The 113493-nt window shown below is 67.4% G+C and carries 103 protein-coding genes, 1 other RNA gene and 2 riboswitches (1 of these 106 running past the window's edge); of the genes, 41 read left to right on the top strand and 63 right to left on the bottom strand.

Annotated features, from left to right (window positions below; genetic code table 11):
• The 6 genes in view from lptD to C1931_RS03705 are tightly spaced (at most 15 nt apart) and all read left to right on the top strand, a layout consistent with a single transcriptional unit that may run on beyond the window.
• Positions 1 to 519, top strand: the 3' portion of a protein-coding gene (gene lptD / locus C1931_RS03730; protein ID WP_234412875.1) for an LPS-assembly protein LptD. It extends 1929 nt beyond the left edge of the window; 519 of the gene's 2448 nt are visible here — the last part of the coding sequence; its start codon lies beyond the left edge, outside the window; its stop codon occupies positions 517 to 519.
• Positions 516 to 1859, top strand: a complete 1344-nt coding sequence (locus tag C1931_RS03725) for a peptidylprolyl isomerase (RefSeq protein WP_108755459.1) — start codon at positions 516 to 518, stop codon at positions 1857 to 1859. The genes lptD and C1931_RS03725 overlap by 4 nt, the downstream gene beginning before the upstream one ends.
• A 3-nt stretch (positions 1860 to 1862) precedes the next feature.
• A complete protein-coding gene (gene pdxA, locus C1931_RS03720) occupies positions 1863 to 2843 on the top strand; it encodes a 4-hydroxythreonine-4-phosphate dehydrogenase PdxA (protein ID WP_108755458.1) in 981 nt (326 codons plus the stop codon).
• Complete coding sequence (gene rsmA, locus C1931_RS03715) at positions 2840 to 3643, top strand: 16S rRNA (adenine(1518)-N(6)/adenine(1519)-N(6))-dimethyltransferase RsmA (protein ID WP_108748589.1); 804 nt, start codon at positions 2840 to 2842, stop codon at positions 3641 to 3643. Before pdxA ends, rsmA begins: the two co-directional genes overlap by 4 nt.
• Positions 3644 to 3656: 13 nt before the next feature.
• Positions 3657 to 4040 (top strand): Co2+/Mg2+ efflux protein ApaG, encoded by a 384-nt coding sequence (gene apaG / locus C1931_RS03710; protein WP_108748588.1) that lies wholly within the window; start codon positions 3657 to 3659, stop codon positions 4038 to 4040.
• A 15-nt stretch (positions 4041 to 4055) separates the two neighbouring features.
• Complete coding sequence (locus C1931_RS03705) at positions 4056 to 5063, top strand: symmetrical bis(5'-nucleosyl)-tetraphosphatase (protein WP_108755457.1); 1008 nt, start codon at positions 4056 to 4058, stop codon at positions 5061 to 5063.
• A 148-nt stretch (positions 5064 to 5211) separates the two neighbouring features.
• On the opposite strand, the gene C1931_RS03700 is transcribed toward C1931_RS03705, so the two are convergent.
• The 10 genes from C1931_RS03700 to C1931_RS03655 form a co-directional block, all read right to left on the bottom strand.
• The gene (locus C1931_RS03700; protein WP_108755456.1) at positions 5212 to 5703 is read right to left on the bottom strand and encodes a dihydrofolate reductase; all 492 of its coding nucleotides are present in this window, start codon (positions 5701 to 5703) and stop codon (positions 5212 to 5214) included.
• 13 nt (positions 5704 to 5716) lie between these two features.
• Positions 5717 to 6283: a hypothetical protein gene (locus C1931_RS03695; protein ID WP_234412874.1), complete on the bottom strand. Its 567-nt coding sequence runs from the start codon at positions 6281 to 6283 to the stop codon at positions 5717 to 5719.
• Complete coding sequence (locus C1931_RS03690) at positions 6280 to 7074, bottom strand: thymidylate synthase (RefSeq protein WP_108755454.1); 795 nt, start codon at positions 7072 to 7074, stop codon at positions 6280 to 6282. Before C1931_RS03690 ends, C1931_RS03695 begins: the two co-directional genes overlap by 4 nt.
• Positions 7071 to 7958, bottom strand: a complete 888-nt coding sequence (gene lgt / locus C1931_RS03685; protein WP_108755453.1) for a prolipoprotein diacylglyceryl transferase — start codon at positions 7956 to 7958, stop codon at positions 7071 to 7073. Before lgt ends, C1931_RS03690 begins: the two co-directional genes overlap by 4 nt.
• 51 nt (positions 7959 to 8009) lie before the next feature.
• Complete coding sequence (locus C1931_RS03680) at positions 8010 to 8504, bottom strand: TPM domain-containing protein (RefSeq protein ID WP_108755452.1); 495 nt, start codon at positions 8502 to 8504, stop codon at positions 8010 to 8012.
• Positions 8504 to 9391 carry a TPM domain-containing protein gene (locus C1931_RS03675; protein ID WP_108755451.1) on the bottom strand — a complete coding sequence of 296 codons (888 nt, stop codon included), beginning with the start codon at positions 9389 to 9391 and terminating at the stop codon, positions 8504 to 8506. The genes C1931_RS03680 and C1931_RS03675 overlap by 1 nt, the downstream gene beginning before the upstream one ends.
• A 3-nt stretch (positions 9392 to 9394) precedes the next feature.
• The gene (locus C1931_RS03670) at positions 9395 to 10021 is read right to left on the bottom strand and encodes a LemA family protein (protein ID WP_108755450.1); all 627 of its coding nucleotides are present in this window, start codon (positions 10019 to 10021) and stop codon (positions 9395 to 9397) included.
• A gap of 557 nt (positions 10022 to 10578) precedes the next feature.
• A complete protein-coding gene (locus C1931_RS03665) occupies positions 10579 to 11739 on the bottom strand; it encodes an MFS transporter (RefSeq protein WP_108755449.1) in 1161 nt (386 codons plus the stop codon).
• A gap of 162 nt (positions 11740 to 11901) precedes the next feature.
• Positions 11902 to 12651, bottom strand: a complete 750-nt coding sequence (locus C1931_RS03660; protein ID WP_108755448.1) for a TerC family protein — start codon at positions 12649 to 12651, stop codon at positions 11902 to 11904.
• Positions 12652 to 12684: 33 nt separating this feature from the next.
• Entirely contained in the window at positions 12685 to 13080 is a 396-nt protein-coding gene (locus C1931_RS03655) for a diacylglycerol kinase (RefSeq protein ID WP_108757643.1), read from the bottom strand.
• Positions 13081 to 13293: 213 nt separating this feature from the next.
• Here C1931_RS03655 and C1931_RS03650 point away from each other — a divergent pair, with 213 nt between their 5' ends.
• Positions 13294 to 13995 carry an SGNH/GDSL hydrolase family protein gene (locus C1931_RS03650; RefSeq protein WP_108748577.1) on the top strand — a complete coding sequence of 234 codons (702 nt, stop codon included), beginning with the start codon at positions 13294 to 13296 and terminating at the stop codon, positions 13993 to 13995.
• 127 nt (positions 13996 to 14122) lie between these two features.
• On the opposite strand, the gene C1931_RS03645 is transcribed toward C1931_RS03650, so the two are convergent.
• From C1931_RS03645 to C1931_RS03635, 3 genes are all read right to left on the bottom strand, one after another.
• Positions 14123 to 15394, bottom strand: coding sequence for a HAMP domain-containing sensor histidine kinase (locus tag C1931_RS03645; protein ID WP_108755447.1), 1272 nt, complete (start codon positions 15392 to 15394; stop codon positions 14123 to 14125).
• Positions 15395 to 15544: 150 nt separating this feature from the next.
• Positions 15545 to 16258 carry a response regulator transcription factor gene (locus C1931_RS03640; protein WP_002811889.1) on the bottom strand — a complete coding sequence of 238 codons (714 nt, stop codon included), beginning with the start codon at positions 16256 to 16258 and terminating at the stop codon, positions 15545 to 15547.
• A gap of 87 nt (positions 16259 to 16345) precedes the next feature.
• Entirely contained in the window at positions 16346 to 16990 is a 645-nt protein-coding gene (locus C1931_RS03635; RefSeq protein WP_108755446.1) for an arylesterase, read from the bottom strand.
• A 75-nt stretch (positions 16991 to 17065) separates the two neighbouring features.
• Here C1931_RS03635 and C1931_RS03630 point away from each other — a divergent pair, with 75 nt between their 5' ends.
• From C1931_RS03630 to C1931_RS03620, 3 genes are all read left to right on the top strand, one after another.
• Positions 17066 to 17713: an ATP-binding cassette domain-containing protein gene (locus C1931_RS03630; protein WP_108755445.1), complete on the top strand. Its 648-nt coding sequence runs from the start codon at positions 17066 to 17068 to the stop codon at positions 17711 to 17713.
• Positions 17710 to 20220 (top strand): FtsX-like permease family protein, encoded by a 2511-nt coding sequence (locus tag C1931_RS03625; RefSeq protein ID WP_108755444.1) that lies wholly within the window; start codon positions 17710 to 17712, stop codon positions 20218 to 20220. The genes C1931_RS03630 and C1931_RS03625 overlap by 4 nt, the downstream gene beginning before the upstream one ends.
• A gap of 78 nt (positions 20221 to 20298) precedes the next feature.
• Positions 20299 to 20643, top strand: coding sequence for a DMT family protein (locus C1931_RS03620; RefSeq protein ID WP_108755443.1), 345 nt, complete (start codon positions 20299 to 20301; stop codon positions 20641 to 20643).
• 262 nt (positions 20644 to 20905) lie between these two features.
• On the opposite strand, the gene C1931_RS03615 is transcribed toward C1931_RS03620, so the two are convergent.
• The 5 genes from C1931_RS03615 to C1931_RS03595 all read right to left on the bottom strand — a co-directional run bounded on the left by C1931_RS03615 (position 20906) and on the right by C1931_RS03595 (position 26311).
• On the bottom strand, positions 20906 to 21835 hold the full coding sequence (locus tag C1931_RS03615; protein ID WP_108755442.1) for a DUF6607 family protein: 930 nt from the start codon (positions 21833 to 21835) through the stop codon (positions 20906 to 20908).
• Positions 21836 to 21919: 84 nt separating this feature from the next.
• Entirely contained in the window at positions 21920 to 22522 is a 603-nt protein-coding gene (locus C1931_RS03610) for a Hemin transport protein (RefSeq protein WP_108755441.1), read from the bottom strand.
• A gap of 5 nt (positions 22523 to 22527) precedes the next feature.
• Entirely contained in the window at positions 22528 to 24720 is a 2193-nt protein-coding gene (locus tag C1931_RS03605; RefSeq protein ID WP_325051585.1) for a TonB-dependent hemoglobin/transferrin/lactoferrin family receptor, read from the bottom strand.
• Between the two features lie 152 nt (positions 24721 to 24872).
• On the bottom strand, positions 24873 to 25067 hold the full coding sequence (locus C1931_RS03600) for a hemin uptake protein HemP (protein ID WP_108748566.1): 195 nt from the start codon (positions 25065 to 25067) through the stop codon (positions 24873 to 24875).
• A gap of 272 nt (positions 25068 to 25339) precedes the next feature.
• A complete protein-coding gene (locus C1931_RS03595) occupies positions 25340 to 26311 on the bottom strand; it encodes an aldo/keto reductase (protein WP_108752206.1) in 972 nt (323 codons plus the stop codon).
• Between the two features lie 193 nt (positions 26312 to 26504).
• Between C1931_RS03595 and C1931_RS03590 the strand changes: the two genes are divergently transcribed.
• The 4 genes from C1931_RS03590 (at position 26505) to C1931_RS03575 (ending at position 31083) form a co-directional block, all read left to right on the top strand.
• Positions 26505 to 27803 carry a nucleoside transporter C-terminal domain-containing protein gene (locus C1931_RS03590; RefSeq protein WP_108748564.1) on the top strand — a complete coding sequence of 433 codons (1299 nt, stop codon included), beginning with the start codon at positions 26505 to 26507 and terminating at the stop codon, positions 27801 to 27803.
• Positions 27804 to 27828: 25 nt separating this feature from the next.
• Positions 27829 to 28785 (top strand): ribokinase, encoded by a 957-nt coding sequence (locus C1931_RS03585; RefSeq protein WP_108752205.1) that lies wholly within the window; start codon positions 27829 to 27831, stop codon positions 28783 to 28785.
• Between the two features lie 282 nt (positions 28786 to 29067).
• Positions 29068 to 30063: a tRNA dihydrouridine synthase DusB gene (dusB, locus tag C1931_RS03580; protein ID WP_108757641.1), complete on the top strand. Its 996-nt coding sequence runs from the start codon at positions 29068 to 29070 to the stop codon at positions 30061 to 30063.
• A gap of 192 nt (positions 30064 to 30255) precedes the next feature.
• Entirely contained in the window at positions 30256 to 31083 is an 828-nt protein-coding gene (locus C1931_RS03575; protein ID WP_108755440.1) for a class I SAM-dependent methyltransferase, read from the top strand.
• Between the two features lie 25 nt (positions 31084 to 31108).
• Here C1931_RS03575 and C1931_RS03570 read toward each other — a convergent pair whose 3' ends face one another.
• The 3 genes from C1931_RS03570 to C1931_RS03560 form a co-directional block, all read right to left on the bottom strand.
• On the bottom strand, positions 31109 to 32137 hold the full coding sequence (locus C1931_RS03570) for a metal-dependent hydrolase (RefSeq protein WP_108755439.1): 1029 nt from the start codon (positions 32135 to 32137) through the stop codon (positions 31109 to 31111).
• 161 nt (positions 32138 to 32298) lie between these two features.
• On the bottom strand, positions 32299 to 33099 hold the full coding sequence (locus C1931_RS03565) for a UDP-2,3-diacylglucosamine diphosphatase (protein WP_108755438.1): 801 nt from the start codon (positions 33097 to 33099) through the stop codon (positions 32299 to 32301).
• Complete coding sequence (locus C1931_RS03560) at positions 33096 to 34793, bottom strand: GNAT family N-acyltransferase (protein ID WP_108755437.1); 1698 nt, start codon at positions 34791 to 34793, stop codon at positions 33096 to 33098. The genes C1931_RS03565 and C1931_RS03560 overlap by 4 nt, the downstream gene beginning before the upstream one ends.
• Before the next feature lie 313 nt (positions 34794 to 35106).
• On the opposite strand from C1931_RS03560, the gene metK reads away from it, so the two are divergent.
• On the top strand, positions 35107 to 36318 hold the full coding sequence (metK, locus tag C1931_RS03555) for a methionine adenosyltransferase (RefSeq protein ID WP_108748558.1): 1212 nt from the start codon (positions 35107 to 35109) through the stop codon (positions 36316 to 36318).
• Between the two features lie 174 nt (positions 36319 to 36492).
• Complete coding sequence (locus tag C1931_RS03550) at positions 36493 to 36999, top strand: acyl-CoA thioesterase (RefSeq protein ID WP_108755436.1); 507 nt, start codon at positions 36493 to 36495, stop codon at positions 36997 to 36999.
• Positions 37000 to 37069: 70 nt separating this feature from the next.
• Here the strand turns inward: C1931_RS03550 and ppc are convergent, their stop codons facing one another.
• On the bottom strand, positions 37070 to 39781 hold the full coding sequence (ppc, locus tag C1931_RS03545) for a phosphoenolpyruvate carboxylase (protein ID WP_108755435.1): 2712 nt from the start codon (positions 39779 to 39781) through the stop codon (positions 37070 to 37072).
• Between the two features lie 232 nt (positions 39782 to 40013).
• Complete coding sequence (locus C1931_RS03540; protein WP_108755434.1) at positions 40014 to 42524, bottom strand: prolyl oligopeptidase family serine peptidase; 2511 nt, start codon at positions 42522 to 42524, stop codon at positions 40014 to 40016.
• A gap of 101 nt (positions 42525 to 42625) precedes the next feature.
• Positions 42626 to 42709: riboswitch (S-adenosyl-L-homocysteine riboswitch) on the top strand.
• Positions 42710 to 42745: 36 nt separating this feature from the next.
• On the opposite strand from C1931_RS03540, the gene ahcY reads away from it, so the two are divergent.
• The 3 genes from ahcY (at position 42746) to C1931_RS03525 (ending at position 47340) form a co-directional block, all read left to right on the top strand.
• Positions 42746 to 44206 carry an adenosylhomocysteinase gene (gene ahcY / locus C1931_RS03535; RefSeq protein WP_108755433.1) on the top strand — a complete coding sequence of 487 codons (1461 nt, stop codon included), beginning with the start codon at positions 42746 to 42748 and terminating at the stop codon, positions 44204 to 44206.
• Positions 44207 to 45160: 954 nt separating this feature from the next.
• On the top strand, positions 45161 to 45928 hold the full coding sequence (locus tag C1931_RS03530; protein ID WP_234412873.1) for a lysozyme inhibitor LprI family protein: 768 nt from the start codon (positions 45161 to 45163) through the stop codon (positions 45926 to 45928).
• A 50-nt stretch (positions 45929 to 45978) separates the two neighbouring features.
• The gene (locus C1931_RS03525; RefSeq protein ID WP_234412733.1) at positions 45979 to 47340 is read left to right on the top strand and encodes a peptidoglycan-binding domain-containing protein; all 1362 of its coding nucleotides are present in this window, start codon (positions 45979 to 45981) and stop codon (positions 47338 to 47340) included.
• A gap of 61 nt (positions 47341 to 47401) precedes the next feature.
• On the opposite strand, the gene C1931_RS03520 is transcribed toward C1931_RS03525, so the two are convergent.
• On the bottom strand, positions 47402 to 48244 hold the full coding sequence (locus C1931_RS03520; protein ID WP_108755430.1) for a tetratricopeptide repeat protein: 843 nt from the start codon (positions 48242 to 48244) through the stop codon (positions 47402 to 47404).
• A gap of 96 nt (positions 48245 to 48340) precedes the next feature.
• Between C1931_RS03520 and ybaK the strand changes: the two genes are divergently transcribed.
• On the top strand, positions 48341 to 48814 hold the full coding sequence (gene ybaK / locus C1931_RS03515) for a Cys-tRNA(Pro) deacylase (protein WP_108755429.1): 474 nt from the start codon (positions 48341 to 48343) through the stop codon (positions 48812 to 48814).
• Complete coding sequence (locus tag C1931_RS03510) at positions 48814 to 49308, top strand: hypothetical protein (protein ID WP_108755428.1); 495 nt, start codon at positions 48814 to 48816, stop codon at positions 49306 to 49308. The genes ybaK and C1931_RS03510 overlap by 1 nt, the downstream gene beginning before the upstream one ends.
• A 5-nt stretch (positions 49309 to 49313) precedes the next feature.
• Here C1931_RS03510 and C1931_RS03505 read toward each other — a convergent pair whose 3' ends face one another.
• Entirely contained in the window at positions 49314 to 49988 is a 675-nt protein-coding gene (locus C1931_RS03505) for an energy transducer TonB (RefSeq protein ID WP_159095447.1), read from the bottom strand.
• A gap of 50 nt (positions 49989 to 50038) precedes the next feature.
• Positions 50039 to 50596, bottom strand: a complete 558-nt coding sequence (locus C1931_RS03500) for a DUF3228 family protein (RefSeq protein ID WP_108755426.1) — start codon at positions 50594 to 50596, stop codon at positions 50039 to 50041.
• Between the two features lie 135 nt (positions 50597 to 50731).
• Here C1931_RS03500 and C1931_RS03495 point away from each other — a divergent pair, with 135 nt between their 5' ends.
• Positions 50732 to 52255, top strand: a complete 1524-nt coding sequence (locus tag C1931_RS03495) for an amidohydrolase family protein (RefSeq protein ID WP_108755425.1) — start codon at positions 50732 to 50734, stop codon at positions 52253 to 52255.
• 20 nt (positions 52256 to 52275) lie between these two features.
• Here the strand turns inward: C1931_RS03495 and C1931_RS03490 are convergent, their stop codons facing one another.
• Genes C1931_RS03490 through C1931_RS03480 form a run of 3 tightly spaced genes read right to left on the bottom strand, consistent with a single transcriptional unit; the run spans position 52276 to position 54971 of the window.
• A complete protein-coding gene (locus C1931_RS03490) occupies positions 52276 to 53007 on the bottom strand; it encodes a LytTR family DNA-binding domain-containing protein (protein WP_108755424.1) in 732 nt (243 codons plus the stop codon).
• Positions 53004 to 54050: a histidine kinase gene (locus C1931_RS03485; protein WP_108755423.1), complete on the bottom strand. Its 1047-nt coding sequence runs from the start codon at positions 54048 to 54050 to the stop codon at positions 53004 to 53006. The genes C1931_RS03490 and C1931_RS03485 overlap by 4 nt, the downstream gene beginning before the upstream one ends.
• A 24-nt stretch (positions 54051 to 54074) precedes the next feature.
• Complete coding sequence (locus tag C1931_RS03480) at positions 54075 to 54971, bottom strand: alpha/beta hydrolase (protein ID WP_234412871.1); 897 nt, start codon at positions 54969 to 54971, stop codon at positions 54075 to 54077.
• A gap of 200 nt (positions 54972 to 55171) precedes the next feature.
• On the opposite strand from C1931_RS03480, the gene metF reads away from it, so the two are divergent.
• Positions 55172 to 55999, top strand: coding sequence for a methylenetetrahydrofolate reductase [NAD(P)H] (gene metF / locus C1931_RS03475; RefSeq protein WP_108748541.1), 828 nt, complete (start codon positions 55172 to 55174; stop codon positions 55997 to 55999).
• Positions 56000 to 56039: 40 nt separating this feature from the next.
• Positions 56040 to 56621 carry a DUF4124 domain-containing protein gene (locus tag C1931_RS03470; RefSeq protein WP_108755422.1) on the top strand — a complete coding sequence of 194 codons (582 nt, stop codon included), beginning with the start codon at positions 56040 to 56042 and terminating at the stop codon, positions 56619 to 56621.
• Positions 56622 to 56741: 120 nt separating this feature from the next.
• On the opposite strand, the gene C1931_RS03465 is transcribed toward C1931_RS03470, so the two are convergent.
• The 4 genes from C1931_RS03465 to C1931_RS03450 form a co-directional block, all read right to left on the bottom strand.
• Positions 56742 to 57698 carry a Nudix family hydrolase gene (locus C1931_RS03465; protein ID WP_108755421.1) on the bottom strand — a complete coding sequence of 319 codons (957 nt, stop codon included), beginning with the start codon at positions 57696 to 57698 and terminating at the stop codon, positions 56742 to 56744.
• Positions 57699 to 57791: 93 nt separating this feature from the next.
• Positions 57792 to 61445, bottom strand: coding sequence for an autotransporter domain-containing protein (locus C1931_RS03460; RefSeq protein ID WP_108755420.1), 3654 nt, complete (start codon positions 61443 to 61445; stop codon positions 57792 to 57794).
• Between the two features lie 288 nt (positions 61446 to 61733).
• Positions 61734 to 64466: a preprotein translocase subunit SecA gene (secA, locus tag C1931_RS03455; protein ID WP_108755419.1), complete on the bottom strand. Its 2733-nt coding sequence runs from the start codon at positions 64464 to 64466 to the stop codon at positions 61734 to 61736.
• A gap of 263 nt (positions 64467 to 64729) precedes the next feature.
• Positions 64730 to 65683 (bottom strand): M23 family metallopeptidase, encoded by a 954-nt coding sequence (locus C1931_RS03450; protein ID WP_108752183.1) that lies wholly within the window; start codon positions 65681 to 65683, stop codon positions 64730 to 64732.
• A 12-nt stretch (positions 65684 to 65695) separates the two neighbouring features.
• On the opposite strand from C1931_RS03450, the gene C1931_RS03445 reads away from it, so the two are divergent.
• A complete protein-coding gene (locus tag C1931_RS03445) occupies positions 65696 to 66145 on the top strand; it encodes a DUF721 domain-containing protein (protein ID WP_108748535.1) in 450 nt (149 codons plus the stop codon).
• A gap of 282 nt (positions 66146 to 66427) precedes the next feature.
• Here C1931_RS03445 and lpxC read toward each other — a convergent pair whose 3' ends face one another.
• The 15 genes from lpxC to mraZ form a co-directional block, all read right to left on the bottom strand.
• Entirely contained in the window at positions 66428 to 67339 is a 912-nt protein-coding gene (lpxC, locus tag C1931_RS03440; protein WP_108748534.1) for a UDP-3-O-acyl-N-acetylglucosamine deacetylase, read from the bottom strand.
• Between the two features lie 180 nt (positions 67340 to 67519).
• Positions 67520 to 68755: a cell division protein FtsZ gene (gene ftsZ / locus C1931_RS03435; protein ID WP_108748533.1), complete on the bottom strand. Its 1236-nt coding sequence runs from the start codon at positions 68753 to 68755 to the stop codon at positions 67520 to 67522.
• Between the two features lie 167 nt (positions 68756 to 68922).
• The gene (gene ftsA / locus C1931_RS03430) at positions 68923 to 70158 is read right to left on the bottom strand and encodes a cell division protein FtsA (RefSeq protein WP_079220634.1); all 1236 of its coding nucleotides are present in this window, start codon (positions 70156 to 70158) and stop codon (positions 68923 to 68925) included.
• Positions 70155 to 70901: a cell division protein FtsQ/DivIB gene (locus C1931_RS03425; protein WP_108748532.1), complete on the bottom strand. Its 747-nt coding sequence runs from the start codon at positions 70899 to 70901 to the stop codon at positions 70155 to 70157. Before C1931_RS03425 ends, ftsA begins: the two co-directional genes overlap by 4 nt.
• The gene (locus C1931_RS03420) at positions 70898 to 71860 is read right to left on the bottom strand and encodes a D-alanine--D-alanine ligase (protein ID WP_108755418.1); all 963 of its coding nucleotides are present in this window, start codon (positions 71858 to 71860) and stop codon (positions 70898 to 70900) included. Before C1931_RS03420 ends, C1931_RS03425 begins: the two co-directional genes overlap by 4 nt.
• Positions 71857 to 73293, bottom strand: coding sequence for a UDP-N-acetylmuramate--L-alanine ligase (gene murC / locus C1931_RS03415; protein WP_108752181.1), 1437 nt, complete (start codon positions 73291 to 73293; stop codon positions 71857 to 71859). The genes C1931_RS03420 and murC overlap by 4 nt, the downstream gene beginning before the upstream one ends.
• A 40-nt stretch (positions 73294 to 73333) precedes the next feature.
• On the bottom strand, positions 73334 to 74431 hold the full coding sequence (gene murG, locus C1931_RS03410; RefSeq protein ID WP_108755417.1) for an undecaprenyldiphospho-muramoylpentapeptide beta-N-acetylglucosaminyltransferase: 1098 nt from the start codon (positions 74429 to 74431) through the stop codon (positions 73334 to 73336).
• Positions 74428 to 75768, bottom strand: a complete 1341-nt coding sequence (ftsW, locus tag C1931_RS03405; RefSeq protein ID WP_108755416.1) for a putative lipid II flippase FtsW — start codon at positions 75766 to 75768, stop codon at positions 74428 to 74430. Before ftsW ends, murG begins: the two co-directional genes overlap by 4 nt.
• Before the next feature lie 2 nt (positions 75769 to 75770).
• Positions 75771 to 76856, bottom strand: a complete 1086-nt coding sequence (gene mraY, locus C1931_RS03400; protein ID WP_108752178.1) for a phospho-N-acetylmuramoyl-pentapeptide-transferase — start codon at positions 76854 to 76856, stop codon at positions 75771 to 75773.
• A complete protein-coding gene (gene murF, locus C1931_RS03395) occupies positions 76846 to 78240 on the bottom strand; it encodes a UDP-N-acetylmuramoyl-tripeptide--D-alanyl-D-alanine ligase (RefSeq protein ID WP_108755415.1) in 1395 nt (464 codons plus the stop codon). The genes mraY and murF overlap by 11 nt, the downstream gene beginning before the upstream one ends.
• Positions 78237 to 79736, bottom strand: coding sequence for a UDP-N-acetylmuramoyl-L-alanyl-D-glutamate--2,6-diaminopimelate ligase (locus C1931_RS03390; protein WP_108755414.1), 1500 nt, complete (start codon positions 79734 to 79736; stop codon positions 78237 to 78239). The genes murF and C1931_RS03390 overlap by 4 nt, the downstream gene beginning before the upstream one ends.
• Positions 79733 to 81580 carry a penicillin-binding protein 2 gene (locus C1931_RS03385; protein WP_108755413.1) on the bottom strand — a complete coding sequence of 616 codons (1848 nt, stop codon included), beginning with the start codon at positions 81578 to 81580 and terminating at the stop codon, positions 79733 to 79735. Before C1931_RS03385 ends, C1931_RS03390 begins: the two co-directional genes overlap by 4 nt.
• On the bottom strand, positions 81577 to 81840 hold the full coding sequence (ftsL, locus tag C1931_RS03380) for a cell division protein FtsL (RefSeq protein WP_108748523.1): 264 nt from the start codon (positions 81838 to 81840) through the stop codon (positions 81577 to 81579). The genes C1931_RS03385 and ftsL overlap by 4 nt, the downstream gene beginning before the upstream one ends.
• The gene (rsmH, locus tag C1931_RS03375; protein WP_108755412.1) at positions 81837 to 82805 is read right to left on the bottom strand and encodes a 16S rRNA (cytosine(1402)-N(4))-methyltransferase RsmH; all 969 of its coding nucleotides are present in this window, start codon (positions 82803 to 82805) and stop codon (positions 81837 to 81839) included. The genes ftsL and rsmH overlap by 4 nt, the downstream gene beginning before the upstream one ends.
• A gap of 14 nt (positions 82806 to 82819) precedes the next feature.
• Positions 82820 to 83266 carry a division/cell wall cluster transcriptional repressor MraZ gene (mraZ, locus tag C1931_RS03370; RefSeq protein ID WP_004143635.1) on the bottom strand — a complete coding sequence of 149 codons (447 nt, stop codon included), beginning with the start codon at positions 83264 to 83266 and terminating at the stop codon, positions 82820 to 82822.
• 323 nt (positions 83267 to 83589) lie between these two features.
• On the opposite strand from mraZ, the gene C1931_RS03365 reads away from it, so the two are divergent.
• The gene (locus tag C1931_RS03365; RefSeq protein ID WP_108755411.1) at positions 83590 to 84378 is read left to right on the top strand and encodes an NRDE family protein; all 789 of its coding nucleotides are present in this window, start codon (positions 83590 to 83592) and stop codon (positions 84376 to 84378) included.
• A 202-nt stretch (positions 84379 to 84580) separates the two neighbouring features.
• Here the strand turns inward: C1931_RS03365 and rnpB are convergent.
• Both rnpB and C1931_RS03355 read right to left on the bottom strand, forming a co-directional pair.
• An RNA gene (gene rnpB, locus C1931_RS03360) (RNase P RNA component class A) lies at positions 84581 to 84932 on the bottom strand.
• 84 nt (positions 84933 to 85016) lie between these two features.
• Positions 85017 to 85799: a PDZ domain-containing protein gene (locus tag C1931_RS03355; protein WP_159095446.1), complete on the bottom strand. Its 783-nt coding sequence runs from the start codon at positions 85797 to 85799 to the stop codon at positions 85017 to 85019.
• Between the two features lie 155 nt (positions 85800 to 85954).
• Between C1931_RS03355 and C1931_RS03350 the strand changes: the two genes are divergently transcribed.
• Together C1931_RS03350 and C1931_RS03345 are read left to right on the top strand one after the other, a co-directional pair.
• Positions 85955 to 86557 (top strand): type IV toxin-antitoxin system AbiEi family antitoxin domain-containing protein, encoded by a 603-nt coding sequence (locus tag C1931_RS03350; protein ID WP_108755409.1) that lies wholly within the window; start codon positions 85955 to 85957, stop codon positions 86555 to 86557.
• Positions 86554 to 87408 (top strand): nucleotidyl transferase AbiEii/AbiGii toxin family protein, encoded by an 855-nt coding sequence (locus tag C1931_RS03345; RefSeq protein WP_108755408.1) that lies wholly within the window; start codon positions 86554 to 86556, stop codon positions 87406 to 87408. Before C1931_RS03350 ends, C1931_RS03345 begins: the two co-directional genes overlap by 4 nt.
• Before the next feature lie 79 nt (positions 87409 to 87487).
• Here C1931_RS03345 and rsmI read toward each other — a convergent pair whose 3' ends face one another.
• The gene (rsmI, locus tag C1931_RS03340; RefSeq protein ID WP_108752172.1) at positions 87488 to 88306 is read right to left on the bottom strand and encodes a 16S rRNA (cytidine(1402)-2'-O)-methyltransferase; all 819 of its coding nucleotides are present in this window, start codon (positions 88304 to 88306) and stop codon (positions 87488 to 87490) included.
• Between the two features lie 81 nt (positions 88307 to 88387).
• Between rsmI and C1931_RS03335 the strand changes: the two genes are divergently transcribed.
• The 4 genes from C1931_RS03335 to C1931_RS03320 all read left to right on the top strand — a co-directional run bounded on the left by C1931_RS03335 (position 88388) and on the right by C1931_RS03320 (position 92564).
• Positions 88388 to 90109, top strand: coding sequence for a penicillin-binding protein activator (locus C1931_RS03335; RefSeq protein WP_108757639.1), 1722 nt, complete (start codon positions 88388 to 88390; stop codon positions 90107 to 90109).
• On the top strand, positions 90072 to 90467 hold the full coding sequence (locus C1931_RS03330; protein ID WP_108755407.1) for a YraN family protein: 396 nt from the start codon (positions 90072 to 90074) through the stop codon (positions 90465 to 90467). The genes C1931_RS03335 and C1931_RS03330 overlap by 38 nt, the downstream gene beginning before the upstream one ends.
• Positions 90468 to 90603: 136 nt before the next feature.
• Positions 90604 to 91182 carry a metal-dependent hydrolase gene (locus C1931_RS03325; RefSeq protein WP_108755406.1) on the top strand — a complete coding sequence of 193 codons (579 nt, stop codon included), beginning with the start codon at positions 90604 to 90606 and terminating at the stop codon, positions 91180 to 91182.
• Positions 91179 to 92564 (top strand): FAD-linked oxidase C-terminal domain-containing protein, encoded by a 1386-nt coding sequence (locus C1931_RS03320; protein WP_108755405.1) that lies wholly within the window; start codon positions 91179 to 91181, stop codon positions 92562 to 92564. Before C1931_RS03325 ends, C1931_RS03320 begins: the two co-directional genes overlap by 4 nt.
• A 99-nt stretch (positions 92565 to 92663) precedes the next feature.
• Here C1931_RS03320 and C1931_RS03315 read toward each other — a convergent pair whose 3' ends face one another.
• Positions 92664 to 94634, bottom strand: coding sequence for an acyltransferase family protein (locus tag C1931_RS03315; protein ID WP_234412870.1), 1971 nt, complete (start codon positions 94632 to 94634; stop codon positions 92664 to 92666).
• 86 nt (positions 94635 to 94720) lie between these two features.
• Positions 94721 to 95773 (bottom strand): fimbrial protein, encoded by a 1053-nt coding sequence (locus tag C1931_RS03310; RefSeq protein WP_108755404.1) that lies wholly within the window; start codon positions 95771 to 95773, stop codon positions 94721 to 94723.
• 412 nt (positions 95774 to 96185) lie between these two features.
• Between C1931_RS03310 and C1931_RS03305 the strand changes: the two genes are divergently transcribed.
• A complete protein-coding gene (locus C1931_RS03305) occupies positions 96186 to 96599 on the top strand; it encodes a hypothetical protein (protein WP_108755403.1) in 414 nt (137 codons plus the stop codon).
• A gap of 449 nt (positions 96600 to 97048) precedes the next feature.
• Entirely contained in the window at positions 97049 to 97462 is a 414-nt protein-coding gene (locus tag C1931_RS03300; protein WP_108755402.1) for a hypothetical protein, read from the top strand.
• A 75-nt stretch (positions 97463 to 97537) separates the two neighbouring features.
• Here the strand turns inward: C1931_RS03300 and C1931_RS03295 are convergent, their stop codons facing one another.
• The 3 genes from C1931_RS03295 to C1931_RS20475 all read right to left on the bottom strand — a co-directional run bounded on the left by C1931_RS03295 (position 97538) and on the right by C1931_RS20475 (position 101724).
• Positions 97538 to 98047, bottom strand: coding sequence for a fimbrial protein (locus tag C1931_RS03295; RefSeq protein WP_108755401.1), 510 nt, complete (start codon positions 98045 to 98047; stop codon positions 97538 to 97540).
• 21 nt (positions 98048 to 98068) lie between these two features.
• Positions 98069 to 100504: a fimbria/pilus outer membrane usher protein gene (locus C1931_RS03290; RefSeq protein WP_108757637.1), complete on the bottom strand. Its 2436-nt coding sequence runs from the start codon at positions 100502 to 100504 to the stop codon at positions 98069 to 98071.
• Between the two features lie 233 nt (positions 100505 to 100737).
• Positions 100738 to 101724, bottom strand: a complete 987-nt coding sequence (locus C1931_RS20475; protein ID WP_234412869.1) for a fimbrial protein — start codon at positions 101722 to 101724, stop codon at positions 100738 to 100740.
• Positions 101725 to 101927: 203 nt separating this feature from the next.
• On the opposite strand from C1931_RS20475, the gene C1931_RS03280 reads away from it, so the two are divergent.
• The 4 genes from C1931_RS03280 to C1931_RS03265 all read left to right on the top strand — a co-directional run bounded on the left by C1931_RS03280 (position 101928) and on the right by C1931_RS03265 (position 104656).
• Positions 101928 to 102440 carry a fimbrial protein gene (locus C1931_RS03280; protein WP_108755400.1) on the top strand — a complete coding sequence of 171 codons (513 nt, stop codon included), beginning with the start codon at positions 101928 to 101930 and terminating at the stop codon, positions 102438 to 102440.
• Between the two features lie 60 nt (positions 102441 to 102500).
• Entirely contained in the window at positions 102501 to 103223 is a 723-nt protein-coding gene (locus C1931_RS03275) for a molecular chaperone (RefSeq protein WP_108755399.1), read from the top strand.
• The gene (locus C1931_RS20470; RefSeq protein ID WP_234412868.1) at positions 103220 to 104188 is read left to right on the top strand and encodes a fimbrial protein; all 969 of its coding nucleotides are present in this window, start codon (positions 103220 to 103222) and stop codon (positions 104186 to 104188) included. The genes C1931_RS03275 and C1931_RS20470 overlap by 4 nt, the downstream gene beginning before the upstream one ends.
• 96 nt (positions 104189 to 104284) lie before the next feature.
• Positions 104285 to 104656: a DUF805 domain-containing protein gene (locus C1931_RS03265; protein ID WP_108755398.1), complete on the top strand. Its 372-nt coding sequence runs from the start codon at positions 104285 to 104287 to the stop codon at positions 104654 to 104656.
• Between the two features lie 146 nt (positions 104657 to 104802).
• On the opposite strand, the gene thiL is transcribed toward C1931_RS03265, so the two are convergent.
• From thiL to C1931_RS03240, 5 genes are all read right to left on the bottom strand, one after another.
• Positions 104803 to 105765, bottom strand: a complete 963-nt coding sequence (thiL, locus tag C1931_RS03260) for a thiamine-phosphate kinase (protein WP_108755397.1) — start codon at positions 105763 to 105765, stop codon at positions 104803 to 104805.
• A gap of 124 nt (positions 105766 to 105889) precedes the next feature.
• Complete coding sequence (gene nusB / locus C1931_RS03255; protein ID WP_108748505.1) at positions 105890 to 106369, bottom strand: transcription antitermination factor NusB; 480 nt, start codon at positions 106367 to 106369, stop codon at positions 105890 to 105892.
• Complete coding sequence (gene ribH / locus C1931_RS03250; RefSeq protein WP_108752161.1) at positions 106366 to 106833, bottom strand: 6,7-dimethyl-8-ribityllumazine synthase; 468 nt, start codon at positions 106831 to 106833, stop codon at positions 106366 to 106368. Before ribH ends, nusB begins: the two co-directional genes overlap by 4 nt.
• Before the next feature lie 147 nt (positions 106834 to 106980).
• On the bottom strand, positions 106981 to 108081 hold the full coding sequence (ribB, locus tag C1931_RS03245) for a 3,4-dihydroxy-2-butanone-4-phosphate synthase (protein WP_108755396.1): 1101 nt from the start codon (positions 108079 to 108081) through the stop codon (positions 106981 to 106983).
• Positions 108078 to 108680, bottom strand: coding sequence for a riboflavin synthase (locus tag C1931_RS03240; protein WP_108752159.1), 603 nt, complete (start codon positions 108678 to 108680; stop codon positions 108078 to 108080). The genes ribB and C1931_RS03240 overlap by 4 nt, the downstream gene beginning before the upstream one ends.
• Before the next feature lie 77 nt (positions 108681 to 108757).
• Positions 108758 to 108902, bottom strand: a riboswitch (FMN riboswitch).
• Positions 108903 to 109196: 294 nt separating this feature from the next.
• Here C1931_RS03240 and C1931_RS03235 point away from each other — a divergent pair.
• The 3 genes from C1931_RS03235 to C1931_RS03225 all read left to right on the top strand — a co-directional run bounded on the left by C1931_RS03235 (position 109197) and on the right by C1931_RS03225 (position 111594).
• Positions 109197 to 109820: an outer membrane beta-barrel protein gene (locus C1931_RS03235; RefSeq protein WP_108752158.1), complete on the top strand. Its 624-nt coding sequence runs from the start codon at positions 109197 to 109199 to the stop codon at positions 109818 to 109820.
• Between the two features lie 102 nt (positions 109821 to 109922).
• Positions 109923 to 110804, top strand: coding sequence for a hypothetical protein (locus C1931_RS03230; protein WP_108755395.1), 882 nt, complete (start codon positions 109923 to 109925; stop codon positions 110802 to 110804).
• 202 nt (positions 110805 to 111006) lie between these two features.
• Positions 111007 to 111594 carry a hypothetical protein gene (locus tag C1931_RS03225; RefSeq protein ID WP_159095445.1) on the top strand — a complete coding sequence of 196 codons (588 nt, stop codon included), beginning with the start codon at positions 111007 to 111009 and terminating at the stop codon, positions 111592 to 111594.
• A gap of 151 nt (positions 111595 to 111745) precedes the next feature.
• Here the strand turns inward: C1931_RS03225 and ribD are convergent, their stop codons facing one another.
• Together ribD and nrdR are read right to left on the bottom strand one after the other, a co-directional pair.
• Positions 111746 to 112831 carry a bifunctional diaminohydroxyphosphoribosylaminopyrimidine deaminase/5-amino-6-(5-phosphoribosylamino)uracil reductase RibD gene (gene ribD / locus C1931_RS03220; protein ID WP_108752155.1) on the bottom strand — a complete coding sequence of 362 codons (1086 nt, stop codon included), beginning with the start codon at positions 112829 to 112831 and terminating at the stop codon, positions 111746 to 111748.
• Between the two features lie 130 nt (positions 112832 to 112961).
• Positions 112962 to 113483, bottom strand: a complete 522-nt coding sequence (nrdR, locus tag C1931_RS03215) for a transcriptional regulator NrdR (RefSeq protein WP_108748499.1) — start codon at positions 113481 to 113483, stop codon at positions 112962 to 112964.
• Between the last annotated feature and the right edge of the window lie 10 nt (positions 113484 to 113493).

Raw genomic sequence — 113493 nt, 5'->3', positions numbered from 1 at the left:
ATGGTGAACGACCGCTGGACCCTGAGCGCCACCTACCAGTGGGACCCCAAGTACAAGCGTGAGGACCTGGCCAGCTTCCGCGCCCGCTACCTGATGTCCAACGATGGCGTGGTCAACCTGACCTACCGCCACCGCATCAACCCCGACGGCACCGACCTGCTGAAGCAGGCCGACCTGTCGTTCCTGTACCCGCTGAATGCGCGCTGGAGCCTGGTCGGCCGCTACTACTACTCGCTGGAAGACAAGGCGCCGCTGGAAATCATCGGCGGCGTGCAGTGGGACAGCTGCTGCCTGGCCGTGCGCGCCGTGGCCCGCCGTTACGTCCGCAACCGCGAAGGCGACCTGAACAATTCCATCCAGATCGAGTTCGTGCTGAAGGGCCTGAGCTCGCTGGGCCAGGACACGGACCGTACCCTGCGCCGTGCTATCCTCGGGTACAACCGCGACGACCTTTATCTGGTGCCGCCCAGCAATACCGGGGTGACCCGGGACGACTACGATCCGAATCTGATCCCATGACCAAGCGCTTCCCCGTTCTTCTCGCCTCGCTGCTGGCGGTGTCCAGCGTGTCCGCCCCCCTGCAGGTCATCGCGCAGGAGGCCCAGCCGCTGGACCGCATTGCTGCGGTCGTCGACGAGGACGTGGTCCTGCAGAGTGAACTGCAGCGCGCCATCGCCAACATCAAGGCCCAGTACGTGGGCCGCGAAAACCAGCTGCCGCCGGACGACGTGCTGAGCCGCCAGGTGCTGGAGCGCCTGGTGCTGGTGAAGCTGCAGGTGGCCCGCGCCCAGGGCAGCGGCATCCGCGTCAGCGACCAGGAACTGAACCAGGCGATGAACTCCATCGCCCAGCAGAACGGTTCCAACCTGGACACCCTGCGCCAGCGCCTGGCCCACGACGGCATCGACTTCGAGGAGTTCCGTTCCTCGGTGCGCGACGAAATCACCGTGCAGCGCCTGCGCCAGAGCTTCGCGCAGAGCCGCATCAGCGTGAGCGAGGGTGAAGTGGATGCCGCGCTGAAGCAGCAGGCCACCGCCGGCAACCAGTACCACCTGGCGCACATCCTGGTCGCCCTGCCCGACGGCGCCAACGCCGACCAGATCGCCACCGGCCAGAAGAAGGCCGACGGCGTGAAGACCCTGCTGGACAAGGGCGAGCTGGACTTCAACGCCGCTGCCGTGCGCTATTCCGACAGCCCCAACGCGCTGGAAGGCGGCGATCTGGGCTGGCGCACGCTGGACGAAATCCCGGCGGCGTTCGCGCAGATGATGCAGCAGATGAAGGCCGGCGATGTGGTTGGCCCGATCCGCGGCCCCAGCGGCTTCCAGCTGCTGAAGCTGGTGGAAGTGCGTGATGCCAACGCCGCCGCCGGTGCCCACACGGTCACCGAATACCATGCCCGCCATATCCTGGTGCGCGTGGACGGCAACCAGACCGATGCCGCCGCCAAGGCCAAGATCGACACCCTGCGTGCCCGCGTAGCCGGGGGTGCCGACTTCGAGCAGATGGCCAAGGAATCGTCGGAAGACAGCAACAGCAAGGGCCAGGGCGGCGATCTGGGCTGGTTCCCGGCCGATGCCTTCGGTCCGGCGTTCGGCCAGCAGGTCGAAGGCATCCAGGATGGCGGCGTCAGCCAGCCGTTCCGTACCGATGCCGGCTGGCACATCGTGCAGCGCGTTGCCACGCGCCAGACCGACGTGACCAGCGACAACCAGCGTGCCCAGGTGCGTGAAACCATCGGCCGCCGCAAGCTGGAAGAGGAATACAACCGCTTCCTGCAGGAACTGCGTGGCGAAGCCTACGTCAGCTTCCGCAGCGGCGACCGGGCGGAAAACACCGCCACCCCGCCGCAGTCCTGACCCATGCGCCCCGAGCTCGCGCTGGTACCGGGCGAGCCCGCCGGGATCGGTCCGGAACTGTGTGTCCGCCTGGTACAGCAGCCGCGCGATGATTGCCGGCTGCTCGCCTTCGCCGACCCGGAGACCCTGCGCGCGGCCGCTGCCGCGCTGAAGCTGCCCCTGCAACTGCTGCCGGAAGATGCGCACGCGCGTCTGCCCGGCGATCTGCGCCTGCGTGTGGTGGCCAATGCCGCGCCCAGCCGCTTCGGCCAGGCCGACCCGGCCAACGCCAGCGCCGTCATCGGCGCCCTGCTCGGTGCCGGCCAGGCCTGCCTGTCCGGCGAGCTGCACGGCGTGGTCACCGGCCCGGTGCACAAGGCGGTCATCAACGAAGGCGGCATTGCCTACAGCGGCACCACCGAACTGCTGGCCGACCAGGCCGGGGTGAAGGTGGTGATGATGCTGGCCAACGACATCGTGCGCGTTGCGCTGGCCACCACCCACCTGCCCTTGCGCGAGGTGGCCGATGCGATCACCGCGCCCGCCCTGGAACACACCCTGCGCACGGTGCATGCCGCGTTGCGCGGTGAGTTCGGCCTGGCTGCCCCGCGTATCGCCGTGCTGGGCCTGAACCCGCATGCCGGCGAAGACGGCCACCTGGGCCGCGAGGAACTGGACCTGATCATCCCGCTACTGCAGCGCCTGCGCGCAGAGGGCATGGATCTGGTCGGGCCGCTGCCGGCCGACACCGCCTTCCTGCCGGCCAAACTGGCCGGGTTCGACACCGTGCTGGCCATGTACCACGACCAGGGCCTGCCGGTGCTGAAGTATTCGGGCTTCGAACAGGCGGTGAACCTGACCCTGGGCCTGCCCTACCCGCGCGTGGCGGTCGACCATGGCACCGCGCTGGACCTGGCCGGACGGGGCATTGCCGACCCGTCCAGCCTGCAGGCCGCCACGGCCCTGTGTGCGCAATTGGCCCGGCAACGTACACTGAGCGTATGAATTCCCCGCATTCCCCCTCCGGCCCGGTGTTCACCGCCCCGGCCAAGAAGCAGCTTGGCCAGCATTTCCTGGCCGACCGCCACTACATCGACAAGATCGTGATGGCGGTCAACCCCAAGGATGGCGACCGCCTGGTCGAGATCGGCCCTGGCCAAGGCGCGATCACCCTGCCCCTGCTGCGCGTCCACCCGAAGCTGACGGTGATCGAGTTCGACCGCGACCTGATCGCGCCGCTCACCGCGGCCGCCGAACCGCTGGGCGAGCTGACCATCGTCCACCGCGACGTGCTGCGCGTGGATTTCACCGAACTGGCCGCCGGCCAGCCGATCCGCCTGGTCGGCAACCTGCCCTACAACATCTCCTCGCCCATCCTGTTCCATGCGCTGGAACATGCCGCGGTCATCCGCGACATGCACTTCATGCTGCAGAAGGAAGTGGTCGACCGCATGGCCGCCGGTCCGGGCAGCAAGGTTTATGGCCGCCTGAGCGTGATGCTGCAGGCCTACTGCCAGGTTACCTCGCTGTTCGTGGTGCCGCCGGGCGCATTCCGGCCGCCGCCGAAGGTCGATTCGGCCGTGGTGCGGCTGGTGCCGCGCGACCCGGCCACCATCGCCATCCACGATCACGCGCGCTTTGCCGAGGTGGTCAAGGCCGCCTTCGGCCAGCGCCGCAAGACCCTGCGCAATGCGTTGAGCAAGGTGGTGACTGCCGAACAGTTCGCCGCTGCCGGCGTGCGCCCCGATGCCCGTGCCGAACAGCTGGATGTGGCTGAATTCATCGCTTTGGCCAATGCCACCTGATTACACTGCCGGTATGGAAGACGCTGACGTTTACGCCATCTCCGTTGAAGTTGCCCCGCGCTTCCTCGACGACCAATCCGCGCCGGAAGACGGCCGCTATGCGTTCGCCTACACGATCCGCATCCGCAACCGTGGCCGCGTGGCCGCGCGCCTGGTCGCGCGCCACTGGCGCATCACCGACGCCAACGGTCGCGTCGAGCATGTCGATGGCGATGGCGTGATCGGCGAACAGCCGCGCCTGCGCCCCGGTGAAGACTTCCACTACACCTCGGGTGTCATGCTTGGCACCGACCACGGGACCATGCAGGGCCACTACGACATGGTTGCCGACGATGGCACTGAATTTGCCGCGCCGGTCGCACCTTTCGTGCTGGCCATCCCGCGTACCCTGCACTGACACGGAGGCCGGACGATGAGTGTGTGGGCGATCGGCGACCTGCAGGGCTGCTACGACGTAACCCAGCGCCTGCTGGAAAAGATCCGCTTCGACCCGGCGCAGGACACCCTGTGGTTCTGCGGCGATCTGGTGAACCGCGGTGGGCAATCGCTGGAAACCCTGCGCCTGGTGCATTCGCTGCGCGAACACAGCGTGGTGGTGCTGGGCAACCATGATCTTTCGCTGCTGGCCGTGGGTGCGCGCACCGAGGAAGAGCAGCGCAAGGTCAACCCGGACCTGCTGCGCATCGTGCAGGCCGAAGACCGCGACGAGCTGCTGGAATGGCTGCGCCTGCAGAAGCTGGTGCACGTGGACCGCGAGTTGGGCTGGATGATGGTGCATGCCGGCCTGGCGCCGAAGTGGACCACGCAGATGGCCGAAAAGCATGCCGCCGAAGTGGAAGTGCAGCTGCACGGCGCCGGCTATCGCAAGCTGTTCCGCAACATGTACGGCGACAAGCCCAGCTGGGCACCGAACCTGGCCGGCTATGACCGCTCGCGCGCGATCATCAACGTGCTCACCCGCATGCGCTACTGCACCCCGCGCGGTCGCATCGGCATTGAAGACAAGGGCACGCCCGGCACCCAGGAACAGGGGCTGTACCCCTGGTTCGAAGTGCCCGGCCGGGTCGAGCGCGACCTGAAGGTCGTGTGCGGCCACTGGTCGGCGCTGGGCCTGACCATCACCCAGGGCGTGCACGCCATCGATACCGGCGCGGTCTGGGGCGGCAAGCTGACCGCTCTGCAGCTGGATACCGATGAACTGCGCGTGGTGCAGGTGCCGGGGCGTGATGTGCCGGCGCCGGTCGCCAACGCACGGCCGCCGGCACGCCCGCCGCAGCCGCGTGCGCCGGCCGCTGCGCCGAGCAAGGAAGGCGGCAATGGCCAGCCAGCCGCACCGGGCAACCGTGGCCCGCGCCGCCGCCGCCGTCGTGGTGGTGGTGGTGGTGGTGGTGGCAACAACGGCGCACCGCCGCAGGCCTGACCCCGCTTGGTAGAGTCGAGCTTGCTCGACTGCCGTTGCCGACGCCTTGGTAGAGTCGAGCTTGCTCGACTGCCGTTGCTTTGCCGCAGTCGAGCAAGCTCGACTCTACGGCCCCGAGCAGTCGACCAACGGTCGACTCTACCCAGGGTCAGCGGCGCGTGTAGTGCGCGAAGCGGAACGCGTAGGCGTGGCGTGCGTCGGCCGGGTGCGGCTCGCTGCTGGTTTCCTGCCACACCGCCGGGTCGACCTCGGGGAAATGCGTATCGGCCGGCACCTCGGCGTCCACCCAGGTCAGGTACAGGTCGCTGGCCTGGTCCAGCAGCTGGTGGAAGATCTCGCCACCGCCAATGATGCACAGCTCGCTGGCACCCTCGCCTTCGGCAATGGCCTTGGCTTCGTCCAGCGATGCCACCGCGCGCATGCCTTCAAACGGCACCTGGCCGCTGCGGGTCAGCACCAGGTTGGTCCGCCCCGGCAGCACCCGGCCGATCGATTCGGCGGTCTTGCGCCCCATCAGGATCGGCTTGCCCAGGGTCAGCGCCTTGAAATGCTTGAAGTCATCGGGCAGGTGCCAAGGCATGGCATTGCCCTGTCCGATGCCACGGTTGCGGTCCAGCGCTACGACCATCGAAAGTTTCATCGCTGCGGTCTCCTCAACCGGCATCGGTCTGCAGGCGATCGCAGGCCGCCTTGGCGGCGCTGGCGGCCCGCAACGCCGCAGCCAGCGACGGGCTGGACGAGGACTTCTCATCCATGCCATCGACGATCTTCTGCATCTGCGCCTCCTCGATGTCCTTCAGGCCGGGGCCTGACAGGACCTCCGCGGACAACGCCGCCCTATCGGTGTCGGTGTCGGTAGCCCGCGCCAAAAACGCCTGCAACTGGTCGCTGGAGTAGACGCTGGCGAGCTGCTGCTCGAGCACGCGCTGGTACTCCGGCTCTTCGATGCCCGCCTTGAGGTGCTCGGTCATCGCCGCGTACATGCCGGTCACCGCCTCGCGCATCTGCGCCTTGCAGCCTGCCGGGATGTCCTCGGGCATCATCGTGCTGCCGTTGAATGCCGCGGCAAACGCGTGGGCTTCCTCGCGCATGTGTCTGTGCACGATCTGTGCGTTGACTTCACCGGCCAAGCCCAGCGTATCGGCCGGTGCCGCGTACGCGCCCGTGCACAGCACGCCGGCCAGCAGCAGCAGCGGGGGCACACACCTGCGCAGCCTCATACCGCCACCGGGGCCTTGATGGCCGGGTGCGGGTCGTAGCCGTCAATGCGGATGTCGTCGAACTGGAAACCGAACAGGTCGGTCACCGCGGGGTTCAGCCACAGCTTGGGCAGCGCGCGCGGTTCACGCGACAGCTGTTCACGGGCCTGCTCGTAGTGGTTCGAATACAGATGGGCATCGCCCAGGGTATGCACGAAGTCGCCCACGCCCAGACCCGTGGCCTGCGCCACCATGTGGGTCAGCAGCGCGTAGCTGGCGATGTTGAACGGCACGCCCAGGAAAATGTCGCCGCTGCGCTGGTACAGCTGGCAGCTCAGCTTGCCGTCCACCACGTAGAACTGGAACAGGTTGTGGCATGGCATCAGCGCCATCTGCGAAAGCTCGCCCACGTTCCAGGCACTGACCACCAGCCGGCGCGAATCGGGATTGCGCTTGATCTCGTCCACCAGCCACTGCATCTGGTCGATCTCGCGGCCATCGGCGGTGGCCCAGCTGCGCCACTGCTTGCCGTAGACCGGGCCTAGATCGCCGTTGGCGTCGGCCCACTCGTCCCAGATGCGGACCTGGTTGTCCTTCAGGTAGCCGATGTTGGTGTCGCCCTTCAGGAACCACAGCAGCTCGTGGATGATCGAGCGCAGGTGCAGCTTCTTGGTGGTGACCAGCGGGAACCCTTCGTTCAGATCGAAGCGCATCTGCCAGCCGAACACGCTGCGGGTGCCGGTGCCGGTGCGGTCGCTCTTCTCGGCGCCGTGTTCGAGCACGTGCGAAAGCAGGTCCAGGTAGGCCTTCATGCCTTGCCCTCCGCCACCACCAGCGGCTGCGGCTGCAGCACCGGTGCGCGGCGCGACAGTGCCAGCAGCACCAGGCCCAGCGCCACCAGCGGCAGGCTCAGCAGCTGGCCCTTGGTCAGCCAGCCGAAAGCGATGTAGACCCCGTTGTCCGGCATGCGCACGAACTCCAGGCCGAAGCGGAAGATGCCGTACATCAGTGCGAACAGGCCCGACACCAGGTAGCGGTGGCGCGGCTTGGCCGACACCATCCACAGCACGGTGAACATCACCACGCCTTCCAGCGCCGCTTCATACAGCTGCGAGGGATGGCGCGCGTAGGGGTTCAGCGCACCGGTAGCGAACTGCGCCTTCAGCGTGGCCGCATCCAGCTGGTTCAGCGGTGCCGGCAGGCCCGAAGGGAACACCACGCCCCAGGTGCCGTCGGTGTACTTGCCCCACAGCTCGGCGCCGATGAAGTTGCCCACCCGCCCCAGTGCCAGGCCGATCGGCACCAGCGGCGCCATGAAATCGATCGTGTCGAACAGGTGCAGGCGCTGCTTGCGCGACCACCACCAGCACGCCACCACCACGCCCAGCAGGCCGCCGTGGAAGCTCATGCCACCGTCCCATACCTTGAACAGCAGCACCGGGTTGGACAGGAAATCGCCCAGTGCATAGAACAGCATGTAGCCGATGCGCCCGCCCAGCACAACGCCCAGCATGGCGTAGAACAGCAGGTCGGAAAAACCGTTGGCATCGACGCCCGGCAGGCGCCCCTGCGCGATGCGCTTGCGCCCCAGCAGCCAGGCTGCAGTGAAGCCCAGCAGGTACATGATGCCGTACCAGTGCACCTTGATCGGCCCCAGCGAAAGGGCAATGGGGTCGATATCGTGGAAATAGATCATGGAAGGTGCCTTGCAGGTGAACGCCTATTCTCGGGCCAGCGCCGCCGCGGCTCAACCAAGCAGCTGCGGGGTGTTGGGCAGCCCGTCATCGTGGGACCCCGAACCGGGCGGAAAGTGCCCGGCCAGCAGCCCGGAGACTTCATCGATGGCATCGCGCAGGGCCTGCACCGGTTCGCTGCCGCGCAGCCCTTCGCGCAGATGGGTGCAGATGCGCTGCCATTGCGCCGGGCTGACCCGGCCGTGCAGGCCGCGGTCGGCCACGATCTCGATGGCATGGTCGGCCAGCAGCAGGTAGATCAGCACGCCGTTGTTGTGCGCGGTATCCCAGGTGCGCAGCTGGGCGAAGGCCTGCTCGGCCGCCTGCCGCGGGGTCACCCGCCGCCACAGCGCGTGCAGGGGCAGGTCGGCTTCCACCGCGAACATGACCTGGCCGCCGTGGCGCTGTTCACCACTGGCGATGGCCTCGGTGATCGCCTGCAGCGCCGCCGGCGGGAACGCCCGCCGCAGCGACGGGGAAAACACGTGCCGCCCGATACGCCTGATCATCACCAGCCCCCCGAAGCGCCACCGCCACCGGAACGGCCACCGCCGCCACCGCCGCCGCCCCAGCTGCCGCCACCACCGCCGAAACCACCGCCGCCACCGCCGCCCCAACTGCCACCGCCCCAGCCACCGCCACCGGCGAAGCGGCCGGGGTGGCCCGAAAGCATGGCCACGATCAGGCCGACGATACCGGCCAGGCCACTGGCCAGCAGCGTGGAGGTGAACAGGAAGGCCGCCAGCGCGGCGCCGCCACCGCCCAGCAGGCCCCGCAGCGGTCGCGGCACCCGCGAGAACACCCCGCGCAGGATGCTGCCGGCAAATACGCCGATGAACAGCGCCAGCGCCCAGGTATCGCCGCCGTCGCCGCTATCGGTGCCGCGCTGGCTGCTGACCGGCGCTGGCAAGGCCTCGCCATCGATCAGCTTGACCAGCACCGCGGTCGCTTCGGTGATGCCGCCGGCGTAGTCGCCGGCACGGAAACGCGGCACCAGGTATTCCTGGATGACCCGGTTGGCAATGGCATCGGGAATGGCGCCCTCCAGCCCATAGCCCGGTTCGATGCGCACCCGCCGATCGTCCTTGGCCACCACCAGCAGCACGCCGTCATCGACGCCCTTGCGGCCGATCTGCCATTGATCGAACACACGGGTGGTGTACTGCGCGATGTCCTCGGGCTGGGTGCTGGGCACCACCAGCACCTGCAGCTGGCTGCCCTTGCGCTGCTGCAGCGCCAGCGCCTGCTGCACCAGTGCCTGCTTCTGTGTGGCATCCAGCGTGCCGGTGGTGTCGACCACCGGCGAATCCAGCGCCGGAATCGGCGCCAGCTGCTGCGCCTGCGCGGCCAGCGGCAGCCACAGCAGCAGGGCCAGCAGCGCGGTGAGCAGGCGCATGGATCAATTCGCCGGCTGCGCTGCCGGCGGCTGCTGCGGCTGCGGCGCGTTGCCGAAATCGACCGCCGGCGCGTTGGAAATCTGCGCCTCGTTTTCCACGCTGAAGTTCGGCTTGGGCTGGTAACCGAAGATCTTGGCGGTGATCAGCTGCGGGAACGAGCGGATGTAGGTGTTGTAGTCCTGCACCTGCTGGATGTAGCGGCCACGGGCGACGGTGATGCGGTTTTCGGTGCCTTCCAGCTGCGCCTGCAGGTCGCGGAAGTTGGCATCTGACTTCAGCACCGGATAGTTCTCGGTGACCACCAGCAGCCGCGACAGCGCACTGCCCAGTTCGCCCTGCGCCTGCTGGAACTGCTTGAGCGAGGCTTCGTCATCGGCGTTGACGTTGATCTGGCCGACCCGCGAGCGGGCGTTGGTGACTTCGGTCAGCACGCGCTCTTCCTGGCTGGCGAAGCCTTTCACGGTCTGCACCAGGTTGGGCACCAGATCGGCGCGGCGCTTGTACTGGTTCAGCACTTCGGACCAGCTGGCCTTCACGGCCTCGTCCTTCTGCTGGATGGTGTTGTAGCCGCAGCCGGAGAGCAGACCGGCCAGCAGCAGCAGGGGCAGGACACGGGTGAACAGGCGCATGGTGGCGATTCCGGGTGGACGATGTGCCGAGCATGCCACGGACGCAGTGAAAGATCGGCCATCGGGCGCCGCCCCCTCCGCGGTGGTGGTGCTCATCGATCATCGGGGTAGTCCGGGCGGGTGGGCATGGCGGGGGACGCCGTGAATCCGTCCTTGGAGGCTTAGCCGCGCCATCCATGGCGCGGATACCCCCGCCACGCCCACCTGCCCGGCCTCGTACGGTTTCCTGCGCACCGCGGGAAGATCAAAAGAAAGAGCAGAAGCAAAAGCCCATGCTTCAGGCATTCGTGTCGACCAAGGTCGACACCTACTAGAGCGGGAGGTCGACACGCACCCAAGCGGGATGCCGTTCCGGCAGACGGCGGGAAACTGTCGAAGGCGGGGTGGGTCCGGTTGAGGGGGCGTGAGCCGCATGGATGCGGCGACCGAGCTTACAGGGACGTACTTGCAGCGTCCCCCTCGACCGGACCCACCCCGCCATCCCACGGAATGCCAGCTTTGGACGTTGACGTTGATTCGGCGGGTGCAGGGCTGCAAGCCCTGCCGCAACCCACCCCTCAGCAGGCTTCGGCGGCCGGGGCGCGCACACGCCCCCACCACGCCAGCACCAGCGCGGCAGCCGCCAGCAACCCACCGGCCACCGGAATGGCCGCATAACCCAGGCCCAGGCTGATCACCGCCCCACCCAGCGCGGCCCCCAGCGCATTGCCCAGGTTGAACGCCCCCACGTTGATGGACGAGGCCAGGCCCGGCGCCTCGGTTGCCGCCTGCATCACCCGTATCTGCAGCGGCGGGACGATGGCGAAGGTGGCCGCACCGAACAACAGCAGCCCCACCGCAGCGGTGGCGTGGCTCATGAACGCCAGCGGCAGCACCAGCATCAGCAGGGCCAGCACCGCCAGCAGGATGCGCGTGGCGCCATCCAGCGACCAGTCGGCCAGGCGCCCGCCAATGCCATTGCCCACGGTGAAGCCGATGCCCACCAGCGCCAGCGACACCGCGATGAACGCGTTGGAGGCACCGGTCAGCTCGGTCAGCACCGGCGCCACATAGGTGTACAGGGTGAACATCGCACCGGCGCCCAGCACCGTGGTGGCCATCGCCAGCAGCACCTGCGGCTGCATGATCGCCTTCAGTTCACGGCGCACGTCCGGGCGCGGGCCCGGTGCCGAAGCCGGCAGGGCCAGGCCCAGCGCGGTGATCGCCACCACGCCCAGCACCGCCGTGCCGGCAAAGGACAGGCGCCAGCCCAGCTGCTGCCCGGCCCAGGTGGCCAGCGGCACGCCGCCGATGTTGGCGATGGTCAGGCCCATGAACATGGTGGCCACGGCCGCGGCCTGCTTATCCTTGGGCACCAGGCTGGCGGCCACCACCGCGCCGATGCCGAAGAACGCGCCGTGGTTGAGGCTGGTGACCAGCCGCGAGAGCAGCAGCAGGCCATAGTTCGGCGCCAGCGCCGACAGCAGGTTGCCGACCACGAAGATCGACATCAGCAGCATCAGCGCGGTGCGCTTGCCGAAGCGCCCCATCAACAGGGTCATCACCGGCGCGCCCAGCATCACACCCACCGCGTAGGCGGTGATCAGCATGCCGGCAGTAGGGATGCCCACGCCCACGCCGTCGGCGATGACCGGCAGCAGGCCCATGGGCGCGAATTCGGTGGTGCCGATGGCGAAGGCGCCGACGGCAAGGGCCAGCAAGGCGGCTCTGGAGTTCATGGACGTTTCCTGCGTGGGGCAGGCCTGTGAAAAGAAGCGCACAGGGTGCGCGCTTTGCCCGGCCGGATTAAGCCCCGTGGCGGGGAAACAGTGTTGACCCCGGTTCACAGATCCCCCAGAACGCAGAACCCCCGGCCAGGCCGGGGGTTCCAGGAAACGCGCTTACCAGTCGCCGGCGCCCGGCACGTGGTGTTCGCGTGCGCGGCGGCGCATCAGCAGGTTCAGCCACTCCACCAGCACCGAGAAGCCCATCGCGGCGTAGATGTAGGGCTTGGGCACGTGCACGTCCAGGCCGTCCAGGATCAGCACCGCACCGATCAGCAGGATGAAGGCCAGCGCCAGCATCTTCACGGTCGGATTGGCGTCGATGAAGCGGCCCAGCGGGTTGGCGGCCAGCAGCATCACCATGACCGACAGCAGGATCGCGGCCACCATCACCGGAATGTGGTCGGCAATGCCGACCGCGGTGATGACCGAGTCCAGCGAGAACACGATGTCGATGATCGCGATCTGCAGGATGACCATGCCGAACACGCCCGAAGCCTTGCTGGTGGCAGGGTTTTCATCGTCGCCACCGGTGATCAGTTCCTTGATCTCCAGGTAGCCCTTGATGATCAGGAACAGGCCACCGACGATCAGCACCAGGTCGCGGATGGAAATGCCCATGCCGGCCAAGTTGAACAGGTTGGCCGACATGTGCGCCAGGTAGGCCAGCGACACCAGCAGCAGGATGCGGGTGATGCAGGCCACGGCGATGCCGAGCTTGCGGGCGAACGGGCGGCGCTCTTCCGGCAGCTTGCTGACGGCGATGGAGATGAACACCAGGTTGTCGATGCCGAGCACGATTTCCAGCGCGCTCAGAGTGAACAGGGTCACCCAGGCATTGGGGTCGGCGAGGAACTCAAAGGACATGGAAACTCTTCAAGGCAGTGGGGAATGGGAGGTTCAGCCGTAGGTGCCGGCCAGCAGGTGCGGCACCACGACCAGGGCCCAGCACAGCAGTACGTTCATCATCAGCACGAACACCGCCGCCGAGCCCATGTCCTTGGCGCGGCCGGCCAGCTCGTGGATCTCCGCGCCATAGCGCTCGATCACCGCTTCGATGGCCGAATTGGCCAGCTCCATGGCCAGCACCAGCAGCATCGAGCCGATCAGCAGCGCGCGCTCCACCGGGGTCTGGCCCAGCCACAGCGCCAACGGCGCCAGCAGTACCAGCAGGTAGACCTCCAGGCGGAACGAGGATTCGTGCAGCCAGGCGGCGCGCAGGCCCTGCCAGGACCAACGGGCGGCCTGGAAGATGCGGCGCGGGCCGCGGGGCATGTGGCCGAAGTTGTCAGCCACGGGCGAGGGGTCCAGCAACAGGAGCGCGGCGCAGCGACCGCTCAGACGCACGGCAGGAGATCATGAAGGCACAGGGAGGGGCAGATGGCGCCCATTTTGCCACAAGGGCCGCCGTGGCACCCCGGCCCCGGCCGTGCGCCACCTGACAGGGACAAGCGGCCTGCCGGCCCAGCTCCTATGATGAACGTCCTTATTGTTGCGCTGGAGAGCCCGATGACCCGTCGCCGTACCTGCCTGCTGATGCTGGGCCTGCTGACTGCCGCACCGCTGGCGCAGGCGCTCAGCCCGCCGGCATCGCCGTCCGTGCCCGACCAGGTGTCCAACGTGGCCTGGGCCGGCGACATGGCCGCCTTCGCCCAGACCGACCGCACCTCGCCGCCGCCGCGCGGTGGCATCGAGTTCATCGGCAGCTCGTCCATCCGCATGTGGGACACCCTGGCCCGCGACTTCCCCACCCAGCCGGTGTTCAATCGCGGCTTCGGCGGTTCGGAAGTGCGCGACAGCACCTGGTACGCCGACCGCATCGTGGTGCCCTATGCGCCGTGCAAGGTGTTCTTCTATGCCGGCGACAATGATCTGAACAGCGGCCGCAGCGCCAGCCAGGTGCGCGACGACGTGGTGGCCTTCGTGCAGCGCGTGCACCGCGACCTGCCGAAGACGAAGGTGGAATACCTGTCGATCAAGCCCAGCCCGTCGCGTGCGCACCTGCTGCCGGCGATCAACGAAGCCAACGCGCAGATCAAGGCCGCGCTGGCGAAGCTGCCCAACACCGGCTACACCGACATCTACACCCCCATGCTGGGTGCCGATGGCCAGCCCGATGCGAAGCTGTTCCGCGAGGACATGCTGCACATGACCCCGGCCGGGTACGCGATCTGGACCAAGGCGCTGGCACCGAAGGTCAACTGCAACTGAGCCATTGCGGACGCCGGGCATGGCCCGGCGCTGCCGCCCTCCCATCCACGCATGGCGTGGATCTACCGGGATCGGGCGTGGGGTCAGAGCCCGTTGCGCGGCAACGGGATCCGACCCCGGCGCAGCGTCAGCGGAAGATGACCGTCGCTTCGGTGCCCTTGCCCGGCTCACTGGCCAGGCTGACCTTCCAGCCGAAGCGATCACACAGGCGGCGCACGATCGACAGGCCCAGGCCGGTGCCCTGCGGGCGGTCCGGTTCGGCGCGGTAGAACGGCTCGAATGCCCGCGCCAGCGCCTCTTCGGACATGCCGATGCCGGTATCGCGCACCACCACCCGGTCGTCCAGCACGTCCACGTCGATGCGCCCTTCGTCGGTGTAGTTGCAGGCATTGCGCACCAGGTTGCTGACCACCACCTGCAGCACCCGCGGCGGGGCGTGCAGCTGCACCGGTTCGGCACTGTGCAGGGCGATGCTGACCGCGCGGTTGCCCAGCAGTTCGCGCGCGTTGTCCACTTCGTAGCGCACCACCTCGTTCACATCGAACAGTTCGATCTGCGGTTCGATGTCGGCCTCACGGGCCAGGATCAGGAATGCGTCGATCACCGCTTCCATGTCACGCCCGGCGCGCTGGATGCGCTGCAGGCTGCGGCGCAGGCGCGGTTCCAGGCCATCGTCGGCCAGCGCCATGTCACTGGCCACGCGGATCACGGTCAGCGGCGTGCGCAGTTCGTGGCTGGCATCACGGGTGAAGTTGCGCTCGCGGGCCACGTGGTCGCTGACCCGGCTGGCCAGCGAATGCAGTGCCGCGGCCAGCTGCCGCGTCTCGCCCTGCATGTCCGCCGGCAGCTTATCCGGCTCCAGGTCGGCCGCTTCCGGATGCCCCGGGTCCCAGCGCGAGACGCGCCGGGCCAGCCAGTTGACCGGCGAGACCAGGCGTTTGGAAGCGCGATAGGTCACCCAGCTGGCGCCGTAGACGGCCAGCAGGGTCAGCAGCACCGGCACGATGCCGAACCAGAACGCCAGCATTTCCGCGCGCGAACGCAGGAACACCAGGTACAGGCGCCCCTCGGGCCGCGCGTCCACCAGCACCAGCTGGTCATCGCCGGGCAGTTCGTGGAAGCCCGGCTCCAGCGCGCGCAGGTTGGCCGGCAGCGACAGGCTGGACTGACCGCGTTCCAGCAGGTAGCCGCGGATGTTCTGGGTGTTGGGCGGCGGTTGTGCCGGCGAGGCCGCGTACAGGGTCCAGTAGTAGGACGCCTCTTCGCGCAGGGCCGCGCCCACCAGGCTGTGCTTGATCACCAGCGCGACCAGCCAGGCACCCAGCAGGATGCCCAGGCTGGCCAGCACGGCCTGCAGGATGAAAACGATGCGGATCTTGCGCGGCAGGCCGTGCGGCATTGCGGGGTCCCGGTCGAAGCGCTGCGATTATAGGCAGCGCCACGTGCCACGGTCGTGCACGGACGGTGACCACACTGGCAACAGGCTACCCGCCCCCTGCCCCGGGCCCCGGCCAGGGCCGGGGCGGGTCTGTGCCTGCGCTCGCACCGATCAGGCCATCGGCTGGGCGATATCGGCGATGCGGTAGCCGGCACTCTGCACGGTGTGCAGCAGCGGGCGGTCGAACGGCTTGTCGATGATCTTGCGCAGGTTGTACAGGTGGCTGCGCAGGGTGTCCGAATCGGGCAGCCCATTGCCCCAGATCTCACGCTCGATTTCCTGACGGGTGACCACGCGCGGCGATTCGCGCATCAGGATGGTCAGCAGGCGAAGACCGATCGGCGAAAGCTGCAGTTCGGTACCGGCGCGGGTGGCGCGCATGCTGACCGGGTCGAGCACCAGGTCGGCCACCTTCAGCACTTCCGAACCCACCTGGCGACGCTCGCGGCGGATCAGCGCGCGCAACCGGGCTTCCAGTTCCTGGATGGCGAACGGCTTGGTCAGGTAATCGTCTGCACCAAAGCCCAGGCCGGTCAGCTTGTCGTCCAGGGTGTCGCGCGCGGTCAGCATCAGCACCGGCGTCGACTTGCGTGCATCGTTGCGCAGGCGACGGCATACCTCGATGCCGTCCAGGCGCGGCAGCATCAGGTCCAGCACGACCACGTCGTAGCTGTTCTCGGCTGCCAGACGGTAGCCGTCCAGGCCATCCTGCGCGTAATCCACCTCGAAGCCACGGCCTTCCAGGTACTCGCCGATCATCTCGGAGATGTTGCGGTTGTCCTCGACCACCAGCACCAAGCCGGAAGTCTCCTTCGTCTGACGCATGTGATTCCCTCTGTCTTCAGCTTTGTGAAACATGCCCCATCGACGGTGGACGCGATGTGAAGTTCCGTCAAGACGCGCGGAAACGGTTCATAGCAGGGGTTTGAGCAGCGGCCACACGTTGTCCAGCACCTTCGGCTGCGCCTGGGCGGTGGGGTGCAGGCCGTCGGCCTGCATCAGCCCCGGCTGCAGGGCCACGCCTTCCAGCAGGAACGGCAGCAGCGGCACCTTGTACTGGTCGGCCAGGCCCCGGTAGACCGCGGCCAGACGCTGGCGGTAGCCGGGGCCGTAGTTGGGCGGTACGTCGATGCCCAGCAGCAGCACCTTGGCCCCGGCCTTCTGGCTGGCCTGCACCATCTTTTCCAGGTTGCCGCGCACCTGCACCGGGGTCAGCCCACGCAGGGCATCGTTGCCGCCCAGCGCAATCACCACCACGCTGGGCTTCTCTCTGGCCAACAGGCCCGGCAGGCGGGTCAGCGCGCCAGCGGTGGTTTCCCCGCTCATGCTGGCATTGACGATGCGCGGCGGGGTTTTCGACTGCTGCCTGACCCGCTTGTCCAGCAGGCTGACCCAGCCGGCATCGGCCGGGATATTGTGGGCAGCACTGAGACTGTCGCCCAGCACCAGCACGGTGCCGCCCGGACCTTTGGCACAGGCCAGCAGGGGCGCCAGCAGCAACCCTAGCAGCAGCACCATCATCGTGCCGGCTTGCCGGCTCCATCCTGTAATGCGCATTGGAGTCTCCTCATCGACAGCCTGTCCCCCCGCAGCGCGCCCGTCGCCATCGCCGTCGACCAGGTCGGCAAGACCGTGCAGGGCCCGGAGGGTGAAGTCCACATACTGGACAACATCACCCTGACCGTCCATGAAGGCACCAGCGTGGCCATTGTCGGCGCCTCCGGTTCCGGCAAGACCACCCTGCTGGGCCTGCTGGCCGGGCTGGACCTGCCCAGCCACGGCCGCATCGCCCTGGCCGGGCAGGACCTGGGCGCGCTGGACGAAGAAGCGCGGGCACAACTGCGCGCTCGCGAAGTCGGCTTCGTGTTCCAGAGCTTCCACCTGCTGCCGGCGCTGACCGCCGCCGAGAACGTGGCCCTGCCGCTGGAACTGGCCGGCCGCGAAGACCCGGCCCGCGTGCAGCAGGTGCTGGAGGCGGTGGGCCTGGCCCATCGTGGCCGCCACTACCCGCGCCAGTTGTCCGGTGGCGAGCAGCAGCGCGTGGCCCTGGCCCGCGCCTTCGTCAGCCGCCCGCGCATCCTGTTCGCCGATGAGCCCACCGGCTCGCTGGACCAGGCCACCGGCCAGCACATCAGCGACCTGCTGTTCGAACTCAATGCCAGCAGTGGCACCACCCTGGTGCTGGTCACCCATGACCTGCGCCTGGCGCAGCGCTGCCAGCACATCCACCGCATCGACAACGGCCGCCTGCAGGACGTCGCCCACGAGGCGCACGCATGAACCTGCTGCGCCATGCCTGGCGTGCGCTGCGCCGCGAGGCGCTGGCCGGCGACCTGCTGACCGTGTTCGCCGCGCTGGTGCTGGGCGTGGCGGTGATGACCGCGGTGGGCACCCTGGTGAACCGGGTGAACCTGGCCCTGACCGGCAGCGCCGCGGAAATGCTGGGCGGCGATCTGGGCGTGGGCAGCCGCAACGAACCGCCGGCCGCCTTTGCCGAGGAAGCGCAGCGGCGCGGCCTGGCCCATACCCGCATTGCCGGCTTCGGCAGCGTGCTGTTCCAGGGCGATGCCAGCCAGATGGCCAGCATCAAGGCGGTGGAAGCGGGCTACCCGCTGCGCGGCAGCCTGCGCGTGCGCGCCACCCCGGGCGGGGCGCTGATCGAGCGCGCCGGCATGCCGCCCAAGGGCCAGGCCTACGCCGACCCACGGCTGCTGCAGGCGCTGGGCCTGAAGGCCGGCGATGATCTGGAATTCGGTGCCGGCACGCTGCGCATTGCCGGCATCATCGAAGCCGAGCCGGATACCGGCGGCGACCTGCTGACGCTGTCCCCTACCCTGCTGGTGAACCGCGCCGACGTGGACGGTACCGGCCTGCTCGGCCCCGGCAGCCGCATCAACTACCGCTTGATGTTCGCCGGCGAACCGGCGCAGATCGCCGCGTTCCGGCAGTGGCTGCTGCCCCAGACCAAGGGCATGCGCGTGCTGAGCGTGGATGACACCCAGCGCGGGGTGCGCCAGGCCTTCGATCTGGCGGGCCGTTTCCTGGGCCTGAGCGCGCTGCTGGCGGTGCTTCTGGCCGGCGTGGCCACGGCCCTGGCCGCCAACCGCTTCGCCCTGCGCCGCATCGACCAGGTGGCCGTGCTGCGCTGCCTGGGCGCGCGCCAGCGCGACATCCTGCTGGGCCTGGCCCTGCAGTTGCTGATGCTGGCGGTGCCGGCCTGTGCCGTGGGCATCGCGCTGGGCATGGCCGCGCAGGAAGGCCTGGTACAGGTGCTGGGCAGTCTGGTGCCGCAGCGCCTGCCGCTGCCTGAAGCCACCCCGGCACTGACCGGCGCCGGCATCGGCCTGTTGCTGCTGTTCGGCTTCGGCCTGCCGCCGCTGCTGCGCCTGCGTGGGGTGCCGCCGATGCGGGTGCTGAACCGTTCGTTCGCCGCACTGCCACCGGCCTCGCTGCTGGCCTATGTGGCCGCGCTGGGCGCCAGCCTGCTGTTGGCGGTGCAGGTAACCGGCGATCTAAAACTGGCGCTGTGGGTGCTGGGTGGGCTGGCCGCGCTGGCGCTGGCCGCCGGCGTGCTCGGCTTTGTGCTGCTGCAGGTGCTGCGCGGCCTGCAGCACCGCCTGCATGGCAACTGGCGGCTGGGCCTGGCCGCACTGACCCGGCGCCGCCTGCTGGCGGTAATGCAGCTGGTAGGCCTGTCGCTGTCGCTGTGCGCGCTGCTGTTGCTGGCAGTGACCGGACCGGGCCTGCTGCAGCAGTGGCGCGAGCGCCTGCCGGCCGATACCCCGAATTACTTCCTGATCAACATCCAGCCCGAACAGCGCGACAGCGTGCTGGCCACCCTGCGAGGCCTGGGCGCGGACGATGCCAGCATCGAGCCGATGGCCACCGGCCGCCTGATCGCGATCAACGGCAAGCCGCCGCTGCGCGTGGACCAGGCCGCTGCCGAAGGCAACGGGGCGAACAATGGCCCGCGCGAGGACGACGACGAGAACCGCCCGCTGAACTTCAGTTGGCGCAGCACCTTCCCACCGGCCAATGCGCTGCTGGAAGGCCGCTTCTGGCAGGCCGGCAGCAGCGCTGCGGAAGCGTCGGTGGAAACCGGCTGGGCGCGGCGCTACGGCGCGCACCTGGGCGATCGCATCACCATTGCCGTCGGCGAGCAGCAGCGCGAGTTCACCGTCAGCAGCATCCGCAAGGCCGACTGGAGCACCTTCCGGCCGAACTTCTTCGTGCTGCTGAACCCCAACGCGGTGGGCGATACCCCGCACAACCTGCTGTCGGCCTTCCATCTGCCCGCCGGCCAGGCCGCGGGTCTGGGTGAGCTGGTGCGGGCGCAGCCCAACCTGTCCCTGCTGGATGTGGACGCGGTGATTTCGCAGGTGCGCGATGTGATGAACCGGGTCGCGCAGGCGGTGCAGCTGGTGATGGTGTTCAGCCTGCTGGCCGGCGTGCTGGTGCTGCTGGCGGCGCTGCAGGCCACCGCCGGCGAGCGCCGCTACGACAGCGCGGTGCTGCGCACGCTGGGCGCCACCCGCCGCCAGCTGCGCGGCGCGGTGCTGGTGGAATTCGGTGCGCTGGGCACCCTGGCCGCCACGCTGGCCGTGGGTGCAGCGGCGGCGATCGGCCTGCTGGTCTCGCAGAAGGTGTTCGAACTGCCGCTGCTGCCGCCCTGGCCGGGCCTGCTGCTGGGCGGCGTGCTGGGCATCGGCCTGAGCCTGCTGGCCGGCTGGTGGGGTACCCGTCGGATCCTGCACACCCCGCCGGCGCTGGCCCTGCGCGAGGCCTGAGTACGGACAGCGCGGCGTGGATGTGCAGTCCACGCCGCGCTGCGTATGCTTGCCGCCTTTCCCCCAGGGCGTACGCCGATGCCGTTCACTGCTTACCTGTACCCGGTGCTGTTGCTGGTGGCCAGCAACGTGTTCATGACCTTTGCCTGGTACGGGCACCTGAAGTACAAGAGCGCGCCGCTGATGCTGGTCATCATGGTCAGCTGGGGCATCGCCTTCTTCGAATACTGCCTGCAGGTGCCGGGCAACCGGCTCGGCAGCGCGGTGTATTCAGCGCCGCAGCTGAAGGGCATGCAGGAAGTGATCACCCTGCTGGTGTTCGCGGTGTTTTCCGCGTTCTACCTGGACCAGCCGCTGAAGTGGAACCACTGGGCCGCGTTCGGGCTGATCGTGATCGCCGCGTTTCTGATGTTCAAGGAATAAGCGCATCCACGCATGGCGTGGATCTACTGCAGGCGGCCCGATGGATCCACGCCATGCGTGGCTACGGAACCCCGGTAGATCCACGCCATGCGTGGCTACGGAACCCCGGTAGATCCACGCCATGCGTGGATGCGGTGCCGGGCAAGCCCGGCACCCACCAAAGCGGAGGTAGATCCACGCCATGCGTGGATGCGGTGCCCCGGTAGATCCACGCCACGCGTGGATGCGCTGCCGGAGAGACGCAGTCGAGCAGGGCTCGACGCTACAGAGGCGCCTTTTCCACGTACTTGGCGAAGACCTCGTCGATCTGCGCGTCCTTCACCTTCTTCCCGTCCTGGATGTCCTGGGCCTGGGTGAACAGCGGAATGATCATCGCCATGCCATCCAGCTTGGTCTTCAGGTGCACGCCCGGGGCCTGGCCAAGGAAGCCGTCCCAGCGCTGGCGCACCTTGCCCCAGTAACCGGCGGTGGCCTTCCAGTAATCGCGGGCCGGGGTGAAATCGACATCGGTGGTCTTGATGTAGTCGTTGAAGCCGAACTCGCGGGCGATTTCCACCTGGCTGCCATCGGCGTTGCGCTGCACCTTGGTGTTGAACTGCTCGTGGGTCCAGCCGTTCGGGGTCAGCGTGTGGCGGTTGATCACCGCCAGCGCGTTGTAGTCGCTGCGCTTGGTGTACTCACGGCGCGGCAACGGGCGCCAGCTCAGATCGCTGGTCCAGGTCGCCACGTTGTTGTCATAGCTCCAGCGCCCGGTGCCGCAGTAGCGCGGGGCATCACTCACTTCGTACACGCACTGGGTCCAGGCACCCTGGTTCTGCGCGGCCGGGATGGTACGTACCTGCCAGGTCTGCTCGGCGCTGAATTCGAAACGGTTCGGCGCCTCGTACACCCAGTCCTGCCGCCAGTGCTTGGTCACATGGCCGCTCTTTTCATCCAGCAGCAGGTGCTGCAGCACCACACGCTTCGGGCTGTCTTCCACCACCACCACCACTTCGTTGCCGCCGCTGCGCATGGCCGGCGCGCGTTCGTAGCCCGGCTTCAGCAGTACGGTTTCGTCGAAGGCGAAATCCACGGTGTATTCGCCCTGCATGGCCAGGATGCTGGCATGGTCGCGGGCGATGTCGGAGGGCTGGGCGTGGGCTGCGCCGGTGGCGGCGAGCAGCAGCATCGCACTGGCTGTCTGCAACTTCATCGAATGTCCTTGGCTCTACGGTTCTTGGAAAGGCCATCCGTGGCCGGTAGTCGTTCCATCAGGAGCGTTGCAGCGGGCGCGCGCTTACAGGCGCACCAGCGGCAGATCGTCCGGCGCGCGCGGGGCCGGGCGGCGCGCGGCGTCGGCACAGCAGCAGTCATCGATGGCCAGTTCGCCCTCTGCACCTTCCAGGCGGGCGATGCGGCGCGCGGTGGCCGCCCCCAGCGACGACAGCGTGGACAGGCTGGCGGCCAGCGTGCGGCCCTCTTCGGCCGCATGCAGGCGCAGTGCGCACAGGCGCCAGCGCTGCCCGCCCAGGTGGCCGGCCAGGCGCCGCCACAGGCGTTCGCCCACGCTGCCATCGACATCGCGCGGCGGCGCCGACGGCAACGCGGCCACCAGCCGGTCCCAGGCCAGGAAATCGCTGTCCGGCAGCAGGTACAGGCGCCATACGCAACGGCCGCGGGCATCGAGGAAACACAGGCTTTCGCGCAGGCCTTCGCTGTCCACGCCCTGGCAGGCGTGCACCGAAACCGCCTGGCGCCAGCCGCCGATCTCGCTGCCATCGGCGTGGTACAGGCACAGCACGGTGCCGAGCGCAGCCAGCTGCGCCGGCGTGGGCCAGACCTGCAGCGGCACCCGCGGCAGGGACGACGACAGACGACGTGCAGACAGGGCTCGGCTCATGGGATTCACCAGGAAACGGCAAGGCTGGCCGACAGCGTGCGGCCGGGGCTGGTATAGCGGTCCAGCACGCTGCTGCTGGCCGACAGGGTCGAGCCAACGTTGGACCAGTCGATGTAGCGCTTGTCGCCCAGGTTGAACACGCCCACGTTGAAGGTGGCGCCCGGAGCAAAGTTCCAGTGCGCCATCAGGTCGGCCACGCCATAGCCGGCCGGGCGGTAGACCGTGGCCGAGGCAACCCGGTCCTTGCGCTTGACGAAGGTACCGGCCAGCTCGACGCCCCAGGTATCGGTGTCGTACATCAGGCCGACCGTGCCGCGCATCGGGTCCACCGAATCCAGCGGGGTGTCTTCGGTCTTGTTGTCACCGCGCGACCAGGCCACCGCGCTGCGCAGCGCCCAGCCCTGCAGCGCGGGGCTGATCTGGCCGAAATCCACGCCGGCCTTCAGTTCGGCGCCGTAGATGCGCGCATCGGCGATGTTGCGCGACTGGAACACCATCAGGCCCTGCGCGTTGGTGCCGACCAGCGACTGCGACTCGATGAAATCCTTGTAGTCGTTGTAGTAGCCACTCAGGCTGACGTACGCCGCCGGCGACAGGAAACGCAGGCCCAGTTCCACGCCATCGCTGGTTTCCGGCTTCAGATCCGGGTTGGGAATGGCGGTGTAGCCGAAGGCGAAGTTGGTGAAGCCCAGGTTGACGTCGTTGTACGGCGGCGAGCGGAAACCGCGCGAATAGCCGGCAAACAGCGACCAGGCATCGCTGAAGCGATAGACCATGCCCAGCTTGGGCGAGACGCTGGTCTTTTCCAGCTTGGTGACGGCAACGCCGGGATTATCCTGGGCGAAGATCGAATCCACGTCCGGCTTCAGCTCGTAACGGTCCACGCGTACGCCCGGCACCAGCGACAGCTTGCCGCCGGCCATGCGCATTTCGTCCTGTGCATACAGGCCCAGTTCGGTGGTCTTGCTGATCGGGAAATCGCGCACCGGGAACACATCGGGCAGCAGCGTGCTGGTCACCTGGCCGTTGGCCAGCACCTGGTAGCCATCGCGCTTCTGCCGGATCTCGGTGCGCGCGCCTTCGAAGCCATAGGTCAGTGCGTGTTCCACGCTGCCGGTGCTGAAGGCCTTGTTGAACTGCGCCTGCAGGCCGTACACCTGCTGGTCGAAGTTGAACTCGCGATGGCGACGGGTGCGGTTGGCACGGTCTTCGTCGGTAACCTGGGTGGTTTCGCTGTGCTGGCTGTAGACCTGCCAGTGCAGGCTGTCGGCGAAGGCCTTGTCCAGCGCATCCATTTCATGGGCGAAGGACACGCGGGTGCGTTCCTGGGTGTCGTGCGCTTTCATGCCGGTGGTGGTGGTGCGGTCGATCAGCGACAGCACATCGGTATCGGTGCTGTCCTCGTTGCCTTCCACGGTCAGGCGGAAGCGCTGGTCCGCGCTGGGCGCGAATACCAGCTTGGCCAGGCCGCTGCGACCGTCGCGATCCTGTGGATTGGCCGCGGTACGGGTGTTGTTGCGGCTGCGCACGTCGCCCTGGTTGTCGGTTTCCTGGCCCTGGCGGTGGTTGATGTTGACCATGCCGCTCCAGCGGTCGCCGCCAAAGGCGGTGGTGATGCCGCCCAGCAGGCCCTGCCATTCACCGTCGTAGCCGAACTTCAGGCCAACGTAGCTGTCCTTGCCATCCTTCAGGTAATCGGTGGGGTCCTTGGTGACGAAGGCCACCACGCCACCCAGCGCATCGGAGCCGTACAGCGAACTGGCCGGGCCGCGCACGATCTCCACGCGCTTGAGCGTGTCCAGATCGGTGAAGTTGCGGTTGGCGTTGGAGAACGAGCCGATGCTGAAGCTGGTCGGCATGGCGATGCCATCGGTCTGGATGCGCACGCGGTTGCCGTCCAGGCCACGGATGCGGATGCTGCCCAGACCAAAGCGGGTCGCGCTGCGGCTGGCCGACAGACCCGGCTCGTAGCGGATCAGGTCCTGGAGGTCCTGCACCAGATGGCGGTCCATCTGTTCGCGGTCGATCACATCCACCGTGGCGGCCACATCGCTCACGGCGCGCTCGGTGCGCGTGGCGGTGACCTGCACGCGATCAAATTCGCGCGCGTCGGGCGCGGCATCGGCTTCGGCGGCGGCATGGGCGGACAGCGGCAGGGCCATCCACAGGGCGATCGACAGGGCGGTCTGGCGGGTCATCGGTCTTGGGTCTTCGGGCACACAGGGGGAACCCCCGGCCACCGGCACGCAGAACGTGCACGGACAGCCGAGGGGGAGAGAGCGGGAGCGGACGGGTCGCCCACCCTGCCAGCGGGCCGGCAGGTGGGAGGGGTGCGGGCGACCGGGCCGCGTTACTTGGTCAGGATCAGCTTGTCGTTGCTGGTGTGGCGCAGCCGATAGAAACGGTCGCCGTGCTGGATCAGGATTTCACGACGGCCCTTGAGCAGGGCTTCGCTGTCGATGACCTCTTCGGCCGGAACGGCACGCACCGGGCGGTCGCGGAGGGTCAGCGTTTCGGGGCGCAGCAGTACAGGTTGAGCATTCATGAGCGTCTGGACTCGTGCGAGGGACGCGATAGATGATAATGATTCTCAGTTGACAATCAACAACCATTCTCAATTCGGGCAATGAGATTATCTATTGAATTGTTAATTTCAATAGACAGTGGCTATTGATTGGGTAGAGTCGAGCTTGCTCGACTGCGCTTGCTCAGGAGCAGTCGAGCAAGCTCGACTCTACGAAAGGCAAAGGCAGGAGCAGACGAGCAAGCTCGACTCTACGCAAGGCGTGGCGCGCGGGTCCGGCGCCACCAGGGCGATCAGACGAACGCGGCTTCCACCCGTGCCCAGCCGGCCTCGTCCATCTGCGCCAGCACGTCCAGCGCCTGCAGGTTCTGCAGCAGCTGCGGCACCCGGCTGGCGCCGAGGATGACGCTGGACACGTTCGGGTTGCGCAGGCACCAGGCAATGGCCAGGCTGGCCGGGGCATGCCCCAGCTCGCGGGCGACCTGGCTGAAGCGGCGAACCTGGGCCAGGCGCGCGGCAGCGTTGTCGCCCAGCACCAGGTCCTGCAGCCAGCCCATGCCGTCACGGCCCAGGCGCGCGTCGGCGGGAATGCCATCGTCGTACTTGCCGCTCAACAGCCCCGACGCCAGCGGCGAGAAGATGGTGGTGCCCAGGCCCGGCGCTTCATACAGCGGGGCGTATTCCACTTCCACCCGCTCGCGGTGCAGCAGGTTGTACTGCGGCTGCTCCATCGACGGGCCCTGCAGGTTGTGCCGCGCGGCCACTTCCAGCGCCTGCTGGATCTGCGCGGCCGACCATTCCGACGTGCCCCAGTACAGCACCTTGCCCTGCCGCACCAGGGTATCCATGGCGTGCACGGTTTCGGCGATGGGCGCGTCCGGATCCGGGCGGTGGCAGTAATAAAGGTCCAGATAGTCCACCCGCAGGCGCTTGAGCGCGGCGTGGCAGGCATCGGTCACATGCTTGCGCGACAGGCCGCGCTGGGTCGGCCGCGGGTCCTTGGCACTGCCGAAGAACACCTTGCTGGACACGCAGTAGCCGTCGCGCGGCAGCCGCAGATCGGCAATCACATCGCCCATCACCTGCTCGGCGCGGCCGTTGGCATAGCCCTCGGCGTTGTCGAAGAAGTTGATGCCATGATCCCAGGCGGCGGCCACCAGGTTGCGCGACTCGTCCCGGGCGACCTGGTCGCCGAAGGTCACCCAGGCGCCGAAGGACAGGGCGGAAATCGGCAGGCCAGTGGAGCCCAGGCGACGGTAGAGCATGACAATCTCCTGCTGCAGGCCCGCATCCGGGCCGGGATCGAGCCCCCATTCTACCTGTCCCGGCAACCGCCAAGCCCTTGCCGTTGCTGGCTTGTTCGGTGCCGATGGGAACCGGCAGGCGGCTTTTCCTTGCTCCGGCCCCTGCCCTGCACTAGGCTTCCCGTTTTTCGCGACGCCCCAGGGGAGTCACCACATGGTCGAAGGTTTGGGCAGGATCGGCTTCGGCCTGTTCGGGTTGGCGGTGCTGATCGGCATCACCTGGCTGTTTTCCAACAACAAGCGCGCGGTGGACTGGAAACTGGTCGTCACCGGCATCACCCTGCAGATCGCGTTCGCGGCGCTGGTGATCCTGGTGCCGGGCGGTCGTGATGTGTTCGACGCCCTGGGCAAGGGCTTCGTGAAGGTGCTGAGCTTCGTCAACGAAGGCTCGGGCTTCATCTTCGGCTCGTTGATGGACACCAAGAATTACGGCTTCATCTTCGCCTTCCAGGTGCTGCCGACCATCATCTTCTTCTCGGCGCTGATGGGCGTGATGTACCACCTGAACATCATGCAGGGCATCGTGCGCGTGATGGCATGGTCGATCACCAAGGTGATGCGCGTGTCCGGTGCGGAAACCACCAGTGTCTGCGCCAGCGTCTTCATCGGCCAGACCGAGGCGCCGCTGACCGTGCGCCCGTACATTCCGAAGATGACCCAGTCCGAGCTGCTGACCATGATGATCGGCGGCATGGCCCACATCGCCGGCGGCGTGCTGGCGGCCTACGTGGGCATGCTGGGCGGTGGCGACCCGGTGCAGCAGGCGTTCTACGCCAAGCACCTGCTGGCCGCCAGCATCATGGCCGCGCCGGCCACCCTGGTGGTGGCCAAGCTGCTGATTCCGGAAACCGGCACCCCGCTGACCCGCGGTACGGTGAAGATGGAAGTGGAGAAGACCTCCAGCAACATCATCGACGCCGCTGCTGCCGGCGCCGGCGATGGCCTGAAGCTGGCCCTGAACATCGGCGCCATGCTGCTGGCCTTCATCGCCCTGATCGCCCTGCTGAATGCCCCGCTGACCTGGATCGGTGATGTGACCGGCCTGGCTGCCGCCATCGGCAAGCCGACCAACCTGTCCACCATCTTCGGCTACGTGCTGGCGCCGATTGCCTGGGTGATCGGCACCCCGTGGGCCGACGCCACCACGGTGGGCTCGCTGATCGGCCAGAAAGTCGTGATCAACGAGTTCGTGGCCTACACCGAGCTGTCGCAGATCGTGAACGGCCAGGTGGCCGGCGTGAGCCTGTCCGACGAAGGCCGCCTGATCGCGACCTATGCGCTGTGCGGCTTTGCCAACTTCAGCTCGATCGCCATCCAGATCGGTGGCATCGGTGGCCTGGCCCCCGAACGTCGCCACGACCTGGCCAAGTTCGGCCTGCGCGCGGTGCTGGGCGGTACCATCGCTACCTTCATGACGGCCACCATCGCCGGCGTGCTGACCCATTTCAGCTGAACCCCTGTTTGAGAAAAGATTCCCTATGAGCAGCAGTGTCGTTGTCGTCGGTTCCTTCAATGTCGATCACGTGTGGCGGTGCGAAGCACTGCCGGCACCGGGTGCGACCATTGCCGGCCGTTACAGCACCGGCCCGGGTGGCAAGGGCTTCAACCAGGCCGTAGCCGCCAGCCGTGCCGGTGCCGACACGCACTTCCTGTGCGCGCTGGGCGACGACGCCGGTGGCGCCATGGCCCGTGACCTGGCCGCGCAGGACGGCTTCGCCCTGATCGCCGAAGCCAGCGCCGAGCCGACCGGTACCGCCGGCATCTATGTGGATGCCCGTGGCCGCAACACCATCGTGATCGGCCCCGGCGCCAATGCCGCCCTCAGCACCGACTTCCTGCAGCAGCAGCAGGCCCTGCTGGCCGGCGCCAAGGTGGTGCTGGTGCAGCTGGAATCGCCGGTGCAGACCATCGAAGCGGCGCTGGCCGCCGCCCGCGAAGCCGGTGTGACCACCGTGCTCAACGCGGCCCCGGCCGATGCCCCCTCGAGCATCGGCCTGCTGAAGCTGGCCGATGTGATCACCCCGAACGAGACCGAGTTCGCCGCCCTGCTCGGCCGCCACGTGGGCGAGCGCGTGGACGCCGACGATGTGGCCGCACTGGATGGCGCCAGCCTGCATGCGCTGTGCCGCAAGCTGGTGGGCAACGGCACCGTGGTGGTCACCCTGGGTGCGGTGGGTGTGTTCGTGTCGCATGCCGACGAGCAGCTGCGCGGCGATACGCAGCCCTACTACCGCGTGGGTGCCGAACAGGTGCAGGCGATCGACACCACCGGTGCCGGTGACGCGTTCAACGGCGCACTGGCCGCTTCGATCGCCCAGGTGCCGGACGCCCCGTTCGCGCGCCACGTGCGCTTCGCCAACCAGTTCGCCGGCCGTTCCACCGAAAAGGAAGGCGCCGCCGCGGCCATGCCGCGCTTCACCCCGGCTGACGTGTAAATCCACGCCATGCGTGAAGGAGAACCCCGGGCGTGCGAATGCCCGGGGTTTTCTGTGTCCCGCCGCCCACCATGATCGGACTTTAGGGGCAGTAGATCCACGCCATGCGTGGATGGGCGTTAGCGCCTGACCCAGCCGCCTACCATGGCCCAGCCCTTGGGGCGGTGGAAGCAACCGTCAAGCATCTGCTGATTCCCGTGCGGCATGACCTCGGTCCGGATCGGCCTGAATGGGCGCCCCTGGCAGCGGGCCTTCGCCCCGCCCGCGCCCTACAATGGGCACATGCAGATCGGCCCGTACACCATTGCCCCCAACGTCGTGCTCGCGCCCATGGCCGGCGTCACCGACAAGCCGTTCCGCCTGCTGTGCAAACGGCTGGGTGCGGGTCTGGCCGCCTCGGAAATGACCATCAGCGACCCGCGCTTCTGGAACACGCGCAAATCGATCCACCGCATGGACCATGACGGCGAGCCTGCTCCCATCAGTGTGCAGATTGCCGGCACCGAGCCGCAGCAGCTGGCCGAGGCCGCCCGCTACAACGTCGACCACGGCGCGCAGATCATCGACATCAACATGGGCTGCCCGGCCAAGAAGGTGTGCAACGCCTGGGCCGGTTCCGCGCTGATGCGCGACGAGGCATTGGTGGCGCGCATCCTGGAGGCGGTGGTGAACGCGGTGCCGGTGCCGGTCACCCTGAAGATCCGCACCGGCTGGGACTGCGACCACCGCAATGGCCCGCTGATTGCGCGCATTGCCGAGGACAGTGGCATTGCCGCGCTGGCGGTGCATGGCCGCACCCGCGACCAGCATTACACCGGCCAGGCCGAATACAGCACCATTGCCGAGATCAAGGCCGCGCTGCGCATTCCGGTCATCGCCAACGGCGACATCGATTCGCCGCAGAAGGCGGCGCAGGTGTTGCAGCAGACCGGGGTGGACGCGGTGATGATCGGCCGTTCCGCACAGGGCCGGCCGTGGATCTTCCGCGAAGTGGCGCACTATCTGGCCACCGGCCAGGAACTGCCGCCGCCGTCGCTGGCCGAAGTGCGCGACATCCTGCTGGGCCACCTGCATGCACTGCACGCGTTCTACGGTGAACCGCAGGGCGTGCGCATCGCCCGCAAGCACCTGGGCTGGTACGCCAAGGACCGCCCGGAAAACGCTGCCTTCCGCGCCGTGGTGAACCGCGCCGAAGACCCAGCCAGCCAGATCGCACTGACGGCCGAATACTTCGACCGCCTGATCGCCGGGGAGCCGGCCATGCCCACAGCCGCCTGACCACAGCCCATTCGCAACGTCGAGCTTGCTCGACCACCGCATTGGTAGAGTCGAGCTTGCTCGACCACCGCACTTGTAGAGTCGAGCTTGCTCGACTGATCTTCAAAACAGTCGAGCAAGCTCGACTCTACGCACCCTGCATCGAGCAAGCTCGACGCTCCCCAGCAAACTCGACCGCCACACGAGCCCGCCATGACCCCGCCGATCTCTTCCCCCACCTATCTGCACGGTTTTTCCGGCACCGAACAGCAGCGCCTGATGACCCAGGCACGCCTGCTGGAATCAAGCATCTTCGGCCAGATCGACTACAGCGGCGCCCGCCGCCTGCTGGAAGTGGGCAGCGGCGTGGGCGCGCAGACCGAGATCCTGCTGCGCCGTTTCCCCGACCTGCACGTGACCGGCGTGGACCTGAGCGAGGCCCAGCTGGCCACGGCGCGCGAGAACCTGGCGCGCACGCCCTGGTGCAGCGACCGCTACACCCTGCAGCAGGCCGATGCCGGTGAGCTGCCGTTCGAGGCGCGCAGCTTCGATTCGGCCTTCCTGTGCTGGGTGCTGGAGCACGTGCCTTCGCCGGCCCGCGTATTGAGCGAAGTCCGCCGCGTGCTGGCGCCGGGTTCGCCGGTGTACATCACCGAAGTGATGAATGCCTCGTTCCTGCTCGATCCGTATTCGCCGCACATCTGGCGTTACTGGATGGCCTTCAACGACTTCCAATACGACCACGGCGGCGACCCGTTCGTCGGCGCCAAGCTGGGCAACCTGCTGCTGGCCGGCGGCTTCCGCGACGTGCATACCGAGATCAAGACCATCCACCTGGACAACCGCGAACCGGCGCGCCGCAAGACCATGATTGCGTTCTGGGAACAGCTGCTGCTGTCGGCGGCCGACCAGCTGCTGCAGGCCGGTGCGGTGGATGAGGAGACCGTGGAAGGCATGCGCCGCGAGTTCCGGTTGGTGCAGAACGATCCCAACGCGGTGTTCTTCTATTCGTTCGTGCAGGGCCGCGCCACGGTGTATTGAGAACCCATCCACGCATGGCGTGGATCTACGGGGTGTGCCAGATGCGCTGCCACATCATCGCCAGCCGGCCCTTCATCGCGGCCCGCGCCTGCGGGCTGCTGTAATCGGTGCGGCGCTGCTCGGGCACGATCGGCTGCCACTGTCCGTCGGCCTGGCGGGCCACGGCGAAGTTGAAGGTGTAGTCCGGTTCCAGGCCCATGCGCAGATCGCTCAGCACCAGGGTGCCATCGACCACCTGCGCGCGCATGAAGCCGCGATTGAACCATTGCAGGCGCTGCACGGCAGGCAGGTGCGCGGCCTCGCGCAGCGCCTGCACGTTCGAGGCATGCCCTTCGAACTGCATCGGCCCACCGTCGGCCAACAGCGAGCGGTCGCCCACCACGTAGCCACTGGGCGTCATCGCCACCACCCGCCACAGCAGGGTGTTGAACGGCATCGGCACCGAGAAGCGCGGCGCATCGCCCAGGCCCATCGCGGCCAGGCTCTGCTGCGCGGCCTTGTCCACCTGCGCCTTGGCCACCAGCCCCCAGCCCAGGTAGGCGCTGCTGACCAGCAGCGCCATGCCCAGCACCTTGCCAGCCCAGGGCCGCGCGCGACCGAACCAGGCCAGCACGCAGCCCAGCAGCAGCCACACGGTGTAGGCCGGGTCGATGATGAACACACTGGAGCCCATGGCAGGATGCGGCTGCAGCGGCCACCACAACTGCGTGCCGTAGACAGTGAACGCGTCCAGCAGCGGATGGGTCACCAGCGCCAGCTGGACTGCCCAGAACCAGCGCACTGGCGACTGTGCCACGCGCCCATGACCGAAGCGTTTGAACAGCCACCAGATCGCGGCGGCCACCCAGGGCAGCACCAGCAGCGAGTGGCTGAAGCTGCGGTGCTCGACCATGTTCGCCACCGGATCGCTGGCGGTGAAGCCGAGCCAGAGCGCGTCCAGGTCCGGCAGGGTGCCCAGCGCCGCGCCAGCCAACAGGGCCGCGCGGCGATGGCCGGGCGGAGCGATGGCAGCAGCTACCGCGCCACCGAGTACGATCTGGGTCAATGAGTCCATGCCGCGATGCTAGCGCGAAGGCGCGCGCAGGGTCGACGTACGGCGGAACGACGGAACGACGGTAGAGTCGACTGTCAGTCGACTGCTCTTCCGTCATACCGCGAAAATCCCGCGCTGCGCGCGATAGTCGACTGACAGTCGACTCTACCCCTCGCGCGGCATCAGGCGGCCTGTCGGATGCGTGCGCCTGGCAACTCGACCAGGGTCCGGCCGGTGTGGTCGAGCAGGCGCAAGGCGCCGTCATGGTCTTCGGCCAGCGCGCTCAGGCTTTCCACCCAGTCCCCATCGTTGGCATAGACCAGGCCATCGCGTTCGATCAGCGCCGCGCGATGGATGTGCCCGCAGACAATCCCGTCCAGCCCCCGCCGGCGCACATCGTCCAGGCCGGCCTGCACGAAGCGCTGGATGTAACGCTCGGCGGCACTGCTGCGCCGCTTCAGGAACTCGGACAGCGACCAGTAGCGCAGCCCCAGCGGGCGCCGCACCGCATTGAACAGGCGGTTGCCGGTCAGGATGCGGTAGTACAGCCAATCACCGAAGCGCTCCTGCAGGCCGCCGAAGTGGGTGGCGCCGTCGTAGTCGTCACCGTGCACCACCAGCAGGCGGCGGCCATCGGCGGTCACGTGGATGGCCCGCCGGCGCACCTGCATGGCCGGCAGCATCATGCCGCAGACCTGGCGCAGCGAGGCATCGTGGTTGCCGGGAATGTAGATGATGTCGGTGCCTGCCCTGTGCAGCGCGTGCAGGGCCTGCACCACATCGCTGTGTGACTGCCGCCAACGCGCGCCGCGGTGGGCCATCCACCACAGGTCGATGATGTCGCCCACCAGGTACAGCCGCTCGCAGCGCAACCGGCCCAGGAAGCCCGCCAGTTCTGCGGCGTGGCAATGCGGCGAGCCCAGGTGCACGTCAGACACGAACACGGCCCGATGGCGCGGCGGCAGCGGCGCCACCCCGCTCATGCCACCGCCCCCGCATCGCGCAGGTAGCGCTTGCGCTTGTGTGGCCGGATCGCCTGCAGGTCCACCTCGATCAAGCCGTCGATGGAATCGCTGAAATCCGGATCGACACCGAAGGCCAGGAAGCGGGCACCACCGGGTTCGCACAGCTCGGTGTATTGCCGGTACAACGTTGGCACCACCGTTCCCAGTGCGGCCAGGTTGGCCTTCAGCACCTCGAAGGCACCGGCAGCGTCCAGTTCACCGTAGCTGGGCGGCGCGGCGAAATACTGGAACGGGCGATGCGATTCGACCAGGCCCTGCGCGCCACCGTGGTAACGCTGGTAGTAGGCCACCAGCTGCTCACGCGCATCGCGCGGCAGTGCCGCACTGATGGACACCGCGCCGAACAGGTAGCGGATGCCCGGCTGGCACTGCAGGTAGGCACCGATGCCCTGCCACAGATAATCCAGGCTGCGGCTGCCCCAGTACTCGGGCACCACGAAGCTGCGTCCCAGTTCCAGCCCTTCGGCGATGCGCGGAATCGCATCGTCGGAATAACGGAACAGCGAAGCGCTGTAGAGGCCGCCCAGGCCGCGACGGGCCAGCGCCTGGGCGCCGCGCATGATGCGGTAGGCACCGGCGATGCGCTGCGCCACCGCATCCCAGATCACGATGTGCTGGTAGTCCAGATCGAACGCGTCCAGATCGCGCGCGCGACCGGTGCCCTCGTCCACGCGGCGGAAGGTCAGTTCGCGCAGGCGCCCCAGTTCCAGCAGCAGCGGGCAACCCGCTGCGCAGCGCGCCAGCAGGATCTGCTTGCCGTCACCGGTCTGGCCCAGCAGCTGGGCCGTCGCCACAGCCCGGGCCACCTCGGCCGGCGGCAGCGGTGCGGCCAGCGGTTCCTGCGCCGGCGCGGCCGCGTCGCTGCAGCGCAGTGCATACAGCGCGCGCCGCACCGCCAGCAGCTGGGCGCTGGCATCACCGTGGGCGAGCTGCATCGGCTGGCCGATCTGCAGCCGCAACGGGCGCCCGCGGCGGGCGAACATCTCGCGCGCCAGCAAGGCGGTGCCGGCCGGCTTGAACAAGGCCGAGGCGCTGTAGAACAGCAGTGAATTGCGCGCCTGCACCCGCACCGGCAGCACCGGCGCCGACGATGCGCGGGCGAAACGGACGAAGCCACGCTGCCAGCGCCCATCGCGGATGCCATGCACCGACAGCCGCGACACTTCACCGGCGGGGAACACGATCACGCACTGTTCGGCGGCCAGCGCCTGTTCCACCGCCTGCAGGCTGGCGCGCTGCACCTTGCCGCCCAGCATGCGCACCGGCAGCAGCAGCTCCTGCAGCGGCGCCAGCGCGCCCAGCAGGTCGTTGGCCACGATGCGGACATCGCGCCGCACCCGGCCCACCGCATCCAGCAGGGCCAGCGCGTCCAGCGCCCCGGACGGATGGTTGGCCACGATCAGCAGCCGCCCCTGCGCCGGAATGCGATCCAGTGCGCCGGCTTCCAGCTGGTACGGGCTGCCCAGGAAATCCAGGCTGGCGGCGACGAAATCGAAACCGCGCAGGCCCTCGCTGCGCTGCAGGAAGGCCTCGATGCGGTCCAGCCGCGACCAGCGACCGATACCGCGCAGCAGGGGCCGGGCAAGCTGCCCCCGGCGGCCATGGAACCATTCGGGGAAGCGTTGCTGGAGGCGCTGCTGCAGTTCCTGCATGGCGTGCTCGCGGGTGCCCGGCGGCCGGATTGGCGCAGAGCCTGCGCCCCGGCCAAGGCAGGCAGATGGCGGTTTGGCGGCAGAAAAATGACCGTCCCGCCCCGCGCATCCCCCCGCCCCGCCGGCCTGCCAATGGTCACGCCAATGGAACACTGCCCCTGCAACATCAGGTACTTGCGCCCCGCAGGACCCGTGAAGATGGGCACACCGCCTTAACCACCGGCAACCTGTCTGGGTTCACAATGCACAGGCGGCGCACCCCGTGTATCATGCGCGCCCATCTTTCCATCCGAATCAAGGGATATACCGCCTGATGTCCAGCTATCTCTTCACCTCCGAGTCGGTCTCCGAAGGCCATCCGGACAAGGTTGCCGACCAGATCTCCGATGCGGTGCTGGACGCGATCCTGACCCAGGACCAGCGCGCCCGCGTGGCCTGCGAAACCATGGTCAAGACCGGTGTTGCCATCGTCGCCGGTGAAATCACCACCAGCGCATGGATCGACCTGGAAGCGCTGACCCGCAAGGTCATCACGGACATCGGCTATGACAGCTCGGACGTCGGCTTCGACGGCGCCACCTGCGGCGTGCTGAACCTGATCGGCAAGCAGTCGCCGCACATCGCCCAGGGCGTGGACCGCAAGAAGCCCGAAGAAATGGGCGCTGGCGACCAGGGCCTGATGTTCGGCTACGCCACCAACGAAACCGACAGCTACATGCCGGCGGCGATCCACCTGTCGCACCGCCTGGTGGAACAGCAGGCCAAGATCCGCAAGAAGCGCAACTCGCCGCTGTCGTGGCTGCGCCCGGATGCCAAGAGCCAGGTCACCCTGCGCTATGAAAACGGCGAAGTCTCGGCCATCGATGCGGTCGTGCTGTCGACCCAGCATGCCCCGGGCATCAAGCAGAAGGACCTGATCGAGGCCGTCCGCGAAGAGATCATCAAGCCGGTGCTGCCGGCCAAGTGGCTGCACAAGGGCACCAAGTTCCACATCAACCCGACCGGCAAGTTCGAGATCGGCGGCCCGGTGGGCGACTGCGGCCTGACCGGCCGCAAGATCATCGTCGACACCTACGGCGGCTGGGCCCGTCACGGTGGTGGCGCGTTCTCCGGCAAGGATCCGTCCAAGGTCGACCGTTCGGCTGCCTACGCGGCCCGCTACGTTGCCAAGAACGTGGTTGCCGCCGGCCTGGCCGACCGTTGCGAAGTGCAGGTCTCCTACGCCATCGGCGTGGCTGAGCCGACCTCGATCTCGGTCACCACCTTCGGCACCGGCAAGATCAGCGACGACAAGATCGAGAAGCTGATCCGCAAGCACTTCGACCTGCGCCCGTACGGCATCATCAAGATGCTGGACCTGATCCACCCGATGTACCAGCAGACCGCGGCCTACGGCCACTTCGGCCGCAAGCCGAAGGAGTTCAGCTACCTCAACGGCGAAGGCGAAACCGTCAACGCCACGGCCTTCTCCTGGGAGAAGACCGACCGCGCCGCCGCCCTGCGCGCCGACGCCAAGCTGAAGTAAAGCCGGCGGCTAGAACCGACGGCTAGAGCCGACGGGTAGAGCCGACGGGTAGAGCCGACTGTTAGTCGGCTGACCTTGCAGAAGGGCCGCGCAAGCGGCCCTTCTGCTTTGCTCCTGGCAACGGCAGTCGAGCAAGCTCGACGCTACGCGGTCCATGCCCGATACAATCAGGCCATGTCGACCGAACTCAAATCCCACCAGCTGTCCATGACCGTGCTGATGTCGCCGGACATGGCCAATTTTTCCGGCAAGGTGCATGGCGGTGCGATCCTGCGCCTGCTCGACCAGGTGGCCTACGCCTGCGCCAGCCGCTACGCCGGCAGCTACGTAGTTACCCTGTCGGTGGACCAGGTGATGTTCCGCCAGCCCATTGCCGTGGGTGAACTGGTCACCTTCCTGGCCTCGGTGAACTACACCGGCACCTCGTCGATGGAAATCGGGGTGAAGGTGGTGGCCGAGGACATCCTCAAGCGCAGCGTGCGCCACGCCAACAGCTGCTTCTTCACCATGGTGGCCGTGGACGAGGCCGGCAAGCCGACCGCCGTGCCGCCGCTGCAGCTGGAGAACAGCGACGAGCGCCGCCGCCACGCCGCTGCGCTCATCCGCCGCCAGCTGCGCCAGGAAATGGAACAGCGGCACCTGGAACTGCTGGCCTCCAACCCACCCTCTCCGGAGGATTGAAGGTGTGCGGGGCAAGCCCCGCACCTACCAAGGCAGGTAGCGCCGGGCCATGCCCGGCGGATGCAGACGATCAACCGGTGTTCTGCACGCCCTGCGAAACGCCGTTCACGCACGCCACCAGCGCGCGCAGCAGATCGTCATCCTCCCGCCCGCTGGCCCGCCAGCGCTGCAGCAGGTCCACCTGCAGCACGCTGATCGGGTCCACATAAGGATTGCGCAGGCGGATCGACAGCGCCAGCCGCGCATCGTGGTCCAGCAGCGTCTTCTGGCCCAGCAGCGCCAGCAGCCAGTGCCGGGTCAGTTCAAGCTCGCGCTGCACCTGCGGGAAGAACCGCCCGTGCAGATCGCCGGACAGCAGCGAGAACTGCTCGGCAATGGTGATATCGCCCTTGGACAACACCATGGCGATGTCATCCAGGAAGGTGCGGAAGAACGGCCAGTCGCGCGCCATGTCCCGCAGCGTCTGCTCATGGCCGGCATCCACCGCGGCCTGCAGGCCACTGCCCACCCCGTACCAGCCGGGAATGACCGCCCGCGCCTGGCTCCAGGCGAACACCCAGGGAATCGCCCGCAGGTTGCCCAGCGCCGCATCCTGGCCGAGCCGCCGCGAAGGCCGCGAGCCCAGCGTCATCCGCTCGATCACATCGATCGGCGTGGCGGAGCGGAAGTAGTCCATGAACTGCGGTTGGCCCACGAATGCCCGATAGACCTCACTGCTGGCGGCGGCCACCTGGTCCATCACCGGCCGCCAGTCGTCTTCGCGCGGCTCGGCCGCGCGCGGGCGCAGGCTGGCGCGCAGCACCGCGCCGGTGGACTGCTCCAGCGAGCGCAAGGCCAGCGCGCGGATGCCGTACTTGCGGTGGATCACCTCGCCCTGCTCGGTCACCCGCAGGCGGCCATCGATGCTGCCACGCGGGGAAGCATCCACCGCATGGGTCGTCTTGCCACCGCCGCGGCTGATCGAGCCGCCACGACCGTGGAAGAAGGTCAGCCCAATGGAGTGTTCGGCGGCCACTTCCAGCAGTTCCACCTGGGCACGCTGCAGGCCCCAGCGCGATGCCGCGATGCCGCCATCCTTGCTGCTGTCCGAATAGCCCAGCATCACCATCTGCACATCGCCCCGTGCGCGCAGGTGTGCGCGGTACACCGGGTCGGCCAGCAGGTCACGCAGGGTGGCGGTGCCGCGCTTCAGATCGTCCACGGTTTCGAACAGCGGAGCGATATCCAGTGGCACCGCGCCTTCGTCATCGACCAGGCCGCCGCGCCGCGCCAACGCCAACACCGCCAGCACGTCGCTGCGGTCATGCGCCATGGAAATGATGTAGCTGCCCAAGGCATCGGCACCGTGGCGTGCGCGGGCATCGGCCAGCGCCGCGAACACGGCATCCAGGCGCGCGTTGCCTTCATCGCTGCCGGCCGGCAACGGTGTTTCGCCGCTGGCGTGCGGGCCCAGCAACCGTGCCCGGCCCAGCGCGTCCAGCGCCTGCCATGCCTCCTCACCGCCCAGCACCGCCGCCAGCGCGCGCGCATGCACGCTCGATTCCTGGCGCACGTCCAGCCGCGCCAGATGGAAGCCAAAGGTCTTCACCCGCCACAGCAGTCGCTGCACCGCAAAGCCCCCGGCATGCTCGCCGCGGTTGGCACGCAGGCTGTCCAGGATCAGCTGCAGATCGTCGATCAGTTCATCCGGGCCGGCATAGGCACCTTCGCCATCGTCCAGCGTGGCCTGCAGGCGTGCACGCATGCGGTCGTTGAGCAGGCGGTAGGGCATGTCGGCATGGCGTGGCCGCGACTGCACCTGCGGCAACTGCTGCTGGTACTGCGCCACGCGCGCCTGCAGCGCCTCGCTCACCCCCACCCGCTCGGTGGACTGGCTGAGCAGGCTGGCCAGCTGCAGCAGTTCCTTCTGGTAACGGCCCAGCACCGCCTGCCGCTGCGCATCCAGCGTGTTGCGGATGGTGCCGGCATCCACGTTGGGATTGCCGTCCATGTCGCCGCCCACCCAGGTGCCGAAGCGCAGCAGGCGCGGCAGCGGCAGTTCCTGCCCATAGGTATCGCGCAGCGCCTGCTGCAGCGATTCGTACAGCACCGGAATCACCCGGTACAGCACCTGCACCAGGTAGAAACCCACGTGTTCGCGTTCGTCATCCACGGTGGGCCGCACCGGCGAAGAATCGGTGGTCTGCCACGAAGCGGTCAGCGCCATGCGGAAGCGCGCTGCGTCGGCGGCGGCTTCACCGGGCGTGCGCTGGCCATCCAGGTTGTCCACCAGGCTGGCCACCATCAACTGTTCTTTTTCCAGCAGCGCACGGCGTACCGCTTCGGTGGGATGGGCGGTGAACACCGGTTCGATGTCGATGCGCGGCAACCACTGCGCCAGTTCGTCCAGGCTCACGCCCTGCGCCTTCAGGTGCTGCAGCGCGTCCTGCAGGCCGTCGGGCTGCGGCGCGGCGGTACCGGCACGCTGGTAATCGCGGCGGCGGCGGATGCGGTGCACGCGCTCGGCGATGTTCACCACCTGGAAGTAGGTACTGAACGCACGCACCATGGTTTCGGCCTGCTGCGGCGTACGCCCGGCCAGGCCCTGCGCCAGTTCGGCCAGCGGCGCCTGGTTCTCGCGTCGTGCGATGGCGCGGGTGCGCACATCCTCCACATCATCGAGGAACGCGGCGGAGACTTGTTCCACCAGCAGATCGCCAACCAGTGCGCCCAGCTGGCGCACATCATCGCGAAGCGGAAGATCGGGGGAAGCGAATTCGATGCTGCTGCGGTACTCGTTCATCGGCGACGCACGAACCTCTGGGCATGATCCGTCGCCAAGCCTACCCCAGTTCGCCGCCGTTGCTGCGGCGCGAAAATGGTTTCATCTGCACGTATCGTCCGGCGCGGAAATACCGACGGGGTAGCGTCGACCGTTGGTCGACTGCCGAAATCCCGCGCTGCGCGCGATAGTCGACCAACGGTCGACTCTACCCGCGGCGGCCCCCGTTGCAGGGGCCGCCGTCCCACACGCCTCAGCGCTTCTTCTTCGCCTTGCCCTGCGGCACCGGGCCCAGGGTCTGTTCCAGCCAGCGCTCGCTTTCGGCCAGCATGGTCATGATCGATTCGCGTGCGCGGTAGGCATGCGATTCGTTGGGCAGCATCACCAGCCGCGCCGTGCCACCCAGACCCTTCACCGCCGCGAACATGCGCTCGCTCTGGATCGGGAACGTGCCGGAGTTGTTGTCGTCCACGCCGTGGATGAACAGGATCGGATCCTTGATGTCACCGGCGTAGTTGAACGGCGACATCTTCTGGTAGACGTCCTGCGCCTGCCAGTAGTTGCGTTCCTCGGCCTGGAAACCAAACGGGGTAAGCGTGCGGTTGTAGGCGCCGCTGCGGGCGATGCCGGCCTTGAACAGGCGCGTGTGCGCCAGCAGGTTGGCGGTCATGAACGCACCGTAGGAATGGCCACCGATGGCGATGTGGTCACGATCGGTCACGCCACGGCGCACCACCTCGTCCACCGCGGCCTGCGCATTGGCCACCAGCTGTTCGATGTAGGTGTCGTTGGGTTCCTTGTCACCCTCGCCGATGATCGGCATGGTCGGGCTGGCCAGCACCACGTAGCCCTTGGCCAGGAACGCCTGCGGGCCCCAGTAGCTGACCGCGTTGAAGCGGTACGGCGAATCGGTCACCTGGCTGGCCGCGGCGGCACTCTTGAACTCACCCGGGTAGGCCCACATCAGCAGCGGGCGCGGGCCATCGCGCTTGGGGTCGTAGCCCGGCGGCAGCAGCAGCGTGGCGGTCAGGTCCACGCCGTCGGCACGCTTGTAGCGGATCTGCTCCTTCTGCACGCCCTTCAGCTGCGGCAGTGGGTGGGCGAAGTGGGTCAGCGCGCGCGGCGCGGCACTGGCATCGGCCAGCGACTGCACCTGGTAGTTGGCCGGCTCGTCGGGGCTTTCGCGGGTCAGCAGCAGCGACGTGCCTTCCTGGTCCAGCAGTGCAACCGGCAACGAATAGGCCGGCGCCTGCGAATGGAACAGGCGCGTGGCCTGGCGGCTTTCGATATCGAAGCGGTCCACGAACGGACGGTCACCTTCCGGCGAAGCGCCCTGCCCGTACAGGAAGATGCTGCGACCGTCAGCAGTGGTCTGCAGGCGCGCGCGACCGTTCACATCGCGTACCACGCCGGCACGGCCCGGATCGTTGTAGCGATCCTGCGCATCGCGGTCCCAGAGCAGCTGCGGCGCCTGCGCGGCATCGTCCGGGGCGATGCGCCAGGTCTTGCTGTTGCGGGTCTTCCACCACGACTCATTGAGCAGGGCCAGGTCGCCGCGGCCCCAGGTGATGCCGGCGAAACGGCTGCCCAGCTGGGCCAGGGTCACCGGCGGCTTCTCGAACGGGGCGGCCTGCATGAACACCGCATCGCGCACCTTCGCTTCGCGGTTCGGATCGCCGCCGTCCTGCGCCTCGGCCCAGACCAGGGTAGCGCCGGCGTCGGCGCGCCAGCTGATGTCACGCACGCCGGTCACTTCGGCATCGTTGCCGGTCGGCAGGCCTTCCACCAGCGGCCGCACGGCCACGGTGTGGGCCAGCTGACCGTTGCGGTCCAGCACTTCGATGCGGCGCGGGAAGCTGCCTACCGGCACCACATAGGAATACGGACGCTGCACGCGCTGGCTGAGCAGGTAGTTGCCGTCAGGCGATACGCTGAAGTCCAGATAGATGCCCGCCGCACCCAGCGCGCGGGTCCGCCCGTCCAGGCCGACCTGCATCGGCTGGGCCTTGGCGTAGTAATCGAACAGGCGCGCGTCGGCCTCGTTCTTCAGCAGGTCCTGGTAGGTGCGGATGGACACCACGCCGCTGCTCTTGCCTGTCTGCTGCACGGCCGGGCCGGTGGGCACGCCATCGGCCGGCGGCGGATCACCTGCGCCTGCCACGCGGGTCATGACGATCAGCCCCCGGCTGTCAGGCAGCCACTGGTAGCCCTCGCCAAACACCGTGTTCAGACCGGCCTGCAGGCGGCGGGCGCTGCCAGCGGCCACGTCCACCAGCCACAGTTCGTTGGCACCGCTGGCCGCGTCCACCTGGTTGAAGGCCAGCCACTTCTGGTCGGGCGACCAGGCCAGGCCGGCAATCGACAACTGCGCCGGCAGGCCACTGATCTGCCGCTCCTTGCCATCGGCCACGTTCATCAGCCACAGCTTCTGGCCGAAGCTGAAACGGCTGTCGGAGAAGGTGCGCGGATTGATGCGCACGCCGGCCAGCTTCAGTTCCGGCTGCGCCACCACCTGGATCGACGGCAGCGACGGCATCTGCATCAGCGCGGCCACGTCGCGGCGCGGCGACAATGACAGCGTGGGCGCACGCGGCGCGTCCACCACCGCCTGCAGCGCGGCCGACGGCAGTTCGTAGCCGGCGGCGGCCTGGGCGGTGGCGGCCGGGGCGGTACCGGCCGACCAGGCCAGCGGCGCTACGGCCAGCAGGGCCATCGACAGGACCAGACCGGTCCAGCGCCGCTGGCGGCGCGCGTGCTTGCTCATCGTTCTTCCTGTTTCGGTGCGTGAAGACCCCGACCTTAACAGGCAGCGGCACGGCCCCCATCTGCCGATGGTTGGGGGCCGCGATATACTGGGCGTTCTCCCCTGCCGAGGGGCGCTGCGACCGGAACCCATGAGGCCCGGCCAGGCTCGGTAAGGTGGCTTTGTAACAACGGCGCCCGGCTAGATACGAGCATCTGCTCGTCCACAACCGGAGCTACTGCATGAACGCTGTTGCCAAGTCCTTCTCCACCGAAGGCGACTACAAGATCCGCGACATCACCCTGGCCGACTGGGGCCGCAAGGAACTGGACATCGCCGAGCATGAAATGCCGGGCCTGATGTCGATCCGCCGCAAGCACGCCACCAGCCTGCCGCTGAAGGGCGTGCGCGTGACCGGTTCGCTGCACATGACCATCCAGACCGCGGTGCTGATCGAAACCCTGAAGGACATCGGCGCCGACGTGCGCTGGGCTTCGTGCAACATCTTCTCCACCCAGGACCACGCCGCCGCGGCCATCGCCGCCACCGGCACCCCGGTGTTCGCCTGGAAGGGCGAAACCCTGGAAGAGTACTGGGACTGCACCCTGGACGCGCTGACCTTCACCCTGGCCGACGGCACCCTGACCGGCCCGGAGCTGGTGGTGGACGACGGCGGTGACGTGACCCTGCTGATCCACAAGGGCTACGAGCTGGAAAACGGCAGCGACTGGGTCAACACCGCTTCGTCCTCGCACGAAGAACAGGTCATCAAGAACCTGCTCAAGCGCGTTGCCACCGAGCGCCCGGGTTACTGGGGCCGCGTGGTGAAGGACTGGAAGGGCGTCTCCGAAGAGACCACCACCGGCGTGCACCGCCTGTACCAGCTGGCCCAGGCCGGCACCCTGCTGATCCCGGCGATCAACGTCAACGACTCGGTCACCAAGAGCAAGTTCGACAACCTGTACGGCTGCCGTGAATCGCTGGCCGACGGCCTGAAGCGCGCGATGGACGTGATGCTGGCCGGCAAGGTCGCCGTGGTCTGCGGCTACGGCGACGTGGGCAAGGGCTGCGCCGCCTCGCTGCGTGCCTACGGTGCGCGCGTGATCGTCACCGAGATCGACCCGATCTGCGCCCTGCAGGCGGCGATGGAAGGCTACGAAGTCAACACCATCGAATCGACCCTGGGCCGTGCCGACCTGTACGTCACCACCACCGGCAACAAGGACATCATCCGCATCGAGCACCTGAGCGCGATGAAGGACCAGGCCATCGTCTGCAACATCGGCCACTTCGACAACGAGATCCAGGTCGATGCGCTGGTGGCGTTCCCGGGCGTGAAGCACGTGAACATCAAGCCGCAGGTGGACAAGTACATCTTCCCGGCATCTGACGGAAGTGCTGGCAATGCGATCTTCCTGCTGGCCGAAGGCCGCCTGGTGAACCTGGGCTGCGCCACCGGCCACCCGAGCTTCGTCATGTCCAACTCGTTCGCCAACCAGACCCTGGCCCAGATCGACCTGTGGGCCAACAAGGACAGCTACGAGAAGAAGGTCTACCTGCTGCCCAAGCACCTGGACGAAGAAGTGGCCCGCCTGCACCTGGAAAAGATCGGTGTGAAGCTGACCACCCTGACCCAGGAACAGGCCGACTACATCGGCGTGCCGGTGCAGGGCCCGTTCAAGCCGGACCACTACCGCTACTGATCATGCCGGGGTCGGATCCCTTTCCGCAGGAAAGGGCTCTGACCCCCAACGACGCACACAGAACGGGCGGCTTTGGGCGCCCGCTCTGTTTTTCCGGTCGACCGCCAATGACCCCATCCACGCATGGCGTGGATCTACTGCTGCGGGGTCGGATCCCTTTCCGCAGGAAAGGGCTCTGACCCCCAACGACGCACACAGAACGGGTGCCTTTGGGCGCCCGCTCTGTTTTTCCGGTCGACCGCCAATGACCCCATCCACGCATGGCGTGGATCTACTGCTGCGGGGTCGGATCCCTTTCCGCAGGAAAGGGCTCTGACCCCCAACGACGCACACAGGACGGGCGCCTTTGGGCGCCCGTCTTGTTTTTCCGTTCGATCGCCAATGACCCCATCCACGCATGGCGTGGATCTACTGCTGCGGGGTCGGATCCCTTTCCGCAGGAAAGGGCTCTGACCCCCAACGACGCACTCAGAACGAGCGCCTTTGGGCGCCCGTTTTGTTTTTCCGGTCGACCGCCAATGACCCCATCCACGCATGGCGTGGATCTACTGCTGCGGGGGCCGATCCCTTTCCGCAGGAAAGGGCTCTGCCCCCCAACGACGCACACAGAACGGGCGCCTTTGGGCGCCCGCTCTGTTTTTCCGGTCGACCGCCAATGACCCCATCCACGCATGGCGTGGATCTACTGCTGCGGGGTCGGATCCCTTTCCGCAGGAAAGGGCTCTGACCCCCAACGACGCACACAGAACGGGCGCCCTGTCACAGAGCCCTACGAAGTCGCTTGCTACGCTTTCCCCCCCTGCGGCCCCCGCCGCAGGTGTTCCAGTGCCCAGCCCGCTCCGTGCGGACGCCACGGCGCCCCCCGTTCCATGGTTCGCCCCATGCCTGCCGCCCGCAGGTCATGCGCCAGGACGCAGACATCAAAGGATCGACATGCAGCGCAGCAGTGAACGTATGACCCGGGCCCTGAAGCCCCTGATGACCCTGTGCTGGGTGGCCCTGCTGGCCGCCTGCACCCCGCCGTCCAGCGACGCCCAGGCCACCGCCCCGGCAACGGCCAGCGAAGCGGCCGGTGCCGATGGCAAGGGCGCCACCGCCCCGGCTGCGGCCCCTCCAGGCAGTACCGCCTGTGCCGATGGCGCATCGCCGGCGCAGACCCTGATCTGCAAGGATCCGGCCCTGACCGCCCTGGACGCGGACCTGGGCAAGGCCCTGGCCACCGCACAGGCCACCCTGGACAGTGCGGGCCAGACCAGGCTGCAGGCCGAGCAGCAGCGCTGGGTCCAGCACACGCGCGACCTGTGCGGCGACGCACAGTGCCTGCAGCAGGTGTTCGCCGACCGCATCAAGGTGCTGACCGCCACCCGTGACGGCCTGGTCGACCAGGACGCCTGCGAAACGCCCGACGGCCAGAAGCAGTGCGTGGACACGCTGGTCCTGCGCGACCCCAACAGCCAGCTGGCAGCCTTCAATACGCTGCTGGGCGAAAACGGCCAGGAAGGCCGCCTGCTGGGCTGCAGCGCCGCCACCAACATGGGCGGCGGCCCCAACGCCCTGCTGGCGGCCAACTGCACCCAGGAAACCACCGCCGGCAAGCGCAACGTGCAGCTGTGCAGCAACCAGATGGTGGGCCAGTTCGCGCTGGAGCCGGCACCGGCCGCCTACGGCACCCAGGCCACCCGCCAGCTGCTCGGCTTCACCCAGCAGCACTGCGCCGGCTGAGATCCGCCGGGCGCGCCCGGCTCTTTTTCCCTCTTTGAAGGACCATGACCATGGCAACGGATTCCACGCTTACCCGCGAACAGCTGTCCACGCTGTTCCTCAACACCGAGCTGGGCGGCAACACCCGCCACCTGGACCACTTCGCATACGCGCAGAAGGGCGCCAGCACCTACTCGTTCGGGCTGGTGCAGTTCGACGTCGGCGGCAACCCGCAGGCCCGGCGCTTCCTGCGCGACAACGGCTTCACCGCCGGTGACATCGAACTGCTGTCGCAGCAGGGCGGGCTGAGCACCCAGCAGCTGGCGGCGCTCGACGCCAAGCTGCAGGCCATTCCGCAGGCGAAGATGGACGAGCTCACCAACGCCAAGCTGGACAGCGCCATCGAGCGCGTCGACGACGCCATCGCCAAGGTGCGTGCCACCAACCCGGCCGCCGCCGATGCCATCGCGGCCAACCCGGAACTGCAGCTGGCCATGGCCGACTACGACAACCAGTTCGGCAGCATGGGCCCGCAGTTCATCAACTATCTGGCCGGCAACGCGGAAAAGCTGCAGGGCGGCACCATCCAGGCCGGCAATCCGCCGACCCGCGGCGACGTGCAGAACTTCGTCGATGCCACCAAGTACGGCATCCAGGCGCCGGGCGCCGTGGCCAGCCGCGATGAGCGCTTCGACCGGGCCATGACCCAGATCGGCATCACTCCCACCCATGCCCCCTCGCACGGTTCGCCCGGAACGCCTGCCGGCAACGGCGTGCTGGTCAACGGCAGCAAGGGCGATGAGGTGCAGGCCATGCAGCAGAAGCTGTCGGATCTGGGCTACCTGGGCAAGGACGGCAAGCCGCTGGTGGCCGATGGCGATTTCGGCCCCGGCACCCTGGAAGCGGTCAAGCAGTTCCAGCGCGACCACCAGCTCACTGTCGACGGCAAGGCGGGCGGCGACACGCTGGGCGCGCTGGATGCAGCCACCCAGCAGCACGCGCAGGCGGCCGAACAGGAACGCGCAGCGGCCGAACCGACCATGGCCAGCCCGGGCCACGCCGACAACCCGCGTTACCAGCAGGTCGTGGAAAAGCTGGAAGCGCTGGAAGACCAGCGCCGCCAGGGCGGTCTGTCGCCGCTGTTCAATGACCGCAACCAGCTCGAGAACGCTGCTGGCCAGGTGGCTTACGAGTCCAAGGTGGCCGGCATGAGCCAAGTCGACACCGTGCTGGCGCGGCCGGACAACCAGGGCGTGTTCGCGGTGCAGGGCCAGCTCGGCGATCCCGCCATGCACCGCACCTACGTCGACCTGTCGCAGGCGGTGAACCAGAACCTGCAGGACAGCACGCGGCAGAGCCAGGCACTGGACAACGAACTGTCGCAGCGGCAGACCCAGGAACAGATGCAGACCCAGCAGTCGATGTCGCGCTGATTCCGCGTAACAGGGTCGGATACCTTCCCAGCGGAAAGGGCTCCGACCCCATGGTCTGGATCTACATGCGCTGCCGGTCATCGTGCAGCGCAGTCTGGCACCGTTCGGCGAAGTCGTGCCGCCAGGCCTCCAGGGCGAAGCCTTCGCGCTGCTGGAAGGAAACAGTCTCGCTGCTCAACACGTAGCAGCGGTTCTGGCTCACACGCAGTGCCGCCAGCGTGTCGCCCGCCTGCCAGCACTGATCAATGCACGCCTGCATCAGCGCATAGTCCGGGTTGGTCTTGGCGCCACCGAAGCCGAATCCCATCTGCTGGGCCATCACCAGCACAGGATCGCCACCTGCATCGGCTGCACGCAGGATACGCAGCACACCGGGCTCGGGAATGCCGAACGCCCAGTTCGCCAAAGTGGCGGCACGTGCCGCTGCCACGGCCTCCGCATGCCGGCCCAGGCGCATCTGCTGCCCTGCAAGCATCGCCCACGCGCGCTGCAGTTCCGGAAAGCGGCTGCAGGCATCTTCCAGCAGCCCGATTGCCTGGGCCGGCTCAGCGGCCTGCACATGCAGCTGCGCGCGCTCGATCAAGGGCAATGGCGATTCCGCATCCGGAGCCGCGTGCCCATGCGGCGCCCCGCCCCCATCGTCGTCTTCCTCCGCGCCACCGGCATCCAGCCACTGCGCGAAGACATCCAGCGAGGAATGGCGGAAGACCATGCGCCCTTCGTCATGGAACATTTCGCAGACCACGGGCGACTCAGCCTCGCGACCCAGTGGCCAGTACAGACCGAACTGATCACCGTTGCCCAGCGCACCTTCGGCGATCGGCCAGAATCCCTGCGGTGGGTAGGGCCCCGCGCACGGCTCGCTATCCAGGGTCAGGCCATGAAGCAGGTGCGGTGCGCGCATGATGAGATTCCAGACGGTGTGCAGCGCGCATTATCGCAGGGGCCCACCAGTAGCCTCGGTCAAGGCAGGCCCGCGCCTGCGCGCTACGATGCACGCATGACCCCCGCCATCAATCTGCTCAAGCGCGAGAAGATCGCCCACACCGTGCGCAGCTACGTGCACGATGCCCACGCCGCCTCCTATGGCAGCGAAGCCGTGGAAAAGCTCGGCCTGGACCCGGCGCAGGTGTTCAAGACCCTGCTGGCCAGCACCGAAACCCACGAGCTGCTGGTGGCCATCGTGCCGGTGGCCGGCCAGCTGGACCTGAAGGCGCTGGCCGAAGCCGCGGGCTGCAAGAAGTGCGAAATGGCCACTGCCGATGCCGCACAGCGCGCGACCGGCTATCTGGTCGGTGGCATCAGCCCGCTGGGGCAGAAGAAGCGCCTGCGTACCTTCCTCGATGCCAGTGCGGAACCGCTGCACACGCTGCACGTCAGCGCCGGCCGTCGAGGCCTGGAAGTGGAACTGGCACCGCGCGATCTGCTGCAGCTCACCGGCGGACACTTCGCCGCCATCGGCAGGGCGCGCTGATGCGCTGGCCCTGGTCTGCGGCGCCAGCACCCGCTCTCGACCATGCCCAGGCGCAGGCGCTGCTGCAGGACCTGTTGTCAGGCGACGGCGAACGCATCACCGACGCCGCGCGTACGCTCGCCCGCCTGTTCGATGCCGCGTCGCTGGATGCGCTGGCACCGCATGCGGCGTTGATCGAGCAGCGCAGCGCGGGCATTGCGCTGGGCGGCATGCTGGTCAGCAACCAGGCGCACCTGAAGGCGGCGCTGCAGCGGCTGCGTTACTGGCAGGCGGGCGCCGGCTGCCTGTGTGCACTCAACCCCGGCTATCCGTTCTTCGACCCTCGTCGCCTGATCGAACACGGGCAGATGCAGCTGCTGTCGCTGGGCGCTGCGGAGGATGGCTGGGGCGACTGCCACAGCGTCGCCTGCACTCACTGCGGCCAGCACTGGCAGGCCATCGACCGCGAGTATCACTACCCGTGGTGGGAGTGGAAGACCGCCGCCCAGCCCTGAACGGATCAGTTGAGTTTGAAGTCAACCGTATCGCGCACCAGGCTCATGGAAGCCGGTTTTCCCGCTGCCTCGTACTCATAGCGCCATGCACGCGCATGCTTGAGCGCGGCCTCATCCAGCAGCGGGTGACCCGTGGACCGGGCCACGATGATCGCCTGCGGCTTGCCCTGCGCATCCAGTAGAAGCGTCAGCTCGACGCGCCCCTCCTGCTGCTCACGAATGGCGGCAGGGGGATAGAACGGTATCGAAACCGGCTGACGTTTGTGCCAGCCCCTGCCTGTGGAAATCAACGGCGTGCTGGATGGCAACGGGCAGCGCGCGGGCAGCTGCAGCGCCAAGCGCACCGGTGATGTTTCACCCACGGAGATGGCCGGCGCGCCGCAGGCGATGACCGACACCGCCTGCAACATTGCCTGCTGGCGTGCCAGCGCGGCTGCGTCAGCGGCGTCGGCATGGATGGTGCACCGCCCTGCTTCCGCCTGGGACCGCAGCGCGTCAACGCCGGCATCGCGAATCGCGGTCACCTCGGACAAGCCGCCGCAGGCCGCCCCTGCCTCGTATCGTGCCGCCGAACCGTCACAGGCTGCCAATAGCGCCAAAACGCACAGCGCAATCGGCATCCATGTGCGAACCATCCTGTTGTGTTCCATGTTGTGCTCCATGCGTTCAACCGACGACATGGTAGCGCCCCCGCCGTCCTTGCCACGTTCACCTTGCGGCAGGCATCCCCCTACGGCCGCCAATTGGCGTTGTTCTCCCAGAATTCCACCGAACGCCGGTACGCCTCGCGGTCCAGCGGCACGCCGGAACCGCCCTCCTCCACACCCAGCGCATTGCGCATCATGGTGATCGGGGCCATCGGCACTTCTTCCGGTTCGGCGGTATAGATGCAGCCGACGATGCCCCAGTCCGCTTTGATCGGCGAGCCTTCCTTCGCCAGCTGCTCGGCGCTGTACAGGATCACCACCAGATAGTTCGCGCGCGGCGATTCCACACCCTCGAACCAGCGCACCAGTACCGGCAGCTCCTCGCGGTTGCGCGCTTCATAGCCGCTTCGCAGCAGGTGCCGGTTGGCCTCGGTCACCGGCACGGTCAGGCAGCGCGTGCTGGTCCAGTTCTCGTAGACGAACAGTTTGCAGAACGGCGCATAGCCATCCAGCACCTTGAACGGCGCGTGCGCGTTCAGGTGCGCCTGGAACTGCTCGGCGCTGACGTCCTGGATGGTGTTGCCACGCGGCACGCGCGGGAACAGGCGGGGACGGGCGAATTCAGTGAGGACGATGGACATGGTGTGGTGGCAGCAGAAGGTCCAGCACAGAGTAACCTCCGCGGCCCGGCCGAGGGGCCGCGAACCGAAGGTCACTGGCGCCAGGGCCGCCATTGTCGCACCCTGCCGGTGACCTCCTGCAAGGATCGCCGGCTCATGGAAGCAGCACGCGCATTGTCCTCCTCCCCTCGCCGCCGCTGGAAGCGATTGGCCTTGGTATTCACCGCCAGCCTGGCAACGCCTCCCTTGCTGTTCGCCGCCGCATTGTTCTGGCCACTGCAGGCGCCGCCGAAGCCTGAAGCCGGCAACAGCCGCGTGATCGTGAATGTGCGGGTGCTGGACGTGGTGAACGGACAGGCCAGCGAGCCCACCACGGTGACGGTACGCGAAGGCCGCATCGCTGCCATTGGCGATGCGACCACGGATCCCGCGCTACCGGTGCTTGATGCCGGCGGCCGTTGGTTGTCGCCGGGATTCTGGGACATGCATACCCACGCCTTGCAGTTGTCGCCCCAGCTTCAATTCCCACTGATGGTGGCCAACGGCATCACCGGCACACGCGACATGATGGATTGCCCGCAGCGCACTGATCCATTGATCGCCTGCGCGGCCGACAAGCGCCGCTGGACCGCCCAGGCCATTGCAGGGCAGCAGGTCGCGCCCCGCTTCGTGCAGGTGGCCAGTTTCTACTTCGAAGACCCCGCGATGCGGGCCGATGAAGCGGTGCGCCGCGCACGCGAATACGATGCCCGGGGCATCGATGCCCTGAAGGTCTACAACCGGTTGCGCGCGGATACCTACCAACAGCTGGCTGTCGAGGCACAGCACCTGCAGCGTCCGCTGGTCGGCCACCTGCCCAAGGCAGTTTCGCTGCAGGATGCGCTGCAGGCCGGCCAGCGAAGCTTCGAACATGCGCATGTATTTGCCCGCCACTGCTTCGCCAATGCCACGCAATGGCGCGAAGGCAAGCTCGATGGTGAGGATCCAACGGCGCTGGCCGAGCAGATGGTCGCAGGTCACCAGTCCGCAGTCTGCGAGGAAGCGTTCGCGCTGATGCACGCCAGTGGTGCCGTGTTCGTGCCCACCCATGTCACCCGCGAGGAAGATGCGCGCGCCCGTGATCCGGCCTTCATCAACGACCCTCGTCTGGCCTATCTGGATCCATTGTCGCGCTGGGCCTGGCGCGATGATCTTCAGGCTACTGCCGCACGTTATCCCGGCCGCCGTGGCGATGCCGCACTGCAGGCCTACTTCCGCCATGGCCTTGCGTTGACCGGCGCCGCCCATCGCGCTGGCGTGCAGGTACTGGTCGGCACCGACACTGGCCTGGGAGGATTCCGCTACCACGATGAACTGCAATGGCTGCAGCAGGCCGGCCTGGGCCAGGCCGATGTGTTGCGCGCGGCCACACTGCAGGCCGCGCGTCACTTGGAACTTCAGTCCGTGCACGGCAGTGTGGCGGTAGGCAAAGCCGCCGACCTGGTGCTGCTCGACGGCAATCCCCTGCAGGACATCCGCAATACCCGCCGCATCCATGCGGTGCTGCTCGCAGGCCATCTTTACGACCGCCCGCGCCTGGATGCGCTGCTGGACCATGCGCGCACGCAGGCACGTTCTCCGGCGGTGATGGCGAGGCTGCTCTGGGGCTTCCTCACCAGTCCAGTCAGTGCAGAGTTATGAGTGCGTGTCGGAGCTTCCGCTTACAGCGCCATCCGCTCCCGCAGTTCCCGCGCCTGCCGCCGTGATACTTCCACTTCGCTGCCATCATCCAGTGCCAGGTCGTAACCATCACCCACGCTGGGTGTCACCGCGCGGATGCGGCGCAGGTTCACCAGCGTGTTGCGGTTGGCACGGAAGAACATGTCGGGTGGCAGCCGTGCTTCCAGCGCACTCAGGCTGCGACTGAGCAGAGCGTTCTCGCCGCGGAACCACAGGCGGGTGTAGTTGCCATCCACAACAAGGCGGCGGATCTCGCTGACCGCCACGAACCAGCAACGCTCGCCGTCGCGCACGAACACCTGGTCATGCGCACCCAGCGTGCCACGCGCCGCCGGCAATTCGGCCTGCATGTCCTCGCGCTGGCGTGCCCGCTGCAATGCTTCCAGCAGTCGCGGCGCCTCGACCGGCTTGACCAGGTAATCCAGCGCGTTGGCCTGGAAGGCGCGCACCGCATAAGTGTCGTATGCGGTGACGAACACCACTGCCGGCACGCGCTCCAGCCCGTCGAGCACGTCGAAGCCGCTGCCGGAGGGCATCTGCACATCCAGCAGCACCAGGTCCGGTGCCAGCGTGGCGATCGCCTCGCGTGCCGCCGGCACGTCATCGGCCTCGCCCACGCACTGCACCCACGGCCAGGCCGACAACAGCGTGCGCAGTTCCTGCCGCGCCAACCGCGCATCATCGACAATCAATACACGCAGCATGCCACTCATTGCGGAATCTCCAGCACGGCCTGCATACCCTGGCCCACCGGCTGCAGGGTGAAGCGCCCCTGGCTGCCAAGCTGCGCGCGCAGATAGGCCAGGCCGATGCCATGACCATGGATATCGTCGCTGCCGCTGGGCCGTGGGTTGTCCACCTGCAGGCGCAGCACGTCATGGTCCAGCGCGGCATGAATCCGCACCTCGCCACCGCCCGGGCGCTGGGCGATGCCGTGCTTGATCGCGTTTTCCACCAGCAGCTGCAGCGCCATCGCAGGCAGCTGTGCCTGCAGAGCGTCGGCATTGATGTGGCGTTGCACCTGCAGGCGCTGCTCGAAGTGAATGCTTTCAATGGCCAGATAGTCATCAACCACGGCCAGCTCCTCGGACAGGGTGACCTGCTCGCTGCGGTTGTGTGCCAACGCTTGGCGCAACGTGCGCGACAGCCGGGTGACCATGTCGCGCGCGCGCTCGGGGTCTTCCAGGATCAGCGCCCGCAGGTTGTTCAGTGCATTGAACACGAAATGCGGATTGAGCCGCGCACGCAGCGCGTCGCGCTCCAGCGCACTGCGCTCGGCCTCGGCGCGCAGGCGGGCCAGTTCGGCATGGCGCGCACGGCGCACGCTGTGCAGGCCGGCCCACACCGCGGTCCACAGGCCCAGCACCAGCACCGTATTGAGCCAGTAGAGCACGCGTGCGAGTGGGCGGAAATCGGCCGGCCGGCCAGCGAAATCCACCCAACCCAGCGCCAGTGCCGGCTGCAGCACGGCCGTCAGCAGCAGCTGCGCCAGGGCCGCGCCCAGCAACACCGCCAGCGCCAAACGCACGGCCAGCGCGCCGACCTCCAGCTGCCACCAGTGGCGCGCCACCGCCAGCGCACGCACGGCGCCGCTGACGGCGCACAGCGCAATGGCCAGGCCCACGCTGATCAACGTGCCGCCACTGCTGGCGCCCGCACCGAAGGCCCCGCTCATGGCCAGACTGAGCAGGCCGAACAGCATCCAGCCGATGCCGTTGATCAGCCAGAAGCGCAGCGTGGAAGTGGGATCAGGCATGGTGGAAACCCAAGGCAGCAAGCATCAGCGGTGGCTGTCCAGGAACGCCTGCACCTGCGCCTGCAGCCACTGCGGATCATCCCACATCAGGAAATGGTGGCCGCTGGCACTCAGTTCGATGCGCACATCTGGCAGTGCCGCGTACTGCGTCTGGACGATCGTGCGCGCCGAGGCTTCGGTGGCACCGAATGCCTGGTACGACGCCCACGCACCGAGGACCAGGGTGGGCGAACGGATGCCCGCCACGTCCTGCCGCAGGTCATGCACCAGCAGCGAATACATCGCACCCGCCGTGCTGGCACGGTCGCTGTCGCGGCCCCAGCGCTGCAGTTCCGGCAATCGCGCGGCGACGTTGGTCAGCGGCGCCAGTGCCGCCTCGGCCTGTGCCCGGTAGCTGGCCGCGTCCGCCGCCAGCATGGACGTGCGCATCTGCCCGGCCAGCGCCCGCACGCTCTGCGCAGTGGCCTGCGGGTTCTGCATGCCAGCGTAGAACGGCACCGCGTCCACGATGATCAACGTCCCCAGCGCATCCGGTTCCTGCACGGCCATGGCCAGGGTCAGCACGCCGCCCAGGCTGTGGCCGATCACTGCCGGACGGTGCAGCTTATGGTCGTGCACATAGGCCAGCACCTGATCACGCATGGCCGACAGGAAGTCGTCCGGCAGCGGATCAGCGGGCGCCGCGCCGGCAAAGCCCGGCAGCTGCAGCAGATGGCACTGCACGTCCTTCAGCGCCAGACAGGTCTCGCGCCAGACCTGCGCACTGCTGTTCAGGCCGGGAATCATCAGCAGCGGACGGCCGGTGCCGACGACCTCGACCTGGACGGTGCCACTGGCCGGGGTGGCGGCATGCGCCAGCCCGGGCCCCAGCACCGTCATCGCCACGCCCGTCATCACCAGCCGTGCCAACAGGCTCTTCATTGCACTGCTCCTTCATCGGGCAAAATTGCCACGGCAGCAGCGTGGCGGCGGAGCGGGATTCGCGGTTGCGATTCAGGAGCAACGGCCCGGCAGCCGGGTGAACGGTCGCGCGCGACGGGCCAGTTCTTCACACCCTGCAACTTCGCATCCATCTTGATGGAGCGATATACTCAACCGCACCCGCCGCCATCGCCCGTGCCATGACTGCCATCAGCTTCGAGTTCTACCCGCCCAAGACCGATGAGCAGCGTGGCCAGCTGGACCGTGCCGCCGCCCGGCTGAAGGCCTACGCGCCCGACTATGTGTCCTGCACCTTCGGCGCCGGTGGCTCCACGCTCAGCTACACCTCCGAAACGGTGCGCCACCTCAACCAGCACCATGGCTTCGACGCGGCACCGCACCTGTCCTGCGTGGGCGGCACCCGCCAGGAGATCCGCGAACTGCTGAAGCTGTACCGCGCCATCGGCTGCCGCCGGCTGGTCGCGCTGCGTGGCGACCTGCCCTCGGGCATGGGATTCCCCGGCGACATGCGCTATGCCGCTGAACTGATCGCCTTCATCCGTGCCGAACACGGCGATGCCTTCCACATTGAAGTGGGCGCCTACCCGGAAACCCACCCACAGGCGTCGGATGCGTTGGCCGACCTGCGGCACTTCAAGGCCAAGATCGATGCCGGCGCCGATGCCGCCATCACCCAGTACTTTTTCAACGCCGATGCGTATTTCCACTTCGTGGATGCCGTGCGCAAGCTGGGCGTGACCGTGCCGATCGTGCCGGGCATCATGCCCATCGCCAACTTCAGCCAGCTTCGCCGCTTTTCCGAACAGTGCGGCGCCGAAATCCCGCGCTGGATCAGCCGCAAGATGCAGGCCTACGGCGACGATGCGGAATCGGTGCGGGCGTTCGGTGCCGAAGTGGTCGCCGGGCTGTGCCAGCGCCTGGTGGACGGTGGCGCGCCGGGCCTGCACTTCTACACCCTGAACCTGGCCAAGCCAACGGTGTCGGTGCTGAAGCTGCTGCAGGGCTGATTACGCACAACTTTGTCGGCATCGGCGTTACGCTGGGGCCATGAATCTCGCAATTCCCGCCGTGCTGGCTGTCGTGCTGGCCAGTCTGCCGATGCTGGCCCACGCGCAGGCCACGCGCTTGAACCGCTGCGTCGATGCGCAGGGTCAGAGCGTGTACACCGATCGCCCCTGCGACAGCCTGGGCGCGCGGTCGCGGCAACCGCCACCCGCTCCCGCCGGTGCCACCGCGCAGCGCGACACACTGGGTGCGCAGTGCCCGCGCCGGCTGAGCGAGCTGGTGCAGGCGGTGCAGACCGCCGTGGCGACCGGTGATGTGAACCGGCTGTCGTCGCTGTATCTGTGGGGTGCGGTGTCCGATGCAGGAGCGCAGCGCATCCTGGGGCAGCTGGAATCCGTTGTGCGGCGCCCGCTGGTGGATGTGATGCCGGTGTACCCGCAGCAGATGGTGGATGAGGGTCAGAGCCCTGCGGTGCAGGGATCCGACCCTGAGGAACCTGAGACGCCTGTGCGCCGGCACCCGGTGGGGCTGCGGCTGGAGCAGACGCTGCCTGGCAGCGCTACGCGCGCGGCCACGGTGGTGGGGTTGCGGCGGCAGTACGGGTGTTTCTGGATCACCCTTTGAGATCGCATCCACGGGTGGGGTCGGATCCGCGCGCAGCGCGGCTCTGACCCTGCCTCAACCTCTGGCAACCTTTGGGGGCAGAGCCGCGCGCAGCGCGGATCCGACCCCTCAGGCGCCCCCTCAGGTGGGCCACAGGCCGCGGATCGCGGCGATGCCCTGTGCACCGTGGCGGCGGGCGTCGGCCACGTGGTGCGGTTCCATCCCGCCCAACGCGTAGATCGGCAACGACACCTGCGCACGCAGCGCAGCGAATCCTTCCCAGCCCAGCGGCGTGGCACCGGGATGGCTGGCAGTGGCCTGCACCGGTCCCAGCACTGCGAAGTCACAGCCCAGCCGCTGCGCAGCCTGCAGCTGGGCCAGGTCGTGGCACGAGGCGGCCACCAGCTGGTCGGCCGGCAAGGGCCGCTCGGCCAGCGCCAGCACCTGCTCACTGCCCAGATGCACCCCGACTCCCAGCGCCGCGGCCAGTTCGATATCGCGGTTGACCAGCCACTGCGGTCCACCGCGACGGAGGAAGCCGATGGCGCTTTCGATCAGCAGTCGGCGCTGCGGGTGCTGCGGTGGCAGGCGCAACTGGATGCGCTGGTGGCCGGCGGCAACCGCCTGCTGCAGCCGCTGCTGCCACTGCTCTGCCAGCGCGTCATCGTCAGCCGGCGCCGGGGTGATCAGGTACTGGTCGGGCTGGCGCAGCGCAGCAACCACTGGCAGATCTGCCGGCGGCATCGAATAGCGGCCCAGCTTGTCCTGGGCTACCCAGGTGATGGCCTGGCCTTCGCGCCCGCGCGGGCTGCCCCTCCAGCTGCGCACATGGCGCACTTCCAGGGTCAGGTGCTTGTCGGGGTAATGCTGCGGCACATCCATCAGCCAGTCGCCGATGTCGGCCTCGATGCCCAGTTCTTCGCGCAGTTCGCGCACCAGCGCCTGGTCGGAGGTTTCACCCGGTTCGCGCTTGCCGCCGGGGAATTCCCACAGCCCGGCCATGTCGCGGTTCTCGGTGCGGCGGTTCAGCAGCACGCGGCCGCGGGCGTCGGTGATGACTGCGGCCACCACATGAATCGATCGTTTCGGGGGAGGCATGGCCAGAGCATGCCCAATCGGCGGCGCCCAGCGCAACCCTGAAAGGGGGGCCCCGTGCGGGGCCCCCGGACTACATCCACGCAGTACGCGTGATCAGAACTGCACGTTCCAGGTCATCTGCGCGCCCAGCTCGTGCTGGCCGCCACCGGCGCGGCCCTGTGCGCCCAGCGACAGACGGCTGTTGTCGCCGATGTTCACCGACACGCCCAGCTCGGCGATGCCGACGTTGCGGGCCAGCGGCACGCCATCGATGCTGAAGGTGCTGCTGCCCACTGCAAAGCGCTGGCGCGAGCTGCTGCGCACACCGCCGGCCGCGTTCTGCCAGGCCAGGCCGGCCACCAGGCGGGCACCGTCGTCCTGGCCGGCGCTGATGTCCCAGCTGGCACGCAGGCCGGCCGTCGCGGTCCACACCTCGTCCTTGCTGGCATCGATCACCAGCGCCGTGCTGCCGCCGGTTTCCTGCGCCGCATCGGTGGACAGGCGGGTGTACGCCACGGCCACGTACGGGGTCAGCACCAGGCGGTCCAGGTCCATGTCCCAGCCGCCTTCGGCGAAGCCGGACACGGCATCGGCGCTGTAGCCGGCGCGCAGGCGCTGCTGCATGCCACCGACGATCGACGTGCGATCGGTATCCAGGTCGTAGTCGGCATAGCTGGCACCGGCGGTGAACCAGGCTTCGCCCATGCGGTAGGAGGCGTACAGGCCACCGTGCACGGCATCGACATCGGCCTTGCTGCTGCGCGCGTCCACCTGCTGGCGCAGCGTTTCGGCACCGGCAGCCAGGCCCACGGTCCAGGCTTCACCGAAGGTCCAGTCCAGGCCGGCCATCAGGCCTTCGCGGTGCTGGCGGCTGCGGGCGCTGCCGTGGTCGCCGTCCTGGCGATTGGCGGCGCCACCGCCGGACAGCCAGAAGCCACCGCCCTGTGCCTTGATCGTCGGGTCGGTACGCAGGCGCTGGGAAATGCCTTCACGCAGGAAGCGATCGTCCAGCAGCAACGCACGGTTGCTGGCGTGGATTTCGCCCGACAGGTGATCGAAGGCCAGCCGCGCTTCGTCGGCGTCCAGCATCAGCAGCTGGTTGTACAGCGCCAGCGCTTGCCCGGACTGCTGCAGGGTATCCAGCGCGCCGGCAATGGCCAGGTGGTTGCCGGTGGCGGCAACGGCACCGAACACGGCCGGCGGGGTCACGCCACCGCCCTCGCCCGGGGTACCCGGCGTGCCCGGATTCGGGTTCGGACCCGGACCCGGACCCGGATCGGGGCCAGGGCCAGGCCCCGGGCCCGTCTCGTCACTCTTCACCGCGATCAGCAGACGCACGTCGTTGCCGGTCTGCACCAGGCTGGGGTCGAGGAAGGCCGAACGCGAGATCACGTCATCGAACTGGCCTTCAATGCCGCCGGCCGCGGTCAGGATCGTGTAGCTCTGGCCATTCTGGTAGCTGGTGGCCGGGTCCAGCGCGGTGATGCGCACGCCGGTGGCACCGTGTTGACCGGCATAGTTGACCTTGCCCAGGTAGGCCTTGCCGGCCACCGTCAGCAGGTCGGCCTGGCCGTTGCCCAGCACGTCCACGTCGTAGAACGCCTTGCCGGCGACCTGCTCCGGGGTGACGGCCATGTTGTTGAAGTACAGGTCACCATCGATGGTGATGGCGCCCACACCGTTCTGGCCCGGCGACAGCACTGCGCCGTTGCGCACGAAGGTCTGGCCCACGGTAGCGTTGCCGGCCAGCACGCCGCCGTCGCGGATATTGGCGGTCGAGCTGCGGATGATCGCGCTGCCCAGGCCCGAGCCGTAGTTGATTTCCTGCTGGAACCCAGACGCGCCGTTCAGCACCAGGGTGCCGCCGGTCACGGTGATGTCCTGCGTGACCGCCTGGCTGCTGCCCGTGTAGCCCTGGCCGGTATAGGTATCGGAGTTGATGACCAGGGTGCCGCCGCTGACGTTGATGTCGCCGCCGAAGGCGGTCAGGTCACCGTCCAGCGTGGTGCTGCCGGCCAGTTGATGCAGGCCACCGTAGGTCATCGACGCAGAGGAGCTGGCGATGGTGTTGGACAGGGTGATGTCACCGGTGTGGTTGAACAGCAGGCCGCCCTGGCCGTTGTTCATGGTGATCAGCGAACCGTCCAGTTCACCGGCCGCTTCGGCCGCTGCCCAGGTCGGGCCGTCGGCAGCGGTCCAGTCCTGCAGGCCGCCACCGATGACCAGGTAGCCGCTGTTGTCCAGGGTATAGCCGGTGCCGGCGCTGAGCTTGGCGCCGTTGTTCACCACCAGCACGCCGAGCGGATCGAAGGTGGTGCGGCCAACGGAGATGCCGTTGGCAGCGGTGATGGACGAGCCCTCGCCGCTGACCAGGACCTGTTCGGGGTAGAGCGCGGCGGTGCCCTTCGGGAAGTCCGAGCCACCGGACACACTGAGGGTGTCGGTGCTGATGCGGGCGCCGTCGAGCACCTGCAGGTCGGTGGTGACTTCCATCACACCGGTGTTGATCCACTGGCTGTCGGCACCGGTCAGGGTGGCCTTGGCACGGCTGGCGCCGGTACCGGCACCGAACGAGTTCTTGATGTTGGCCACGTTCGAACGGATCGCGCCGCCGTTGTCGATCAACAGGCTGGCCGTGGCATCCACGCGCGCCGATTCGATGGCCGAACCGGCACCGCTGACTTCAATGCGGCCGACCTGGCCCCGGTCACCCGACGAACCGTCCGGCGTTTCGGCGATCAGCGAGGTGGTGGCACGCAGCACGCCACCGTTTTCCACGCGCAGCAGCGCATTGCCGCGATCGGCCAGTTCGAAGGTGTCGGTCAGCACGGTGCCGGCGCCAGACACGCGCATCGTACCGCTCGAGCCGGCACTCTGGCCGAGCAGGATGCCCTGGGCCACCAGGGCGCCGTCGGTCACGTTGACCGTGCCGGTGGCGCCGCTGGCGGCGCCCACAGCCAGGGTCTGGCCAACGTTGACCGTGCCGCCGCTGGCAACGTTCAGCTCGCCCTGGCCGCGCTGGCCGACGATCAGGTGGTTGTTGGCGATGTTCAGTACACCACCGGTGTCGACGGTGACCGAACCGGTGCTGCCTTCGTCCGCGCCGATGCGCATGCCCTGCAGCAGGGTGGAACTGTTGACCGCGGTGGTGTCGACCACGCCGCCGTCGCTGATCACCAGACTGCCGCTACCGGCCTTGCCGATATCGATCTGGCGTGCGGTGAGCTTGGAACCCACGCCGCTGACCAGCGCTGCACCCTCGCCGCCGGACACATTGCCCAGCACCACGTTGCGGGCCACGGTAACGGTGCCGCCGCCGGTCAGGTTCAGCACGCCCTGGCCCGCATCACCCACGCGCATGTCGTCGAACGTGTTGGTCAGCACGACGCTGCTGCCGAGCCCGGTCACGTTCAGGGTGCCGACGCCGCCAATCGCCGTACCCAGCGAAACCGGGCCATTGGCGGTCAGCACCGCGCCTGACACCAGGTCGATGGTGATCGGCGAATTCACACCGATGCGGAAGCCATCGGCGTAGGTGGCGCTGTCGGACACGGTCTCGTTGTCGGTGAAATCGTGCACGGCGGCCAGCGCCGACTGCGCGGGCAGCGCGGCCAGGCCCAGCGCCAGCAGCAGCGCGCTGCGCAGCGACGACGAACGGTGGACGTGGCCGACGCTGGCGCGGCCCGACGAATGTGACGTGGTGAGTTCAGATGCAACCTGCATCTGGCCGGTGGTGTGGTTGAACACCTGGCGATAGATCCTGTTCATGAAGCTCCATGTGTTTGTCGATCAGGGATGCGCGGTGTCGCGGGGGCGACATCGACGCAGCTCCGCCGGCAGGTTCTGCAGTCCCACCGCAGAGCCCGTGCAACATACGGGCGCGAACGGGGCATGCCCATGGCGCGGGTCTGACTTTGATGTGGGGGTTGTCCCGACACATGGGTCAGATAAATCTGAAAACTCTCGTTATGGGAAATGGTTCACAAGACGCATCTGCCAGAACAAAAAAAGCCCCGCATTTGCGGGGCTTTTGCGACTCAGCTCGGTTTACTCAGCTCAGCTCAGCTGACCGTGGCAGTGTTTGAACTTCTTGCCGCTGCCGCACGGGCACGGATCGTTGCGGCCGACCTTCGGTTCGTCGCGCTGGCGCTGCGCCACGCCCTGCTGGGCGGCCTGCACCTGGGCGGCTTCTTCGTCGGCGCTGTAGCCGCCGGCATCCTGGTGCTGGAACTGCGACTGGCTCAGGCGCGCCTGCGCCTGCTGGCGTTCTGCCGCTTCCAGTGCCTGCACTTCCTCGTCGCTGCGGATACGCACGCGGGCCAGCAGGGTCACCACTTCGCGCTTCACGTTTTCCAGCATGTCCGAGAACAGCTCGAAGGCTTCCTTCTTGTATTCCTGCTTGGGCTGCTTCTGTGCGTAGCCGCGCAGGTAGATGCCTTGGCGCAGGTAGTCCATGCGGGCCAGGTGTTCCTTCCAGCTCTGGTCCAGCACGGTCAGCATCACGTGCTTTTCCAGCGCACGCATGGTCTCTTCGCCCACGCCGGCTTCCTTCTCGGCGAAGTGCTGGTTCACGCGCTCCAGCACCTTGGCGGCAATGGCTTCGGCGTCCAGTTCTTCGTGCGACTTGACCATGTCGACCAACGACATCTGCAGGCCGAAATCCGATTCCAGGGTGGCTTCCAGGCCGCGCAGGTCCCACTGTTCGTCGATCGAGTTCGGCGGCACGAAGCGCGCCACCACGTCGAAGATCACATCGTCGCGGATGCCATCGACGTTGTCCTTGACCGATTCGGCGTCCAGCAGTTCATCGCGCTGGGAATAGATCACCTTGCGCTGGTCGTTGTTGACGTCGTCGAAGTCCAGCAGGTTCTTGCGGATGTCGAAGTTGTGCGCTTCCACCTTGCGCTGCGCCTTCTCGATCTGGCGGCTGACCAGGCGGTCCTCGATGACGTCGTCTTCCTTCATGCCCATCATGCGCATGGCCTTCTGCACCCAGTCAGAGGCGAAGATGCGCATCAGGTTGTCTTCCAGCGACAGGTAGAAGCGGGACGAACCCGGGTCACCCTGGCGGCCGGAACGACCACGCAGCTGGTTGTCGATACGGCGCGATTCATGGCGTTCGGTACCGACGATGTGCAGGCCGCCAGCGGCCTTCACTGCATCGTGGCGCTTCTGCCATTCGGCCTTGATCGCGGCCTTCTGCTCGTCGGTCGCGTCTTCGCCCAGCTCGTGGATTTCCGCTTCCAGCGAACCGCCCAGCACGATGTCGGTACCACGGCCGGCCATGTTGGTGGCGATGGTCACGGCGGCCGGGCGACCGGCGTTGGCAACGATGGTCGCTTCGCGGTCATGCTGCTTGGCGTTGAGCACTTCGTGCTTCACACCGGCCTTGCGCAGGTGCTCGGACAGCATTTCCGAGGTTTCGATCGAGGTGGTACCCACCAGCACCGGCTGGCCGCGCTTGGCGCACTCTTCGATGTCGGCCAGCACCGCATTGAACTTGCCCTTGCGGTTCAGGAACACCTGGTCCGGGCTGTCCTTGCGGATGGTCGGGCGGTTGGTCGGAATGACCACCACTTCCAGGCCGTAGATGCTCTGGAATTCGAATGCTTCGGTATCGGCCGTACCGGTCATGCCGGACAGCTTCTTGTACATGCGGAACAGGTTCTGGAAGGTGATGCTGGCCAGCGTCTGGTTCTCGCGCTGTACCGGCACGCCTTCCTTTGCTTCCACGGCCTGGTGCAGGCCGTCGGACCAGCGGCGGCCGGACAGGGTACGACCAGTGAACTCATCGACGATGACCACTTCGCCGTCGCGCACGATGTAGTCCACGTCACGCTGGTAGATGGCGTGCGCGCGCAGTGCGGCGTTCAGGTGGTGGACCACGGTCAGGTTCTGCGCCGCGTACAGGCCTTCGGTCTGGCCGTCGAGGATGCCTGCGTCGACCAGCAGCTGCTCGGCGTGCTCCATGCCCGCTTCGGACAGGTGCACCTGCTTGCCCTTTTCGTCGACCCAGAAGTCGCCTTCGCCGTCTTCGGCTTCCTGCTTCACCAGGTTCGGCACGATGCGGTTCACCCGGATGTACAGCTCCGGGGAATCGTCGGCCGGGCCGGAGATGATCAGCGGGGTACGCGCTTCGTCGATCAGGATGGAGTCGACTTCGTCGACGATGGCGTAGTGCAGGCCGCGCTGGTAGCGGTCGGCCTTGGACAGCGCCATGTTGTCGCGCAGGTAGTCGAAACCGAACTCGTTGTTGGTGCCGTAGGTGATGTCGGCAGCGTAGGCTTCGCGCTTGTCGCTGTGCGGCATGCCCGGGTACACCACGCCCACGCTCAGGCCCAGCCAGTTGTACAGCTTGCCCATCTGCGCGGCGTCGCGGCGGGCCAGGTAGTCGTTCACCGTGACCACGTGCACGCCCTTGCCTTCCAGCGCGTTCAGGTACACCGGCAGGGTCGCCACCAGGGTCTTGCCTTCACCGGTGCGCATTTCTGCGATCTTGCCCAGGTGAAGCACCATGCCGCCGATCAGCTGCACGTCGTAGTGGCGCATGCCCAGCACGCGGCGGCCGGCTTCGCGGCAGACCGCGAAGGCTTCGGGCAGCACCTTGTCCAGGGCTTCACCGCCGGCGATGCGCTGCTTGAACTCCGGCGTCTTGGCCTGCAGCTGCTCGTCGGAAAGCTTCTCGATCTCCGGCTCCAGCGCATTGATCTTGGCGACGATGCGGTTGAGCTGGCGCAGCTGTCGTTCGTTACGACTGCCAAATACGCGGGTAAGCAGGCTGTTGATCATTGAAGGAACCGGGTTGGATGGACACAGCGGCCCGGTCGTCCCCCTGGGGATCCGTCCGCCGCAAACGAAACAGGGCGCCTGGCGCCCTGTCGATGGCAACACCCATTGTAGCTTGGGACGGGCGGCAGGGGTTTCAAGCGCTGATCCGGCCGCAATCGTCCCGGATTGGCCAAACCGGTAGCGCCGGGCCATGCCCGGCGGTCTCTCACGGTTCACCGCGCTTCGCGCTCGCGGGGCATGGCCCCGCGCTACCTCCAGAGGGCTCAGCCGCGGCTGATACGGCCCACCGGCGTGTTGCCGCCGTCACCCAGGAACTTGCGCGGGTTGACTACGTTGCCGTTTTCCCAGACTTCGAAGTGCACGTGGGCACCGGTCGAGCGGCCGGTGGAACCGGCCTTGGCCACTTCCTGGCCGGCGCGCACCAGGTCGCCCACCTTCACCACCAGGCGCGAATTGTGCGCATAGCGGGTCACGTAGCCGTTGCCATGGTCCACGTCGACCACGTTGCCGTAGCCGCCCTTCACCCCGGAGAAGCTGACCACGCCATCGGCCACCGACATCACCGGGTCACCGACGCGGGCGTGGAAGTCCATGCCCTTGTGGGTGGCGGCACCGCGACCGAACGGGTCGGCGCGGGTACCGAAATTGGAGGTGATGTAGGTGTTGCGGATCGGCATGCGCGAGGGCACGGCGTTCTGCTGCAGCTGGTGGTCGAACATCAGCGATTCCATCACCGACAACTGGCGGCCTGAAGCAGCGAAGCGCTGCTCCAGCACCTGTAAGTCGGCGTTGACGTCCTTCACCGGGATGTCCGCGGTCGGGCCGCCGGCATCGCCGTCACCCAGGCCGGGGGTCTCGTTGAAGTCGAATTCGCCGTCTTCCAGCTTGCCCATCTGGGTCAGCCGTTCGCCCAGCGCGTTCAGCCGGGTAGCCTGGGCCTGCAGCTCGCCCATGCGCGCGGCCAGTGCGTTGACCTGGGTCTGCGCATCGCGCTGGACCTTGGCCAGCTCGGCCTCCTGGCGGTCGACCTTGGCCTGCAGGCGCGAGTCGTTCAGCGCGCTGGCGCCGAAGCCGCCGGCAAGGCCGATAATGCAGCCTACCCCCAGCACGCTGCCCAGCAGGGCGCGGGGGCGGTCCTCGAAGTAGAACCGCAGACGCGTGAGCGGCGATTTGGCCTGACGTTCACGCGTTTTGATTACGATCTTTTTGAATGCCATCAGTGAGTTTTCATGTCTGAGCCGAAATCCAGCGTTCGCCCTGCGTCCAAGCCGAAACCGGCCCTGGATGCAGTGATGGCGGACAAAAGCGGGAACCCGCTGCGGCGTGCCTTGTGGCTCGACGCGCTGGACCGTCAGTTGCGCCCCCAACTGCCGCCCCCGCTGCGCAACCGTTGCCGGTTGGCCAATGTGGACGGCGAACACCTCGTTTTTCTCGTCGAATCCCCGGTCTGGCATGCCAAGTTGCGGCTTGCCGAAGCCCAGTTGCTCGACGCGGCCCGGTCCATCGGGCTGAAGGCCACCAAGGTGACCATCAAGACTGCGTCTCCCACTCCCTCGCGCTCCCCAGCGCACGACAACCGGAATGGCCCCCACGCAGTTTCAGCCGCCACGCACAAAGGGCTACGCGACGCCTTGGCAGCCTTGCAGGATGTCCCCGGTAAAACGGGAAAAGGGTCCTGATGGCAGCGGAGCATCCGGCTCCGCTCCCCGTCGCGCGTGTCACCGCAGCGTGAAACATTTTCGGGGGCCGGGTCGCATCCTAGCGGCACCCCGTGGTCGAGTCGTTAGATTGTTGTTAAAACAACGTTAAATTCAGGCTTTCGATCGGCCAGGTTCACAAAACCGTGACCCGGTGAGCGCATTCACGTCACGCTTCACGGAGCCGGCCGTCAATAGCCACGGAAACGACAACGCCGCCCTGGAAGGCGGCGTCATTTCTTTTCAATTCAACAACTTGGTCTGTTACGCGTACGCCGGCATGGCATACACCACCGGGTCTTCCACGCTGGGCGATTCGTAGGTCACCCACTCCCAGGCGGTGGCATCGGCCATCAGCGCCCGCACCAGCTTGTTGTTGAGCGCATGACCCGACTTGAAGCCCTCGTAGGCCCCCAGCACCTGGCCACCGGCCAGATAAAGATCGCCAATGGCGTCAAGAATTTTGTGGCGCACGAATTCGTCGGCGTAGCGCAGGCCGTCTTCGTTCAACACGCGGAACTCGTCCAGCACGATGGCGTTGTCCATCGAACCGCCCAGGCCCAGGTTGCGCTCGCGCATGTATTCCAGGTCGCGCATGAAACCGAAGGTGCGCGCGCGGGAGATTTCCTTGGTGTAGGCCTGCGTGGAGAACTCGATTTCCTGGCGCGACTGCTTGGCCGGAATCATCGGGTGGTCGAACTGGATGGTGAAGCCCAGCTTGTAGCCCTCGTACGGGGTGAAGCGGGCCACCTTGTCGCCCTCGGTCACTTCCACGGTCTTCAGCACGCGGATGAAGCGCTTGGGCGCGTTCTGTTCCACGATGCCGGCCGACTGCAGCAGGAACACGAACGGGCCGGACGAGCCGTCCATGATCGGCAGTTCCGGCGAGGACAGTTCGACGATGATGTTGTCCACACCCAGGCCGGCCAGGGCCGACATCAGGTGTTCGACAGTCTGGATCTTGGCGTCGTTGCAGGTCAGGCCGGTGCACAGGGTCACTTCGGTGACCAGTTCGGCCTTGGCGGGCACTTCCACCACCGGGTCCAGATCGACGCGACGGAACACGATGCCATGGTTGACCGGTGCCGGGCGCAGGGTCATGTAGACCTTGTCACCGCTGTGCAGGCCAACGCCGGTGGCGCGGATCGTGTTCTTGAGAGTGCGTTGCTGGATCATGGGGGGCAGACCGGAAGTGACACACTAGATTAACACGCAGGGTCCCATACCCCGGCTGAAACGCCGTGTAGACGCCGGTGGGACGCGCGAAGCAAGGCGGCCGGGCCCATCCTGGCCCGGCGCCTGCATTTCAGGACATGGTGGCGCAACCCGGGGGGGACAAGCCCCGGGCTACCCCGCTCAGTCCGCCTGGCGGCGCAGGAACGCCGGGATGTCCAGGTAATCGTTGGGCAGTTCTGCCGCCGCCGGCGACGAAGCGCTCGGTGCCGACGGGGTGGACGCAGCCACGCTGTCGCTGCTGGCACGGCGCAGGCCCAGGCCCATGCCGCCCACGGCCTTGGACACCGCATCGCCGCCGTTGTCGAAGTCGCCGAATTCCGGCTGGCCGGTAGTGGCGTTGCGCACCAGCTTGATCGGCGCACGCTCGCCCGGGCGCTGGCTCTTGCTGGCCGAGACACGGTTCAGGCCGGTGGCCACCACGGTCACGCGCACTTCGTCCTGCATGTCCGGGTCCAGTACGGTGCCGACCACCACGGTGGCGTCTTCGGAAGCGAAGCCATCGATGGTGCGGCCGATCTCGTCGAACTCGGCCATGGTGAAGTCGGCGCCGGCGGTGATGTTGACCAGGATGCCGTTGGCACCGGCCAGGTTCACATCGTCCAGCAGCGGGTTCTGGATGGCAGATTCGGCGGCGGCCTGGGCGCGGTCATCGCCACGGGCGGTGCCGGTACCCATCATCGCCAGGCCCATTTCGGACATGACGGTGCGCACGTCGGCGAAGTCGACGTTGATCAGGCCCGGGCGCACGATCAGATCGGCGATGCCCTGCACGGCGCCCTGCAGCACGTCGTTGGCAGCGCGGAACGCCTGGATCATGGTGGCGTTGCGGCCCAGCACGGTGATCAGCTTTTCATTGGGAATGGTGATCAGCGAGTCGCAGTGCTGGCTCAGTTCCTCGATGCCCTTCAGCGCCACCTGCATGCGGCGACGGCCTTCGAACGGGAACGGCTTGGTGACCACGGCCACGGTCAGGATGCCCATTTCCTTGGCCAGCTGGGCCACCACCGGTGCCGCACCGGTGCCGGTGCCGCCGCCCATGCCGGCGGTGATGAACACCATGTCCGCACCCTGCAGGGCGTCCATGATGCGCTCGCGGTCTTCCAGTGCGGCCTGGCGGCCCACTTCCGGATTCGCGCCTGCGCCCAGGCCCTTGGTGACGTTGGTACCCAGCTGCAGCTGCAGCTTGGCACCGCAATTCTTGATGGCCTGCGAGTCGGTGTTGGCGGTGATGAATTCCACGCCATCCACTGCCGAGTTGACCATGTGCGCCACGGCATTGCCGCCGCCGCCGCCCACGCCAACCACCTTGATCACCGCATTGGGTGCCATCTTTTCGATCAGTTCAAAATGCGCCATGTCCGTGTCCTCGTTGTATCCGCTTTCGGTGGCATGGGCGTTCAGGCCTCCTGCCTTTGCGCGTCATGTTGCCGTTGCGGCTGTGTGGGTTGTGTGTTGCCTTGAAGCGGTACTGCAGGTGTTGCGGGTGTTGCGACCGGGCAAGCCCGGGTGTTGCAGGTTGCGCGTCAGAACTCGCCGCGGAACCAGGTCTTCAATTTCTTGAACATGCTGCCGGCGCGGCCGGTGGGCAGCGACGGGCGACGCGGGTGTTCGTTCTGGCTGCCCATCAGCAGCAGGCCCACACCGGTGGCATGCACCGGGTTGCCCACCACTTCGCCCAGCCCGGTCACGTGCTGCGGAATGCCCACGCGTACCGGCATCTGCAGCATTTCCTCGGCCAGTTCGACCACGCCTTCCATCTTCGATGCACCACCGGTCAGCACCAGGCCGGCACGCACCAGTTCCTCGAAGCCGGAGCGGCGCAGTTCGGCCTGCACCATCTCGAAGATTTCCTCGTAACGGCCCTGCACCGCCTGCGCCAGCGAATGGCGAGGCATGCGGCGCGGCGGGCGGTCGCCCACCGACGGCACCTGGATGCTTTCCTCGGCGGTGGCCAGCTGGGCCAGGGCGCAGGCGTAGCGCACCTTGATCTGCTCGGCTTCCGGGGTGGGCGTGCGCAGCATGTGCGCGATGTCGTTGGTCACGTGGTCGCCGGCGATCGGCAACGATGCGGTGTGGCAGATCGCACCCTGCACGAACACCGCGATATCGGTGGTGCCCGCGCCCATGTCCACCAGCACCACGCCCAGCTCCTTTTCGTCGGCGGTCAGCACCGCCACGCTGGACGCCAGCGAGGACAGCACAAGGTCGTCCACCTGCAGGCCGCAGCGCTGCACGCACTTGCTGATGTTGGCCGCGGCCGACTGCGCGCACACCACCAGGTGCGCATGCACCTCCAGGCGCACGCCGGTCATGCCCACCGGGTTGCGGATGCCTTCCTGCGAATCATCCAGCACGTATTCGCGCGGAATGGCGTGCAGGATCTTCTGGTCGGCCGGGATGGCCACGGCCTTGGCCGCATCCAGCACGCGATCCAGGTCGCCCCAGGTCACTTCACCGTCGCGGATCGGCACGATGCCCGGCGAATTCTTGCACTGCACGTGGTTGCCGGAAATGGAGGCGTAGACCGAACGGATCTCGCAGCCGGCCATCAGCTCGGCCTCTTCCACCGCACGCTGGATCGACTGCACGGTCGATTCGATGTCCACCACCACGCCGCGCTTCAGGCCGCGCGACTCATGCGAGCCGATGCCGATCACTTCGATCGGGTTGCCCGGCGAATACTCGCCCACCAGCGCCACCACCTTGGAGGTGCCGATATCCAGGCCGACGATCAGCGATTTGTCACCCTTGCGATTCATGTCCTTTCCTGCGTCCTTCGTGCCGGGGTGGCTGGCGCGTCGGCCGGGGGCGGGGTGCCCCAGCTCAACGTGAAACCATTGGTATAGCGGAGGTCCGCCCGTTCAATCGGTGCGGCCTGGTTGGCCAGCTGCGGCAGCACGCGCACGAAGCGCTGCAGGCGCGAGCGGGCATCGTCGCGGCCCACAACCACTTCGGTGCCATTGCTCAGCAGCAGCGACCAGCTGCCGCGCGCGTCCATGCTCAGCCGGCGCACATCCACGCCGGCCGGGGCAAACAACGCGCGCGAATCGTTGTAGAGCTTCACCACTTCTTCGGTCTGGCTGTCCGGGCCGTCCAGCTCGGGCAGCTGCAGGTCGGCCAGCTTCTTCGGCGTGGGGAACAGCTTGCCCTGCTCGGACAGCAGGCGGTCGTTGCCCCAGCGGGCGAACGGCTTGTGTTCGACCAGGGTCACTTCCAGCACATCCGGCCACTGCTTGCGCACGCGCGCGCTTTCCACCCAAGGCAGCTTTTCCAGCGCGTCCTGCGCATCCTGCAGCTTCACCGCGAAGAAACCGGCGTGCGCATACGGCAGCAGCACCTGCTGCAGCTGTTCCGGCGGCACACGCTTGAACTCACCGTGCACGCGCAGCTTCGCCAGCGGCCAGCGCTCGGCGCCGACCCAGCCGTTGACCACGGCCACCACCGGCAGTGCTACCACCGACAGCGCCAACAGCCAGACGAAGATGCGCAGCACCGCGTTCATGCGTGCGATGCCTCCAGGGTCTGTTCCAGCACGCGCCACACCAGTTCCTCGAAACCGATGCCGGCCTGGGCGGCAGCCTTGGGCACCAGCGAATGACTGGTCATGCCCGGGGCGGTGTTCACTTCCAGCAGGAAGAAGCGGCCGCTGGCGCGGTCACGCATCACGTCCACCCGGCCCCAGCCACGGCAGCCCGCCGCGCGGAAGGCGGCCAGCGCGATGCGGCCGATCTCTTCCTCGTCGGCGCCGTCCAGGCCCGGGCACAGGTACTGGGTGTCTTCAGCAATGTACTTGGCGTTGTAGTCGTACCACTGGCCCTTGGGCACGATGCGGATCGACGGCAGCGCCACATCGCCCAGGATGGCCACGGTCAGTTCGTCGCCCAGCACCATCTGTTCCATCAGCAGCTGGCCGTCGTAGCGCGCGGCCAGGGCCACTGCTTCGTCCAGACCGGCGTCGTCGGTCACCCGGCTGATGCCCACGCTGGAGCCTTCATTGGCCGGCTTGACCACCACCGGCAGGCCGAGCTCGGCGGCCAACGCATGGACCGTGGATGCTTCCACTTTCCTGTACTGCGGGGTGGGCAGGCCCAGCGACAGCCACACCTGCTTGGTGCGGATCTTGTCCATGCTCAGCGCCGAGCCCAGCACGTTGGAGCCGGTGTAAGGCACGCCGAAGGCGTCCATCAGGCCCTGCACGATGCCGTCCTCACCGCCACCGTTGTGGCCGTGCAGGATGTTGAACACCCGGTCGATGCCACCGGCGGCCAGCGCCTTGGCCAGCGCCGGAATGCCGTCGACGGCGAACGCATCGACGCCGCGCGCCTGCAGCGCTTCCAGCACATTGCGGCCGGAATCGAGCGAGACCTCGCGTTCACTGGACGTGCCGCCCAGCAGCACGGCCACGCGGCCGAACACGGCCGGGTCGGTGCTGCGCAGCGGCGGGAAGGTCAGCGTGCTCACGCCTGGCCCTCCGTCTTGAAGCCTTCCACCGCGATCTGGCTGGCCACGGCGCCGATGTCACCGGCGCCCATCATCAGCAGCAGGTCACCGTCCTGCAGCACGTCCGGCAGCACGCTGGCCAGCTCGGCGGCCTTGCCCACCACCACCGGCTCGCTGCGGCCGCGCGCACGGATGGCGCGGGCCAGCGCATGCGAATCGGCACCGGCGATCGGCTCTTCACCGGCCGGGTAGACCTCGCTCAGCACCAGCGCATCCACGCTGGACAGGACGGCGGCGAACTTGTCGAACTGGTCGCGAGTGCGGCTGTAACGGTGCGGCTGGAAGGCCACCACCAGGCGCTTGTCGGTCCAGCCACCGCGCGCCGCAGCGAACACTGCCTCCAGCTCGCTGGGGTGATGGCCGTAGTCGTCGATGATGCGCACCTTGGCGCCGCTGGCGGTGGTCACTTCGCCCAGATCGTTGAAGCGACGGCCGACGCCGGCAAAGCTTTCCAGCGCACGCGCGATCGCGTCCGGCGCCACGCCCAGCTGCCAGCCCACCGCCGCAGCGGCCAAGGCGTTCAGCACGTTGTGCTTGCCCGGCAGGGCCAGCACCACTTCCTGGCTGGTGCCCTGCGGCAGGCGCAGGGTGAAGCGCATGCGCGAACCTTCCTGCACCACGTTTTCCGCACGCACGTCGGCCTGCGGGCTCATGCCGTAGCTCATCACGTGGCGCGGGGTCTTGGCGGCCAGCGCGGCCACTTCCGGGTCGTCGATGCACAGCACGGCCAGGCCATAGAACGGCAGGCGCTGCAGGAACTCGGCGAACGCGGCCTGCACGCGGGCAAAATCGTTGCCGTAGTTTTCCAGGTGGTCGGCATCGATGTTCGTGATGATCGACATCAGCGGGTTCAGGCGCAGGAAGCTGCCATCGCTTTCGTCGGCCTCGGCCACCAGCCACTGGCCACCGCCCAGCTTGGCGTTGGCACCGGCGGCCAGCAGCTGGCCACCGATCACGAACGTCGGGTCCAGACCGCCTTCGCTCAGCACCGCCGCGGTCAGGCTGGTGGTGGTGGTCTTGCCATGGGTGCCGGCCACGGCGATGCCGCGGCGGAAGCGCATCAGCTCGGCCAGCATGGCCGCGCGCGGCATGATCGGAATGCGCTGGCTGCGCGCTTCCATCAGCTCGGGGTTGTCTTCGCGGATGGCGCTGGACACCACCACGCAGTCGGTGCCCAGCACGTTGGCCGCCGAATGGCCGCGCATGATGCGCGCACCCAGACCGGCCAGGCGGCGGGTGGCCGCGTTGTCGGCGTTGTCCGAACCGGACACTTCGTAGCCCAGCGTCAGCATCACTTCGGCGATGCCGCTCATGCCGGTGCCGCCGATGCCGACGAAATGCACGCGCGGGAACGCGCGCACCAGATCGTTGGTGTCATGCAGGCGGCGGATCATGCGCGGCCTCGCGCGTGGCAGGCGCTATGGCAGGCCTTCTTCATACTGCTTCCTCAAGAATGATATCGGCGATGCGCTCGGCGGCATCGACCTTGGCCAGGGCACGCGCGGCTTGCGCCATCTGCATGCGGCGGGCGGGATTTTCGGACAGTTCGCGCAGCAGTGCGGCAATGCCGTCGGCCAGCGTTCCGTCCTGCTTCAGCAACACGGCCGCGTTGCGCTCCACCAGGTACTCCGCGTTGCGGGTCTGGTGGTCATCAACGGCGGCGGGGAATGGCACCAGCACACTGCCCACGCCCACCGCGCACAGCTCGGCCAGGGTGGATGCGCCGGAACGGCACACCACCAGGTCGGCCCAGGCGAAGGCGTCGGCCATGTCGGCGATGAAGGGCGTGATCTCAGCCTGCACACCGGCCTTGGCATACGCCTCGACCGCTTCGGCGTGCATCTTCTCGCCGCTCTGGTGGCGCACCTGCACCGGCACGCCGGCGCCCAGCGCGGCAATGGCCTGCGGCACGCCGGTGTTCAGCGCACGTGCGCCCTGGCTGCCACCAACCACCAGCACGCGCAGCGCACCGTGGCGGTCGGCGAAGCGCTGTTCCGGCGGTGCGATGGCGGCGATTTCCGCGCGCACCGGGTTGCCGACGAACTCCTCGCCCTTGGCGAAGGTGCCGGGGAAGCCGGTCAGCAGGCGGCGCGCATAGCGCGACAGGATGCGGTTGGTCAGGCCCGGCGCACGGTTCTGTTCATGCACGATCAGCGGCAGGCCATGCAGGCGCGTGGCCATGCCACCGGGGCCAGAAGCAAAGCCACCGAAGGCGACCACCGCACGCGGCTGGCGCTGGCGGATGATCATGCCGGCCGCGCGCAGCGCGCGCATCAGCCGCCATGGGGCGGCCAGCAGGGCCAGCTTGCCCTTGCCGCGCAGCCCGGTGATGGCCAGCGTATCGATGTGGATGCCGTGCTGCGGCACCAGGCGGGTTTCCATCGCGCCGTCGGCGCCCATCCAGGTGACCGGCACGCCACGTTCGCGCAGCACGCGGGCCACGGCCAGGCCGGGGAAGATGTGGCCGCCGGTACCGCCGGCCAAAATCATCACCGGGCGGTTGCTGGCGGTGGTGGTCGGGGCGGCACTCATGACAGCCTCCCGAAGGTCGGTTCAATGCGCGACTGCAGGCGGCTGGTGCCACGCGCGGCGGCCGAAGGCGCTGCCGCGGCCGCCGTGCTGGCCGCAGCGTTGGCCACCGAAGGCGCCGCTGCCGGGGCCGCCGGGGCTGCCGGCGCGCTGGCCGCTGCCACCGGTGCGCCTTCGTCGGCCGCGCCGATGCGTACGGCCTGACGGCGCTCGGCGCGCTTCAGTTCGTAGGACACGCGCAGCAGCAGGCCCATCGCCACGCAGGTCATCAGCACCGACGAACCGCCGGACGAAATCAGCGGCAGGGTCAGGCCCTTGGTCGGCAGGATACCCAGGTTCACGCCGATCGAAACGAAGGTCTGCATGCTGATCCACAGGCCGATGCCGAAGGCGATGTAACCGGAGAAGTGGCGCTTCATTTCCACGCAGCGCATGCCCAGCCAGAAGGTGCGGCCCACCAGCAGCGCATACAGGGCGATGATCACGCAGGTGCCCAGGAAGCCGAATTCCTCGGCGGTGACCGAGAAGATGAAGTCGGTATGCGCTTCGGGCAGGTAGTACAGCTTCTGCACCGAATTGCCCAGGCCCACGCCGGTCCACTCACCGCGACCCACCGCCATCAGCGCGTTGGACAGCTGGTAGCCGTCGCCCTGCTGGTCGGCCCACGGGTCCAGGAACGAGGTGATGCGGCGCATGCGGTACGGCTCGATGATGGCCAGTGCGCTCATGCCCACCAGGCCGATCACCACCGGCATCGACATGCGCGGCATGTTCACCCCGCCCAGCACCAGCATGCCGGCGGTGATGGCCAGCAGCAGGGTGGAGGAACCGAAGTCGGGCTGCAGCAGCAGCAGCACCACCAGCGCACCGGCCACGCCCAGCGGCTTCAGCATGGCCGGCCAGGTCGCGTTCACTTCATCGCGGAAGCGCACCAGATAGCTGGACAGCCAGACGATGTAGAGCACCTTCACCGCTTCCACGGTCTGGAACTTGGAAATACCCAGGTTGATCCAGCGGCGGGCGCCGTTCACGCTGCTGCCCAGGCCGGGAATGAACACCACCAGCAGCAGCGCGAAGCAGCCCAGCAGCAGCACCTGGTTGTACTGCTCGATCGACTTCAGTTCGGTGCGCGCGGCGATGACCGCCAGCACGATGCCCACCGCCAGGAAGATCAGGTGGCGGTTGAGGTAGTAGAACGGGCTGCTCATCAGCGCGATCGAACTGGACGCCACCATCACCACGCCCACGCCCGTGAGCGCGATGATCGCGCCCAGCAGCCACTTGTCGTAGCTGCCTTCGATGGCTTCAAGGCGGGTTGCCTGGCGGGACAGGTCGTTCATGCTCAGCGCACCTTCAACGTGGCCAGGCCGATCAGCACCAGCACCACCGAGATGATCCAGAAGCGCACGATCACGCGCGGCTCGGGCCAGCCCTTCAGTTCGAAGTGGTGGTGGATGGGCGCCATGCGGAACACGCGCTTGCCGGTCAGCTTGAACGAGGCGACCTGGATCATCACCGACAGCGTTTCGATGACGAACACGCCGCCCATGATCACCAGCACCAGTTCCTGGCGGGTGATCACTGCGATCGTGCCCAGCACCGCGCCCAGCGACAGCGCGCCGATATCGCCCATGAAGACCATGGCCGGATAGGTGTTGAACCACAGGAAGCCCAGGCCCGCGCCGGCAATGGCCGCGCAGATGATGACCAGCTCACCGGCGCCGGGAATCTGCGGAATCTGCAGGTAGTTGGCGAACACCACGTTGCCCGACGCATAGGCGAACACGCCCAGCGCGCAGGCCACCAGCACGGTGGGCATGATCGCCAGGCCGTCCAGGCCGTCGGTCAGGTTCACCGCGTTGGAGAAGCCGACGATCCAGAAGTAGGCGATGGCCACGAAGCCGATGCCGGCCAGCGGCAGCGCCACCGACTTGAACATCGGGATGTAGAAGGTCAGCGCCGCCGGCACATCGGCGGTCTGGAACAGGAAGATGCCCGCGGCCAGACCGAAGATCGACTGCAGCAGGTACTTCCAGCGCGACTTCAGGCCGTTCGGGTCGCGGCGCACGATCTTGATCCAGTCGTCGTACCAGCCGATGGCACCGAAGCACAGCATGACCGCCAGCACCAGCCACACGTAGCGGTTGCGCAGGTCGGCCCACATCAGCACCGACAGGGTGACGGTGAGCAGGATCAGCGAACCGCCCATGGTGGGCGTGCCGGCCTTGGAGAAGTGGGTCTGCGGGCCGTCGGTGCGGATCGGCTGGCCGCCCTTGAACTGGGCCAGCCGGCGGATCACCGCCGGGCCAAGCCACAGCGACAGGAACAGCGCCGTCAGCGCGGCCAGGATCGCGCGGAAGGTCTGGTAGTTGAACAGCCCGAACAGGCTCTCCAACTGCTGCAACCATCGAGCCAGTTCATACAACATGCGGGGATTCCTCTCCTTGCGCCAGCAGCGCTTTGACGATCAGGTCCATGGCACTGCCACGGGAACCCTTGACCAGGCAGCGCACACCAGCGTGCAACTCGTCCTGCAGCGCCTTCGACAGCGCATCATGGGTGGCGAAATGGCGGCCACCTTCACCGAAGGCAACCGCGGCGGCGGCGCTGAGCGGGCCCAGCGCATACAGACGCTTCAGGCCGGCCGCGCGGGCGCGCAGGCCGGCCTGCGCGTGCAGGGCCTCGGCATCGGGGCCCAGCTCGCGCATGTCACCCAACACCAGCCAACCCTCTTCCGGCGCCGCGGCCAGGGCATCGATGGCCGCGGCCAGCGAACCGGGGTTGGCGTTGTAGCTGTCATCGACCAGCACCGCACCGCTGTGCAGGGTGTGGGCGATCTGGCGGCCCGGCACCGGCTGCGCGGCAGCCAGGCCGGCGGCCACCAGGTCCAGGCCGATGCCTGCGCCCAGTGCCAGGCTGGCGGCGGCCAGCGCATTGCTGATGTTGTGGCGGCCGGGCAGACCCAGCACCACGCCCACCTCGCCCTGCGGCGATACCAGGGTGAACTGGCTGCCCTGCGCACCGGCGCGGATATCGCGCGCGATGAGGTCGGCGCTGTGTTCCAGGCCATAGCGCAGCACCCGGCAACGGGCCGGGGTACCAATGAAATGCTGTTCGAACCAGCGGCCGTAGGCGTCGTCCACGTTGATCACCGCCACGCCATCGGCCGGCAGCGATGCGTAGATCGCGCCCTTGGTGACCGCAACGCCGAGCAGGCTGCCCATGCGTTCCAGGTGCGCCGGTGCGATGTTGTTCACCAGCGCGTAGCGCGGGCGGGCGATGTCGGTCAGGTAGGCGATGTCGCCCGGCTTGCCGGCGCCCATCTCGTAGACGGCGTAGTCGGCATCTTCCGGTGCATCGATCACCGCCAGCGGCAGGCCGATCTCGTTGTTGCGGTTGCCCGGGTTGGCGTACACCACCTTGTGGGCGTGCGCGGCCACCTGCTGCAGGATCGACAGCAACAGGCTCTTCACGCTGGTCTTGCCGTTGCTGCCGGTGATCGCGAACACCTCGGTGCCACGGTCGCGCTGCATGCCGGCGGCGATCCTGGCCAGGGCCAGTTCGCTGTCGGCCACCAGCACCTGCGGCACGTCCAGCGGCAGCAGGCGCTCGACCAGCAGCGCACTGGCGCCGCGCGCGTGTGCGTCGGCGGCGAAGTCATGGCCGTCGAAACGCTCGCCGCGCAGGGCCACGTACAGGCTGCCCGCGCCCAGGCTGCGGGTGTCATTGCTGACCGCGTCGATGGCCACGTCGTCGCCGTGGATCTCGCCACCGGCCCAATGTGCGATCAGCGAAAGCAGGGTGCGCTTCATGCCGCGCCCTCCCCTGCGAGCACACCGGCCTTGGCGGCCAGCGCGGCCGCCGACACTTCGGTATCATCGAAGTCGTGGCGCACGCCCTTCACTTCCTGGTAGGGCTCGTGGCCCTTGCCGGCGATCAGGATGATGTCGCCCGCACCGGCGCGCTTCACCGCCAGGCCGATCGCCCGCGCGCGGCTGCGCTGCACGGTCACGGCCGAGGCGTCGGTGAAGCCGGCCAGGATATCGGCCACGATCGCATCGCCGTCTTCGCCACGCGGGTTGTCGTCGGTCACGATGACCTGGTTGGCCAGGCGCTCGGCAATGGCCGCCATCTGCGGGCGCTTGCCGGTATCGCGCTCGCCACCGCAGCCGAACACGCAGTACAGCGTGCCCTGCAGGTGGCCGTGCAGGCTGTCCAGCGCCTGTTCCAGCGCATCAGGCGTGTGTGCGTAATCCACCACCACGGTGGGCAGGCCGTTTTCGCCGCCCAGACGGTTCATGCGGCCGCGGATCGGCTTCAGCGCCGACAGCACGGCGGCGATGCGCTGCAGCGGCTGGCCCAGTGCATGCAGGCTGCCGGCCACGGCCAGAAGGTTGTCCACGTTGAAGCGACCCAGCAGCGGCGACTGCACTGCAGCGCGCGCGCCGTCGATCACCAGTTCAAAGCCGATGCCACGGCCATCCAGCTGCAGGGCTTCGGCACGCACGCGGGCGCCCTCGGCGCCACGCGAACTCAGGCCGATGGGCTGCACGCCGGCCGGCAGACCCGCGAACAGCTGGCGACCGAACGCATCGTCCAGGTTCACCACCGCGGCCTTCAGGCCGGGGCGATGGAACAGACGTGCCTTGGCCGCGCCGTAGCTGGCCATGTCGCCGTGGTAATCCAGATGGTCGCGGGTGAGGTTGGTGAACACCGCCACGTCGTAGTGCACGGCATCCACGCGACCCTGGTCGAGCGCATGCGAGCTCACTTCCATCGCCACGGCCTGCGCACCGTCGGCGCGCAGCTGCGCCAGCAGCGCATGCATCTGCAGCACCAGCGGGGTGGTGAAGCCGGTCGGTTCCACCGCACCATAAAGACCGGCACCCAGGGTGCCGATACTTCCACTGGGCGTGCCGAGCAGGTGCCAGGCCTGGGCCAGCAGCTGCACGGTGGAGGTCTTGCCGTTGGTGCCGGTCACGCCGACCATGGTCATCGCGCGCGACGGCGCGCCATGGAACTGGTCGGCCATCGCGCCCAGGCGGGCGCGCAGGCCGGGCACGGCGATGGCGTCGGCCGGCGCAGGCAGTTCGGCCGGGGCCGGCGGTTCAAACAGGATGGCGCTGGCGCCGGCGGCACGCGCCTGGTCGACGAAGCCCAGACCATGGGCGCCGAAACCGGCAATCGCCACGAAGGCATTACCGGGGCGCACGGCACGGCTGTCCAGCACCAGGCCGGTCAGAACGGGATCATTGCCCGCCAGGGCAACGTCGGGAAGCAACTGCGAAAGCAACATCGAAGGGCTCATTGCGTGCCTCCCGCGGGCGGGGCCGGCACATGGTTCTGCGCGCTGGGCAGCGCGGCGTCGAATTCGGCGGCGGCATCGGCCGGCAACGCGGTTTCAGCCGGCGGTGCCGGCAGGATGGACGCCGAATGGCCCATCTTTCCGGACTGCTGGGCGGCCAGCCACGACTGCAGGTCGTCCAGCGGCACATCCATCAGCCGCAGGGTGCCTTCCATCACGTTGTGGTACACCGGCGCCGAGACCAGACCGCCATAGAACTTGCCGCCCTGCGGGTCGTTGATGACGATGACGGTGGCAAAGCGCGGGTTGGTGGCCGGCACCACGCCGGCAAACAGCGAGTTGTAGTGGCCACGCTCGTAACCGCCCGGGCCGGCCTTGCGTGCCGTACCGGTCTTGCCGGCCACGTGGTAGCCCAGCACCGCCGCCTGCTTGGCGCCGCCCTGGGTCACCACGGTTTCCATCATGGCCACCACTTCCTTGGCCACGGCCGGATCGATGATCTGCTTGCCTTCGTTGCGCTGGCCCTTCACGAAGGTCGGCGCGATCAGCTTGCCGCCGTTGGCCAGGGCCGAATAGGCCGTAGCGATCTGCAGCGGGGTGACATTCAGGCCGTAGCCGTAGGACATGGTGGTCTTGGTGGCGCCATCCCAGTTGCCCGGGCGGCGCACCACGCCACCGGATTCACCGGGGAAACCACTGTGCGGCACCGAGCCGTAGCCGAAACGACGCACACCGTCATAGAAGGTCTGGTCGGTCATCTTCGCGGCGATCTTGGCCGCGCCGATGTTCGAACTGCGGGTGATCACGCCGGTCACGTTGAGCACGCCGTTGTTGCGCGGCACATCACGGATGGTGAAGCGGGCCACGGACATGTAGCCCGGGTTGGTGTCGATGATGGTGTCCTTGGTCACCACCCCGGCCTGCAGCGCCGTGGCAATGGTCAGCGGCTTCATCGTCGAGCCCGGCTCGACCAGGTCGGTCACGGCGCGGTTGCGACGCGTGTCCGGCACCGCACCGTTCAGCGAATTCGGGTTGTAGGTGGGCAGGTTGACCATGGCCAGGATCTCGCCGGTGGCCACATCCATGATCACCATCGAACCGCCGGCGGCCTTGTTGGCCACCAGTGCGTTGCGCAGTTCCTTGAATGCCAGGTACTGGATGCGGCGATCGATGCTGAGGGTCAGGTCCTTGCCCGGCTCGGCGGCGCGCAGCAGATCGCTTTCCACCGTTTCGCCCTTGCGGTTGCGGATCACCCGCTTGGCGCCGGCCTTGCCACGCAGCCATTCGTCGAAGGCCAGCTCCAGCCCTTCCTGGCCGCGGTCGTCGATGTTGGTGAAGCCCAGCACGTGCGCCATCGCCTCACCCTGCGGGTAAAAGCGGCGGAATTCGCGCTGCGCGGCCACGCCCGGAATCTTCAGCGCCACCACCTTCTCTGCCTCGTCCGGATTGATCCGGCGGCGCAGGTACATGAATTCCTTGTCCGACTTCTGCGACAGACGGCTGCTCAGTTCGTCCACCGACATGCCCACGGCCTGGGCCAGCTCGGGAATGCGCTCGGGCGAGCGCAGCAGGTCCTGCGGGTTCACCCAGATCGAGGCGACCGGGGTGGACACCGCCAGCGGCTCGCCGTTGCGGTCGGTGATCATGCCGCGCGAGGTCTTGATCGGCAGCTCGCGCAGGTAACGCGCTTCGCCCTGGCGCTGGTAGAAATCGGCGTTGACGATCTGCACGTAGGCGGCGCGGCCGACCAGCGAGACCGAACACAGGCCAAGCGCCAGGGCGACCCAGCGCAGGCGCTGGCGCAGGTTGAAGGCGTTGCGCGGGCGGTTGCGGCCGGTCTTGCTCATGGGCGCACCACCACCACGTCGGCGGCTTCAGGGAACTTCATGCCCAGCTTTTCGCGCGCGATGCGGTCCACCCGGTTGGCCTCGGCCAGGGTGGCCTGTTCCAGCTGCAGGCGGCCGAATTCCAGATTGATGTCATCGCGCGTACGCTCGGCGCGCGACAGCTCGATGAACGTCTGCCGGTGACGGTGACGCACGAACACGACGCCGATCGCCGAGGCCACGGTGCAGGCCAACAGGATGATCAGCAGCAGCCGGCTCATGCATCGGCCTCCCGCTTCTGCGCCACGCGCAGCACGGCGCTGCGGGCACGCGGGTTGGCGGCCAGTTCTTCGTCGGTGGCCTTGATGGCGCCGCCGATCAGATCCAGGGTCGGCACGAACACTTCTGCTTCGGGCAGGCGGCGGTTGGCCGGCGGCGCCTTGGCCAGGCGGTTCATGTACTGCTTGACGATGCGGTCTTCCAGCGAATGGAAGCTGATGACCGCCAGACGGCCGCCGGGCTTGAGCCGTTCCACGGCCGCGTCGAGCCCGGCTTCCAGATCGGCCAGCTCGCGGTTGATGTGGATGCGGATGGCCTGGAAGCTGCGCGTGGCCGGGTGGATCTTGTCTTTCCCACGCGGCATCACCGAGGCGATCAGCTCGGCCAGTTCGGCAGTGCGGGTGAACGGCTGCTTCTCGCGGCGGGCCACGATGGCACGGGCGATGCGGCGGCTCTGCCGCTCTTCGCCGTAGGTCCACAGCACGTCGGCGATCTCGCGATCTTCCACGCGATTGATCCACTGCGCGGCGCTTTCACCGCTGTCCGGGTCCATGCGCATGTCCAGCGGACCGTCCTTGCCGAAGCTGAAGCCGCGTTCGGCCACGTCCAGCTGCGGCGAGGACACACCCAGGTCGAACAGCACGCCGTCCAGGCCTTCGGCCGTCTCGTTCCACTGCAGCAGCTGGGCGAAGCTGCCACGGAAGATGGACACGCGCGGGTCCGGCGCGAAATCGCGCTCGGCAACGGCAATGGCTTCCGGATCCTTGTCCATGACCAGCAGGCGCCCCTCGGGACCGAGCTGGGTAAGCACGCCACGTGCATGACCGCCACGACCGAACGTGCCATCCAGATAACGTCCGTTTTCGATCACCCTCAGGCCTTCGATGACCTGGGTGTACAGGACCGGCAGGTGCACCGCCGGCGACTGCGACACCGGAAGGTGACCGGTCTGCGCTTCTGGGCGCATCCGGGCACCCCGGCTCACAACTTCAGGTCGAGAAGCCCATCACCCAGATCCTCGTCAGACAATGTCTGCTGGATCAGGGCCCGATGCGCCTGCTCGCTCCACAATTCAAACTTGTCGCCCATACCGAGCAATACCGCCTTCTTTTCAATGCCCACCGCACCGCGGTGGCTGGCGGGAATGCTGATACGACCGTTGCCGTCCAGCTCGAGGTGGGCGGCCGAGCCGACCAGCTTCTGCTGCAACAGGCGCACGACGCGCTGGGTGTTGGGCTTGGACATCACATCGTCGCGGACCCGTTCCCATTCCGACTCTGCATACAGCCACAGGCAGCCGGCTTCGAACGGGTTGTAGGTCAGGACAAGACGGTTGTTGCTGGCACGCGCGACCAGGTCGCGGTAGGCGGTGGGAACCGCCATGCGTCCTTTGTCGTCAACTGTGATGGCCGTCTCGCCCTGGAACACGACGCGTGCACCTATCCTTCGCCCGGTGAAACATTGAACCACGAAAACCCACAAAACACCCGGATTTCCCTCTGATGCCCACCTTAGCAGCGGGCGAAGGGTTGTCAACAACTTTTCAGCAGGGAAATCGCCTGCCGCATCAATGGCTTGCAGCAATGTTTAGAGAATTGTTCAAGGCTTATCCACAAGTTGCTGATCCGTCTCAATTTTTGAGATTGAACCGAAGTTCAGGGGCGTGCAGAGGGCGTGAAACATCGGCCGCGCATTCATCCAGTTCGCGCTGAAAGCGGCGCCACACTGCGCAAACCGGGCACAATGACGCCATGTGCCTGCTTGCTCTTGGCTGGCTTCAGCACCCGCGGTGGCGGTTGGTGATGGTCGGCAACCGCGATGAGTTCCACGCCCGCCCCACGGCGGCGTTGGCCCCCTGGGAAAACGAACCGGCGATCATCGGCGGACGCGACCTGCGCTCGGGTGGGGGCTGGGCCGGGGTGGGCACCGCGGGCCGCATGGCGGTGGTGACCAACGTGCGCGACCCGCTGGCCGCACAGAGTGGGCCGTCACGCGGCGCACTGGTGGCCGATTTCCTGCGCGGGCGCGATCCCGCCGGCGCGCACATGGACCGCCTGGCCGCGGTGGCCGGCGCCTACGCCCCGTTCAACCTGCTGCTGGCCGATGGCCAGACCCTTGAGTATCTGGGCAACCACCCCGCCGAACGGCAGACGCTGGACGCGGGCGTGCACGGCATGTCCAACGGCGCCCTGGACGCCCCGTGGCCGAAGACCCGCCGACTGATGGCCGCGCTCTCGGCCTGGCTGGAAGAAGAAGGGGTCGGATCCCTTTCGCAAAGCGAAAGGGCTCTGACCCCGGATCTGACCCCACTCTGGGAAGCCCTCGCCGACGAACACCGCCCCGCCGACAGCGACCTGCCCGACACCGGCATCGGCCTGGAGCGCGAGCGCTGGCTCAGCCCCGCCTTCATCCGCGGTGACGACTACGGCACCCGCGCCAGCACCGTGCTGCTGATCGACCACGACGGCCGCGGCCAGATGCACGAGCGCCGCTTCGGCGCACAGGGCGCGTTCCTGGGCGAAAGCCACGCCGCGTTCTAGGTAGAGTCGAGCTTGCTCGACTGTCCTCACGTGGCGCAATGCAGTCGAGCAAGCTCGACTCTACGCACGAGCGGCTCCACGCGTGGGCGTGCCTAGTAGATCCACGCCATGCGTGGATGGGCCGCGTTCCCGGTAGATCCACGCCATGCGTGGACGCGCTTGGTAGATCCACGCCATGCGTGGATGGGCCACTCGAAAAAGGAGGCGGAGCCGGCCGATAAGCCGGGTTCTGTCGTGGACAGTCATTCCTCTAGGCGTTACGTCACCGCAACGCTCAAGCAACCTACCCGGATCCAACGCGGGCCGCGCCAAAGGATCCCTATTTGGTCTTGCTCCAGGTGGGGTTTGCCGTGCCGGTCTGTTACCAGACTCGCGGTGCGCTCTTACCGCACCATTTCACCCTTACCAGCCTTCCGAAGAAGACGTAGGCGGTATCTTTCTGTTGCACTTTCCGTCGGCTTGCGCCGCCCAGGCGTTACCTGGCACCTTGCCCTATGGAGCCCGGACTTTCCTCGGCACCCCCGAAAGGATGACGCGACTGTCTGGCCGACTCCGCCAGCGCACATTCTAACTTACGCGCGGCCTTCCTGCCGGGTTGATCGCGGCATGCAACACATTCCTCCACGCGTGGCGCGGATCTACCGGCCCTTTTCCTGCGCCATCACCGCTGCACGCGACTCCAACTCGACCACCACCGTCAGTTCACGCACCAGTGGCTGCGAACCGTTCCACTCCGTACGCCGCACGCGCACGTCCACACGGTCGCCCGGCGCGTGGAATTTCAACGCCTGGCCGACACCGAACACGGTTTTCACCCGGGTGCCTGCCACCGCCAACACTTCATCGCCCATGCGCAGGCCCGCCCGGCGGGCCGGGCCTGGGCCAGGCTCGGACTCGATCAAGGCCGGCCCACCCATCTGAACGCCGAGGACCGGACGCAGCGCATCGCTGCGCGTCTCCCCTTCCCCGGCCTTCTCGCGCGCCAGCTCGGCGGCGCCCAGCAGGGCATCGTCCAGCCCCGCATCGAAATAGGGCGCGTTGTCCACGAACCCGGCACATTGCCATGGCGTACGCTCAGGCACCCGCGTGCGCGCCGCGCGCAGGGCCTGCTGCAGCTCGCGCCACTGCGCCGCACTGACATGGCGCTGCTGGCCGTCCACCAACTGCTGGTAGGCCGCCTCGATCTGCACGCGGTTGCCGGCGTCGCCCTGCAGACACCCGTCGTAGTTCTCCAGCGCGTCGCGCGCCGTACGGTAGGTCAGGTACCTGCCGTAATGGCCGGCCGACTGCAGCCGCTTGAATTCCACCAGCCCCGGATCGAACAGCGCGTAGCCGACGTACTCCGGGCCGAGGTCCGCTTCGCTGATGGGCGCGTTTGTGCCGGCCACCGCCAGCAGCAGGGGCAGTGCAATTGCCAACATCCTCATTCCTCCTTGAAGGGGACGGGTCGGAGCCCCTGCGGGATCCGACCCCGTTCGCAGCGCTATCGGCCTGCCCCCGGAACACGGAATCTTAGCGCCGTTCCATTTTGTCGGTACTTATTCACTTATCACCTGCATTATGGAACACTCGGCGCATGATGGACCCGCTTGCCCTTGCCAAGGCATTGATCCAGCGAACGGGCGCGGCACGCTCGCGCGATCTGGTGCGCGCTGGGGTTGCCCGCACGCAGCTGTCGCGACTTGTGGCCCGGGGCGACCTGCAACGGCTGTCCCGAGGTGTGTACGTCCTGCCGGACCAGGGTTCGGTGGAAGGACAGGACGGGCTGCAGGTTGTCGCAGCGCGCTCGGCTTCGCCGCGGCTGTGCCTGCTGAGTGCCCTGCGCCAGCACGGCCTGACCACCCAGAACCCGTTCGAGGTCTGGATTGCCATTGGCAACAAGGATCGTGCTCCCCGTATCGACTGGCCGCCGCTACGTGTTGTCCGCATGTCGGAAAAGACACTGGAGGCGGGGCTGGAGCCCCTGCCGGCCGGACCCCGATCGATGCGCACCACCTGCGTGGCCAAAACCGTTGCCGACTGCTTCAAGTACCGGAATCTGGTGGGGATGGACGTTGCCATCGAAGCGCTGCGGGATGCGCTGCGCGAAGGCGCGACCACGGCGGATGAGCTGTGGTTGTATGCACGCCTGTGCCGCGTTGCCAGACTGATGCGCCCGTACCTTGAAGCACTGGCATGACCTCCTCGCCCTCGTCAGACCGCATCCGCTCCCTACGGCAGCGGCTGCGTGACCGCGCCCGGGAGCGCAACGAAGACTTCCAGCTCGTCCTCGATCGCTTCGCGGTAGAGCGGATGCTGTACCGATTGTCGATGTCCCCTTACCGACAGCAGTTCCTGCTGAAGGGCGCGATGCTCTTTGCGATCTGGTTCGACGCTCCCCATCGACCGACCCGCGACGCCGACTTCCTGGGGCATGGAGCGGCTGACCCGCAGCAGCTCATGCGCATCGTGCACGATCTATGTGCCATCGAACTGGACGATGGCTTGCAGTTCGACATGGCCTCGCTGGCCATCGACGCGATACGCGAAGGCTCCCACTACCAGGGATTGCGCATGAGGCTCTGCGCTCAACTGGGTAATGCCCGCTGTCATGTGCAATGGGACGTGGGATTCGGGTATGCCGTTCCCCAACCGCCACCGGAGTGCGACTACCCGGTACTGCTCGATGAATTCCCATCACCGCGATTGCGGGTCTACCCGCGGGAAGCCGTCTTCGCCGAAAAGCTGGAAGCCATCACCGTGCTGGGCATCGCCAACAGCAGGATGAAGGATTACTTCGACCTGCTGGCGCTCACGCGCGAGGGTGAGATGGCGAAGCCCGCACTGGTGGCGGCGATAAACGCGACGTTTGAACTACAGGGAACACGCTGGTCGCCGGCGCTGCCCTTCGGCCTGTCAGAAACGTTCGCCGGCGATCCCCAGAAGCAGGCGCAGTGGACCGCATTCCTGCGCAGGAACCGCCTTCAGGCCGAGCCTCTGGATGCCGTTGTGAGGGACATCAGCGCATATGTCCGCGCCCTCAAGGCATAACGCGGCTAGGGTCGGAGCCCCTTCGGGGATCCGACCCCGTTCGCAGTAGAGCCACGCCTTGTGTGGCTGCGTCCATGACTCAACTTCCGTACAACGCCTTGCGCGGGGCGCCGGTCAGCTCGGCGGCCAGCTTGGCGGCGGTGGACGGCGGCAGGTGCTCGCTCAGCTTGGCGTAGACCCGGCGGCCCTCGGCCAGCTTGGCTTCTTCGTCGTCGCCGGCGCCCTGCACCATCACCACGAACTCACCCTTGCGCTGGTTGTCGTCGGCTTCCACCCGCGCCAGCAGGCTGGCCAGATCGCCATCGAGCACGGTCTCGAACAGCTTGGTCAGCTCACGCGCCAGCACCGCCGGGCGGTCGCCGCCGAAGATCGCGGCCATGTCGGCCAGCGATTCGGCAATGCGGTGCGAGGATTCATAGAACACCATCGTGCGCACTTCACCGGCCAGCGCCTGCAGGCGGTCGCGGCGGCCGCTGGCCTTGGCCGGCAGGAAGCCCTCGAAACTGAAGCGGTCGCTGGGCAGGCCGGCCACGCTCAGCGCGGCAATGGCGGCGCAGGCGCCCGGAATGGGACTGACCTTGATACCGGCCGCGCGGGCCGCGCGCACCAGACGGAAGCCCGGGTCGCTGACCAGCGGGGTGCCGGCATCGCTGACCAGTGCCAGCGATTCGCCGGCCTGCAGCCGCGACACCAGGCGCTGCGCCAGGGCCTCTTCATTGTGTTCGTGCAGGGCCACCAGTGGCTGCTGGATGCCGAAATGGGACAGCAGCTGACCGCTGCGGCGGGTGTCTTCGGCACAGATGGCCGCCACCGAGCGCAGCACCTCCTGCGCGCGCGGGCTCAGATCGGCCAGGTTGCCGATCGGCGTGGCGACGACGTACAGGGTTGGCACACTCATTTCAGCGGTACTCACGGGGCAAGGGTAGAATCGTAGCGTGTACCTGGCCAAGGCCGCTGCCCTCATCGCATGGACCCGATCATGAACAAGCCCGCCGCACGGATCTCCGCCCTGTCGCTCTCGCTGATGCTGCTGGCCGGTTGTGCCACCACCAGCCTGACCAGCGCCCCTGAATCGCCGGCCCAGAGCCAGGCGCTGGCGCTGATTGAACAGGGCAAGCCGCGCGACGCCGCCCTGCAGCTGGAAGCGCAGGCCGCGACCCTGCGCGGCACGGCCCGCAGCAATACCCTGGCCGACGCGGCCTGGGCCTGGCATCTGGCCGGTGACAGCGCCCGCGCGCGCAGCCTGCTGGGCCAGCTGACCGCCCGCCAGCTGAGCGGTGCCAGCCTGCAGCGCTTCCAGCTGGCCAGCGCAGAGCTGGCACTGGCCGACAAGCAGCCGGCGCAGGCCCTGGCCCTGCTGAAGGAGCACGGCGACAACGTGCACCCCAGCCTGCGCACCCGGTGGTACCTGGCCCGCGCCAGCGCCCTGCAGGCCAGCGGTGACAGCTTCGCCGCCGCGACCGAGCGTGCCCGCGCCCATGCCGGCCTGACCGGCACCGCCCGCAACGAGAACCAGGCTGCGATCGCCGGCCTGCTGGGCACGCTGGACGATGCCACCCTGCGCAGCCGCGCCGCCGCGCTGCCGGCCAACGACCCGCTGTACAACTTCGCCGGCCGCGCCCTGATTGCGCGCGGCCTGCCGCTGCCGCGCCCGTTCGACCGCGACGGCGCGGCCCAGTTCGACACCAGCAAGCGCCCGCCGGCCATGAGCGATGGCTACCGCCCGCCGGCGAAGATGGCCGTGCTGCTGCCACTCAGCGGCCGCCTGGCCACCGCTGCACAGCCGGTGCGTGATGGCCTGCTGGCGGCGTACTACGGCGAAAGCCGGCGCCGCCCGGAGATCAACTTCTTCGATACCGCCGGCACCCCGGCCGGCGCCCTGGCCGCCTATGACAAGGCGGTCGCCTCAGGCGTCGACTTCGTGGTTGGCCCGCTGGGCCGCGACGAGGTGGACGCGGTGTACGGCCGCGCGCAGCTGCCGGTGCCGGTGCTGGGCCTGAACCGTGGCAAGGACGCACCGCCGGCCGGCAGCGCCGGTTTCTCGCTGGCCCCGGAAGACGATGGCATCGTGGCTGCCGAATACCTGCGTGGCCGCGAGCGCAGCAAGGCGCTGGTGATCAACAGCAGTGACGACACCGGCCGCCGCGCCGCCGCCGCCTTCGCGCAGCGCTTTGCCCAGCGCGGTGGCACGGTTGCCGCCACCGTCAGCATCAGCGACGCGGTGGGCGACGTGGGCGCGCAGGTCCGCAACGCGGGCCAGGTCGATGCCGTGTTCCTGGCCGTGCGTGCGCCGCAGGCCCGCCTGCTGGCCCCGCAGCTGGCCCTGGCCGGTGCCGGTGGCGCCACCCGCGTGGGCACCTCGCAGCTGACCACCGGCAGCGGCAAGGTGGAAGAAGACGTGGCGCTGGACGGCATCATTTACCCGAACGAAGCCTGGAACGTGCGCAGCGTGTCCGGCCTGCCGTCGGCCGCCCAGGTGGCACAGACCCTGCCCAGCGCGCGCGGTGCGGCCAGCCGCCTGTTCGCCTTCGGCGCCGATGCCTGGAAGATCAGCGCCTACCTGGAAAAGCTGTCCAACGAAGGTGGCCTGGATGGCGCCACCGGCACGCTGTACCTGGACAGCAACGGCAACATCCTACGCCAGCCGGCGTGGTCCACCTTCAGTGGTGGCCGCCCGATGCCGATCGCCGGTGGTCGCTGAGCATCTGCAACGGGGCTCGGCGGTGGAAGCCGCCGCCGAGCAGCACCTGCAACAGGCCGGCCTGCAGCCGCGCGCGCGCAACGTGCGCTACCGCGGCGGCGAACTGGACCTGGTGATGGAAGACGCCGGCACCGTGGTGTTCGTGGAAGTGCGTTACCGCGCGCGCTCGGACTTCGGTGGCGGTGCTGCTTCAATCGATGCGCGTAAATGCCGCCGCCTGGCCCATGCCGCGCAGCTCTACCTGCAGGACCATCCCGCGCTTGCCGATGCGCCTTGCCGCTTTGATGTGGTGGAAGCTACGGGCGAGCCGCCGCAGCTGTCCTGGCTGCGTGATGCGTTCCGGTTGGATGATTGCTGATGGGTAGCGTCCGTTTTGGTAGAGGCCGACCTTGCTCGGCGCTTCTGTGCCAACCAAGGTTGGCACCTACCAGAGCGCAGCAAGGTTGGCGCCTGCCAGAGCGCAGCCTGGCCGGCACTACCGTGGTGCGTGACTGATGCCGTCGATCATCACCCATGCCGCTGTGCCGCTGGCGCTGTGGTGCGCCGCGGATCGTGGCCGCATTCCGGCGTGGCTGCTGGCCGCAGGCGTGGTGGCGGCGATGCTGCCCGATGCCGATGTGCTGGCGTTCGTGCTGCACATTCCCTATGCCGATGCGTTCGGGCATCGCGGGGCCAGTCATTCGCTGCTGTTTGCCGGCGTGCTGGCGATGTTGGCAGCGTTGTGGTGCCTCCTGTGCCAACCAAGGTTGGCACCTACCCAGCGAGGGCCAACGGCGGCGTCGACCGTACAGGCGGCGGTATTCGTCTTCATCTGCGCCGCCAGCCATCCCCTGCTCGACGCCATGACTTCCGGCGGCCTGGGCGTTGCCCTGGCCTGGCCGTGGAGCGAACAGCGCTTCTTCGCACCGTGGCGGCCGATCCGCGTATCGCCCTTCGCGCCGCAGTTCTTCAGCGCACGTGGCGTGGCCACGCTGCTATCGGAACTGTGCTGGGTGTGGCTGCCGCTGACCGGTGCTGTTATTGCCTGGAAGTTGATTCAACCCGCCCCTGCTGTCCCGCGAGAACCGTCATGAGTACTGCCCTGCCCGCCGCCCTGGTTGCCGAACTGTCCGTCCTGCTGGGCGCGGAGGGCTGGCGCATGGATGACAACGCGCTGGAAACGAACGCGCAGGACAATTCCTGGCGCCGGCAGCGCCCGGCGGCCGTTGCGCTGCCAGCCGATATCGAACAGGTGCAGGCGCTGGTGCGCGTGTGCCGTGCGCATGGCGTGGCACTGGTCGCGCGCGGCGCCGGCACCGGCACCACGGGTGCGGCGGTGCCGCTGCCGGGCAGCATCGTGCTGTCGTTCACCCGCATGGACCGCATCGTCGAGATCCGCGCGGGCGACCGCTGCGCCGTGGTGCAGCCCGGCGTATTGAACGGCACCCTGCAGCAGGCGCTTGCGCCGCATGGCCTGTTCTGGGCACCGGACCCGTCCAGCGCGGAGATCTGCAGCGTGGGCGGCAACCTGGCCTGCAATGCCGGTGGCCCGCGCGCGGTGAAGTACGGCACCAGTCGAGACAACGTGCTCGGCCTGGTGGCGGTCACCGGTACCGGCGAGGTGATCCGCTGCGGCGGTGCCTACACCAAGGATTCCACCGGCTACGACCTCACCCACCTGCTGGTGGGCAGCGAAGGCACCCTGGCCCTGATCGTGGAAGCCACCTTGAAACTGACCCCGCTGCCGGTCAGCCAGGCCGGCCTGCGCGTGCTGTACCGCGATGCTGATGCGGCCGCCGCAGCCGTATCGCGACTGATGTCGCAACCGGTGGTGCCCACGCGTCTGGAATTCATGGATGCACGCAGCCTGGAGTTGTTGCGCTTGAACGGCGCCGAGGTGCCGGAAGCCGGCGCGATGCTGCTGGTTGAAGCCGATGGTGACCACGACACCCTGCCCTACCTGCTGCAGGCGCTGGCCACCGCGGCCGAGGGCGACAGCATGATCGAACTGGACGTAGCGATGGAAGGCCGCGCGCGTGACCAGCTCTGGGCGGCACGCAAGGCGTTGTCGCCGGCGCTGCGCACCGTCGCACCGGGCAAGATCAATGAAGACGTGGTGGTGCCGGTGTCGCGCATTCCGGAACTGGTGGCCGGTGTGCAGGCATTGGCACGCGAGTACACGCTGACCATCGTCACCTTCGGTCATGCCGGCAACGGCAACCTGCACGTCAACATCCTCTATCACCCCGATGATGCCGACGAGAACGCACGCGCGCACGCCGCGCTGCCGAAGATCTTCGAACTGACGCTGGCACTGGGTGGCACGTTGTCCGGCGAGCATGGCATCGGATTGGCCAAGCGCGATTTCATGGCGCAGGCGTTCAGCCCGGCCACGCTGGCCACGATGCGCGCGATCAAGGCCGCGCTGGATCCGGATGGGATTCTCAACCCGGGCAAGGTGCTGCCGCCGGTGTGATGCGTGATTGATCGGGGTCGGATCCCATCGCAACGGCGATGGGCTCTGACCCCATCATCTATGCAAGAGCAGCCGAGCATGGATCGGCTCTACAGAAGATCAGTCGAGCAAGCTCGACTCTACGGTGTCGATCAGCAGCTGGCGGAAGTGCGGCAGCAGCACGCGGTTGCCGTGCCCGCTCAGGTGGTCGTTGTCGAAGAAGAGGGGCTGGCCTTCTTCCACTGCTGAGCATACGTCGGGCCCGCAGAGCAGCGGCAGCGGGTCCCACACGGTCAATGCGGGATAGCGCGCGGCCAGTTCGGCCAGCAATGCCATCTGCGGCGCGCGCAGCATTTCCAGATCGGCGCGGACCATCTGCAGGCCACCGGTACATGCAGGATTCATGCGATTGAACCAATCCGAGCAGCGGTAGGCGCCTGCCTTGAACAGCGGCAATGGCGCGTCGATCACCACCTGCACACCGAGCACCTGCAACCGCTGCAGCACGCGTTCGGCTTCTTCGTGTGCAGCCTGGGCGTCGGCCGTTGTCTGTCGGGCCAGCAGGTTCCGGTAGACCTTCTGGTCATCTTGCTGCGCCCAATCGAAACCACGCAGCTCGGGCATACGCAGCGCCGCCAGCAGCACGATGTCACCCGGTCGCGCCTCGCTTTCGATCTGCGAAAGCGCCTGCTCGATGAAGCTCTGGCAGTCGGCCGGGCTGGCCCGCTGCAGGTTCACGAAGCTGCAGCCGCCCTGGTCGCTCTGATGCACTTCCATGCCGGTCTGCCGCGCCACCATGCTGGTCATGGTGCGATAGGCGGCCGCGTGCGAATCGCCGGCCACAAAGAGGCGTCGTCCCTCAAGGTTCGGCGCCGCAACCGCCTCCAGCGGCCGCCAGGCCGGGTAGCGGCGCGCCTGCCAGACATGGCTGTCACGGGTCACACTGAGCGAGATCCGCTCGTGGTACTCCACGCTGGCCCAAGCGCCCACGCCACACAGCGCTACCAGCAGCACCGCCGATGCCAGGGTCTTCATCGGCGCCCAGCGCAGCAAGGGCCCGGCGTGCCGCAGCGGCTGTTCAACCAGGTGATAGGACGCGGCCGACACCACCAGCAGCAGAAGTGGGTACAGCCACAATGCCGCGCCCTGCAGCCCATAGGTCCAGCGCAGCAGCACAAGCAGCGGCCAGTGCCACAGATACAGCGCGTACGACAGACGCCCCAGGTACACCAACGGCGTCCAGCCCAAGCCCCGGGCGATATCGCCACCTGCCTGCCGGGAAACACCGGCCAACAGCAGCAGCGTGCCGACCACAGTGGCCAGCACACCTGGCACCGGCATCGGCAGATGCGGGGCGATCCAGACGCCGACCACCAGCAATGCCAGACCTGCGGCCGCCACAACGTTCGCATGCCGACCACCCGCGCGCGTTTGCATCCACTGGTACAGCAGCGCACCGGCCGCCAGTTCCCAGAACCGCGACGGCAGCAGGTAGAACGCCGCGGTCGGTGCAGCCTGCGCCTGCCACCCCGCCCACAACAACGACAGCAGGGTGAGTACCGGCAACAACGCCCGTGCCCGCCACCAGTGCTCGCGGCCGCGCAGCCAAACCAGGAACAGCAGCGGGAAGATCAGATAGAACTGCTCTTCCACGCCCAGTGTCCAGGTATGCAGGAACGGATTGAGCTCGGCGCCGGGTGAGAAGTAGCTGTCCTGCTGGCCGGACAGCACCACGTTACTGAGGCCAAGCAGCGCGGCCCATCCGGTCTGGTCGAACTGCTCGTTGCGCCACGCACGCGGAATGAGCAGGGCCGACAGGATGAACGTGGCCATCAACATCACCAGCAGCCCTGGCAACAGCCGCAGCACCCGGCGCCGATAGAAGTCCAGCAGCAGAACGCCTGCTGGCTGCGCTGCACGCGACGCCAATGCCTGGCTGATCACGAAGCCGGAAATGACGAAGAACATGTCCACGCCGGTGAAGCCACCGGGTAACCAAGCAGCGTCTATGTGGAAAACGACGACGGCGAGCACGGCCAGTGCGCGCAGGCCATCGATCAAGGGATTGTGGACGGCTGGGGATGTGGACATGCCATCCATCATCGAAATCGATGGCAGGGCGAACAAGCGGCAACGGCGACAGCTGCTGGGTTGCTACAGAAACGACCAATGACCGTTCAGTAATAGTTCGCCACCAGCACCGCCTGCCCAACAATCTCCCCCGCCAACAGCGGCTCGCTGGGCAGGCGGATATAGCGCGCGGTGAACGGAATGCGTTCGCTGGCCCCAGTGGAATCGGTATGCGCCCAGACCCGGCCCATCGGCAGCGTCAGGCCGTTGTACAGCACCTGCAGGCCCACACCCTGCGCGCTGGTGCCCGCTGCGGGCGCCAGGATGTCACTGCTGTTGCTGCGATCACTGGCGTCATGGATCTCGAGCGACACCGGACGACCCGGCACACCACAGTCCATCTGCACGGCGAAATCCTTCTCGCCACCGGTGCCGGTGGCATCCAGTACATCGGCACGGATCGGATCAAGCACCGGACTGGCATCCATCAACGCACAGGTGGTGCCCTGGAATTCATAGCCGATCTCGAAGTGGAACTCACCCATCCCCCCGCTGCCCTGTACCTGCACCGAGCCCAGCGCGCGTTGCAGCTGCGGGCGCATTGGGCCACCGCGGGAAAAGAAGTGCAGCCTGAACCTGAATTCCGAACCGCCCGTGCCGCTTCCGATCGAGTACGTGGAATCATTCAGCGGATCGATCGGCCAAGGCTCCATGCCTTCGCTGCCGTCCAATGGCAGGGCATCAATCAGCAGCTGCACCAACGGAGAATCCGGGCTCGTCTCAAATGCCGGCCAGCCGTCGATGTCGCGCACATACCTCAAGCCCATCAGCCGAGGTGCCACGATGAGTTCTTCGCCCGCATCGCAGCGCAGGGTGATCGTGGAACTGCCGGCCTCGTACAGCAACACGTCAGGTTCCTGCACGAAGCGCACGGGCACGGTCTGCGCGTACGTCACGCTGGGAGTATCCGGAACACACACCGCATGCACGGCAAAGGCGGACGAGGCCAGTGCGACCAACACCAGTGCGCGCGCAAGGTAGGGGGCACTGCCCATCTTGGCTCCAAGGGAAGGAAGAAAGGGCTTGCATGGTGCCGTCGTTGGCGAGCGTGGACCATGCAATTTGTTGCGAAGTGTGCTGAACACACGCCCGAAGTGCATATGCCGATGTGATCGAGCCCAACACCCTCCGTCGCGGCGCGCTATGACGCTTATGACCACAATCCGTCGCGATACGCGACAGAGCGGATCGATTCGCGTGGTTTCGACTTTCAAACTTTTCTGATGGGTAGCGCGGCGCTTTCATGCGCATGATGAGGTGCCATCGACAACGGGTGGCACGGGCTTCCAATCCCGTTAGGTTGATGCGTTGTTTACGCTTGCCTGTCGGCGCCGCTTTTCCTGTTCAGCGGCGTCGGCAGGCAATCCGTCCGCATGTCCATGGCGGGCGGTGCGTGGGGGCCCCGTGCCCGCCGGCGTTTCGCATCAACCTCCGGTATTGGAACCACGCACCGTCCGCCGCCCTTGCACTACTGCAGGGGCGGCCCCTTGCTTCGTACAAAAGGACGCCGCCATGACCGCATCGAAGTATCAGCACCTGTTCGCCACGCTGGGCGAAGCCGCTACGCGCCTGCCCGAAGACCTGGCCACGACGCTGGAAAACACCTTTACCTGCCTGCAGGAAGGCCCGGCACCCGGTGTGGTCAATCTGCAGGCCTGCCTGCAGCAGATCCGCAAGGGGGATTCAGCAGATGGCCGACCGTGGCCGGGGCGGGGCTGCACACCGGGGCAGCGCCTGGCGCTGCCACGCATTGATCGCGCTACCGGTGGACTGACGTTCCTGCTGGAACTTTTGCACGCCACCGAACGCGTGCGCGTGGATGGCGAGGTGGGCCAACAGATGGGCGATGGTGCGCGCGAGGGACTGCTGCTGGCGTGCCGGGGGTTGGCCGAATATGTGGACGTGCAGTTGCACGCCGCGTTGTAGAGTCGAGCTTGCTCGACTGATATCGCGAAAGACAGTCGAGCAAGCTCGACTCTACGGGTACCGCGAACGGCAGCGGCGCGTGGTGACACAATCGACCAGTCGCTGACGAAGCTCCGAAGGACGTCCGGCGATTCGTGCGTTTTCGACTTTCAAACTTTTCTGATGGGTGGCGCGGCGCTTTCATGCGCATGATGAGGTGCCACCGACAACGGGTGGCACGGGACTCCAATCCCGTAGGACAGCTTGTTGTTTACGCTTGCCAGTCGGCGTCGCTTTATCTTGTTCAGCGGCGTCGGCTGGCAATCCGTCTGTGCGTCTTTGGCGGGCGGTGCGTGGAGGGCCCCTGTGCCCACCGGAACAAGCTGTCCCCGGTATTGGAGCCACGCACCGTCCGCCGCCCTTGCACTATTGCAGGGGCGGCCCCTTGCTTCGTACAAAAGGACGCCGCCATGACCGCATCGAAGTATCCGCACCTGTTCGCCACCTTGGGCGAGGCCGCCACCCGTCTGCCCGAAGACCTGGCCACGACGCTGGAAAACACCTTTACCTGCCTGCAGGAAGGCCCCGCACCCGGTGTGGTCAACCTGCAGGCCTGCCTGCAGCAGATCCGCCAGGGCGATGCAGCCGATGGCCGACCATGGCCGGGGCGGGGCTGCACGCCGGGGCAGCGGCTGGCGCTGGCACGCATTGATCGCGCTACCGGTGGACTGACGTTCCTGCTGGAACTGTTGCACGCCACCGAACGCGTGCGCGTGGATGGCGAGGTGGGCCAGCAGATGGGCGATGGTGCGCGCGAAGGGCTGCTGCTGGCGTGCCGGGGGTTGGCCGAGTATGTGGACGTGCAGTTGCACGCCGCGTTGTAGAGTCGAGCTTGCTCGACTGATATCGCGAAAGACAGTCGAGCAAGCTCGACTCTACAGGGGGGCGGCGGCGGTGCGTTATTCGTAGTCGGCGGTGACGGTGATTTCGGTGCGCACTTCGCCGGCCTGCAGGCCCGTCAACGCGGCGGCGTAGTAGCCAGCACGCAGCGGGTAGCTGGCGGTGGCGCCGGTGACCGGCACTTCAATACCGGCATCGCCGTTCTTCAGATACGTGTTGCCACTGGCACCGGCCAGCAGCGCCACGCTCACGCCCGTTGCGGGGTCGGTGCTGGCGGTGTTCTTCCAGCGCTGCGCATCGCCATCGGCCGCAGTACCACTGAACGACAGCACCGCCTTGCTTACACCCACACAGCCGGTGAAGTTCAACGCGCTGGCTTTCAGCCCGTTGTCACCGACCACCAGCTCATCGGCCTTGATGGGATCCAATGCGATCGGCGGCGCCGCCAGTGTGCAGGTGCCGGGCAGCACGCGGCCGCTGATGGTGAGGGTGGCCGAATCGGCGAAGGCAGCGCCAGGCAGTACGCCGGCAGTGATCGCGAAGGCACAAGCAAGCAAGGAAGCTTTCATGGAGTTCTCCTGACTGAGGTCTCAGAGGGCAGCGCTGGCGGCCGCCAGACGCTGTGGAACGCATACCCCCACGCTCCACGACAGCCCATAGGCATCGGGGACATCAGGCATGCGGTATTCGATACGGCAGCGCGCCGCACCTTCGGGATCGACAATCAAGGCACCTGTATCCTGCGCACCACGCAGCTGGATCACCCCGCCCTGCCCCACCGCGCCCAACGGCAGGCCGTCTTCGCTGTGTACCTGCGCGGCGAATGGCAATGGCTGGCCCAGCGCATCGGTGGCGTCGATGAACAGGGTGCGCTCACGGCGCACCTCGAACGGTACGCGCACGATGCCGCCAGCGGTCGGCGCGACGCGCTGCGAGGTCTGCAGCAGCTCCACGTCCATCGGCAGACCGGACGGGTCCAGATCCAGCGTGTTCCAGCGGTACGGGCTGATGTGCGGCACCAGTGCGTAGCCATTGCCGGCCACGCGCACGCCAGCGCTGCTGCCCACGCGTGCGCCTTGCGCGCCCGGTGCCTGCACCAGCGCGAAGCCATCGCCCACCGGTGCGCCCAGGTTGATGCCACCGCCATGCAGCGCCACGCTGCCCGATGCGCCCACCGACAGGCTGCTGTAGTCGCCCAAACGGTTGTAGCCGGCATCGACGTGGCCGCGCCCGCCCTGCCATGCGGCGTACGCACTGTGGCTGCCCTGGCCACTGCCTTGGGTGGTGGACAGCGTGTAACTGAGCGCGCGCGACTCACCCAGGTTGCCGGTCAGCGTGGCCTGTGTCTGGTCGCCACTGCCGGCATGGCTGAGCTGCGTGCTCAAGCGCGGCGCATGGTGGCTGCGGCCCAGCGGCACGCTCAGGGTGAAGGCATAGCGGGTGTCCTGGCGTCCATCGCCCTGCTGGTAGCGCAGGGCCGACAGCCCGTAGTTCACCCGTCGGGTGCTGGTCTGCACGCTCAGTTGCAGGTCGTTGCGGCTGCGGCTGCTGTCCCAGTAGGCCACCTGACCGCCACTGAGGTGCAGTGTGGTGCGCTGGCCCAGCTTCTGCGAGAAGTTCAGCTGGTAGCGCTCGCGTGCACGGAATCCGTAACCCCATTCGTCCACCGCGCCGCCGCCGAGCACCCGCGCGGTGTCACTCAGGCTGAGGAAGCCGCGCGTGCTGTAGCGGTAGGCGGCCAAGCCGAAGTTGGTGCCGGTGGCCTGTACATAGCGCTGGTAGTTCACCCGAAAGCTGTTGCCGGACATGCGCTGACCCGCCGCCAGATTGGCGCGCGAGTGAGTGACGTCCACGCCGAAGGCGCCGAGGCGGGTGTTGATGGCCGCGCCCGACAACAGCGATTGGTAGTGCTGTCCGACCTGCGCACCGCTCAGAAGGGTAAGGCCATTGCTGATGCCACGTGCGTAGGTGCCCTCTGCAAAACGCAACGGCTGCAGGCTGCGCTGGTTATCGCGCAGTTCGCCGGCAGTGAATGCAAAGCGTGAGGCGCCTGCACGCAGCGCCTGCGGCACCGCGGAGAAGTTCACGTTGAAGCGTTGCTCGCGGCCATCGGCCTCGGTGACCGTGACCTCCAGATCGCCGCCGAAGCTGGTGGGGTACAGATCCTCGATCGAGAACGGACCAGGCGCCACGTTACTTTCGTGGATGATGTTGCCATTCTGGCGAATCGTCACTCGCGCGTTGCCTTCGGCGATACCCTGCACCTTGGGCGCGTAGCCACGCAGCGAATCGGGCAGCATGCGGTCATCGCTGGCCACGCGCACACCGGTGAAGGCCGCGCTGTCGAACAGTTCGCCGCCGGTATTGCCTTGGCCCAGCAGCAGCTGGCTGTTCCAGGCCGGAATGTCGCGCTGCACGTGGCTGCTGATGACGTTGTAGTTCGAACCGCGCTCGCTGTGGGTAAACGAAGATCGATGGCGCAAGCGCCAGGCGCCGGCGTTGAGGCCTGCACTGAGGCCCATATACGAATTTTCGCGCCCCTGGCTGCGGTAGTGGTTGCCGCTGTAGTTCACGAACGCGGCGGTGATGCCATCATCACGCAGTTCCGGCGCCACGTAGCCGCGCGCAGTGCTGGCCTGCGCCGCCTGCGGCAAGCTGATCGACAGTTCCAGCGTACCGCTGTCGAAGGCCACGCGCGCGCCCTCCACATGCGTGGCCAGGTCGACACAGGCCGCTGCATCGCCGGGCAGTATTTGCAGGTACTCCGGCTTCAGCGGCAGCAGGCGCACCAGCGACACCGGAATGCACGGCACCGCCACATGCGGGTCCTGGTCGATGGCGAAGGCGATGTCCTGGCTGCGCAGGAACTGGCCGTTGACGTGGACATCCACCGCGTAGTCGCCGGCGGGCAGTGGATTGCCGTTGGCGTACCGCGCCATGTCGATGGCTTCGCCGCCGAGCAGGAAGCCTTCGCTGAATTCGGTTGCCGGCGAGGCCGTTGAGAGCGCGGGCGTGCCCGCGAGCATCACCGCACCGATGGCACGCACGAGGGCAACGGGCGCAACCGGAGGGCCGGCACTGGCCCGCAGTGAGGCGGCAGAAGTCTGGATCAACATGAACAGATTGAACGCCTGTACAGGCGGCGACGACGTGGGGGGAGGTCAGCCTAGGCAAGCCCGCCTGCCAATGACATTCAACTTGTTGCAGATCGCGTGGCCGATTCCGTCTGCAGGACGGATTGGCGTTGCAGGACGACCGATCAGCGATAGTCGGCGGTCATCACCGCTTCGCCCTTGACCACACCGGGCGCCAACGGATCAGGTGTACGTCGATAGCGAGCACGGAAGGGAATGCGCTGCGCGCCCTTGCTCGACCATCCGTACCGCCACCGCTGGCCGAACTGCACCGGCACGCCTTCGCGCAGCAGCTGCACGCGAACCCCCTCGGCCGTCGCGCCCGGCGCGGGCGCCAGCAGGCCGTCACGGCTGCCAGGGTCATTGGCGTCTGCCACGGACAGTTCGACATCAACATTGTCCATCGGGCAGGTCATCGACACCTCAAAGCCAGACTCCTTGGCCGAACTATCCATCGCTGCCAGGTCATCGGCGCTGACGTCGTCCAGCCCATGGCTGGCATCGGCCAGCGTGCAGGTTACGGCGGGAAGCGTCACCTCTATACCGAAGCTGTGGCGAAAGCGATTGGTCGGGTCGTTCTCCGACCAGGCTTCGATGGTGCCCAGCACGGTGTAAGGCACGCTGCGCATGGCGCCACCGCGAAAGAACACGCGCATCTGCACGAAGTGGTCCAAGCGCCCTGGTGTAGCCAGCACGAGGCCGGGATTGCGGTTGATGCGACCGTTGTGCAGCGCAATGCTGCTGCCGTTTGCGCCACTGAACGTCGCCTGGGTGAAGATGACCAACGGCGAGCGCTCCCCCAGGCTATAGGCGGGATAGGTACTTCCTTCCCAGACCAGATCGCGCTCATACGTCAGGCCCGAAAGCGACATGTCCACCAGGATCGCGCTCTGCCCGGCCGGGCAGTCAAACGCGTCCTGGATGGTCTCGCCGCGCCCGGTGAAGTAGCGATCCGGCATGTCCAGATTCGGCATGGTCAGAATGGCATCTTCAGCACGGTCCTGCGGGCTGAAGCGCTGGCAGGCATAGGCCTGGCACGCAAGCAAAGCCATCGGCAACACCAGTGAACAGGCCAGCGGCCACCTGCGGCGGCGGGCAGTGAAATGGAGCATCGGGTGTTCTGCCCGGTAAGGGAGGAAGCCACAGTGTGCGCAGCGATGGCACCTGTGCCTACGCAACGATGTGCAGATCGCGAGCCGGCGGCTGCATTTGCAAGGTGTTGCATTCACCCGGCGATAACAAGCGCGGAGACTGCGCACCGCTGGCTGTTGTTGATTGGCCAATGCACCCTCCTTCCCTTCGTTGAGAACTCCGCATGTCCTTGAAACTGCGCCTGCTGTCCCTGTCCCTGCTCGCCGCCGCTGTGCCGGCCGTGCACGCCGAACCGCTGGAAATCACCGGTGAACTGATGGCATCGACCTGCTCGGTCGGCGCCCCCGGCGGAACCATCACCGTGCCGATGGGCCAGGTCGATCTGACTTCGGTCAACGCCAACACCCGCGCCGGCCAGAAGAACTTCACCATTGCGCTGGATTGCACCGGTTCCGGTGCCGAACAGGATGTGGGCGTGCGCTTCGGTGGCACCCCCGATGGCAGCACCGGCAACCTGGCGCTGACCGCAGCTTCCGGCGCAACCAACGTGGGCGTGGCCTTGTATGACGGCGCCGGCAACCACCAGAAGATCGGCGATGACCCGACCCTGTGGGTGACCATCGCCGCCGGCGGCACCGGCCAGCTGGACTACAGCGCGTGGTACGCCTCGCCGGGCCAGAACGCCACCCAGGGCACTGCCAATGCCTCTGGCGATTTCGTGGTGGTCTACAAGTAAGCCGTTGGCTGCCCGGCGCACGGACGCGCCAGGCGGCCACCTTCTTCAAGAGGTTTTCCCATGAAGCACCACGCATCGACGTGGCTGTGCGCGTTGCTGGCGATCGTTGTTGCGCTGCCTGCTACCGCGGCGGTCACGCTGCAGGGTACGCGTATCGTGTACGACGCCGGCAAGGGCCGCGACACCACCGTGCGCGCCAGCAACGTGGGCGAGCTGCCGGCCATGACCCAGGTCTGGATTGACGACGGCAACGCGCAGTCGCGCCCGGAAGATGTGCGCACGCCGTTCCGGCTGACCCCGGCCGAGCCGCGCCTGCTGCAGTCCAAGCAGGGCCAGGCCTATCGCATCACCTACGCACCGCGCCCGTCGGAGGCACCGCTGCCGACTGATCGCGAATCGGTGTTCTATTTCAATTTGTTGGACATTCCGCCCAAGCCGGCCAATGCGGCCGACAAGAACCTGCTGCAGTTCGCCGTGCGCACGCGGGTGAAGCTGTTCCATCGCCCCGCCGGCCTGCCCGGCAGCGCACGCGATGCGGCCGCACAGTTGCAATGGCGCGCAGAGGGCACGGCGTTGCAGGTGCACAACCCCAGCGCTTACCACGTAACCCTGAGCACACTGAAACTGGCCGATGGCCGCAGCGTGGACGTGGACATGATCGCGCCGGGCCAGAGTGCGCGCTTCGCATTGCCGCAGGGTGCGGCGATGCCGGCGTCGGTGACCTTTACCTGGCTGGACGACTACGGCGCACCGCGTGAGCAGCAGGCGGTGGTAGGCCGATGAGCCTTCTGCACCGATGCCGCTGGGCGCTGTTGCTGGGCCTGGTCGCGGCGTTCTTCCTGTTTGAAGCGGGCGCCGCCTGGGCCTGCACTACCGTGACCGATGGCTATGCCAGCACGATGTATCCGGTGGTGTTGAACGAGCGTGAATCGTTCGATTACTCCTTTGGCGCGGCCGGTGTCGAGTTCAGTGGCTGCCCGAACACGGCGCCGCTGGAGTTCGAGGTGGAGTTCGATACCCCGATGACGCTGCTGGGCACGGTGGAGTACCGCGGACTGACCTTCGGCAAGTTCCAAGTGTCTGATACCTCGCCGCTGGTACTGCTGGGCGTGTACGAGGAGCGCGGCGGCATTGCCAACGGCATGGCATTCACCATGAGTGGGCAAAGCCTGGTGTTGACCGTCCCTGCTTCGTCGCGGGTGAAGCTTATGACCGAGCTTTCGATCTCCGGGCGTCGCAACGTGCAGAGCGAACCGATCTCGCGCATCTCACAGCTGCGTATCCGTCCGCGCAGCAATCCCGCACTGGTCGGCACGGGCACGCTGGAACTGGGGTTCGATGTTTCGGTGGTACGCGACTGCACGGTGCAGGGCGCCACGCTGGCGCTGGATGATGTACCCGCCAATGCGCTGGCGGGTTCCGGAAGCTCGGCGGGCGACAAGGACTTCGTGGTGAACATGGCATGCAGTCACGACAACGTGCCGGTGGAGCTGACCCTGACCGATGCGCATGCACCCGGCAGCAGCGGCAGCCTGCTGGCCGCCGCGCCCGGCAGCGATGCCGCAGGCGTGCAGATTGAACTGCTGCGCAACGGCTTGCCCGTGCAGCTGGGCATGCCTTGGGCTTATGGCATGTCAGTGACTGGCAGCAATCCGATTCCGCTGAGCGCGCGCTATGCCCGCACCGCCGACGCGCTGGTGGCCGGCGCGATTGTCGGCGAAGCCGTGCTGATGGCCGACTACCCCTGAGTGCCGTGGCGACCGGGGTCAGATTCCTTTGCCGTTGGCAAAGGAATCTGACCCCGCCGACGACACCCTTTTCCAACACCCCAAAGAGAGAAGTAGATGCACAAGATGATGATCCCGTTGAAGCGCTACACGCAGTTCAACGGCCGCGCCAGCCGCAGTGAGTTCTGGTGGTTCCAGTTGTTCATCGTGATCGTTTCGATTCCGTCGTACATCCTGAGCTTCATCGCCGGCTACACGGGTTCGCAGAGCCTTGCACTGGTTTCGACCGGCTTGAGCCTGATGATGGCGCTGGTCTTCGTGCTGCCCTGCCTGGCCGCATCCGTGCGTCGCCTGCACGATACTGATCGCTCGGGCTGGTGGCTGCTGCTGGGTTTCGTACCGTTTGCGAGCCTGGTGCTGCTGGTGTTCCTGGTGCTGCCCAGCACACCGGGTGACAATCGGTTCGGCAAGCCGATTCCGCACGTTTAAGCAATTGCGCCGGGCAATACCCGCCGTTTTTGTTTGTCGCGACCGCGCTCTGGTAGGTGTCGACCTTGGTCGACACAGACGTGCCAACCAAGGTTGGCACCTACCACAGCAGCAAGGTAGCGCCGGGCCATGCCCGGCGTCTTCAGTTACGCGAAATGCTGGTAACCGCCGTCGGCGGCTTCACCATCCACGTGCACGCCCTGCCCTTCGGTAATACGGCCGATGCGGGTCAGTGGCAGGTCCAGCGATTCGGCCAGGTAGTGCAGCGCATCGCGCTGGCTGGCGGCGGCGGTGAAGCATAGTTCGTAGTCATCACCACCACGCAGTGCACAGTCACGCGCACCGTCGCGGCCCAGCAATTCACGCAGTGCGTTTGAAACCGGCAACAGATCGGCATCGACATGCGCCGCTACTGCGCTGCGCGTGGCGATGTGTCCCAGATCGGCCAGCAGGCCGTCGGACACATCCACCGCCGCATGCGCGAACGCGCGCAGGCGCAGGCCCAGGGTCACCCGCGGCGTCGGCCGCAGCAGGCGCAGGCGCAGGCTCTCGTAGTCCGCCAGCAGCGTGGCGGTGGCCACGTTCAATGCGCCCTGCTGCCACAGGCGCAGCGCACCGGCGGCATCGCCCAGGGTGCCACTGACCCAGATGTCATCACCGACCTGCGCGCGGTCGCGACGCAGTGCCTGGCCACGGCCGACCTGGCCCATGGCGGTCACGGTCAGCGACAGCGGACCTCGGGTGGTGTCGCCACCGATCAGCGCGATGTCGTGCTGGTCAGCCAGCGCGAAGAAACCATCGGCGAAGGCTTCGATCCATTCTTCGCTGGCCTCCGGCAACGACAGTGCCAGCGTGCACCACGCCGGGCGGGCGCCCATTGCAGCCAGATCGGAAAGATTGACTGCCAGCGTCTTCCAGCCGATATCGAAGGCCGGGGTTTCGGCCGGAAAATGCACGCCGCTGTTGAGCGTATCGGCGGTGACCACCAGCTGCTCGTTGGCACGCGGCTGCAGCAGCGCGGCGTCATCGCCGATACCCAGCACGATGTCGTCGCGTTCGACGGTGCGGGCGCGGATGCGGTCGATGAGGGCGAATTCGGCCAGGGACATGGCGTGCTCCCGAGGTAATGGCGATATCAGGCGTCAGTGCCAACCAAGGTTGGCACCTACCAGAGGCGGCGTGAGGGCACCCACCAGAGGCGGTGTCAGGGCATCCGCCAGAAGCGGAACCGGATCAGTGACCCGATTCGACCTTGCGCCATTCCACGGCGGCACGATCCAGCACGCCGTTGACGTAGGTGTGGCCGTGCTCGGAACCAAAGCGCTTGGCCGATTCGATGGCTTCGTTGATCACCACGCGGTACGGCACATCCAGGCGGTAGCGCAGTTCGTAGCCGGCCAGGCGCAGCACGGCGCGTTCGATGGCGTCCACTTCTTCGATGCCACGGTCCAGGTACGGGGCCAGGGCTTCGTCGATGTCACGACGGTTGTCCAGCACGCCGTGCACCAGCGCTTCGAAATACGCCAGATCGGCGATTTCGCGCGCCTGCTCGTGGGCGAACTGGGCGATCAGCGACTGGCCGTTGCCACCGGAGATCTGCCATGCGTAGAGCGCCTGCACGGCGCGACGACGGGCGCGCGAGCGCAGCACCGGGTCGATGCCATCGCGGCGGACGGGTTTACCGGAGGGCTTGCCCTGGGTGTTCTTGTTCATGGCAGTTGCTCCAGCAGATTGACCATTTCCAGTGCGGCGAGTGCGACTTCCTCGCCCTTGTTGCCGTGGCTGCCGCCTGCGCGGGCCTCGGCGTCTTCAACGCGTTCCACCGCCAGCACGCCGTTCAGCACCGGCACACCGAAATCCAGCTGCACGCGCATCAGGCCTTCGGCACAACGGTCGGCCACGTGTTCGTAGTGGCGGGTGTCACCGCGGATCACGCAGCCCAGGGTGAGGATGGCGGCGTGTTCGTGGGCGGCGGCCAGGCGCGCGGCCACCAGCGGCAGTTCCCAGGCACCCGGCACGCGGATCACGTCGATGCTGGCTTCGGTGATGCCATTGCCGGCCAGGCTCTGGCGGGCGCCAGCGACCAGCGCATCGGTGATGCGGGCGTTCCAGCGGCTGGCCAGGATGGCAAAGCGCGCCGTTTCAGGGGTGCGAAGATCGCCTTCGTAGTGGCTCATATGCGGCTTGGGGGTTCGATAAGGGGGTAATTCTAGCGTGGATGGCCCCCGGCCGTGGTTGGCGGTGGGCCTGGCATCCGCCGGGCATGGCCCGGCGCTACCGGGGTCGGATCCCGCGCAGCGGGCTCCGACCCCATTGGGCGACCGTTATAGGGTCACCGTCTCCACCACTTCCAGGCCGTACCCGGCCAGGCCGACCTGGCGGCGGGGGGTACCCAGCACGCGCAGCTTGCCCAGGCCCAGCTCGGACAGGATCTGCGCGCCGGCACCGTTGCGGCGCCACTGGCCCACGTCCTTGTCCTTGCCCGGCACCACCGGCGCCGGCTGCTGGCGCAGGCGGGCCAGCAGGGCTTCGCCGTCGCGCGGGGCCGACAGCACCACCATCACGCCGGCGCCTTCTGCGGCAATGGCACGCAGCGCATCGGTGGCAGCCACGCCGAAATCGTCGCGGCGCCAGTGCAGCAGGTCGGCCAGCGGGTTTTCCACCTGCACCCGCACCAGGGTGGGGGTATCGGCCGCCGGGGTGCCACGCACCAGGGCGAAATGCAGGTCGTGGGCAATGCGGTCGCGGTAGGTGACCAGCTTGAACGGGCCGAATTCGGTGTCGATGTCGCGCTCGTCCACGCGCTCGACGGTCTTCTCGGTGGCCAGGCGGTAGGCAATCAGATCGGCGATGGAGCCCATCTTCAGGCCGTGCTCGCGGGCGAACACTTCCAGTTCCGGGCGGCGCGCCATGCTGCCGTCGGGGTTGAGGATTTCCACCAGCACGCCGGCCGGTTCCAGCCCGGCCAGCATGGCCAGGTCCACGCCCGCTTCGGTGTGGCCGGCGCGGGTCAGCACGCCACCGGGCTGGGCGATCAGCGGGAAGATGTGGCCCGGCTGGTGCAGGTCGGCCGGCTTCGCGTTCGGCTTCACCGCGGTGCGGATGGTGTGGGCGCGGTCATGGGCGGAAATGCCGGTGGTCACCCCTTCGGCGGCTTCGATGCTGACGGTGAAGTTGGTCTGGAACTGCGCGGTATTGGACTGCACCATCGGCGCCAGGCCCAGATCGGCCGCGCGCGTGCGGGTCAGCGGCAGGCACACCAGGCCACGGCCGTGGGTGACCATGAAGTTGATGTCCGACGGCTTGACCAGCTCGGCGGCCATGATCAGGTCGCCTTCGTTTTCGCGGTCCTCGTCATCGACGATGACGACCATGCGGCCCTGGCGGATGTCTTCCAGGATCTCGGGGATGGGGGCGAAGTTCATGCGCGGGCTCCTTCACCCAACAGCCGCTCGACATACCGAGCGACCAGGTCGATTTCCAGATTGATCGCGCTGCCCACGCCGGTGGCGGAGAACGCGGTATTGGCCACGGTGTGCGGGATCAGCGCGACTTCAAAGCCTTCATCGTCCACTTCATTGACGGTCAGGCTGACCCCGTCCACGCAGATCGAGCCCTTCTTGGCGATATAGCGGCGCAGCGCCGCCGGCGCGGCAAAGCGCCAGCGCTGGGCACGGGCATCTTCGTGGATGGACAGCACCTGGCCCAGGCCATCGACGTGGCCGCTGACCAGATGGCCGCCGAGGCGGTCGGTCGGGCGCATGGCGCGTTCCAGGTTGATGACCGCGCCTTCGGCCAGCTGGCCCAGCGTGGTCAGGCCCAGGGTCTCGGTGGACGCATCGGCCTGGAAGCTGCTGGCGTCGAACGCGATGACGGTAAGGCACACGCCGTTGATGGCGATGCTCTCGCCCATCTGCACGTGGTCGAACGGCAGGCTGCCGACGTTGAAGGTGAAGCGGACATCGCCGCCGATGGCTTCGCGTGCGGCCAGGCGGCCGACGCCTTCGATGATTCCAGTAAACAAGTAACGTTCTCCGCGGAAAGTGAGCGAAAAACGCCGCAAGGCAAACAGGCGGGCGCAGGGCCGCGAAGGCCCTGTGGCACCGTCTTCTTTCATCCGGACTATACCGTCGGCTCCGGCATTGGACCGGATCTGCTGACCCCCGGCCGTGGGACGGGGCGCTCGCGGGCTCGTGCTTGCGCACCTACCGCCGGTGGGGAATCGCACCCCGCCCTGAAGACGTTTGTGTACCGGCGAACCGGCCCGCCTAGTGTACCAGCCCAGACTGAACGGGGTTCCCCTGGGGTCGGATCCCTTTCCAGCGGAAAGGGCTCTGACCCCATTGGCCTATTCCTCCCCGGGGGTCAGAGCCGTTTTCCTTCGGAAACGGATCTGACCCCGCCCACCGCCCCAGCTGTGACGGGCGTCGCTCGCAATCTGTAAATTTTTCATTAAACTCCCGGTTCGGACGACATGACGTCGCCACGGGCTGCCACGACGGTATCCCGCCAATGGACTGAAATTCTTACAGGAACTTCCATGCGCAAGATTCTGATCGTGGCCGCCCTGCTGGCCGTTGCCCCGCTGTCGGCCCAGGCCGAAGCCCTGAGCTACACCTACGTTGAAGGTGGCTGGACCCAGTTCAAGACCAGCGACGACGACCTGAACGATCCGAAGATCGACGGCGGCTACCTGCGCGGTTCGATCGCGCTGGCCGAGCAGGTGCACGTGTTCGGCGCCTGGAACTACGCCAGTAAGTCCTACGACTACACCTACGGCACCTTCAAGCTGGAACTGAACCAGCCCGAGCTGGGCATCGGCTACCACATGCCCTTCAGCGACCGCGTGGATTACACCGCCGACATCGCCTGGGTGCGCCAGCAGGCCGAGCTGACCGTGAAGGACGTGGACTTCGGCCGCCTGACCAGCAAGGACCACACCAACCTGGTGCGCGCCACCATGGGCCTGCGTGGCAAGCCGTCGCGCATGACCGAAGCCTGGATCAAGGCCGGTTACATGGACGGTGGCAATGAATTCGAAGGCACCTGGGTCGGCTCGGTCGGCGGTCAGATCAACTTCACCAAGACCTGGGGTCTGGTGGGCGAAGTGGCCGGTTACCGCGACGTCACCCAGTTCTCCGCCGGCGTGCGCGCCAGCTTCTGATTGCTCGATCCTCGTCGTGTAATCGAACGGGCCCCGCAAGGGGCCCGTTTTTTTTCATGCGGATGGGCTAGGCTTGCGCGCCTCTGGAACAGGAAATCCGTCATGAAGACCCCCCTTCGCACCCTGCTGGCCACCGCGCTGATCGGCGCCCCGTTGCTGGCCGGCGCCGCCCCGGCCGCGCTGACCCCCGAACAGACCTTCGACCTGTACGCGCGCGCCCTGCTGGAAGATGACACGGCCGCCACCGCACGCTTGAACGAAGCACTGAAGCCGGCCTTCAACGGCGAAGACGCGCTGAGCCCGCCGGCCGGTGCGCTGGCCAAGGCGCTGGCCGAACCGTGGCAGGTGGTGCTGGCTGGCGCTGGCGCCAAGGCCGACCCGGCCGCCGCCGAGGCGATGTACGCCAAGGCCCTGCAGGGTTCGCAGTGCCGCGCCACCGGCAGCCAGGTGGAAGACAACGAATACGTGGATGACCAGAAGATCGCCACGGTGCAGTTCCGCTGCCAGGCGGTGGATCTGTCCGGCGTGCGCCCGCTGTTCGCCGAAGGCCTTGCCGAAGGCACCCCGGCCACGCGCATCCGCTTCACCCAGGCCTACACCCAGGCCCTGCAGAGCGGCCCGCGCCAACCGATCACCGGCAGCCTGAAGCTGTACACCGCCAAGGACGGCGCGTTCTGGTACAGCGCCAACTTCGACGATCTGATCGGCCCGGTGGTGGGCGCGCTGGCACCGTTCGACGAATGGATGCAGGACGCCGCCGCTGCCGATGCACCGAAGGTGACCGGCGTTCCGGGCTGCGACCTGCTGCTGCAGCAGCACCGCAGCTGCGTGGCGAAGATCGCCCCGGACCAGATCAGCGGCGTGGATGCCATGGCCGAGGAACTGAAGGCAAAGGCGCAGGTGCAGTCGGCCGAGGCAATGACGCAGGAATGCAAGGCACTGCGCCCGGTGGCCGAAATGATGTGGACCGACGAATGCGCGTGACGTGCTGGCGCTGAGCCGAGGGGGGCTGGCGGCCGCCGCGCTGCTGGCCCTCGTTGCGGCCGCGGCTGCCGCATGGCCAACCCTGGGCCGCTGATCGCCACGGTTGCCGCTGTCTTCCTTTCATTCTTCGAATGGAACGAACACCTGCCCGACGACGCGGACTGATGCCGCGCCCGATCTTTGCCCGTCAAGGAGTCGCCCGTTGCCACGCCTGCCACTTGCCCTGTTGTTCATGGCGTTTTCTGCGTCCGCTCAGCCCGCGCTTCCCACGGCGGAACAGAGCTTTGACCTGTTCGCGCGCTTCATGCTGGAGGGCGATGCAGATGCCGCCGCGCAGGTCTCGGAGCTGACCGGCGCGCCGCTGCGCAGCGAACGCTGGGAAGATGCACTGGACCGGGTGGTGCTGGGCGATGCGCCGACTGACGACGCGCGCACCCGGTTGGGCCGCGAGCTGTCACGACAGATCGCGCTGGCACTGCGGCAGACCCAATGCCGCAGCACGGGCAGCGAGCGCCGGGACAACGACGGCCTGCAGATTGCCATTGTTGATTACGCCTGCCAGATGCCCGATCTGGCCGCGCAGGGCGATGCTGCGCCGGCCGGTGCAGATAGCGAGCACGACGCGCTGTCGGATGTGCGCGCGGCCATCACCCGCCTGCAGCACGCACCCGGCCGCGCACAGACCCATCAGGTGATCCTGGCACGCAACGGCGACAGCGATCTCTGGATACCGCAGGATCTGCCCCCGCTGCACGTGTGGGTGGAGCGTCTGCTGCTGCCCGAGCAGTGACGGCCGCTGGCTGCAGCTGCTCGGGCGCTGTGTGTCGCTCACACAGGTACTGCAATCGACGGTGCCGATGGCGCTGCTGGAAGACGAGTAGATCCACGCCATGCGTGGATGGGCGCCCCAGCGCCGACCAAGGTCGGCGCCCACCGGAGTGTCACGCGCGCAGCAGCAACCGCAGGTCCTGGCCCACCTGGCGCTGATCGACCACGCGCAAGCGACGCTGCTGCTCCATCGCGTCGATGCCCAGGCCAGCAAGCAGCGGTCGACCGTTGTCACCCAGCAGCGTTGGCGCCTGGTACAGCAGCAGCTCATCCACCCAGCCGCCGCGCAGCAGCGCACCGGCCAGGGTGGCACCAGCTTCGGTATGCACTTCGTTGATGCCGCGCTCGGCCAGCAGCGCCAGCACGGCGCCCAGGTCCAGCCGCCCATCCACGCTGGGCACGCTGGCGAACTCGGCATCGGCCGCGTCCGGTGCGCTCACCGCCGCATCGTGCAGGTACAGCGTTGGCGCCCCACCCTCGCGCACGCGGCTGCACTCCAGCGAGCGCAGGCGCGAATCCAGCACCACGCGCAGTGGCGGCAGCACCTCGGTGTCGGCCAGGCGCACGGTCAGCATCGGGTCGTCGGCCAGCACGGTGTCCGCGCCGGTCAGGATGGCGCCTGCGCGTGCGCGCCAGTGCTGCACGTCTTCGCGTGCGGCCGCGCCGGTGATCCACTTCGACGTTCCATCGGCCATCGCGGTGCGACCATCCAGGCTGGCGGCCAGCTTCACCCGCAGCCACGGCCGGTTGCGCTCCACCCGCGACAGGAAACCCTTGTTCAATTCGCGCGCCTGCGCGGCCATCAGACCTTCGGCGACTTCAATGCCCGCCGCGCGCAGCAGATCGAAGCCACCGCCATCGACCTGCGGGAACGGATCGCGCATCGCGGCGACCACGCGGGATACACCCGCTTCGATCAGCGCAAGCGCACACGGTGGCGTGCGGCCGTAGTGTGCGCAGGGTTCCAGGGTGACGTAGGCGGTAGCGCCACGCGCCTCGTCGCCCGCTTCGCGCAGCGCGAACACCTCGGCATGCGGGCCGCCGGCACGCTGGTGCCAGCCTTGCCCGACCACGCGCTCGCCGTGGGCGATGACGCAGCCGACCATCGGATTGGGGCGGGTGGTGTAGGCGGCACGCTCGGCCAGGCGCAGTGCGTTGGCCATGTGCAGGTGGTCGAGGGCGGAGAACGGGGTGGTCATGGCGCCATGGTAACGCCGTCGATCCCGCCGGGCATGGCCCGGCGCTACCGGCGATGTTGGTAGATCCACGCCATGCGTGGATGGGCGCCTCCGTGCCAACCAAGGTTGGCACCTACCATGGCGGTGGCGGTCAGCCCTTCTTCTTCTTGGTCAGGGCGATCACATCGCCCAGCAGCTGCAGCTGTTCGGTGCTGGACGGCAGGTCGCGTTCCAGCTTCTCGATCTCCTCGCGGAAATCGGCCACGTCCTCGAAGCTGCGATACACCGAAGCAAACCGCACATAGCCGACATGATCGAGCTTGCGCAGTTCGTTCATCACGAACTCGCCCACCTTGATCGAGGGCACTTCACGTTCGCCGCTGATACGCAGCTGATGCACCACCGCGCGCACCGCCGCTTCGATCTTTTCTTCCGGCACCGCGCGCTTCTGCAGCGCGCGGTCGAAGCCGGCGCGTACCTTGCGCTGGTCGAACGCCTCGCGCGTGCCATCGCTCTTGACGATGGCCGGCAGCTTCAGTTCGACGGTTTCCAGCGTGCTGAAGCGTTCGTTGCAGGCTTCGCACTCACGCCGACGACGGATCGTCGCGCCGTCTTCAGAGACGCGCGAGTCGATGACCCGGGTATCGGCATGTTGGCAGAAGGGGCAATGCATGGAACGCCTG

The organism is Stenotrophomonas sp. YAU14A_MKIMI4_1 (assembly GCF_003086855.1).
Classification (GTDB): Bacteria; Pseudomonadota; Gammaproteobacteria; order Xanthomonadales; family Xanthomonadaceae; genus Stenotrophomonas.
Note: the sequence above shows the minus strand (reverse complement) of the source record. Positions and strands in the feature narration are given on the sequence as shown.

Bases quoted from the DNA above. Each gene is read 5' to 3' on its own strand.
- C1931_RS03725 (WP_108755459.1), top strand. From the start codon at position 516: ATGACCAAGCGCTTCCCCGTTCTTCTCGCCTCGCTGCTGGCGGTGTCC.
- pdxA (WP_108755458.1), top strand. From the start codon at position 1,863: ATGCGCCCCGAGCTCGCGCTGGTACCGGGCGAGCCCGCCGGGATCGGT.
- rsmA (WP_108748589.1), top strand. From the start codon at position 2,840: ATGAATTCCCCGCATTCCCCCTCCGGCCCGGTGTTCACCGCCCCGGCC.
- apaG (WP_108748588.1), top strand. From the start codon at position 3,657: ATGGAAGACGCTGACGTTTACGCCATCTCCGTTGAAGTTGCCCCGCGC.
- C1931_RS03705 (WP_108755457.1), top strand. From the start codon at position 4,056: ATGAGTGTGTGGGCGATCGGCGACCTGCAGGGCTGCTACGACGTAACC.
- C1931_RS03700 (WP_108755456.1), bottom strand. From the start codon at position 5,703: ATGAAACTTTCGATGGTCGTAGCGCTGGACCGCAACCGTGGCATCGGA.
- C1931_RS03695 (WP_234412874.1), bottom strand. From the start codon at position 6,283: ATGAGGCTGCGCAGGTGTGTGCCCCCGCTGCTGCTGCTGGCCGGCGTG.
- C1931_RS03690 (WP_108755454.1), bottom strand. From the start codon at position 7,074: ATGAAGGCCTACCTGGACCTGCTTTCGCACGTGCTCGAACACGGCGCC.
- lgt (WP_108755453.1), bottom strand. From the start codon at position 7,958: ATGATCTATTTCCACGATATCGACCCCATTGCCCTTTCGCTGGGGCCG.
- C1931_RS03680 (WP_108755452.1), bottom strand. From the start codon at position 8,504: ATGATCAGGCGTATCGGGCGGCACGTGTTTTCCCCGTCGCTGCGGCGG.
- C1931_RS03675 (WP_108755451.1), bottom strand. From the start codon at position 9,391: ATGCGCCTGCTCACCGCGCTGCTGGCCCTGCTGCTGTGGCTGCCGCTG.
- C1931_RS03670 (WP_108755450.1), bottom strand. From the start codon at position 10,021: ATGCGCCTGTTCACCCGTGTCCTGCCCCTGCTGCTGCTGGCCGGTCTG.
- C1931_RS03665 (WP_108755449.1), bottom strand. From the start codon at position 11,739: ATGAACTCCAGAGCCGCCTTGCTGGCCCTTGCCGTCGGCGCCTTCGCC.
- C1931_RS03660 (WP_108755448.1), bottom strand. From the start codon at position 12,651: ATGTCCTTTGAGTTCCTCGCCGACCCCAATGCCTGGGTGACCCTGTTC.
- C1931_RS03650 (WP_108748577.1), top strand. From the start codon at position 13,294: ATGACCCGTCGCCGTACCTGCCTGCTGATGCTGGGCCTGCTGACTGCC.
- C1931_RS03645 (WP_108755447.1), bottom strand. From the start codon at position 15,394: ATGCCGCACGGCCTGCCGCGCAAGATCCGCATCGTTTTCATCCTGCAG.
- C1931_RS03640 (WP_002811889.1), bottom strand. From the start codon at position 16,258: ATGCGTCAGACGAAGGAGACTTCCGGCTTGGTGCTGGTGGTCGAGGAC.
- C1931_RS03635 (WP_108755446.1), bottom strand. From the start codon at position 16,990: ATGCGCATTACAGGATGGAGCCGGCAAGCCGGCACGATGATGGTGCTG.
- C1931_RS03625 (WP_108755444.1), top strand. From the start codon at position 17,710: ATGAACCTGCTGCGCCATGCCTGGCGTGCGCTGCGCCGCGAGGCGCTG.
- C1931_RS03620 (WP_108755443.1), top strand. From the start codon at position 20,299: ATGCCGTTCACTGCTTACCTGTACCCGGTGCTGTTGCTGGTGGCCAGC.
- C1931_RS03615 (WP_108755442.1), bottom strand. From the start codon at position 21,835: ATGAAGTTGCAGACAGCCAGTGCGATGCTGCTGCTCGCCGCCACCGGC.
- C1931_RS03610 (WP_108755441.1), bottom strand. From the start codon at position 22,522: ATGAGCCGAGCCCTGTCTGCACGTCGTCTGTCGTCGTCCCTGCCGCGG.
- C1931_RS03605 (WP_325051585.1), bottom strand. From the start codon at position 24,720: ATGACCCGCCAGACCGCCCTGTCGATCGCCCTGTGGATGGCCCTGCCG.
- C1931_RS03600 (WP_108748566.1), bottom strand. From the start codon at position 25,067: ATGAATGCTCAACCTGTACTGCTGCGCCCCGAAACGCTGACCCTCCGC.
- C1931_RS03595 (WP_108752206.1), bottom strand. From the start codon at position 26,311: ATGCTCTACCGTCGCCTGGGCTCCACTGGCCTGCCGATTTCCGCCCTG.
- C1931_RS03590 (WP_108748564.1), top strand. From the start codon at position 26,505: ATGGTCGAAGGTTTGGGCAGGATCGGCTTCGGCCTGTTCGGGTTGGCG.
- C1931_RS03585 (WP_108752205.1), top strand. From the start codon at position 27,829: ATGAGCAGCAGTGTCGTTGTCGTCGGTTCCTTCAATGTCGATCACGTG.
- dusB (WP_108757641.1), top strand. From the start codon at position 29,068: ATGCAGATCGGCCCGTACACCATTGCCCCCAACGTCGTGCTCGCGCCC.
- C1931_RS03575 (WP_108755440.1), top strand. From the start codon at position 30,256: ATGACCCCGCCGATCTCTTCCCCCACCTATCTGCACGGTTTTTCCGGC.
- C1931_RS03570 (WP_108755439.1), bottom strand. From the start codon at position 32,137: ATGGACTCATTGACCCAGATCGTACTCGGTGGCGCGGTAGCTGCTGCC.
- C1931_RS03565 (WP_108755438.1), bottom strand. From the start codon at position 33,099: ATGAGCGGGGTGGCGCCGCTGCCGCCGCGCCATCGGGCCGTGTTCGTG.
- C1931_RS03560 (WP_108755437.1), bottom strand. From the start codon at position 34,793: ATGCAGGAACTGCAGCAGCGCCTCCAGCAACGCTTCCCCGAATGGTTC.
- metK (WP_108748558.1), top strand. From the start codon at position 35,107: ATGTCCAGCTATCTCTTCACCTCCGAGTCGGTCTCCGAAGGCCATCCG.
- C1931_RS03550 (WP_108755436.1), top strand. From the start codon at position 36,493: ATGTCGACCGAACTCAAATCCCACCAGCTGTCCATGACCGTGCTGATG.
- ppc (WP_108755435.1), bottom strand. From the start codon at position 39,781: ATGAACGAGTACCGCAGCAGCATCGAATTCGCTTCCCCCGATCTTCCG.
- C1931_RS03540 (WP_108755434.1), bottom strand. From the start codon at position 42,524: ATGAGCAAGCACGCGCGCCGCCAGCGGCGCTGGACCGGTCTGGTCCTG.
- ahcY (WP_108755433.1), top strand. From the start codon at position 42,746: ATGAACGCTGTTGCCAAGTCCTTCTCCACCGAAGGCGACTACAAGATC.
- C1931_RS03530 (WP_234412873.1), top strand. From the start codon at position 45,161: ATGACCCGGGCCCTGAAGCCCCTGATGACCCTGTGCTGGGTGGCCCTG.
- C1931_RS03525 (WP_234412733.1), top strand. From the start codon at position 45,979: ATGGCAACGGATTCCACGCTTACCCGCGAACAGCTGTCCACGCTGTTC.
- C1931_RS03520 (WP_108755430.1), bottom strand. From the start codon at position 48,244: ATGCGCGCACCGCACCTGCTTCATGGCCTGACCCTGGATAGCGAGCCG.
- ybaK (WP_108755429.1), top strand. From the start codon at position 48,341: ATGACCCCCGCCATCAATCTGCTCAAGCGCGAGAAGATCGCCCACACC.
- C1931_RS03510 (WP_108755428.1), top strand. From the start codon at position 48,814: ATGCGCTGGCCCTGGTCTGCGGCGCCAGCACCCGCTCTCGACCATGCC.
- C1931_RS03505 (WP_159095447.1), bottom strand. From the start codon at position 49,988: ATGTCGTCGGTTGAACGCATGGAGCACAACATGGAACACAACAGGATG.
- C1931_RS03500 (WP_108755426.1), bottom strand. From the start codon at position 50,596: ATGTCCATCGTCCTCACTGAATTCGCCCGTCCCCGCCTGTTCCCGCGC.
- C1931_RS03495 (WP_108755425.1), top strand. From the start codon at position 50,732: ATGGAAGCAGCACGCGCATTGTCCTCCTCCCCTCGCCGCCGCTGGAAG.
- C1931_RS03490 (WP_108755424.1), bottom strand. From the start codon at position 53,007: ATGAGTGGCATGCTGCGTGTATTGATTGTCGATGATGCGCGGTTGGCG.
- C1931_RS03485 (WP_108755423.1), bottom strand. From the start codon at position 54,050: ATGCCTGATCCCACTTCCACGCTGCGCTTCTGGCTGATCAACGGCATC.
- C1931_RS03480 (WP_234412871.1), bottom strand. From the start codon at position 54,971: ATGAAGAGCCTGTTGGCACGGCTGGTGATGACGGGCGTGGCGATGACG.
- metF (WP_108748541.1), top strand. From the start codon at position 55,172: ATGACTGCCATCAGCTTCGAGTTCTACCCGCCCAAGACCGATGAGCAG.
- C1931_RS03470 (WP_108755422.1), top strand. From the start codon at position 56,040: ATGAATCTCGCAATTCCCGCCGTGCTGGCTGTCGTGCTGGCCAGTCTG.
- C1931_RS03465 (WP_108755421.1), bottom strand. From the start codon at position 57,698: ATGCCTCCCCCGAAACGATCGATTCATGTGGTGGCCGCAGTCATCACC.
- C1931_RS03460 (WP_108755420.1), bottom strand. From the start codon at position 61,445: ATGAACAGGATCTATCGCCAGGTGTTCAACCACACCACCGGCCAGATG.
- secA (WP_108755419.1), bottom strand. From the start codon at position 64,466: ATGATCAACAGCCTGCTTACCCGCGTATTTGGCAGTCGTAACGAACGA.
- C1931_RS03450 (WP_108752183.1), bottom strand. From the start codon at position 65,683: ATGGCATTCAAAAAGATCGTAATCAAAACGCGTGAACGTCAGGCCAAA.
- C1931_RS03445 (WP_108748535.1), top strand. From the start codon at position 65,696: ATGTCTGAGCCGAAATCCAGCGTTCGCCCTGCGTCCAAGCCGAAACCG.
- lpxC (WP_108748534.1), bottom strand. From the start codon at position 67,339: ATGATCCAGCAACGCACTCTCAAGAACACGATCCGCGCCACCGGCGTT.
- ftsZ (WP_108748533.1), bottom strand. From the start codon at position 68,755: ATGGCGCATTTTGAACTGATCGAAAAGATGGCACCCAATGCGGTGATC.
- ftsA (WP_079220634.1), bottom strand. From the start codon at position 70,158: ATGAATCGCAAGGGTGACAAATCGCTGATCGTCGGCCTGGATATCGGC.
- C1931_RS03425 (WP_108748532.1), bottom strand. From the start codon at position 70,901: ATGAACGCGGTGCTGCGCATCTTCGTCTGGCTGTTGGCGCTGTCGGTG.
- murC (WP_108752181.1), bottom strand. From the start codon at position 73,293: ATGATCCGCCGCCTGCATGACACCAACGATCTGGTGCGCGCGTTCCCG.
- murG (WP_108755417.1), bottom strand. From the start codon at position 74,431: ATGAGTGCCGCCCCGACCACCACCGCCAGCAACCGCCCGGTGATGATT.
- ftsW (WP_108755416.1), bottom strand. From the start codon at position 75,768: ATGAACGACCTGTCCCGCCAGGCAACCCGCCTTGAAGCCATCGAAGGC.
- mraY (WP_108752178.1), bottom strand. From the start codon at position 76,856: ATGTTGTATGAACTGGCTCGATGGTTGCAGCAGTTGGAGAGCCTGTTC.
- murF (WP_108755415.1), bottom strand. From the start codon at position 78,240: ATGAAGCGCACCCTGCTTTCGCTGATCGCACATTGGGCCGGTGGCGAG.
- C1931_RS03390 (WP_108755414.1), bottom strand. From the start codon at position 79,736: ATGAGCCCTTCGATGTTGCTTTCGCAGTTGCTTCCCGACGTTGCCCTG.
- C1931_RS03385 (WP_108755413.1), bottom strand. From the start codon at position 81,580: ATGAGCAAGACCGGCCGCAACCGCCCGCGCAACGCCTTCAACCTGCGC.
- ftsL (WP_108748523.1), bottom strand. From the start codon at position 81,840: ATGAGCCGGCTGCTGCTGATCATCCTGTTGGCCTGCACCGTGGCCTCG.
- rsmH (WP_108755412.1), bottom strand. From the start codon at position 82,805: ATGCGCCCAGAAGCGCAGACCGGTCACCTTCCGGTGTCGCAGTCGCCG.
- C1931_RS03365 (WP_108755411.1), top strand. From the start codon at position 83,590: ATGTGCCTGCTTGCTCTTGGCTGGCTTCAGCACCCGCGGTGGCGGTTG.
- C1931_RS03355 (WP_159095446.1), bottom strand. From the start codon at position 85,799: ATGTTGGCAATTGCACTGCCCCTGCTGCTGGCGGTGGCCGGCACAAAC.
- C1931_RS03350 (WP_108755409.1), top strand. From the start codon at position 85,955: ATGATGGACCCGCTTGCCCTTGCCAAGGCATTGATCCAGCGAACGGGC.
- C1931_RS03345 (WP_108755408.1), top strand. From the start codon at position 86,554: ATGACCTCCTCGCCCTCGTCAGACCGCATCCGCTCCCTACGGCAGCGG.
- rsmI (WP_108752172.1), bottom strand. From the start codon at position 88,306: ATGAGTGTGCCAACCCTGTACGTCGTCGCCACGCCGATCGGCAACCTG.
- C1931_RS03335 (WP_108757639.1), top strand. From the start codon at position 88,388: ATGAACAAGCCCGCCGCACGGATCTCCGCCCTGTCGCTCTCGCTGATG.
- C1931_RS03325 (WP_108755406.1), top strand. From the start codon at position 90,604: ATGCCGTCGATCATCACCCATGCCGCTGTGCCGCTGGCGCTGTGGTGC.
- C1931_RS03320 (WP_108755405.1), top strand. From the start codon at position 91,179: ATGAGTACTGCCCTGCCCGCCGCCCTGGTTGCCGAACTGTCCGTCCTG.
- C1931_RS03315 (WP_234412870.1), bottom strand. From the start codon at position 94,634: ATGTCCACATCCCCAGCCGTCCACAATCCCTTGATCGATGGCCTGCGC.
- C1931_RS03310 (WP_108755404.1), bottom strand. From the start codon at position 95,773: ATGCACTTCGGGCGTGTGTTCAGCACACTTCGCAACAAATTGCATGGT.
- C1931_RS03305 (WP_108755403.1), top strand. From the start codon at position 96,186: ATGACCGCATCGAAGTATCAGCACCTGTTCGCCACGCTGGGCGAAGCC.
- C1931_RS03300 (WP_108755402.1), top strand. From the start codon at position 97,049: ATGACCGCATCGAAGTATCCGCACCTGTTCGCCACCTTGGGCGAGGCC.
- C1931_RS03295 (WP_108755401.1), bottom strand. From the start codon at position 98,047: ATGAAAGCTTCCTTGCTTGCTTGTGCCTTCGCGATCACTGCCGGCGTA.
- C1931_RS03290 (WP_108757637.1), bottom strand. From the start codon at position 100,504: ATGCTCGCGGGCACGCCCGCGCTCTCAACGGCCTCGCCGGCAACCGAA.
- C1931_RS20475 (WP_234412869.1), bottom strand. From the start codon at position 101,724: ATGCTCCATTTCACTGCCCGCCGCCGCAGGTGGCCGCTGGCCTGTTCA.
- C1931_RS03280 (WP_108755400.1), top strand. From the start codon at position 101,928: ATGTCCTTGAAACTGCGCCTGCTGTCCCTGTCCCTGCTCGCCGCCGCT.
- C1931_RS03275 (WP_108755399.1), top strand. From the start codon at position 102,501: ATGAAGCACCACGCATCGACGTGGCTGTGCGCGTTGCTGGCGATCGTT.
- C1931_RS20470 (WP_234412868.1), top strand. From the start codon at position 103,220: ATGAGCCTTCTGCACCGATGCCGCTGGGCGCTGTTGCTGGGCCTGGTC.
- C1931_RS03265 (WP_108755398.1), top strand. From the start codon at position 104,285: ATGCACAAGATGATGATCCCGTTGAAGCGCTACACGCAGTTCAACGGC.
- thiL (WP_108755397.1), bottom strand. From the start codon at position 105,765: ATGTCCCTGGCCGAATTCGCCCTCATCGACCGCATCCGCGCCCGCACC.
- nusB (WP_108748505.1), bottom strand. From the start codon at position 106,369: ATGAACAAGAACACCCAGGGCAAGCCCTCCGGTAAACCCGTCCGCCGC.
- ribH (WP_108752161.1), bottom strand. From the start codon at position 106,833: ATGAGCCACTACGAAGGCGATCTTCGCACCCCTGAAACGGCGCGCTTT.
- ribB (WP_108755396.1), bottom strand. From the start codon at position 108,081: ATGAACTTCGCCCCCATCCCCGAGATCCTGGAAGACATCCGCCAGGGC.
- C1931_RS03235 (WP_108752158.1), top strand. From the start codon at position 109,197: ATGCGCAAGATTCTGATCGTGGCCGCCCTGCTGGCCGTTGCCCCGCTG.
- C1931_RS03230 (WP_108755395.1), top strand. From the start codon at position 109,923: ATGAAGACCCCCCTTCGCACCCTGCTGGCCACCGCGCTGATCGGCGCC.
- ribD (WP_108752155.1), bottom strand. From the start codon at position 112,831: ATGACCACCCCGTTCTCCGCCCTCGACCACCTGCACATGGCCAACGCA.
- nrdR (WP_108748499.1), bottom strand. From the start codon at position 113,483: ATGCATTGCCCCTTCTGCCAACATGCCGATACCCGGGTCATCGACTCG.